95 protein-coding genes and 2 pseudogenes (1 of these 97 running past the window's edge) are annotated in these 115,343 nt (G+C 41.6%); 55 read left to right on the forward strand and 42 right to left on the reverse strand.

What is annotated here, in order from left to right; all coding sequences use genetic code 11:
- Positions 1-273: 273 nt before the first annotated feature.
- The 3 genes from HWQ40_RS34720 to ribBA all read right to left on the reverse strand — a co-directional run bounded on the left by HWQ40_RS34720 (position 274) and on the right by ribBA (position 2,509).
- Positions 274-513: a type II toxin-antitoxin system HicA family toxin gene (locus HWQ40_RS34720; RefSeq protein ID WP_094348486.1), complete on the reverse strand. Its 240-nt coding sequence runs from the start codon at positions 511-513 to the stop codon at positions 274-276.
- On the reverse strand, positions 513-743 hold the full coding sequence (locus tag HWQ40_RS34725) for a hypothetical protein (RefSeq protein WP_292787035.1): 231 nt from the start codon (positions 741-743) through the stop codon (positions 513-515). Before HWQ40_RS34725 ends, HWQ40_RS34720 begins: the two co-directional genes overlap by 1 nt.
- Positions 744-835: 92 nt before the next feature.
- A complete protein-coding gene (ribBA, locus tag HWQ40_RS34730) occupies positions 836-2,509 on the reverse strand; it encodes a bifunctional 3,4-dihydroxy-2-butanone-4-phosphate synthase/GTP cyclohydrolase II (RefSeq protein ID WP_292787037.1) in 1,674 nt (557 codons plus the stop codon).
- Between the two features lie 358 nt (positions 2,510-2,867).
- Between ribBA and argC the strand changes: the two genes are divergently transcribed.
- A complete protein-coding gene (gene argC / locus HWQ40_RS34735) occupies positions 2,868-3,926 on the forward strand; it encodes an N-acetyl-gamma-glutamyl-phosphate reductase (protein WP_292787040.1) in 1,059 nt (352 codons plus the stop codon).
- Positions 3,927-3,996: 70 nt separating this feature from the next.
- Here the strand turns inward: argC and eno are convergent, their stop codons facing one another.
- Complete coding sequence (gene eno, locus HWQ40_RS34740; protein WP_292787041.1) at positions 3,997-5,286, reverse strand: phosphopyruvate hydratase; 1,290 nt, start codon at positions 5,284-5,286, stop codon at positions 3,997-3,999.
- 269 nt (positions 5,287-5,555) lie between these two features.
- On the opposite strand from eno, the gene gloA reads away from it, so the two are divergent.
- Positions 5,556-5,990 (forward strand): lactoylglutathione lyase, encoded by a 435-nt coding sequence (gene gloA / locus HWQ40_RS34745; RefSeq protein ID WP_292787042.1) that lies wholly within the window; start codon positions 5,556-5,558, stop codon positions 5,988-5,990.
- A 247-nt stretch (positions 5,991-6,237) separates the two neighbouring features.
- Here gloA and HWQ40_RS34750 read toward each other — a convergent pair whose 3' ends face one another.
- Positions 6,238-6,387, reverse strand: a complete 150-nt coding sequence (locus tag HWQ40_RS34750; protein ID WP_292787045.1) for a hypothetical protein — start codon at positions 6,385-6,387, stop codon at positions 6,238-6,240.
- A 254-nt stretch (positions 6,388-6,641) separates the two neighbouring features.
- Here HWQ40_RS34750 and clpB point away from each other — a divergent pair, with 254 nt between their 5' ends.
- The 10 genes from clpB (at position 6,642) to HWQ40_RS34800 (ending at position 22,608) form a co-directional block, all read left to right on the forward strand.
- Positions 6,642-9,284 (forward strand): ATP-dependent chaperone ClpB, encoded by a 2,643-nt coding sequence (gene clpB / locus HWQ40_RS34755; RefSeq protein ID WP_292787047.1) that lies wholly within the window; start codon positions 6,642-6,644, stop codon positions 9,282-9,284.
- Between the two features lie 936 nt (positions 9,285-10,220).
- Positions 10,221-15,188: a hormogonium polysaccharide biosynthesis protein HpsA gene (gene hpsA / locus HWQ40_RS34760; protein ID WP_292787050.1), complete on the forward strand. Its 4,968-nt coding sequence runs from the start codon at positions 10,221-10,223 to the stop codon at positions 15,186-15,188.
- Positions 15,189-15,542: 354 nt separating this feature from the next.
- Complete coding sequence (gene hpsB / locus HWQ40_RS34765) at positions 15,543-16,265, forward strand: hormogonium polysaccharide secretion pseudopilin HpsB (protein ID WP_292787051.1); 723 nt, start codon at positions 15,543-15,545, stop codon at positions 16,263-16,265.
- A gap of 67 nt (positions 16,266-16,332) precedes the next feature.
- Positions 16,333-17,349 carry a hormogonium polysaccharide secretion pseudopilin HpsC gene (gene hpsC, locus HWQ40_RS34770; RefSeq protein WP_292787053.1) on the forward strand — a complete coding sequence of 339 codons (1,017 nt, stop codon included), beginning with the start codon at positions 16,333-16,335 and terminating at the stop codon, positions 17,347-17,349.
- Between the two features lie 38 nt (positions 17,350-17,387).
- Positions 17,388-18,089 (forward strand): prepilin-type N-terminal cleavage/methylation domain-containing protein, encoded by a 702-nt coding sequence (locus HWQ40_RS34775; protein WP_292787056.1) that lies wholly within the window; start codon positions 17,388-17,390, stop codon positions 18,087-18,089.
- Between the two features lie 188 nt (positions 18,090-18,277).
- Positions 18,278-19,237 carry a hormogonium polysaccharide biosynthesis glycosyltransferase HpsE gene (hpsE, locus tag HWQ40_RS34780; protein ID WP_292787057.1) on the forward strand — a complete coding sequence of 320 codons (960 nt, stop codon included), beginning with the start codon at positions 18,278-18,280 and terminating at the stop codon, positions 19,235-19,237.
- 21 nt (positions 19,238-19,258) lie between these two features.
- The gene (gene hpsE, locus HWQ40_RS34785; RefSeq protein WP_292787059.1) at positions 19,259-20,251 is read left to right on the forward strand and encodes a hormogonium polysaccharide biosynthesis glycosyltransferase HpsE; all 993 of its coding nucleotides are present in this window, start codon (positions 19,259-19,261) and stop codon (positions 20,249-20,251) included.
- Position 20,252: 1 nt separating this feature from the next.
- Complete coding sequence (locus tag HWQ40_RS34790; RefSeq protein WP_292787062.1) at positions 20,253-21,218, forward strand: glycosyltransferase; 966 nt, start codon at positions 20,253-20,255, stop codon at positions 21,216-21,218.
- 53 nt (positions 21,219-21,271) lie between these two features.
- Positions 21,272-21,922 (forward strand): type II secretion system protein, encoded by a 651-nt coding sequence (locus HWQ40_RS34795; protein WP_292787065.1) that lies wholly within the window; start codon positions 21,272-21,274, stop codon positions 21,920-21,922.
- 32 nt (positions 21,923-21,954) lie between these two features.
- Positions 21,955-22,608 carry a TIGR04282 family arsenosugar biosynthesis glycosyltransferase gene (locus tag HWQ40_RS34800; RefSeq protein ID WP_292787067.1) on the forward strand — a complete coding sequence of 218 codons (654 nt, stop codon included), beginning with the start codon at positions 21,955-21,957 and terminating at the stop codon, positions 22,606-22,608.
- Positions 22,609-22,750: 142 nt separating this feature from the next.
- Here the strand turns inward: HWQ40_RS34800 and HWQ40_RS34805 are convergent, their stop codons facing one another.
- On the reverse strand, positions 22,751-23,407 hold the full coding sequence (locus HWQ40_RS34805; protein WP_292787070.1) for an NAD(P)H-binding protein: 657 nt from the start codon (positions 23,405-23,407) through the stop codon (positions 22,751-22,753).
- A gap of 178 nt (positions 23,408-23,585) precedes the next feature.
- Between HWQ40_RS34805 and HWQ40_RS34810 the strand changes: the two genes are divergently transcribed.
- On the forward strand, positions 23,586-24,257 hold the full coding sequence (locus HWQ40_RS34810) for a DUF1997 domain-containing protein (RefSeq protein WP_292787072.1): 672 nt from the start codon (positions 23,586-23,588) through the stop codon (positions 24,255-24,257).
- Positions 24,258-24,321: 64 nt separating this feature from the next.
- Here HWQ40_RS34810 and HWQ40_RS34815 read toward each other — a convergent pair whose 3' ends face one another.
- On the reverse strand, positions 24,322-24,792 hold the full coding sequence (locus HWQ40_RS34815; RefSeq protein WP_292787075.1) for a DUF4079 domain-containing protein: 471 nt from the start codon (positions 24,790-24,792) through the stop codon (positions 24,322-24,324).
- A gap of 187 nt (positions 24,793-24,979) precedes the next feature.
- Here HWQ40_RS34815 and HWQ40_RS34820 point away from each other — a divergent pair, with 187 nt between their 5' ends.
- Positions 24,980-26,263: an ankyrin repeat domain-containing protein gene (locus HWQ40_RS34820; RefSeq protein WP_292787078.1), complete on the forward strand. Its 1,284-nt coding sequence runs from the start codon at positions 24,980-24,982 to the stop codon at positions 26,261-26,263.
- A gap of 564 nt (positions 26,264-26,827) precedes the next feature.
- Here HWQ40_RS34820 and HWQ40_RS34825 read toward each other — a convergent pair.
- The 6 genes from HWQ40_RS34825 to HWQ40_RS34850 all read right to left on the reverse strand — a co-directional run bounded on the left by HWQ40_RS34825 (position 26,828) and on the right by HWQ40_RS34850 (position 35,703).
- Entirely contained in the window at positions 26,828-28,219 is a 1,392-nt protein-coding gene (locus HWQ40_RS34825) for a PP2C family protein-serine/threonine phosphatase (protein WP_292787081.1), read from the reverse strand.
- A 1,363-nt stretch (positions 28,220-29,582) separates the two neighbouring features.
- Positions 29,583-31,256: a signal recognition particle-docking protein FtsY gene (ftsY, locus tag HWQ40_RS34830; RefSeq protein ID WP_292787084.1), complete on the reverse strand. Its 1,674-nt coding sequence runs from the start codon at positions 31,254-31,256 to the stop codon at positions 29,583-29,585.
- Positions 31,257-31,510: 254 nt separating this feature from the next.
- On the reverse strand, positions 31,511-32,152 hold the full coding sequence (gene nusB, locus HWQ40_RS34835; RefSeq protein WP_292787087.1) for a transcription antitermination factor NusB: 642 nt from the start codon (positions 32,150-32,152) through the stop codon (positions 31,511-31,513).
- A gap of 302 nt (positions 32,153-32,454) precedes the next feature.
- Entirely contained in the window at positions 32,455-33,219 is a 765-nt protein-coding gene (locus HWQ40_RS34840) for a DUF502 domain-containing protein (RefSeq protein WP_292787090.1), read from the reverse strand.
- A gap of 606 nt (positions 33,220-33,825) precedes the next feature.
- Positions 33,826-34,734 (reverse strand): glycosyltransferase family 2 protein, encoded by a 909-nt coding sequence (locus HWQ40_RS34845; RefSeq protein WP_292787093.1) that lies wholly within the window; start codon positions 34,732-34,734, stop codon positions 33,826-33,828.
- 126 nt (positions 34,735-34,860) lie between these two features.
- Positions 34,861-35,703, reverse strand: coding sequence for an HpsJ family protein (locus tag HWQ40_RS34850; protein ID WP_292787096.1), 843 nt, complete (start codon positions 35,701-35,703; stop codon positions 34,861-34,863).
- A gap of 791 nt (positions 35,704-36,494) precedes the next feature.
- Between HWQ40_RS34850 and HWQ40_RS34855 the strand changes: the two genes are divergently transcribed.
- Positions 36,495-37,151, forward strand: a complete 657-nt coding sequence (locus tag HWQ40_RS34855; RefSeq protein ID WP_292787098.1) for a glycoside hydrolase family protein — start codon at positions 36,495-36,497, stop codon at positions 37,149-37,151.
- Positions 37,152-37,161: 10 nt separating this feature from the next.
- On the opposite strand, the gene menH is transcribed toward HWQ40_RS34855, so the two are convergent.
- The 5 genes from menH to metG form a co-directional block, all read right to left on the reverse strand.
- Positions 37,162-37,974 carry a 2-succinyl-6-hydroxy-2,4-cyclohexadiene-1-carboxylate synthase gene (gene menH / locus HWQ40_RS34860; protein ID WP_292787099.1) on the reverse strand — a complete coding sequence of 271 codons (813 nt, stop codon included), beginning with the start codon at positions 37,972-37,974 and terminating at the stop codon, positions 37,162-37,164.
- Between the two features lie 241 nt (positions 37,975-38,215).
- Positions 38,216-38,617: a metal-sensitive transcriptional regulator gene (locus HWQ40_RS34865; RefSeq protein WP_292787101.1), complete on the reverse strand. Its 402-nt coding sequence runs from the start codon at positions 38,615-38,617 to the stop codon at positions 38,216-38,218.
- Positions 38,618-38,713: 96 nt separating this feature from the next.
- A complete protein-coding gene (lptC, locus tag HWQ40_RS34870) occupies positions 38,714-39,913 on the reverse strand; it encodes an LPS export ABC transporter periplasmic protein LptC (protein ID WP_292787103.1) in 1,200 nt (399 codons plus the stop codon).
- Positions 39,913-40,542 (reverse strand): NYN domain-containing protein, encoded by a 630-nt coding sequence (locus tag HWQ40_RS34875; protein ID WP_094348455.1) that lies wholly within the window; start codon positions 40,540-40,542, stop codon positions 39,913-39,915. Before HWQ40_RS34875 ends, lptC begins: the two co-directional genes overlap by 1 nt.
- Before the next feature lie 167 nt (positions 40,543-40,709).
- A complete protein-coding gene (metG, locus tag HWQ40_RS34880) occupies positions 40,710-42,314 on the reverse strand; it encodes a methionine--tRNA ligase (protein ID WP_292787105.1) in 1,605 nt (534 codons plus the stop codon).
- A gap of 488 nt (positions 42,315-42,802) precedes the next feature.
- Here metG and HWQ40_RS34885 point away from each other — a divergent pair, with 488 nt between their 5' ends.
- Complete coding sequence (locus HWQ40_RS34885) at positions 42,803-43,528, forward strand: 1-acyl-sn-glycerol-3-phosphate acyltransferase (protein ID WP_292787108.1); 726 nt, start codon at positions 42,803-42,805, stop codon at positions 43,526-43,528.
- A 65-nt stretch (positions 43,529-43,593) separates the two neighbouring features.
- A complete protein-coding gene (locus HWQ40_RS34890; protein WP_292787111.1) occupies positions 43,594-44,385 on the forward strand; it encodes an alpha/beta hydrolase in 792 nt (263 codons plus the stop codon).
- 166 nt (positions 44,386-44,551) lie between these two features.
- Here HWQ40_RS34890 and HWQ40_RS34895 read toward each other — a convergent pair whose 3' ends face one another.
- The gene (locus tag HWQ40_RS34895) at positions 44,552-44,848 is read right to left on the reverse strand and encodes a DUF3349 domain-containing protein (protein WP_292787114.1); all 297 of its coding nucleotides are present in this window, start codon (positions 44,846-44,848) and stop codon (positions 44,552-44,554) included.
- A 2-nt stretch (positions 44,849-44,850) separates the two neighbouring features.
- Entirely contained in the window at positions 44,851-45,255 is a 405-nt protein-coding gene (locus HWQ40_RS34900) for a DUF1308 domain-containing protein (protein ID WP_292787117.1), read from the reverse strand.
- A 164-nt stretch (positions 45,256-45,419) separates the two neighbouring features.
- On the opposite strand from HWQ40_RS34900, the gene HWQ40_RS34905 reads away from it, so the two are divergent.
- The 6 genes from HWQ40_RS34905 (at position 45,420) to fabD (ending at position 51,892) form a co-directional block, all read left to right on the forward strand.
- A complete protein-coding gene (locus HWQ40_RS34905; RefSeq protein WP_292787119.1) occupies positions 45,420-46,586 on the forward strand; it encodes an EcsC family protein in 1,167 nt (388 codons plus the stop codon).
- A gap of 408 nt (positions 46,587-46,994) precedes the next feature.
- The gene (locus HWQ40_RS34910; protein WP_292787121.1) at positions 46,995-48,476 is read left to right on the forward strand and encodes a leucyl aminopeptidase; all 1,482 of its coding nucleotides are present in this window, start codon (positions 46,995-46,997) and stop codon (positions 48,474-48,476) included.
- A gap of 13 nt (positions 48,477-48,489) precedes the next feature.
- Positions 48,490-48,663, forward strand: a complete 174-nt coding sequence (locus HWQ40_RS34915; RefSeq protein WP_292787124.1) for a hypothetical protein — start codon at positions 48,490-48,492, stop codon at positions 48,661-48,663.
- A 56-nt stretch (positions 48,664-48,719) separates the two neighbouring features.
- Positions 48,720-49,742, forward strand: a complete 1,023-nt coding sequence (gene plsX / locus HWQ40_RS34920) for a phosphate acyltransferase PlsX (RefSeq protein ID WP_292787126.1) — start codon at positions 48,720-48,722, stop codon at positions 49,740-49,742.
- A gap of 155 nt (positions 49,743-49,897) precedes the next feature.
- Complete coding sequence (locus tag HWQ40_RS34925; RefSeq protein ID WP_292787128.1) at positions 49,898-50,890, forward strand: beta-ketoacyl-ACP synthase III; 993 nt, start codon at positions 49,898-49,900, stop codon at positions 50,888-50,890.
- Between the two features lie 120 nt (positions 50,891-51,010).
- Positions 51,011-51,892 (forward strand): ACP S-malonyltransferase, encoded by an 882-nt coding sequence (gene fabD / locus HWQ40_RS34930; protein WP_292787130.1) that lies wholly within the window; start codon positions 51,011-51,013, stop codon positions 51,890-51,892.
- 80 nt (positions 51,893-51,972) lie between these two features.
- Here the strand turns inward: fabD and HWQ40_RS34935 are convergent, their stop codons facing one another.
- Positions 51,973-57,363, reverse strand: a complete 5,391-nt coding sequence (locus HWQ40_RS34935; protein WP_292787133.1) for an ATP-binding sensor histidine kinase — start codon at positions 57,361-57,363, stop codon at positions 51,973-51,975.
- Between the two features lie 134 nt (positions 57,364-57,497).
- On the opposite strand from HWQ40_RS34935, the gene HWQ40_RS34940 reads away from it, so the two are divergent.
- The 3 genes from HWQ40_RS34940 (at position 57,498) to HWQ40_RS34950 (ending at position 59,769) form a co-directional block, all read left to right on the forward strand.
- On the forward strand, positions 57,498-58,136 hold the full coding sequence (locus tag HWQ40_RS34940) for a 1-acyl-sn-glycerol-3-phosphate acyltransferase (protein ID WP_292787135.1): 639 nt from the start codon (positions 57,498-57,500) through the stop codon (positions 58,134-58,136).
- Between the two features lie 207 nt (positions 58,137-58,343).
- Positions 58,344-59,381, forward strand: coding sequence for an AI-2E family transporter (locus tag HWQ40_RS34945; protein WP_292787138.1), 1,038 nt, complete (start codon positions 58,344-58,346; stop codon positions 59,379-59,381).
- Between the two features lie 91 nt (positions 59,382-59,472).
- The gene (locus HWQ40_RS34950; RefSeq protein ID WP_292787140.1) at positions 59,473-59,769 is read left to right on the forward strand and encodes a DUF2288 domain-containing protein; all 297 of its coding nucleotides are present in this window, start codon (positions 59,473-59,475) and stop codon (positions 59,767-59,769) included.
- On the opposite strand, the gene HWQ40_RS34955 is transcribed toward HWQ40_RS34950, so the two are convergent.
- On the reverse strand, positions 59,770-60,297 hold the full coding sequence (locus tag HWQ40_RS34955) for a GNAT family N-acetyltransferase (protein ID WP_292787142.1): 528 nt from the start codon (positions 60,295-60,297) through the stop codon (positions 59,770-59,772).
- A gap of 245 nt (positions 60,298-60,542) precedes the next feature.
- Here HWQ40_RS34955 and HWQ40_RS34960 point away from each other — a divergent pair, with 245 nt between their 5' ends.
- On the forward strand, positions 60,543-62,966 hold the full coding sequence (locus HWQ40_RS34960) for an endonuclease MutS2 (protein ID WP_292787145.1): 2,424 nt from the start codon (positions 60,543-60,545) through the stop codon (positions 62,964-62,966).
- Between the two features lie 115 nt (positions 62,967-63,081).
- On the opposite strand, the gene HWQ40_RS34965 is transcribed toward HWQ40_RS34960, so the two are convergent.
- Positions 63,082-64,002 carry a molybdate ABC transporter substrate-binding protein gene (locus tag HWQ40_RS34965; protein WP_292787148.1) on the reverse strand — a complete coding sequence of 307 codons (921 nt, stop codon included), beginning with the start codon at positions 64,000-64,002 and terminating at the stop codon, positions 63,082-63,084.
- Positions 64,003-64,728: 726 nt separating this feature from the next.
- On the opposite strand from HWQ40_RS34965, the gene HWQ40_RS34970 reads away from it, so the two are divergent.
- From HWQ40_RS34970 to HWQ40_RS34980, 3 genes are all read left to right on the forward strand, one after another.
- Positions 64,729-65,334 (forward strand): DUF3038 domain-containing protein, encoded by a 606-nt coding sequence (locus tag HWQ40_RS34970; protein WP_069069205.1) that lies wholly within the window; start codon positions 64,729-64,731, stop codon positions 65,332-65,334.
- Between the two features lie 250 nt (positions 65,335-65,584).
- Positions 65,585-67,228, forward strand: a complete 1,644-nt coding sequence (locus tag HWQ40_RS34975; protein WP_292787150.1) for a DUF4335 domain-containing protein — start codon at positions 65,585-65,587, stop codon at positions 67,226-67,228.
- Positions 67,229-67,504: 276 nt separating this feature from the next.
- Positions 67,505-67,789: a YiaA/YiaB family inner membrane protein gene (locus HWQ40_RS34980; RefSeq protein ID WP_104905732.1), complete on the forward strand. Its 285-nt coding sequence runs from the start codon at positions 67,505-67,507 to the stop codon at positions 67,787-67,789.
- A gap of 119 nt (positions 67,790-67,908) precedes the next feature.
- Here the strand turns inward: HWQ40_RS34980 and HWQ40_RS34985 are convergent, their stop codons facing one another.
- The 3 genes from HWQ40_RS34985 to HWQ40_RS34995 are packed head-to-tail and all read right to left on the reverse strand — an operon-like array spanning position 67,909 to position 69,005.
- A complete protein-coding gene (locus HWQ40_RS34985; protein ID WP_292787154.1) occupies positions 67,909-68,370 on the reverse strand; it encodes a ferredoxin in 462 nt (153 codons plus the stop codon).
- Positions 68,370-68,756 carry a DUF1257 domain-containing protein gene (locus HWQ40_RS34990; protein WP_012406942.1) on the reverse strand — a complete coding sequence of 129 codons (387 nt, stop codon included), beginning with the start codon at positions 68,754-68,756 and terminating at the stop codon, positions 68,370-68,372. Before HWQ40_RS34990 ends, HWQ40_RS34985 begins: the two co-directional genes overlap by 1 nt.
- A gap of 39 nt (positions 68,757-68,795) precedes the next feature.
- A complete protein-coding gene (locus HWQ40_RS34995) occupies positions 68,796-69,005 on the reverse strand; it encodes a DUF2997 domain-containing protein (protein WP_012406943.1) in 210 nt (69 codons plus the stop codon).
- A gap of 688 nt (positions 69,006-69,693) precedes the next feature.
- Here HWQ40_RS34995 and HWQ40_RS35000 point away from each other — a divergent pair.
- A complete protein-coding gene (locus HWQ40_RS35000; protein WP_292787156.1) occupies positions 69,694-70,239 on the forward strand; it encodes a dual specificity protein phosphatase family protein in 546 nt (181 codons plus the stop codon).
- A gap of 45 nt (positions 70,240-70,284) precedes the next feature.
- Positions 70,285-70,974 (forward strand): SAM-dependent methyltransferase, encoded by a 690-nt coding sequence (locus tag HWQ40_RS35005; protein ID WP_292787159.1) that lies wholly within the window; start codon positions 70,285-70,287, stop codon positions 70,972-70,974.
- 148 nt (positions 70,975-71,122) lie between these two features.
- On the opposite strand, the gene HWQ40_RS35010 is transcribed toward HWQ40_RS35005, so the two are convergent.
- Positions 71,123-71,896 (reverse strand): hypothetical protein, encoded by a 774-nt coding sequence (locus tag HWQ40_RS35010; protein WP_292787161.1) that lies wholly within the window; start codon positions 71,894-71,896, stop codon positions 71,123-71,125.
- Positions 71,897-71,907: 11 nt separating this feature from the next.
- On the reverse strand, positions 71,908-72,951 hold the full coding sequence (locus HWQ40_RS35015) for a hypothetical protein (protein WP_292787164.1): 1,044 nt from the start codon (positions 72,949-72,951) through the stop codon (positions 71,908-71,910).
- A 700-nt stretch (positions 72,952-73,651) separates the two neighbouring features.
- Here HWQ40_RS35015 and HWQ40_RS35020 point away from each other — a divergent pair.
- From HWQ40_RS35020 to HWQ40_RS35035, 4 genes are read left to right on the forward strand one after another with little or no spacing between them, the layout of a single operon-like run.
- Entirely contained in the window at positions 73,652-74,503 is an 852-nt protein-coding gene (locus HWQ40_RS35020) for an ATP-binding cassette domain-containing protein (protein ID WP_292787167.1), read from the forward strand.
- Entirely contained in the window at positions 74,460-75,314 is an 855-nt protein-coding gene (locus HWQ40_RS35025) for an ABC transporter permease (RefSeq protein WP_292787170.1), read from the forward strand. Before HWQ40_RS35020 ends, HWQ40_RS35025 begins: the two co-directional genes overlap by 44 nt.
- 19 nt (positions 75,315-75,333) lie before the next feature.
- On the forward strand, positions 75,334-75,807 hold the full coding sequence (locus tag HWQ40_RS35030) for a MarR family transcriptional regulator (protein ID WP_292787173.1): 474 nt from the start codon (positions 75,334-75,336) through the stop codon (positions 75,805-75,807).
- Complete coding sequence (locus HWQ40_RS35035; protein ID WP_292787176.1) at positions 75,773-77,041, forward strand: MFS transporter; 1,269 nt, start codon at positions 75,773-75,775, stop codon at positions 77,039-77,041. The genes HWQ40_RS35030 and HWQ40_RS35035 overlap by 35 nt, the downstream gene beginning before the upstream one ends.
- Before the next feature lie 208 nt (positions 77,042-77,249).
- Here the strand turns inward: HWQ40_RS35035 and HWQ40_RS35040 are convergent, their stop codons facing one another.
- On the reverse strand, positions 77,250-77,447 hold the full coding sequence (locus HWQ40_RS35040) for a hypothetical protein (protein ID WP_292787179.1): 198 nt from the start codon (positions 77,445-77,447) through the stop codon (positions 77,250-77,252).
- A gap of 763 nt (positions 77,448-78,210) precedes the next feature.
- On the opposite strand from HWQ40_RS35040, the gene efeU reads away from it, so the two are divergent.
- The 4 genes from efeU (at position 78,211) to HWQ40_RS35060 (ending at position 82,480) form a co-directional block, all read left to right on the forward strand.
- On the forward strand, positions 78,211-79,044 hold the full coding sequence (efeU, locus tag HWQ40_RS35045; RefSeq protein WP_292787181.1) for an iron uptake transporter permease EfeU: 834 nt from the start codon (positions 78,211-78,213) through the stop codon (positions 79,042-79,044).
- A 30-nt stretch (positions 79,045-79,074) separates the two neighbouring features.
- The gene (gene efeO / locus HWQ40_RS35050) at positions 79,075-80,268 is read left to right on the forward strand and encodes an iron uptake system protein EfeO (RefSeq protein ID WP_292787184.1); all 1,194 of its coding nucleotides are present in this window, start codon (positions 79,075-79,077) and stop codon (positions 80,266-80,268) included.
- Positions 80,269-80,297: 29 nt separating this feature from the next.
- A complete protein-coding gene (efeB, locus tag HWQ40_RS35055; protein ID WP_292787187.1) occupies positions 80,298-81,566 on the forward strand; it encodes an iron uptake transporter deferrochelatase/peroxidase subunit in 1,269 nt (422 codons plus the stop codon).
- A 296-nt stretch (positions 81,567-81,862) separates the two neighbouring features.
- A complete protein-coding gene (locus HWQ40_RS35060) occupies positions 81,863-82,480 on the forward strand; it encodes a VOC family protein (protein WP_292787190.1) in 618 nt (205 codons plus the stop codon).
- Positions 82,481-82,524: 44 nt separating this feature from the next.
- Here HWQ40_RS35060 and recN read toward each other — a convergent pair whose 3' ends face one another.
- Positions 82,525-84,273, reverse strand: a complete 1,749-nt coding sequence (gene recN / locus HWQ40_RS35065; protein WP_292787193.1) for a DNA repair protein RecN — start codon at positions 84,271-84,273, stop codon at positions 82,525-82,527.
- Positions 84,274-84,515: 242 nt separating this feature from the next.
- Here recN and HWQ40_RS35070 point away from each other — a divergent pair, with 242 nt between their 5' ends.
- The gene (locus HWQ40_RS35070; RefSeq protein ID WP_292787195.1) at positions 84,516-86,507 is read left to right on the forward strand and encodes an AarF/ABC1/UbiB kinase family protein; all 1,992 of its coding nucleotides are present in this window, start codon (positions 84,516-84,518) and stop codon (positions 86,505-86,507) included.
- 31 nt (positions 86,508-86,538) lie between these two features.
- Here the strand turns inward: HWQ40_RS35070 and cysC are convergent, their stop codons facing one another.
- Positions 86,539-87,111 carry an adenylyl-sulfate kinase gene (gene cysC, locus HWQ40_RS35075; protein ID WP_292787197.1) on the reverse strand — a complete coding sequence of 191 codons (573 nt, stop codon included), beginning with the start codon at positions 87,109-87,111 and terminating at the stop codon, positions 86,539-86,541.
- Positions 87,112-88,046: 935 nt separating this feature from the next.
- On the opposite strand from cysC, the gene HWQ40_RS35080 reads away from it, so the two are divergent.
- Entirely contained in the window at positions 88,047-89,150 is a 1,104-nt protein-coding gene (locus HWQ40_RS35080; protein ID WP_292787200.1) for a TIGR03032 family protein, read from the forward strand.
- Between the two features lie 64 nt (positions 89,151-89,214).
- Entirely contained in the window at positions 89,215-93,636 is a 4,422-nt protein-coding gene (locus tag HWQ40_RS35085; RefSeq protein WP_292787202.1) for a cadherin-like domain-containing protein, read from the forward strand.
- Between the two features lie 110 nt (positions 93,637-93,746).
- Here the strand turns inward: HWQ40_RS35085 and HWQ40_RS35090 are convergent, their stop codons facing one another.
- Both HWQ40_RS35090 and HWQ40_RS35095 read right to left on the reverse strand, forming a co-directional pair.
- Complete coding sequence (locus tag HWQ40_RS35090) at positions 93,747-94,181, reverse strand: hypothetical protein (protein ID WP_094348415.1); 435 nt, start codon at positions 94,179-94,181, stop codon at positions 93,747-93,749.
- A gap of 171 nt (positions 94,182-94,352) precedes the next feature.
- The gene (locus HWQ40_RS35095; RefSeq protein WP_292787205.1) at positions 94,353-97,337 is read right to left on the reverse strand and encodes a valine--tRNA ligase; all 2,985 of its coding nucleotides are present in this window, start codon (positions 97,335-97,337) and stop codon (positions 94,353-94,355) included.
- A gap of 190 nt (positions 97,338-97,527) precedes the next feature.
- Between HWQ40_RS35095 and HWQ40_RS35100 the strand changes: the two genes are divergently transcribed.
- From HWQ40_RS35100 to HWQ40_RS35115, 4 genes are read left to right on the forward strand one after another with little or no spacing between them, the layout of a single operon-like run.
- The gene (locus tag HWQ40_RS35100; RefSeq protein ID WP_292787209.1) at positions 97,528-97,833 is read left to right on the forward strand and encodes a hypothetical protein; all 306 of its coding nucleotides are present in this window, start codon (positions 97,528-97,530) and stop codon (positions 97,831-97,833) included.
- Between the two features lie 7 nt (positions 97,834-97,840).
- A complete protein-coding gene (locus HWQ40_RS35105; protein WP_292787211.1) occupies positions 97,841-99,103 on the forward strand; it encodes a glutathionylspermidine synthase family protein in 1,263 nt (420 codons plus the stop codon).
- 30 nt (positions 99,104-99,133) lie between these two features.
- Positions 99,134-100,405, forward strand: a complete 1,272-nt coding sequence (locus HWQ40_RS35110; RefSeq protein ID WP_292787213.1) for an AmpG family muropeptide MFS transporter — start codon at positions 99,134-99,136, stop codon at positions 100,403-100,405.
- Positions 100,406-100,419: 14 nt separating this feature from the next.
- On the forward strand, positions 100,420-101,376 hold the full coding sequence (locus HWQ40_RS35115; RefSeq protein ID WP_292787215.1) for an N-acetylglucosamine kinase: 957 nt from the start codon (positions 100,420-100,422) through the stop codon (positions 101,374-101,376).
- 26 nt (positions 101,377-101,402) lie between these two features.
- Here the strand turns inward: HWQ40_RS35115 and HWQ40_RS35120 are convergent, their stop codons facing one another.
- Positions 101,403-102,143, reverse strand: coding sequence for a dienelactone hydrolase family protein (locus HWQ40_RS35120; protein WP_292787217.1), 741 nt, complete (start codon positions 102,141-102,143; stop codon positions 101,403-101,405).
- Between the two features lie 213 nt (positions 102,144-102,356).
- Between HWQ40_RS35120 and HWQ40_RS35125 the strand changes: the two genes are divergently transcribed.
- The 3 genes and pseudogenes from HWQ40_RS35125 to HWQ40_RS35135 all read left to right on the forward strand — a co-directional run bounded on the left by HWQ40_RS35125 (position 102,357) and on the right by HWQ40_RS35135 (position 105,174).
- Positions 102,357-103,118: a hypothetical protein gene (locus HWQ40_RS35125; RefSeq protein ID WP_292787219.1), complete on the forward strand. Its 762-nt coding sequence runs from the start codon at positions 102,357-102,359 to the stop codon at positions 103,116-103,118.
- A 35-nt stretch (positions 103,119-103,153) separates the two neighbouring features.
- Positions 103,154-103,945: pseudogene (locus HWQ40_RS35130) on the forward strand (AAA family ATPase).
- A complete protein-coding gene (locus HWQ40_RS35135; protein WP_292787221.1) occupies positions 103,936-105,174 on the forward strand; it encodes a restriction endonuclease in 1,239 nt (412 codons plus the stop codon). Before HWQ40_RS35130 ends, HWQ40_RS35135 begins: the two are co-directional and overlap by 10 nt.
- A 162-nt stretch (positions 105,175-105,336) precedes the next feature.
- Here HWQ40_RS35135 and HWQ40_RS35140 read toward each other — a convergent pair whose 3' ends face one another.
- Positions 105,337-106,599: an FGGY-family carbohydrate kinase gene (locus tag HWQ40_RS35140; RefSeq protein ID WP_292787223.1), complete on the reverse strand. Its 1,263-nt coding sequence runs from the start codon at positions 106,597-106,599 to the stop codon at positions 105,337-105,339.
- A 200-nt stretch (positions 106,600-106,799) separates the two neighbouring features.
- Between HWQ40_RS35140 and psaM the strand changes: the two genes are divergently transcribed.
- Complete coding sequence (gene psaM / locus HWQ40_RS35145) at positions 106,800-106,889, forward strand: photosystem I reaction center subunit XII (protein WP_040630342.1); 90 nt, start codon at positions 106,800-106,802, stop codon at positions 106,887-106,889.
- A 307-nt stretch (positions 106,890-107,196) separates the two neighbouring features.
- Complete coding sequence (locus HWQ40_RS35150) at positions 107,197-107,607, forward strand: hypothetical protein (RefSeq protein WP_292787226.1); 411 nt, start codon at positions 107,197-107,199, stop codon at positions 107,605-107,607.
- Positions 107,608-107,871: 264 nt separating this feature from the next.
- On the opposite strand, the gene HWQ40_RS35155 is transcribed toward HWQ40_RS35150, so the two are convergent.
- Entirely contained in the window at positions 107,872-108,591 is a 720-nt protein-coding gene (locus HWQ40_RS35155) for a tetratricopeptide repeat protein (protein ID WP_292787228.1), read from the reverse strand.
- Positions 108,592-108,992: 401 nt separating this feature from the next.
- Here HWQ40_RS35155 and HWQ40_RS35160 point away from each other — a divergent pair, with 401 nt between their 5' ends.
- Positions 108,993-109,457: a hypothetical protein gene (locus tag HWQ40_RS35160; RefSeq protein ID WP_292787230.1), complete on the forward strand. Its 465-nt coding sequence runs from the start codon at positions 108,993-108,995 to the stop codon at positions 109,455-109,457.
- Between the two features lie 6 nt (positions 109,458-109,463).
- The gene (locus HWQ40_RS35165) at positions 109,464-110,021 is read left to right on the forward strand and encodes a glutathione S-transferase family protein (protein WP_292787232.1); all 558 of its coding nucleotides are present in this window, start codon (positions 109,464-109,466) and stop codon (positions 110,019-110,021) included.
- Between the two features lie 56 nt (positions 110,022-110,077).
- Here the strand turns inward: HWQ40_RS35165 and HWQ40_RS35170 are convergent, their stop codons facing one another.
- The 4 genes and pseudogenes from HWQ40_RS35170 to HWQ40_RS35185 form a co-directional block, all read right to left on the reverse strand.
- Complete coding sequence (locus tag HWQ40_RS35170; protein ID WP_012411046.1) at positions 110,078-110,569, reverse strand: YajQ family cyclic di-GMP-binding protein; 492 nt, start codon at positions 110,567-110,569, stop codon at positions 110,078-110,080.
- Positions 110,570-110,668: 99 nt separating this feature from the next.
- Positions 110,669-111,091, reverse strand: a pseudogene (locus tag HWQ40_RS35175) (MAPEG family protein).
- A gap of 87 nt (positions 111,092-111,178) precedes the next feature.
- Complete coding sequence (locus HWQ40_RS35180) at positions 111,179-111,682, reverse strand: hypothetical protein (protein ID WP_041565591.1); 504 nt, start codon at positions 111,680-111,682, stop codon at positions 111,179-111,181.
- A gap of 84 nt (positions 111,683-111,766) precedes the next feature.
- Positions 111,767-112,312 (reverse strand): PadR family transcriptional regulator, encoded by a 546-nt coding sequence (locus HWQ40_RS35185; protein ID WP_292787233.1) that lies wholly within the window; start codon positions 112,310-112,312, stop codon positions 111,767-111,769.
- 94 nt (positions 112,313-112,406) lie between these two features.
- Here HWQ40_RS35185 and HWQ40_RS35190 point away from each other — a divergent pair, with 94 nt between their 5' ends.
- On the forward strand, positions 112,407-112,925 hold the full coding sequence (locus tag HWQ40_RS35190; protein WP_292787235.1) for a DUF4188 domain-containing protein: 519 nt from the start codon (positions 112,407-112,409) through the stop codon (positions 112,923-112,925).
- A 41-nt stretch (positions 112,926-112,966) separates the two neighbouring features.
- Here the strand turns inward: HWQ40_RS35190 and HWQ40_RS35195 are convergent, their stop codons facing one another.
- Together HWQ40_RS35195 and HWQ40_RS35200 are read right to left on the reverse strand one after the other, a co-directional pair.
- Positions 112,967-114,061, reverse strand: a complete 1,095-nt coding sequence (locus tag HWQ40_RS35195) for a phosphotransacetylase family protein (RefSeq protein ID WP_292787237.1) — start codon at positions 114,059-114,061, stop codon at positions 112,967-112,969.
- 215 nt (positions 114,062-114,276) lie between these two features.
- On the reverse strand, positions 114,277-115,343 hold the 3' portion of the coding sequence (locus tag HWQ40_RS35200) for a phosphotransferase (RefSeq protein ID WP_292787239.1). The gene runs 7 nt beyond the window's last position; the window shows 1,067 of its 1,074 coding nt (coding positions 8-1,074); the start codon falls outside the window, past its right edge — the gene reads right to left on this strand; its stop codon occupies positions 114,277-114,279.

Raw genomic sequence — 115,343 nt, forward strand, 5'->3', positions numbered from 1 at the left:
ATGGGATATCACGATTACTCCAGTTTGATTGGGATCTTATTTTCTTGCAAGTCCCTTACAAGACAACTTAACAACCTCGTTGCATCGAAGGGTCGCAAGCCGTCTTATCCTGATAACTCAACGTAGAAATCATTACAATGACGTTACGTGAACTTGAAGATCAAGCACTGAGATTATCTGCCGAGGATCGTTGGCAGTTAATCAATACACTGATGCGATCGCCTGATTCGCTACACATTTCTATTTTTTAGTCTTAACGGAGCAGTATTGCTTTCAGATTTGCTCATAAGCAGACAAAAAATCCTCTCTTGAAATACCCGCTTGAGTACAGATGGATCTCAACGTCGAACCTTTAATTTGAGAATGGTTAGGCATAGTCAGTGGAGTTTTTGTTCCATCTTCGTTTTCTCTCTCCATAACAATATGTTCCCGCTCCCTAATAACAGTGAATCCCAGAAATTCCAATGTCTTAATTACTTTAGCTTTAGGTACGTCTACTGGGAATTTAACCATTAAATAGGAACCTCAGCTTCCGCCACAAAAGCTTCTAGGACTGGTGATTCCTGTTCTAAAACCTCTTGACCAAATATATCTATATGGCAGTGGATAGCAGATTTAACATCAGCTAGTGCTTCTTCATAGCTGTCACCTTCGCCAACTACAACCCCCTTGATACCCAAGGGATATGCTACGTAACCGTCATTATGTTTTTCAACAATAATTTTGATTGCTCTCATTGTCATATAAAAGAACGGCTGAAAAGTTTGGGAGGAATGTAGGACTTACACACAATAAATCCTCTAACCCCTTAAAAAGTTGGCTTTTAGGGTTGTGGCTATTTGCTAAAGCTGTAAATTTGCTGCGTCTCCAAGCGATCGCTAATCGATGAAGGCAGTGTACTATCCGCGAATGTCTGCCGATCTAGCTGAACTTGTAAATTACTCAAAGGATCGCAACCAGAAGAAATCAGAAATTCTAGTTTCTGGATGTAAGGCACAGTTGCTAGGTTGTCCAGAATTTGGAAGATTGCCTGTATATAAGGATGACCACTTTGCTGATACCAATCACAGCTAGCAACTTTTGCCTGATCAAAACCCAAGTGTACTGTTAAAGATGGCTCGTCAAATAGAGCGATCGCCAAGGGACGCGCTTCTTCCTGTAACAATAGATCGTTACTTTTTGCTAAGTGTCGCAGTTTCTCTAAGCGTTCATAACGTTCCGTCACAGCTTCCGGGTCATCTTGCCAATGGATTGCTACTGTTACTAGATAAGTTTGTAACAGCATGTGACCCAGCTTTTTCGCCTTTGTCGCTAGATAATAGGAATTGTAGTCGTTTGCCTCAATCAACAATGGCACGCGATCTACTACTTCCAACCCATAACCCTTGACTCCAGCAATTTTGCGGGGATTATTGGTAATCAAGCGAATCTTTTTGATACCCAAGTCCATGAGCATTTGTGCCCCCATCCCGTAGTCTCGCAAGTCAGCGGGAAATCCTAAACGCTCATTTGCTTCTACTGTATCTAGTCCCATATCCTGCAACGAGTAGGCTTTCAGCTTGTTAATCAAGCCGATTCCCCGTCCTTCTTGGCGCAGGTATACAACTACACCTTGACCAGCAGCCTCAATCATTTTCAGTGCAGCTTGCAACTGCATCCGGCAGTCGCAACGCAAAGAACCCAAAGCGTCACCAGTTAAGCATTCTGAGTGCATCCGTACCATCACTGGCTCATCTTTGAAGTTAGCTGGATCGCCCTTGACAATTGCAACGTGTTCTGTATTATCCAGAGTATGGCGATAGGCGTAAATTTCAAACTGACCGAATTGACTAGGCAGCTTGGTAATCACCTCACGATACACTAGGCGATCGTGCTGTAGGCGATAGCTGATTAAATCCGCAATACTAATAATTTTTAAATTGTGACGTTTCGCGTATTCAACTAACTGCTGCAACCGTGCCATTGAACCATCGGAGTTTTGAATTTCACAAATTACCCCAGCTGGGTATAGCCCTGCTAATCGAGATAAGTCTACAGCCGCTTCCGTATGTCCTGCGCGTTTGAGTACGCCTCCTTCTTTAGCCCGAATGGGAAAAATATGTCCAGGACGACGTAAATCTGTAGGTTTTGTGGCTGGGTTGAGAGTAACCTGAATAGTGCGGGCGCGGTCTTCTGCTGAGATGCCTGTGGTGACACCTAATTCTGGCCCGGCATCAATACTGACAGTGAAGGCAGTTTGGTTAGTATCTGTAATGTTGCTTACCATCAAGGGTAAGTCTAGCTCGTCTAGGCGATCGCCTGTCATTGCCAAACAAATTAGTCCTCTTGCTTCCACCGCCATGAAATTAATAGTGTCGGGTGTGGCAAATTGGGCAGCACAAATTAAGTCGCCTTCATTTTCTCTATTTTCATCATCTACCACTACAATGACGCGACCAGCTTTTAGGTCTGCTAAAGCGGCATCAATCGAATCAAATTTAAAAGCTTGGGTAGGATTAGTCTGTGACACAGAAAGATTTCCAGCTATAAACGTAAATTTTTTTAACAATTTCTTCTTTTAGATTGTAGCTCCTTTATAAGGCAGAGAAGTAGACTAGCAATGATTTGATAACGGGGCAAAAATTTTTGCCATAAAAAGTGGCGATAAAGTGCAGCGACAGTAAAGGATGAAGAGGATGAGGAAGATGAGGGAGACAAGGAGGACAAGGAAGAATTTACTCCTATGTCTCCCCCTTCTCCCCCATCTCCCCCATCTTCTCAGAACAAAGTAGAGGGGTTTAAGACCTTTTGTGCGCTGTGCGTCTGGTCGCTGATATTGTTGATAGCTAAGAACGAATTAACCATTCATGGGATAAGGATTTCAGATCATGGGCAAATTAAGACGCGTACCCGTTGGGATTGTTGGCGCGTCGGGCTATGGTGGAGTACAGTTAGTACGACTACTGATGGATCACCCAGAAGTCGAAATGGTTTATTTAGGAGGTGAGAGTAGTATCGGGAAATCTTTTGGGGATCTCTACCCGCATCTGGCTCATGCAACTAACCTGCTAATAGAAGCGGTAGAACCAGAAATAATTGCTCACCGCTGTGAAGTAGTTTTCCTGTCTTTACCAAATGGTCTGGCTTGCCAAATCGCGCCCAAATTGTTGGAAAAAGGATGTAAAGTACTAGATTTGAGTGCAGACTATCGGTTTAGTGATTTGACAACTTATACAAATTGGTATGGTACAGAGAGAAGCGATCGCACAATTGCAGCTACAGCAGTTTATGGATTACCAGAACTTTATCGCGATCGCATTGCCGAAGCTCAACTTATTGGCTGTCCTGGTTCCTATCCTACTGCCAGTCTCCTTGCACTTTCGCCACTTTTAAAGCAAGGCTTAATCAGACCAGAAACAGCTATTATCGATGCCAAGTCTGGCACATCTAGCAGTGGACGGCAGGCTCAAACCAACTTATTACTAGCTGAAGCAGACAACTCCATAGCAGCTTTTAATGTTGGTCGTCACCGTCATACCCCAGAAATTGAGCAAATTTGCAGTGACTTAGCCGGTCACGAACTCATGATCCAATTTACACCGCACCTTATCCCAATGGTACGCGGTATTTTGGCAACAGTATATGCCACAATGAGCGACCCCGGTCTAGTGCGAGATGACTTAATCACAATTTTCTCAGCCTTCTACCGCAACTCTCCTTGGGTAAGAGTCTGCGGTAGCGGCGTTTACCCCCAAACCAAGTGGGCTAACGGCAGCAATCTTTGTTATATCGGTGTAGAAGTTGACCCACGCACAGGTCGCGTGATTGTCATGTCAGCAATTGACAATCTAATTAAAGGACAGGCGGGCCAAGCTATTCAGTGTCTAAACCTGATGATGGGCTGGGATGAAACCTTAGGGTTGCCCAAGTTGGGGTTTTATCCGTAAATCAGTTAGGAGTTAGGAATGATGAATTATGAATTATGAATTAAAAACTCCTAACTCCTAACTCCTAACTCTACTTCGGTCCTAACCCCACAACACCAGCATAAACGGCGCGATCGCCTAGTTGATCTTCAATTCGCAGCAAGCGATTATATTTTGCTACTCGTTCGCTACGACACAGAGAACCTGTTTTGATTTGACCGGCACGGGTTGCTACAGCTAAATCAGCGATCGTTGTATCTTCTGTTTCACCAGAACGATGGCTAATTACTGAACGGATACTATTGCGAGTTGCCAAATCAATCGTTTCCAAGGTTTCGGTAAGCGAACCAATTTGATTGAGTTTAATCAAAATGGCATTAGCAGCTTTTTCTTTAATGCCTCTTTGCAAGCGGGTAGCGTTAGTCACAAACAAGTCATCTCCTACCAGTTGCACCCGCGAACCTAACTTCTGGGTCAGCAATTGCCAACTTTGCCAATCTTCCTCGTGTAAGCCATCCTCAATTGACACAATTGGGTATTGGTTAACTAGTTGTCCTAAATAATCAATAAATTCAGCCGGGGCGTGAGGTTTACCATCGTAAACATACTGACCATTCTTGTAAAACTCACTAGCCGCTACATCTAACGCCAACGCTACTTCTTCCCCTGGCTTATAACCAGCTTTCTTAATGGCAGCAACTAGCAATTCCAAAGCCACCTGATTAGACTCTAGGTTAGGGGCAAAACCGCCTTCATCGCCGACACCAGTAAGCAAACCCTTTTCATCTAACACTTGACTGAGGGTAGCAAACACCTCTGCACCCCAGCGCAATGCTTCCCGGAAGGAAGTTGCGCCAATTGGGACAATCATAAACTCTTGAAAATCGACGTTATTTGAGGCGTGTGCGCCACCGTTAATCACGTTCATCAACGGCACTGGGAGCAAATTCGCTAAAGGACCACCCAAATAGCGATATAGAGGAATTTCTAGAGACTCAGCACCAGCTTTAGCAGCTGCTAAGGAAACCCCCAAAATTGCATTAGCCCCCAAATTGGATTTGTTAGCAGAACCATCTATCGCAATCATTGTGCGGTCTAGCAGTTCTTGATTAAGGACATCCAAGCCTAACAATTGTGGCGCAAGTGCTTCTTTGACGTTTTGTACTGCCTTGAGTACGCCTTTGCCCCCATAACGGCTTTTATCGCCATCACGCAATTCGTGGGCTTCAAAAGTGCCAGTAGAGGCACCACTGGGAACTTGCGCCAGTCCGACAACGCCGTTAGCTAAATGCACTTCGGCTTCAATTGTCGGTCTACCGCGAGAATCAAGAATTTCACGGGCTGCGATCGCCTCAATGGCAGTATCTAGAAATTTACTCATCTGTACTTTATCCTTTATTCGAGTGTGTTACGCATCCAGTCCAGTTGCCTAACCCAATCGCTAGCATAGGCGGTTAAGAGACTTTCTCGGCTGAGATTAAAGAAGTTTTCCATTATAGGGATCGGGAGCAATGCCAAGAATGGATAATTGTTTATCCTGTCCTTTCGGCTTTTAATTCTTTCTGTGACGGCATTTTTCCCTTAAGACTTTGAGCTAGGTAAAATGTTGACAGAGAATAACACTAAATCAATTACAGAGAAAAGGTCAATATGCGATTACTACACACAATGCTGCGGGTGGGCAACCTTGAAGAGTCCTTAAAGTTCTACTGTGAAGTTCTAGGAATGAAATTACTGCGCCGAAAAGATTATCCAGGGGGAGAATTTACCCTGGCTTTTGTTGGCTATGGCAACGAAAGCGATAACTCGGTGATCGAACTAACCTACAACTGGGGTGTGGAAAAGTACGAATTAGGTAATGCTTACGGTCACATTGCCCTTGGCGTTGATGATATTTGCGCTACGTGTGAAGAAATTCGCAATCAGGGCGGTAAAGTCGTGCGCGAACCAGGGGCGATGAAACATGGTTCGACGGTAATTGCTTTTGTGGAAGATCCAGATGGGTATAAAATTGAACTTATTCAACTGGGAACCCAAGGATCGGGAGTCAAACAGGAATCACAAGAGCAACTTGTGAGTCAATAATTTTTATCAGGGATTTCCAAAAAATTAATTATCCGGTAGGGTGGAATGTCATTTATTTAAGCTGGATTCAGAGCCTCAACTTTTTCAAGAAGCCGGGAATCTGGGCAGCAACTTGTGCTTAAGAGCCATAGGAAAATCCACACAGATGTCTTAAAAAGTTGAGCTAGAGAGAGATTGATTCTTCCTGCACACTGTCGTCTCGTGTCAGTAAACCCAGACGCGCGAGACTTTTCCCTTTTTAGGCGGGTTAGGATATCTCCTCTACGTAAATCCTATTAGTATTACCCCAATACTGTTCTTGATGAGCAACACTAATAGCGACGCCGATAGCGAACGCGAGTGCGTCTCGTAGAGAAGCGGTAGCGAGTCCGCCAGCGTCATAGCCCGTCGTAGACATCGCTCCAATAACACCATCAGGGAAAGTCTGCTCATAACAGTGTTTTCGTTTTAAATTAGGAAATAGGCAATGGATTAAACTATCATCAATTGCCAATCCCAAATTGCCACCGGAGATACACGCGGATATACGCTGAGAATGTTTGGATAATTATCTGGGTATTAAGGAGTAGGGTTACAACCACTCCCAACTCCCAACTCCCTTTAATAATCCCCAATCCTTAAACTAAAAATCCAAATTTCAAAATTCTAAAGATGCAACCTACAGATCCAAATAAATTTACTGATAAAGCCTGGGAAGCAATTGTTAAATCTCAGGATATAGTCCGTGCTTATCAACAACAGCAACTAGATGTTGAACATTTAATTATTGCCCTGTTAGAAGAACCCACTAGTCTAGCAATACGTATCCTGGCTCGATCTGAGGTCGATCCAATCCGCTTGCAGCAGCAGCTAGAAGCCTTTACCCAACGCCAGCCTAAAGTTGGTAAAAGCGATCAGCTTTACCTTAGTCGCAATTTAGATATTTTATTAGACCGAGCCGAAGAAGCTAGAGCCAGGATGAAAGACTCCTACATTTCCGTGGAACACATACTTTTGGCCTTTGCTGAAGACGATCGCATTGGACGAAAGATACTCAAAGGCTTTAGTGCGGATGCACCTAAACTCGAAGCTACTATCAAAACTATTCGTGGTAGCCAAAAGGTGACAGATCAAACCCCAGAATCCCGCTATGACGCCTTACAAAAATTTGGCATAGATTTGACAGAACAGGCAAAAGCGGGAAAACTCGACCCGGTAATTGGGCGGGATGACGAAATTCGGCGGGTAATTCAAGTATTGTCTCGTCGTAGCAAAAATAACCCCGTACTCATTGGTGAACCTGGGGTAGGTAAAACTGCGATCGCAGAAGCATTAGCACAACGGATGGTAAACGGTGATGTTCCTGAATCTCTGAAAAACCGCAAGTTGATCTCGTTAGATATCGGCAGTTTAATTGCTGGAGCAAAATTACGAGGTGAATTTGAAGAACGTCTAAAAGCGGTTCTCAAAGAAGTTACTGAATCTAACGGTGACATTGTTCTATTTATTGACGAACTACATACCGTAGTCGGTACAGGTTCCAGCCAACAAGGGGCAATGGATGCGGGAAATCTGCTCAAACCAATGCTGGCGCGAGGAGAACTACGTTGTATTGGCGCGACTACCCTCGACGAGTTCCGCAAACACATTGAGAAAGATGCCGCCCTAGAACGCCGCTTTCAGCAAGTATTTGTCGATCAGCCAACTGTGGAAAATACTATTTCGATTCTGCGGGGATTGAAAGAACGCTATGAAGTGCATCACAACGTCAAAATTTCTGATTCGGCTTTGGTAGCAGCAGCAACCCTGTCAGCACGTTATATTAGCGATCGCTTCTTACCAGATAAAGCTATTGACTTAGTAGATGAAGCAGCAGCACAGTTGAAAATGGAGATTACCTCCAAACCAGCTGAATTGGAAACCATTGATCGCCGCCTCATGCAGTTAGAAATGGAAAAGCTGTCATTAGCTGGCGAAGAAAAGGGTACTCTCCAAACGAAAGAGCGTTTGCAGCGCATTGAGCAAGAAATCGCCAATCTGACTGAAAAACAGCAAGTATTTAATGAGCAATGGCAAGGTGAAAAGCAGATATTGGAGGCAATAAGCGCCTTAAAGAAAGAAGAAGATGCGCTGCGAGTGCAAATTGAACAGGCGGAACGTGCTTATGACCTAAATAAAGCTGCCCAACTAAAGTATGGCAAATTGGAGGGAGTGCAGCACGAGCGCGAAGCCAAAGAAGCGAGCCTTTTAGAAATTCAAAACCAAGGTTCCACGTTGCTGCGAGAACAAGTCACCGAAGCCGACATTGCCGAAATCGTCGCAAAGTGGACAGGAATTCCCGTCAATCGCTTGTTGGAATCGGAACGACAAAAATTACTGCAATTAGAAAGTCATTTGCATCAACGAGTCATTGGGCAAGAAGAGGCTGTAGAAGCAGTAGCAGCCGCAATTCGCCGCGCCCGTGCAGGGATGAAAGATCCCTCTCGTCCTATTGGTTCATTTTTGTTCATGGGTCCTACAGGTGTGGGTAAAACTGAACTCGCCCGTGCTTTAGCTCAGTTTCTCTTTGATTCTGATGATGCATTGGTGCGCTTGGATATGTCTGAGTATATGGAAAAACACTCAGTTTCTCGCTTAGTGGGTGCGCCTCCAGGATACATAGGATATGAAGAAGGCGGTCAACTTTCCGAGGCGATTCGTCGCCGTCCTTACTCAGTGGTGCTGTTGGATGAAGTGGAAAAGGCGCACCCCGATGTGTTCAATATTTTATTGCAGGTGTTGGATGATGGGAGAGTTACTGACTCTCAAGGAAGGACGGTAGATTTTCGTAACACCGTCATTGTGATGACCAGTAACATTGGTAGTGAACATATCTTGGATGTATCTGGTGATGATTCCAAGTATGAGACGATGCGGGTTAGGGTAATGGAAGCGTTGCGATCGCATTTCCGCCCGGAATTTCTCAACCGCGTTGATGATATTATTCTTTTCCATACCCTCAGTCGCACAGAAATGCGGCATATCATCCGTATTCAACTCAAGCGCGTAGAAAATCTCCTCCGCGAGCAAAAAATCTTTTTTGAGATATCCCAATCAGCCTGCGATCACCTTGTCGAATCAGGCTATGACCCAGTTTACGGTGCCCGCCCACTCAAACGGGCAATTCAGCGAGAAGTAGAAAACCCCCTCGCCACCAAGTTATTGGAGAATACTTTTATCTCTGGAGACACGATTATCATCGACAAAAATGAAAACGGTCTGTCTTTTAGCAAAAAAGTGCTGGTAAAGGTGTCAGTACCACAAATTGCTACATAGCACTTGGCGTCTCCCCTTCACTCACCAAGAGCAACAAGAGAGGCTAGGGACTGTTTTCAAACTCGAAGATCCCCCCTATGCTTCTTAAGGGGGGAAAAGAAACTCTAAAAGCCCCCCTTTTTAAGGGGGGTTGGGGGGATCTCCAAAGACTCAGGTGCTTCAAGAAAGGTTTGAAAACATGCCCTAGCGCCTGCCGTATCCAAAGGGCTGTAGGGAGAAGACCAAACTGGCTTCGATACACAAACAAAGTCTAAGAATAATTGAGGGTTTGAAACCCACGGAGGTGGTTAAACCACGTATAGTTGCGGTTTCTAATCACCCTTTTTAACGTTAATGTAACTGCGTGTTGCATCTATGATGCCTAGTAGCTTCTGCCACAGGGTACGAATTTCTCGTACCTTAGGGCAGAAGCTTGCTTACCTTTAAAGGTGGTAGTGGGATTTACGCCAAGGTGTATTAGTAAGTAATTAGTAATTAATCAAAGCAATGTGAACAACAAGATTCCCGACTTTTTAATTAAAAAAGTCGGGAATCTAAGCCGCACATCTGATTATTTTGCACCTAACTGATATCTTTCCTTTAACAGATGGGTATTATAAGCCTACTCTGCTGACAACATCTTCATAAATTTGTCTTCAAATAAAATACATTTACGCAATTCTACTGTGAACTAATGCTCTTATTATTTATCAGACTTGAACTAAATAATTCTGAAAAAATCAGTGTTTACCGGATAAAATGAACAATTCATAAATGATATAACTTTAATAAATTATCTTTTTTTATAGCTACTTTAGTTTGGAAGTTAGTAAAGCAAAATGTAGCCGTTAGATAAATATCGTCTCATGTAATGCCTGTAAAAATACTTGATAGGCATGAGTAAAAACTTTGAAAAAATAGAAAATTCGCTATAATCCACTTGACCAGGAAGCAGATATGTCTAGAAAACGTCAGCTATTCAAGGTAATTCAAAAAACCTTCAGACAAATTAGCAAGCAGCTTTTATCTGCAATTAATAAGCAACTTATTTGGCTTTTGCGAACTATCTCTGGTACTCAAAGAAGACGCGGTTCGGTTAATTCTGGCTTTGTCTTGCCAACAGTAGCGATGGTAGTTTTGGTAGTCGTACTGTTAACAACTGCAATTTTATTTCGGTCTTTTGAGCGTTCTAAAAATGCTAGTAATGTCCGCGTAAATGAAGCGACAATGCAAGCCGCCACCCCTGCTTTAGACAGGGCTAAAGCCAAAATAAGTGCACTGTTTGCCGACCCGACTTTACCACGCTCTGTCCCATCAAATCTAACCCTATACAATACCTTAATTAATAAACTTTCTATCTATACATTTGGTGATGAAACTCCTATAACCCTGGCTTATAATCTTAATAAAAGTACTTCAACTCCGATGATTGAAGCAGGTAGTAGTATGGCTTTAGAAAATCAAGAAAACATACAAACAGCCTGGAAATTTCCTGCCGATACAGATAATAACGGTAAATTTGATAGCTTTATTCTCTATGGTATCTACTTCCGTACTCCCCCCCAAACTGGTACAACCCAAACCAGAAGTAGAAGCCCACTAGATGCTAGAACCCCTCCTATGCTACCAGCTAAAGCAGGTGGAGCTTGTGACATAGCTGGTGATACTAGTGCTAGCTTAGTAGGTAGTTCGGGTTGGTATAAGCTACCAACTGGCGAATTGAAAAAAAGCTTTTTCGTTTATGCAGTAACGGTTCCCATTAGTGATATTGCTCAAGCTACTTCTCTTGATACAACCAAATATGAGAAGTATCGAGGTAATAAGGGCTTCTCGGCATTAGAAATGCAACAAGATCGTAGTCAAGTTTCTATTACTAATAATGCCGTTGTTTATGAGGATGACTTAGATATTACACCAGGGCCGAGATTCCGTCTCAATGGACGCATCTTTACCAACAGTAACTTATTTACTGCTGTAACCAGTCAAAATATAACCCTATTTCAGGTCAGTAGTAGGTATTCATGTTACTACGAACGAGAAAATAGCAAGATAGTTGTTGGCGGTAATATTGCAACTGGTAGTCCAATCAGTACAAGTGATACAGGTGGAACATTCGTAGATTTATTTGTAGAAAATGGTGCACCTACTACAAATAAATCTTTAGCCGGTACTAATAAAACCACTTCAAATAACTCGAATGACATTGCCTATAACACTCAGGCTTATGCTCAACGTATAGACTTATTAGTGAAGGCACAACTTAACAATGCTGCTACTACTGATCCTCAAGAAATCCAAACTAATATAACCAACCGGATTCTAAACGATCCAAGCTTAGATGCGACTAAAGTACGTAAGGAAGAATTAGAAAATTGGTTCCGTAAACGTACTAGGCGTGTACCATTTAGAGAAGTTCCTTATGGTACTTCTGCTATTATAAAATCTGGCACTACTGAGTACGACTATATAACAGATGCAACAACCTTTATGAAAGGTTCTGTTAATACGCTACGTCCAATGGATGCCTGGATTTATCCAACAGATACTAATACAACACTAACACTAAATACAGCGCAACTACCTACTAGAGATCCAGACGTTGTAGATAATACTCCCGTAATAGAAACAGAGTTGGGCGATCGCATCGTAGTAGGCAACAACCTGCCTGAACTTATATGGGACAACACAAAAGGAGACTTTGTAGGAGACGATGAACCTCAAGCCATCACTCCTGCTGTGAGGTGGACAAGTAGCACTACCAAAGATCGAACTCGTACCACTCGCGTCAGACAGTTATCAGATTTAGGGGTAACAGGACGTGATGGTTTTTGGGAAATTTCAGCCGCTTCACCCCGATCTAATCCCCTTGATGTAGTCGGTGGACTGAGGGTGATTACAGGTGCTGGAGTATATACACCTACAGGTTCTGGATTAAGAACACTCGTTCAACCTACTCTTCCAACACGAGGAGGAAAGCCCGAACTGGTTGACGATCCAAGCACGTCGGGAATCAACGAAAGTTATGGCACTGTAGTCTGGCCTGATACTATGCCTATGGTTGTACCCGATCCGACCGATCCTCTGAATGCAAGTAAACAAAAACGTGGTGATTTGGTAATGCGTGCCACGGTAGTGTATCACTACAATTTTAATTCCTACAATCCTCAGGCGAGTACACCAGACGATTATCAAACACCGATGGCCTGTGTAAGTAGCTACTACAACCCTACTAATCAGACAACAGCAACTACAAACACCTATAATCCCCTTGCTTCGACAACAGTAGCAGCATCTAACAATGGGGTTGTTTATGCTGCTCCCGCTACTGCATCTGATGGTATAACTAGAGGACAAACAGTAGATGCCAATGGTTTTTTTACACCTGGGGCTAATGCTGATGATGTGACTAACACTGGTGTAACTTTGCTAAATCGCTTGAAATATCAAGCTAACTTGGTATTTCCCAATGGCCGCCTTGTGAATCCTCTACTACGGCAAGCACTGGCCAAAGCAACAACCAGCAAACTTACTCTCTCTGAACAATCAGCAATTGACTCTACTATCTGTGCAATACAGATTGCTGATGGCACTCTGACTCGGAGTACTACCTACATTCCTGATGGCGCAATCAAAGAAATTACATTTCTTGATGCCCGACAAATTAAGGCTATAGATAAAGGTGGTACATTAACTGGAAACTACAATTTAGAAGTTGAACAGCGTCAGCCTCTAGAAATTCGTGCCACTACTATAGATTTAGGTCAGCTTCGCACACAAGCAATCGGCGCTGCATCGGATAACGAATATCTATTGCCCAATAGCGGCATTATCTATGCCTCTCGTGATGATGCTCAAAAAGATCGCAGTAACCCAACTAGTGAAAATATCAGCGCTAGTGACTACAATCTCGATCCAGAACGGCGACCTAACGCCATTATGTTGATTAATGGCAGTAACTTGAGTCGCCAGACTAATTACAGAGCAGAAGAAAAAGGCTTAATTTTAGCAACTGAGCTACCAGTGTATGTTAAAGGCGATTTTAATCTACACACTAAACAAGAATTCAAAACCCCGGATCTTTTACCTGCTCCTAGCGCTTCTAACTACGATACTAAATTTTACACTCGTGCTGCGGCAAATCGCGATCCTGACTTTGCTTGTCGGCCTAGTGACCCTAGACTACCCAATTGCACAACAGGCGAAACTTGGCGACCAGCATCAGTAATTGCCGATGCTGTTACCTTACTCTCTGGTAACTTCCGTGAAGGTTTCCGCAATGAGGGTGATTACGACTTGCGAAATAACCAAGGGAGCGATCCTAACGTCGTACTCAGTCGGCTGAAGGTAGGTTTCTGGAATAACAACTTTCTCACTTCATCTAATTTCTTTAATTTAGTCACTACTCCACCTAATGATGATACCTACTATAGGGGTACTCCCACTGCTACTGACCCACTAATCTATAACAGTTCTTACGTGAACAACTTCGTCACGCCCATTCAGCGTCGAGGAAGTTTCCCAGAGTATGTAATGGAGATGTGCTTCAAGATACCAGTTTCAGAGTGTCAACCGGGTGACTGGTATGTGGGTTTAGATAGTGATAGTAATACAGGCAATGCTTTAGACCTAAACACAGAAATCCTAAAAAGGTCTAGTGATGTAGTAGGTGTAACTGATCTTACCAGACTCTTAGCTGGTACAACTGCGCGATCGCCAAGGGCTGGTTTTGAAGGATTTGCTCGTAGGGTTGCGTTCAAACGGAAATACACACCAACAAGTGATCCTGATTTTGGTAAGCTTGTTAATACTAGTAACAACGCCATAAATTATACTAGTGCTAATCCCATTCCACTAGGTATTAAATTAGGTGTAGTAAGAGAATTGCCGCTAAATTTCATAGGTGGTGTGTTAGACCCGCTTAGCATACCTGACATAGCAACTAATGCTCTATGGTTTGCAACTACAACAAATACTACTTCTCCTAATAGCCCACCACCATCGACAATGAGCGAGATCAAATACAACAACACCGATCGTGTATTCTACAGATACCCCAAACTACCGGCTTCTGGTTCGCTTAGGGATTTTCCTGGAGCTACAGACGCGTCACTATTTAACCCTGCTTCACCCGCCAGAGATGCGTCATACCAGCCTCTATTTGAACCTGTATTGCAATTACAAGTAACAACCGCAACACCACCTAGTACTCAAAATTACGCTGCTTTAGCAGCAGCATCTAGTGTCGTTAAAAACACTAGATGGTTGTCTCAGGCAAGTCAAACAAATTTTAATCTAGTAGTTGCTGCTGGTGATACTCCGGCTCGTGTGGGTACAAGTACCTACGAAATCAATGGGGGTTTGCATAACTTTGTGCGCTTCTTAGAAAACTGGGATGGGATTGATGCCAATATCAACGGTTCATTCATCCAATTTAAACGCAGTATCTATGCTACTGCACCATTCCAAGCTTTTGTCAGACCAGGGCCAACAACTCCTCCTGCAACCACTTCTGACCCAAATGATACTAGTGCTGCTAACCTTTTGAATAATAACAGTATCTTTTACAGACTTCTGAATTCTGCAAGACCTGGTTACACATCAGATAGTACTTACATTACTAATCCTAGTGGTGAAGCGCCTTATTATATGCCTCCTAACCGTAACTGGGGTTTTGATGTGGCGTTATTGGCGCAAAACCCCGACTTGTTTGCCCAGCGCTTTGTAACTCCAGCAGCAGATCCTCCGAATGAATACTTCAGAGAAGTAGGCCGCGATGACCTTTGGGTGAAAACTCTGTTGTGTGGTGTACAAACTCAAGCAGCAGATGGGTTTGATACTGCGGACACTAGTTACTTTGGTAGCGGTTTCAAATTTGCACTACCAGCAACTGAACGTCCTACTAGCTGCCAACTCCCACCATCCTAAAGTGTCTGAATGAGAGTTTTTACATCACTTTTCGGGTGAATAGACCACGTTAACAGACCTAGCCTAGCCCCCTCTTCCCTAATGGGGAAGGAAAATTCAAAGCCTCTCCCCCTCTAGGGGCTACGGTGTACACGACAAGTCAAATTACCCCGCACAATCCCCCGATGCATTGGGGGGAAGCCGGAAATCCAGTTCCCTCCCCTTTCCAAGGGGAGGGTTAGGGTGGGGTAAAAACCAGATTCGTAAACTACTTCAGACTTGTGTGTACACCGCAGCCTTGTAGGAGAGAGGTTAAGAGTGTATTACACCCGATCGCAAATTACTTTAAAACATAGCTTTATTAAGAAATTAAGTATGAACCCACGCCAACTACAAGAATTATCTGCCCAGTCTAACGAGTCAGGTTTTACGATCATTGAGTCGCTTGTGGCAATCCTCGTGGTTGCCATTTTGCTAGTAGCGATCGCACCTGTCTTAGTAATGTCAACAGCAACTCGTGTGCAAGCTAAACGGGTCGAATTGGCAACAGGAGCGGCTAAAGCCTTCATTGATGCTATTAAGTCTAAAACAATATCCGAAGATCAAGTATCAAATACTACCTCACTTTCTGCTGCAACTGCTGCTGCACCTAGAACTGTATCAAGCTCAACTACCAGTGGTGACTATTTAATCAGTAGTGCAGGTGTTCCCGCAGACGCAACTAGTTTGTATTGCTTTCACAATGATGGCAAAATCACCCTACCAAGCGCCTGTACAACCTACAAAACAACCAGTCCAGTTCAGTTTTACATTCAGGCTTTTGGCAATGCAATTGGAACTATCAGCACAAGTAGCGCTCAAATTGATAGCGGTCAAAGCTATCGTTTGGGAGTTCGGGTATATCGTTCAGATGCCTTCATCGGTACTGGTAGCTTGAAAAAAAGTAGTGATAGCAATGGAAAAACAGCAGCAACATTCACTGGGGGACTAGGCGATCGCAAAGCACCACTAGTAGAAATGACAACTGAAATTGTTAGGGGTCAAAGCTCCTATAACGCTTTGTGCGATCGACTTGGTGGCTGTCAACCTCCACCATAAAATTAACCCGGTAAACATAAATAATTTCATGACTCAGTATCGGTCACTAAGGAGAATCTGTAGCAAAATGAATATATTGAGGTGGCTGTTAAGTACTCAGCTAAAACCCTCTCACAAGCAAAACAAAAATAGTGGCTTCACCCTGATTGAATTGCTAGTGGCTATGATCATTGCATTTTTAGTAATTACGCCATTACTAGGTTTTATGATCAGCGTTTTAAACACTGATGGACAGGAACAAGCCAAAGCGAACTCTGAGCAAGAAATTAAAGCAGCGCTTGACTATATTAGTCGTGATGTCCAACAAGCGATATATATTTATGATGCTACTGGAATTGCTTGTCTAAGCGGTACTGTTGATGCTAGTACCGATAACACTTGCCCAAATGCAAGTACAACTGGGAATCAACTACCTAACGGAACAGATAAAGTTCCTGTGCTTGTTTTTTGGAAACGAGAATTAGTTAATCAAGCAATTACAATTACAGGCACTCAAAAAGATGATACTTTTGTTTACTCATTAGTTGCCTACTATTTAATTAAAGACACTAGTCCTACTTGGTCTAACGCTGCACGCATCGCCAGATGGGAAATTAAAGATGGCGTTCCAAATACTTCTGCTACACTAGGTGCTTGCGATGGATTTACCACCGAAAAATATCTCCCATGTCCAGATAAAGGTTTTAAACCATTTGACTTGTCACAAAAGGGCATAACATTACAAGCAAAAATGAATAGTTGGGCAAGAAGTGGGACTTACAATCAAGTTCCCGTGGTGTTGGTTGATTTTATAGATCAAACAACAACAGCACAGGAAACCCCAACAGCTACAGCAACTGTGACTTGTTCTACTGGCTTTAGTCAAGTTCCAGCAGTCGCAAACCTTGCTAGAAAAGGCTTTTATGCTTGTGTAGATTCAGTTAGCGCAGATAATAGGAGTGCTGCGGAAGTTTATTTAAGGGGTAATGCACAAGCTCGTTTAATACAAGATGAAACTAAAGTACGTTACGCGCAGAGTAAATCTAGTTATTTTCCGAGTGCAAACATTAAGGTTCAAGGAAGCAGCTTCATCTTTACCAAATAGCTTCTATCTTTGACAAATATTAATAAAAGCAGGATAGTATGCCGAATATTCCTAGTTTAAGACTATTGAATTATTTCCAGTCGCACAGCCGAGAAACAAAGCTAAAGCAGCAATATTTAGCAAATAGATTGTCTACTAATGGCTACAATCAACAAGATGCTGGATTTAGTCTTATAGAGTTAATAGTAGTACTGCTGTTAGTAGGAATTTTAGCTGCGATCGCAGCTCCTGGTTGGGCTGCCTTTGTAAATCGGCAACGGATAAATAAGTTTAACGACGCCGTTTTCGCAGCACTGCAAGAAGCACAGCGCGAAGCTAAAAACAAAAAACTTAGCTACAGTGTCAGTTTTCGGAAAAATAGCACAACCCAAGAGGTTGCTATTTATCGTACCGATACTGGAGTCAGCACATGGAAACCTTTAGGAACAGATGTAGGCGTTAGCTCTGATAAATTTTTGCTAGGTACAAATCTAAATAGCACTACTGAAAATACTGCCGATTCTACTGTATCCTATTCTTTAAATGCATCAGCAAAAATTACTTTTGACTATATGGGAACTTTACCAAATGCAAGCTTTGGAACACCTATAGCCCCTTCTACAGAGCCACCTGGGTTAAAAATAGTGGTAGCTGTACCAAGCTCTGCAAATCCTGCGTCAGCTAGTAGCGTAAAGCGATGTATCATTGTGAAAACTCTCTTAGGCTCAATGCTGACAGCAAAAGATGATAAATGCAGTTAAGTAATTTAAATACCACTATTTATTTAAAAATACGTAATATTGCTGAACAGAAAACTGCACGTTGATAGCAAAATTGAAACATCATGTGCAGTTTTAATATTTGATAGAGTTATTTAAGAGCCATTGATAAATTAGCCATTGCCTGAACATAATAAAAAGCGTCATCATCAAAATATACTTTTCGGAAAATGACTGAGAACCTTGACTTTACTGTAGCTATCCCAACTTATAACGGTGAAAGTCGTTTGCCTGAACTACTAGAACGACTACAAAACCAACTTCACACCGAAAATTTATCTTGGGAAATTATAGTTGTAGACAATAACAGCACTGATAATACAGCTAAAGTTGTTCAAACCTATCAAAAAGATTGGCGATGTCCTTACCCTTTAAAGTATTGCTTTGAAGCAAAACAAGGTGCAGCTTATGCTCGAAAAAAGGCAGTTTTAGAAGCTAAAGGTAGATTCATAGGTTTTCTAGATGATGACAATTACCCAGTATCAAATTGGGTAATTGCAGCTTATACTTTTGGTGAAAAATATCCCAAAGCTGGAGCTTATGGCAGCCAAATTCACCCAGACTGGGAAGTAGAACCACCGGAAAACTTTAAGCGAATTGCTCCATTCTTAGCAATTACAGAGCGGGGTAATCTACCGCTATTATATGAAACATCTAAAAAATTACTGCCTCCTTCTGCTGGACTTGTTGTTCGTAAGCAAGCATGGTTAGAAAGTGTACCAGATAAGTCTATTTTAACTGGTAGAGTTAAAGGCAATATGCTTACTAGTGAAGATTTAGAAATGTTGTCTTATATCCAAAAATCAGGATGGGAAATCTGGTATAACCCCGAAATGGAAATATCACACAAAATACCAAAATTACGTTTGCAAAAAGATTATTTGATTCCATTCTTCCGAGGGATTGGACTTAGCCGTTGTGTAACTAGAATGGTAAATACAAAACAAATATATAGACCATTTGCTCTTTTATCTTATATGATAAATGATTTGCGTAAAATCACGTTACACTTACTCAAATATCGAACTAATCTGAAAGATGATTTGGTAGCTACTTGCGAAATGGAACTTTTTTTAAGTAGTTTCATTAGTCCTTTTTATCTTTGGAAAAATGGATACTTTAAAAAATAAACTATTAAAATATTAGGTATTATGACTGAATTAGCAGATGACAATTTAGATATTAGCGTAGCCATTCCTGCATATAATGGAGCAAACCGTTTACCTAAAATTTTGGATAAGCTATTAACCCAGACAGGAGTAGAACAACTTAGCTGGGAAATTATTATTGTGGATAATAATAGTTCTGATAATACATTTGAAATAATCCAGAATTATCAAAAAATATATGATGGAAATTGTAATTTAAGATATTTTTTAGAACCCGAGCAGGGAGCAGCTTTTGCCAGATTGCGAGCAGTACGTGAAGCTAAAGGACAGCTAATCGCATTTTTAGATGATGATAACTTACCTGCTCCTGATTGGTTATCAGAAGCATATAGCTTTGGATTGGAGCATCCTCAAGCAGGTGCTTGGAGTGGACAGATTCATGGTGATTTTGAAGTAAACCCGCCAGAAAACTTTGAAAGAATTCAAGCTTTTTTAGCTATCAGAGAACATGGTTCAAATCCATATTTGTTTGACGCAGATAATTTAAGACTTCCTCCTGGTGCGGCGCTTGTTGTTCGGAAACAGGTATGGTGTGAAAATGTACCACAGCGGCCTAATTTAAGTGGGAAGCTGCCTGGTATTTTGGTACAGGGTGATGACTATGAACCATTGCTTTACATACATTATGCAGGCTGGCAGATTTGGTATAACCCTACCATGCACACTTATCATCAAATACCACGCTGGCGACTTGAGAGAGATTATCTCTTAACTCTGGCACGCGGTTGTGGCTTGTGTATTTTCCAGTTAAGCTTGATAAATACTAAAAATTGGCAAAAACCAATAGTGTTTATAAAAACTATTTTAGGGAATTTACGCCGAGTATTACATCATCGTATTCACTATAGAGGGGAATTGAAAAGTAATTTAATTGCACTTTTTGAAATGGAATTTTACTTTGCTAGTATGATGAGTCCTTTTTATTACTTAAAATCTAATTTGCGCAAAGGATTAAAAAACAAGTTAGCCCTATAAAATGATTAACTATAGTCAAAATTTGCCAAAAACTTCTGTAATTATACCCGCTTATAATAGTGAAAATACTATTCATCACACAATTCAATCTGTTCTAAATCAAACTTTGAGCGATCTAGAATTAATTGTAATTAATGATGGTTCAGAAGACTCAACTTTAGATGTTGTTACACAAATTAAAGATCCCCGAATAAAAATATTTTCCTATACCAATGCTGGCGGAAACATTAGTCGTAACCGAGGTCTACAGCTTGCAGTTGGAGAATTTGTTAGTTTCTTAGATGCGGATGATCTTTGGACACCTGATAAGCTTCAGTCTCAGTTAAAGGCTCTGCAAGAAAACGCTACTGCGACAGTTGCTTACAGTTGGACTGATTATATCGATGAAAATAGTGAAATAGTACTCTCTGGTACACACGTTACAGCCAATGGAGACGTTTATGAAAAGTTATTGTTGACAAACTTTTTAGAGAATGGCTCCAATCCTTTGATTCGTAGAGAAGCTTTAATCAAATTAGGTGGATTTGACGAATCTCTAAGTGCTGCTCAAGATTGGGATATGTGGTTGCGATTAGCTTGCCAGTTTGATTTTGTATGCGTACCATCTGTACAAATATTGTACAGAATAAGTGCTAATTCAGTTTCTTCTAATCTTGTAAGGCAAGAAAAAGCTTGCTTACAGGTGCTTGAGAGAGCATATAAGGAAAGACCTTTAGCGCTTAAGTATACTTGGAATCTAAGTCTGACAAATTTATATAAATACCTGACATGCAAAGCCTTACAAAAGCCGTTTAATCGAGAAAAAGCTTTAACTGCGGCTAAATTCTTATGGAATTATGTTCTGAATAATTCTTCAAGACTTCAACGTATAAATTTTACTTTGAAATTATTATTAAAAATTTTCATAATCATTTTAATGCCTACGTTGCTCGACAATATTACTAACCAGCGCGAAGTAAAAAGATAAAAAAATGAAAATTGTTTAACAGCTAGATAGCTGAAAAACTCTCAGAATAAAAAATGGATAGCCTGGTGCATCTACCGTCTTTAGTTTATGCAAAAAATCTCTTTAAGAATAATCATTCTAACAGTGGTTTTACCTTACCAGAGATGTTAGTAGTCATTGTATTAATTGGTATATTAGCTACGATCGGAATATCCAACTGGCTGGCTTTTGTGGAGACTCGCCGTCTCAACGCTACCCAAAATGAGGTTTATTATGCTATGCGCCAAGCGCAAAGCCAAGCCACTAAAGATAAATTGACCAGGCAAACCAGTTTTCGCATACAAAATGGTGTCGTGCAATGGGCAGTTCATCAAGCAGAAGCAGGACAATTCATTCCTGATACTGTTAAAAACAATGGGAACCTATGGCATAACCTCGAGCCAAACATTCGCATTGATGAAGAGGAAAACAATAAAGGAAAAAAAGAGACAACTTTACTAAAACACCCTTCACAGCAAATGTGGCGAGTTTTATTTAACTATCACGGTTGTCCTATCTCTGAAATTGGAAATCAGTGTACAGTAGGCGGATTAGGACAAATAACATTTTACAGCTTGAATGGTGGGAAAGCTAAACGTTGTGTCTATATTTCTACAATTTTGGGGGCTATGCGAACGGGAAAAGATCATCCTAGAGCCAACGAAAACGACAAGTATTGCTATTAAGATATTTTTAGTTGATTCAAACAAGGTATTTTGTGCTGAACTTACCAGCAAGCCTAAAACAGCACCTGATTATTTTCACCCGCTATCCAGAACCAGGTAAGACAAAAACTCGATTGATACCTGCTTTGGGAAATGTTGGTGCTGCCAATCTTCAACGGGAAATGACGGAGCATACAATATTTCAGGTTCAAGAATTGCAAAAAGCCATTGACATATCTGTGGAAGTGCGGTTTGCAGGTGGCGATTCGCAACTTATGCAAGACTGGTTGGGGTTGGATTTGGTTTACCAGTCTCAAGGTGAAGGGGATCTAGGTTTGCGGATGGCGCGATCGCTTTTTGATGCTTTTCAATCTAGTGCAGAAAAAGTAATTATCATTGGTACAGATTGTCCTGGAGTAAATGCCCAGATTTTAGCAACAGCCTTTGAGAAGTTACACGCCTTTGACCTCGTACTTGGGCCTGCGATCGATGGTGGATATTACTTAATTGGTTTGCGCCAACCCATCCCGGAGCTATTCGTTAACATCGAGTGGGGAACTGCTCAAGTATTCCAGAAAACCGTGGATATTGCCCAGAAACTTAATTTATCATACGCGGACTTGTTGCCCCTAGCTGATGTTGACCGACCGGAGGATCTGTCAATTTGGGAACAAGCCCTTGCAGGAAAGATGGAGCGATCGCTTTAGGGAGTGGAATCAAAGGGCGGTCTAATTTAGATAATGCAAGCTAATTGAAAAAGTGCGTAGGCATTACTTTTCCATAAAGATGTGAGCCGATGATCTTGGGGATGATAATTAAGAGACAGAAGCAATAAAATCCTGTGGAATATCAGCACTGCTGAAATAGCTCCTTAAAGCTTTTTGAGACTGCTTCAGGTTTGGCAACAATTTCGACAATTTTATTGCGTGCATCTGCTTCAAATAGCGCTTCAACCGCAACTTGGGCGACTTTCTGTCTGGGAATACTACCATCAAACAGTGTATCTGCACTCTGCATCACGATGCGATCGGAGTTGTCTTCATTCTTCAACCCCCCAGGCCGGACAATCGTATAAGTAAGACCACTTTTCTGAATATACTCTTCAGCTTGTTTTTTCCACAACAAAATTAGCCAAAACAAGTTCAGAGGATGGAAAAGCCGGGAAGTACACAAAGAAGAAACAAAGATAAGATGCTCAATTCCCTTTGCCTTAGCAGCATCTACTAAATTTTTAGTACCTTCAAAATCCACTTTATAGGGGCCAGTAGGGTCAAAGCTAGGTTTTGCCCCAGTCGCAACCAACACAACTGTGCTATCTCCCAACGCAGCAGTTAAACTTTCTGGTTGTAATACGTCGCCTACCACTAATTCGGCTTCAGGAGACAGAATACCCCTAGCTTTTTCTATATCCCGCACCAAGGCTCGGACGGGAATATTCCGCGCGATCAATTCTTGCACAATCCGGCGACCTGTTTCACCTGTTGCCCCTGCTACAAATGCTTTCATGATAAATGTTATCCTGGGAAACTATTGTGTGCTTGTTCAGTTCTCTATTTTAGTAATTCTATGGAGTTGCTCGCAGATTAATAAGGTTTCGGTCAAAATGGGATCTGAATGCGAAATGACCCAGGTGTGTGGGGAATCATTAATATAGACTAACGCCAAAATATACAGTAATGCATTTATGCTTTCAAGAAAAGGCGAATATAAATCCTGGGAAATAACAGAAGCAGTTTTACCTGTAGCGTCCAGCCAAGAAGCCGAGGACACATTAACAGAAGCAAATGTAGCGACGCTGACAAAATTTTACGGTCGTTATCAAGATTTTATGGAAATGGCTGCCCCAGTAGAGAAGGTTGCTGAGTATCTCAATGCTCACGCCTCATGGTTTTCGCGCTGTGCTGAACCCATGAAGGTACAATCACTTGGGGAAAATGGCTATGCTTTAACAATTGGTCGTTTTGGTTCTTTCGGTTATGAAGTAGAACCGAAAATAGGTTTGGAATTGTTGCCCCCAGAGGAGGGTATTTACCGCATCCGTACAATCCCCATTCCTGACTACCAACCGCCTGGTTATGACGTAGACTATCACGCATCTCTACAGTTAAAAGAAACTGATGTTTCCACTAGCATTGGTAAGGTTACAAGAGTTGAATGGGAATTGGATTTGATAGTTTATCTTCACTTTCCCAGGTTTATTCAGCGATTACCCCAGTCTATAATTCAAGCTACAGGCGATCGCTTACTTAATCAAATTGTCCGCCAAGTCTCCCGCCGCTTAACTCGCAAAGTTCAGGAAGATTTTCATAAATCTTTGGAAATCCCTTTTCCTGGGAATTCCAAACAAAAGCGCTGAGTCAACAATCCTTTGTCATTTGTCATTAGTAGATGAGAAATGACAAAGGAGAAATGACAAAGGACTATGCTTTAGTGAGAATTCTTTGGACAATTTGCACCCCAGTCACAGCCTGCCAAGCAAAAAGTCCCAAAAGCGTGAAATTTATTAAAATGTGAGTTGCACGCGCCCAATTTGCCCCTTTCTGCATATAAGGGGACAAAGCAGCAGAAAATGCTATTAGACTTGTCATGCCCAGTCCTGCCAGCAGGTGAGGCCCGACAAATAACTTTTGGTTATTAATGTAAGTGACAGCCATCCCACCGATCGCACCTGCTACCATCAAAGCTAGGAGTATAGAACCGATTTGGTAGTGTCTGACGTTATATCTACCTTTAATCAATTCTTTTTTTTCTTCCCCCTGAGCATTTCTGGTACGCTGCAATTTCAGTCCTAAATAGGCAGCATAAATTGAGAGTACTAATAGCGCCCACATGAGCACCGGATGGAAGAAGTTTAGCCAATATTTCACCGACGTAGAAAGTTCCAGACTCATCGTGTTCTCGCCTAATGATTAAATCTTCATAAAAATTAGCATAACTCTATTTTCTGTGTTTAAATTTGCACAAATTAAAAGAGACTCCCGCGACTATTTTTCTTTACCCTCTTGCCAAAGTGGATAAACAATCTCAGACTAAATTTTGAGGGTAGACGAACAAAACCCCCTGTGTGGGATCTCATTCATGACTGAAAACAACGATACTTTGCTGCTAAAAGCTGCTAAAAGTGGCGATATCAAGGGTCTGTGTGCGCTATTGGCTGCTGGTGCGAGGGTGGACGCGTGCGATCGCCAAGGCACTACGGCGTTAATGTTTGCTGCCAATTTAGGCTACACCGAAATTGTGCGATCGCTGCTGGATGCTGGGGCAAATATCAACTTGCCCAGAAAACTCTATGGTTTGACGGCTTTGATGTTGGCGGCTAGTGCCAAACAGCTTGATATTGTGCAAATTTTACTATCTAGAGGTGCAGATGTTAATGCCACTAATGAAGATGGCAGTACAGCTTTAATGGCAGCAGTACTCAAAGGTCATATTGATGTAGTGCGAGTTTTATTGGCTGCTGGTGCCCAAGTTAATATCGCTGATAAAGATGATGATACGGCGTTGAAACTCGCCGTTAAGCAGGGAAAAATAGAAATTATAGAAGCAATTCTCCAAACTGATGTCGATGTCAATATCCACGATGAGGAGGGTGAGACACTCTTAATGCTAGCGGCAGACTTGGGACATCTGGAGATTGTAGAAGCACTGCTAGCAGCAGGGGCTGATGTGAATGTGAAAAACGCTGATGGTGGAACTGCCCTATCGGCAGCAGCAGCGGCTGGACACAGTGCGATCGCAGCAGCTTTACTAGATCGATATGCCCAGATTAATCTCCAAGATAAAGATGGTGAAACTGCCTTACACCTTGCCGTTGTGGAAGGCTACATTGATGTCGTGCAAATATTACTTAACAGGGGTGCAGATGTCCAAATTAGCAACCACCTGGGCGATACACCACTGCTTGTAGCAGCATTGCAGGGACATAGCCACATTGTCGAGGCACTGCTACGTTCTGGCGGAGATATAAATGGGAAAAATCTTGGTGAAGTACCTTTAACGTTGGCTGCATCACAAGGACACACGCAAACGGTGCAAGTGTTGTTAGACTATGGTGCTGATGTCAACATTCCAGGGGATGATGGCAAAACTGCTTTGATCAAGGCAACCGAACGCAAACACAAAGAGATCGTACATTTGCTGCTGGCAAAGGGGGCAGATGTGAATTTTCAAGACTCAGCGAGGGCCACATCATTGATGTGGGCTGCTTCAGCAGGTTATGGCGAAATTGTGCAGTTATTACTCCAAGCTGGGGCAGATGTGAATTTGAAAAACCGGGGCGGTTATACTGCTTTGATGATTGCAGAATTTAATGGTTATAAGAATGTGGTGCGGAGTTTGCAAAAAGCTGGGGCGCAAGAATAGCAATCTAATTTCTTCATCTAAAATATTTTCAGAAATATCTTGACAAATTATTAAATGAAGGTTAGCAGCTTAAATACCAAGGAAGTTTAAAAAAACCAAATCTAGGCGAAGAAACAAAGAAAGCAAAACTCCGTCGTAGCTGTTGTGAACTTGCTACGGCGGAGAAAGAAAAAATTAAAACGCCAAAAGGGAGCAGACCAAATGCTTGCGTCACAAGGATAGAAAGAAAGCAAAAATGAAGAAGTAAATTTACCTTTTACTTTTTACCTTGTACATTTTACCTGCTCTCCCCCTTGGCGTTTCCTACTGTGCTAGATGTGCAAAATATATAGTTTTTAATTGAACAGAAAAGTATTCTAACGATCATTTTTTATATTTTTATCCTAAAGGCTAAATACAAACAGTCACCAAAAAAGGTTGATGTGCAAACGTTTGAGAGATCCTACGGAAACTCAAAGAAAAATAAATAAAAAATTAAATTTAGTGGAATCACTGTGGTGAATCCTCTGTCACCATGAACTCAAGCATTGACTCATGACTTGATCGAGTATAAATAGCCAATGATTATAAGATTTGCAGAACAACTAGTGTCATATCATCAGTGTTTTGTTTATCAGCACCGATGAATTGCTGAACTTGATCAAATAGGTAATCCACAATCTCCTCTGGCCCATTGCAGTATTTACAAGCAGTATTGAAGCCAGCAACAAAATTGTCTTCATCGAAGCGATCGCCACCAGCAGCAGCGGCATCAGTTAAGCCATCTGTATAGTAAATAATTGTATCTCCAGGCTCTAGCTGTGCCTGGGCATCTTCATATTGGCTGTTAGCATCCAAACCGATTAACATTCCCAAAGTATCTAAACGGGTGACAGTTTTTGTCGTTGCGTGCCACCACAAAGGAGGATTGTGTGCCGCATTGCTATAAGACAGAATTCGGCTGTGGGGATTATATTCTGAGTAAAATAGTGTTACAAAGCGATGGGAATTTTCCAAATCCGCATACATAACTCTATTTAAGTTTTGTAGAATTCTGGCGGGGGAATTACCATGTAGCACTTCTCCTCGTAGCATTCCCCGCATCATCGTCATAATCAGCCCAGCAGGGACACCTTTGCCCATGACATCTCCAATAACCAAACCCCAGCGACTAGTTTCGGTGCCACCTTTGATCTTGGGCTGAATCTTATTATGATTGGTAGCAATAAAGTCGTAGTAGTCTCCGCCGACGCGATTGGCAGGTTTACAGCGTGCCGCTAGGACTGCACCAGGAATTGTAGGGCATTGACGTGGTAGAAGTCGCCGTTGAATTTCTGCGCCAATTTCTAGTTCTTGGTCTAGGCGTTCTTTTTTTCTTAGTTCTACAGCTAGTTCATCGTTTTCGATCGCTACTGCTGTTTGGTCTGCCACTAACCTAACTAACTTTTGCCTGGTTTCTGTCCAACTATATTCTGGATCGCGGCTCAAGACGTAGAGCCATCCCCGTTCTGTATGCTTTACCAGAATCGCTGTACCAAAAATTTGCACATCTGGCCCCAAATAGCGATGCATCTGGTCATCCAAAATCCCCGTGGCTTTCGCTAGGGGAGCAGTATTGGGCAAAAGCGTGATTTGACTACTGGCTATTTCTAGCGCTTTGCGGATATTCTTGCGCTGGCCACTATCTTGCCAATGTAACTGTTCTAACCTGACTTGACCATTAGGTTTGTAGAGAAACAGGGCGCTACCGTCTGCATCTGTTACTCTTGTTGCCATCAGCGGAATCAGTTCCAAAAACTGATTCAAATTATTGAAACTTCTCAGGGCAAATCCTAAAGAACTTAGCAAATCTTGAATTTTGTTCTGTTCCCGGTGCAACCTTGCCACGAGTTCTTTAAGTGCCACGACTGGTGTGACATCCGTGGTGGCACTACTATTATTATCAGTGGGTTGAGAGGGCAGTTGAGACACAGGCACAGGTATTATTGCACTTTATATTGGCAGATTTTAGATTACTTATAAATCTTTTGGCTTTGCATTGCTAAACCATATTTAGACAAGACTTGCCATTTTAGCAAGAGTATAAAGACGTAACAGGCAAATTTTATAAGTATTTTATTTGCTTATTGTATTTCTGATGGAATATTAGTAATTTCAAATCATGTATTTTTAGTCCAAATTCTACCCGTAAAAATTACTAATTTTGCTGATCTATCAGAAAGCTTTTCATTTTTTCATAACTTAAGTACCAAAGCATATCTCTAAAGTTATAAAAATACTTTATTCAAAGAATAATTTATAACGCTTTCAGAGAGACTGTTTGGGCAGAAGCAACTAGGAGACTAGAAGTCTTTTGAGTGAAAACCTCTATAAGCACTCAAATCGAGCTTGATTTGCTAAAAAACAGACTTACACTCGTTCCCAAACCTGAGAATATGTAAATAAGTTTTCAAATACTTAATTTGTATACCATAATTGCTGGAATAATTGCCAAGATTGAGCTTTTCCATTTTTAATTTCTCGTTCTGTGAATTTTGAGTTGCTGAATACGCAAAATTTAAACCCATCAAAACGGGATAAAAGTGAAGCGACTCTATCTTCTTAGTCAGATGTAACAGAGTTAAACCATTAGCCTGTAATTTATTCTAGGGGTGAGTCATTTGGTAAGTGTAAGATATGAATAGAAGAGATGACACTAAAAATAGAAGAAATATCTTCCAGAAACTTTAAGTCAAAAGCCAGAAAGAGTATTTTCATTTAACCATCAGAATTCAAACCTATCGAGAGACGTTGCACGAACAAGTCGCCATAGGCAACACCAGGCACCTATGGAGGGGGAAAACCTCCCGCAGCCCTGAAATGAACCGCGCTGGTTCTCCAACGCACTGCTCACCACTGAGACTGCTGTCCATCCCACAATATAATAGTTGTATTTGTGGGGGTGAGGTCTCGATTCACTTTTTAATTGCTGCAAGATGAAAGTCTAGGGGATTTTGTATGTCGCAGTAAATACCGTACTACTACATTTAAAAAGCCCCTTTAAGACTTCAAAAAGGGCATTAGCTAGAAATTTTAGCAAAAGTCACCTATTTATTGTGACAAATTCATAATTTTAGGACTTGAGCTGTTTCTAGTTAGTTCAAGTGATAATAACAGATCAGTCATCCCTAAATTTATCAGTTTTAGGACTTACGAAAAAATAGCTAAAAAGCTTAATTTATCGAATCTCCTTCTCTGTCAGAGGCTGACGCCAACGCGCAGTGTCTCCCAGAGAAGAATCATACAGTATTGCGTAAGTCCTAAGTTTGTTAAGAAAAATTTTTAACTCGAAATTTTTCAACTAACCACTCAAGAGAGCTTCGACAAACTCATAGCTCGAAAAGGGGCGTAGGTCTTCAATTCCTTCGCCAGCACCAATAAAGCGAATGGGTAAACCTAGCTGCTGCACAACGGCAAGAGCAACGCCGCCTTTGGCAGTGCCATCTAGCTTGGTTAAGACAACACCACTGAGTTGGGCAGCTTGGGAAAAAACTTCGGCTTGCCGCAGTCCATTTTGGCCTAAAGTGGCATCTAGAACCAATAGTGATTCTACCTTGGCATTTGGGGCTTTTTTATCGATAATTCGCCGGATTTTACCGAGTTCGTCCATTAAATTTTTCTTGTTTTGCAGTCGCCCAGCTGTATCTACGAGAAGCAATTCGGTTTGACGCGCTTGGGCGGCTGCGATCGCATCAAATACAACTGCTGCCGGATCTGTATTCTTTCCCGGATTGGCAATTACATCCACGCCACTTCTACTACCCCAAACCTTCACCTGTTCCACGGCGGCGGCGCGAAATGTGTCTGCTGCCCCAATCAGGCATTTATAGCCAGATTTTTGTCCCAGATGGGCAATTTTACCAATAGTGGTGGTTTTACCGGCACCATTCACCCCAGTAATTAACCAAATATTCAAGGTTTCTTTTTCTGGGGTAAAGGTAGTTTTGTGGGAGTTTTTGCTCGGTGCATCCAGCATATCCCGAAGGATTTTTTTCAGGAAAGCGATCGCTTCTTCAGGTGCGGTAACTTCTTCTCGAAGTTTTGTCTGGAGAGCATTGATAATAAAGTCTGTCGCCTCTACACCCACATCTGCTTGCAAAAGCAATGCCTCAATTTCCGTGACAGCAGCTTGGTTTAGCGGCCCTTGACCAACAATCGCCTTCAGTTGATTGAGAATACTACGGCGAGTTTTGTCTAATCCTTGCCGGAGCTTTTTCAGCCAGGTAATTTCTTCAATAGAAACGTCTTCTGCACTTCTACCTTGAGCTGCTAGAACTTTCGCCGACCAGACAAACCCATCATCAAATAGCAGTCCGGGAATTTCCTCTCCTGTTTCTGAGGTTGTCGCTACTGGCTGTACTACCTCCGGTTCTGGAACTTCAATGGCGGTGGCTATTAGTTGTTCTAGCTTGGCTTGCCGTTCTGCCGCCGCCCGTTCTAAAAAGGATAAGTTAGCAGGTGCTGTTGGCTGTGTTGCCTCTGGCGTAGCTAGTGGTTCGGTGGGTGTTGCTTCAACCTCACTTGCCGTGAGTTCTGATCTGGAAACATCTGGCTGTTCAGCAATTGCTGCCACTGAGGAATCTTCTGTAACTTCTTCCTCACTAGCAGCTTGGACAACTTCTGGCTGTGTAGTTTCTACGGTTGTATTAGCAGGTTCCTCAGTTGCTTCTGCTTCGGTGATTTCTGCAATGACCGTTTTTGCGGTTTCAGGTTGTATTGATGGTGCTAAGGTATCTGCTGAATCAGGTGGGGTTTCTACTACCTCAACTTGCTGTTTTTGCTGAATATTTTTGTAGGCTGCTTTCGCAAATGCCAATAAGTCTGCCGTTGTGTCTGGTGCAGTTTCAGCAGTTGGTGTTGAGGTTTCGGCTGGCTCTGGTTGGGGTTCTTTTGCAGGAGGAGTTTCTTCCTGTTTCTTATCAGAGGGAGTGTTAGAGGAATCGTTATGTTGACGACGGAACCAATTAAAAACCATTGCAGCAGTATTAGTTATATGAGTTATAAGTTATAAGTTATGAGTTTAATTTAACTTTGTACTTTTTCTTGGGGTGAAAACTTCCGGGTTATCCTCACCTTTCAACGCCAGTTTAAAGAAAATCGATACAACAAAAGGTTTCCTCTGTTCGCGCAGCATCTCCCTTTGGAAGAGGTTCCGCTTGGAGGAAGCCGCAGAAGCGGCTACAGACTTTTTTCCACGGCAGTATAGAAATTATGAATTCCGCAGCAGTACTACGCAGTTTTTTTCTGCTCAGTGACTCGGCGCAAAACACCATTAATAAACCGATGACCATCGTCTCCACTGTAACGTTTGGCTAGCTCTACAGCTTCGTTGATGGCGATACTGTCTGGAACTCCTAAAAACTTCATTTCTGCCACGGCAATTTGCAAGATATCGCGGTCAATTTGGGCGAGGCGAGTTACTTGCCAATCTACTAAGGCAGCAGAAATGAGTTCATCTATAATGTGTCGATTTTCGTTGACGGTAATCACAAGCTCTTTCGCGTAATTCCGAACTCCCTTATCCTGATTAGCTAACTGAATCAATACTGGGAAATCAACTGCTGTACCCAACTGATTGATTGCTGTCTGGGTGCAGGCGATCGCTTCTTGAAGCATTGTTCTGGCAGTATTGAGGTCGGAGGCCCGAGTTTGGCTACTTAAGAGGCGATCGTTACTGCGTTGTAGTTCACCTGCGGCATTATCGAGGGTATCTTGTACTTCTGAGGTTAAAGTCCGTACTGCACCTAGTACCAACTTGGATACTAGTTGATCGTCTTCCAATTTATCTAATTTCTTTGGGTTGACTGGCAATTGGCTAAGGCTTAAAAGCGCTAATTCACGAGCAATTTGCTGGGGTTTACGAGGTTGCATAAAACTGAGGGGTGATTGTGCGAGAACTGAATTAACTAGGCAAGACAAACTTACAATTATATCAATTTTGGCACAGTTAAACAACAACATTACGCATTTGCTTGTGACTATGCCAGATTGATTCCAGAGAGGCAGAGGGCAGGAGGCAGGAGAAATACACTCCTATATCTCTTGCCGCAACCAGAGCTTTTCTTGGAGTTTAAGTCAAGCTCGACAAAATCTCCGAGTTGGGGCTTGGAATTAGATGGGGTGTGAGCCGCTATTCTTTATTCCAACCTCCTGCCTCATTCCTCTTTCCTTCTTCACGTTTCTTCAACGGGAATAACCTGCTGCTTGATCTCTTCGTGTTTCACTTCCAATGTGGACTCTTTAGAGAAAACCAAAGGCGTATTGGGGGCAACAATGCCACCTGATACAACTATTTTAAAGGCGTCTTCAATCGACATGGAGAGGTTCACCACCTCGTCTTCAGGAACGACTGCGTACCATCCGGTAGTCGGATTTGGGGTGGTGGGGATAAAGACACTTAGCACGGGGCGAGACATTTGGGCTTGGATATCACTGCTGATTGCACCCGTAACAAAAGCGATCGCCCAAATTCCTCGGCGAGGATACTCTACCAAAATTACCCGGCGAAACTTGCCATTAGAATCTTTCAGTATTGTTTCTAAAAGCTGTTTGAGAGTTTTGTATACCTGTCCTGCTAAAGGAATTGCCTGTAATAATCGCTCACCAAAATCTAACAACCACCGCCCAGCTATGTTCCGAGCCATCAATCCCATCAGTAATATACTTAGTAGGGGTACAGCCAATCCTACTAATAAATTAAGTATATTTACTAAGTCCGGGTTTAACCCATCAAAAGGATTCAATTGTTTGGGAATTTGGGTGAGGAAGTTGATTACCCAAGTCGCAATGGTAATTGTCAGCCAGATAGTGGTTGCTAGGGGAATTATTACCAACAAACCAGCAATCAGGTCGTTTTTTAAGTCCTGTTTTAGGCGATCGATTACCAAGCCCCGATTCTCCTGTTTTAAGCTAGAGGAACTTTTGTTATTCGTATCCATACCAGCAGATTCGTCAAATTCCGAAGCCTTTAACTTTGGCAGATTCTGCCGCAAGTAACTGTCTAAAATGCTAGCAAGTTGCCTGCTGCTGGAAATCAGCTATTTTCCTATAAGCATACACATAGACATTAACCAATCCGATGGCGACTGGTTATTCTTAGAGGATGTTACTTTTCTTTATAAAACTTGTAAATAATTGTTGCAAGTTCTTGGCTATTATTAATCTAGCGCGCTGAATCAAAAGCTGCTCATGATTGTGAAAGTACTACAGGGTAAACTAATAAATTATTTTATCTGGTCAATCACTCACTTTTGAGCAAGGGTGGCTTTTATGAAAATGTTCTGTTAAAAATATTAATTGTTAGGGATTTTCAAGAAAGAAATTATCCATCTTGTGGGGTGAGTATTCTGCCTGCCCTGAATATAGAAGAGATGGGGACACCCGTTCTGCTAGAAAATTTGGGATGTTTTTTATTAGTCTTGAATTATGAAAAACAAGATCCCTGACAACTTTTATGAAGTCAGGGATCTGTGTAGCACATCTGTGCGCCCTATGATTTTGCGATCGCTAATTTTATTGGGAATCCTTCTAATCTCCAGCCCTCTTCACGCTGCATCAACCTGTGTAGTTTCAGAATCCGCGCACTGCAACTGTTGCGTACTCTCTTGTACCAAAATTGCTGTTGCATCTAAATTAGGTTTTGGTAGATACTTCATTTCCCACACTTTGAGCAAAATCAGGTATTCGTAGAATGCCTGTAATGTACACCAAGCGACCCCGGCGCGTCCATCTAAACATCCGCCTAAGATAAAATACATATATACAAACCGTAGCAACGGTCTGGCGGGCAAACGTAAAGACAAATCTTTCAAGGCACGCCGTCTTTCGACTTCCGATTTACCAAAGAATAAATCTTGCCAGTTAACCTTCCCCTGTTCTAGCTGATACAATGTTTCTTGAGCTTCATCTGTAGAATAACGGTTGTGTTTGTCAATCCAGCGGCTCAAACCTTTGCTACAAGTGTAGTGTGGGTATGTTTCTTTTAAAAAGCTAGTTGCACCCTCACAAACTTCTCGCTCAGTATGACCGTAGTCTGTAAACCACACTTTCCCGTGGCGAAAGAGTCGCATTTGGTAACGGGGATACTGTGTGCTGTAGCGAATCCAGCGATTCATGAACATGACGCGTTCAGCCACGTAGTAACCGATGTAGTCTGGGTTCTGACTTGCCTTTTCGCATTCTGCAAACAGTTCTGGTGTCATGCGCTCGTCAGCTTCGAGAATGTAAACCCATTGATGCTTCGGGGGTATAGACTCTAACATCCAGGTGCGTTGGCGTCCGTGGCTTTCAAAAGCGTGCTGGACGATGCGGATGGGATAGCGACTGGCGATTTCCACAGTGCGATCACTACTGCATGAATCCACAACAATGATGTCATCCGATAGCATCGCCGATTCGATACAAGCAGCAATATCTAGTTCTTCGTTATATGTCAGTATGTAAATTGAGAACATTACCCAAGTTTTATAGCGATTTTACTGAGTGATAATTGCCTTTCTATTGTTATTAGCTATTAGGCGCATGGCAGTATCAGCCGTCAATAATTTTTGGATACATCCTACTGCCATGCCAATAGTGGATTAGCGTGCGGCAGTTCTAGGTTTACCACCTTGTACAGCACCCCTACCTCTTAAGCCTGTCCAGCCGATGATAATGTAACCAATGGACAATAGCAAACTGCTAATACCAATCCGCAGTCCAGACTTCCAAGCAGTATCTTTAGCTTGTTGCAGTGCGTCGTCTCGGCGCTGGCGAAGTTGGCTCACTTGTTGAGTTTGCAGCGTTTTAATATCTGTTTGTTGTTCGATAGCTTTGTCAAGTACTTGGGGATTTGTTTTAGCCTTCTTGAGTAACTCTTTTATATTTGCGGGAATTTGAGGGCTTTCAATTGCTTGTTTATATTTTTGGTCATCTTTGAGGATTTCACTAAACTGAGCTTTGGTTTGGTTTCGCAGCTGGTCTAGTTGCGCTTTTCCTTGATCAGTATTCAGTTGTGCTTGCAATTGCGATAACCGAGTGTTCAGTTGATTTTCTGCTTGGTCTGCTTCTTGGGTGATTCGGTTGAGTGTTTGAGTCTTCGCTTGATTGACGTTATTTAGGTGCAGGGGAAAAATCAGCAAGAACATCAACCCTAAAATACTGGAGATAATCGCGGCAGGAAATCTTAAATCAATACCTTGGGGGCGATCGCTTGCTGGATCGGCATTCTCAATCCAATAAGCAGCAAATAGAAGCCCCAAACCAACCAGAGGAACAATTCCTCGATCGACGAGCGCTGTTCCCAAATTGATTTGCCATACCCGATCGGTGGGTTGAAAGGGTAATAACAGAATCAAAAAGTCAACGAAAAAGGACAAAATGCAGATTATTCCAACTACCTTAAGTGTGAGAGCAGTACTCACGGAAGTAAAACGGTTAACCATAGTTTTTCAAACTGGTGGTGAATACGAGTGATTTTCATATTTCAAGCTACTTGAATATTGTGCCCATGACTATGACTATTGTGTAAAAACACAAAGCAGATTCAATATTGGTAAAGGCTATCTGCCTCTTGGTTTTCAACTAGGCCACAGTAACATTTGTTATCTCCAGTGTCTTCAGGAAATTCCTGGTATTTTAAGATACGAAGTTGATGGGAGGCTAGAGGAAGAGACTCATTAATTACCCAATCTCCCTGATTGCAGTTTTCAATCGGTCGTAATATAGACCTTTTATAGGGGATTACAGATGTGCATCGGTGTCAACTTGAATCGAAACCTTTGCAAAGAGGCTGTATCGACTTATCGTCCGATTTGAGTAAGGAAGCAATTATTACTGAGAGCAGATGCTACTAGAAGTAATTGAATTTATACTTGTTCAAGATTTTTGCGAATATCTCGCTTGCTATACTTACAGTAGTTTTCTTTTGCATAAAGTACAAAGCTACGGGTTTTGAGGCAGGAGGTAGAAACTCTTTATATCTGATGCGTGAGTCCTGCATTTTGTACCTCAGTTACTTGCAAACTCCTGTATTTATACTCTTTTTTGCTAATTCTTAAAAAAATGAGCAAATCGGAAATAATAACTAACAATCAGGTGTGAACTTTACTGGAATCAGTTCGTCGGTGATTTTTGTTAGCAAAAAGAGTGAATTTAAAGGAGTCAGACTCTGAAAGGCTTTGAATTCAAAGGTGTTGAAAAACTGATTGGCCCAATAGCGGCGCTTCTCGGCTTTGTGTATTTGTTGCAATGGTATATTGGAGACTTGCGATCGCCTTCCGATCCCATCTTTGAAAATAAACAGCCGCCTTTGGTGATGAAAGAGGGCGACCCTTATATCCGCGCTTTAATGCGAACCATCTCGGCAAGTGAAGCTAGTGGAAACCGTCCCTATTCCCTGTTATACGGTGGACAGCAAGTCAACGATCTCAGCCGACATCCTGAGATATGCGTCACAATTGTCACAGGTCCCAACACAGGTAATTGTTCTACCGCTGCTGGCAGATATCAAATTATCAACATTACTTGGTATCGTTTAGCCCCTCGTTATCACCCAAAGCCGACGCAGATGATGTTTTGGACTGCTTATAGTTTTGAAGCAGAATATCAAGATGTAGTAGTTTACCGTTGGTTAAATGATTCTAAAGCTTGGGGAACTGATATTTCTCAACAGTTGCGTCAGGGAAAGTTAAATGATGTTTTGCGGCGACTCTCTCCCACTTGGACAAGTTTGGGATATGGCATAGAGACTAATTCTGTTAGTAACTCTTTACCTAAGGTTTACCAGAAAATGTTGCAAGAGGAATTAACCACAGTGAAGCAACCAACAACAGTAAACTTAACCCCAACTCCCCAGATTAAGCCATCAGATAAGCAGCTAAAGAAGCAGTAAACTTATTTTACTAATTATTAAAAAACTCTCTAATATTTTGTACAAATTCTACAGTGTTTTCAAAGTGAATATTATGTGCAGTATTATTAATTACTTTTAGTTGTGCAATTTTACATATATTAGCTATTTCTGTATTTATATCTTTAAACTTTTCATCCTTTTCACCAGCTAGTAAAAGTAAAGGCGTTGTATTCTCTTTGAGTTTTTCCCATAAAGATGGTTGATTACCAGTACCCATAAATTTGAGTGATTTTGTTAATTCAATTAGATGATTCTGCAAACGATTTTCTAGCAACCTTTCAAATTCTGGATGCTTTTTGATAGAACCAAAAATGGGCTGACTATACCAATTTGACAGAAAAGCAATAAAATCAGTTTGAATAATAGTTCTGCTTAATTTTTTAGCTATCTGAGCATCACGTCTAAGTCGTTCTAATCGCTCTGCTTCTGTTGCTAAACCTGGGGAAGCTGATTCTAATACAACTTTAATAAAACGTTCTGGGAAATGTAGAGTTAGGTATAAAGCCAATCTTCCACCCATTGAATAACCAATTAAGTAACATTTATCTATTTTTAATTCATCTAATAAATTAATTATTGCTTGAGCAGTGGGTTCTATTTTATAGTATTCATCGCTTCCTAAAACTTGGGTTTTACCATGTCCTGGTAAATCAAGGGTGAGATAAGAAAAATCTTCACTTAGTAATTTTATGGCTTCATCAAATTCATTAATATTTCCCATGAACCCGTGTAAGAAAAGAATTATATATTTGTTTATATTGATATTTAAATAATAGTTAAAATTATATTCTTTTAAAGTCATTTTTAGAGGAGATAGATAAAATTTGATTGAGCGCTTTTTCTTTCTTCGTATTGATAATTACGCGTAGCTTGCCGCCGTAGGCATTGCCTTTTTGCTCCTTGGTAAGATAGGTAATGCCAAAACTCTCCTTCCTAATACACGTGTTGTGTTAATTTTGGCATAAATAACCCTCTGCTTGAGTCAATACACTAAATGTCGCATCTCTACAAAATGTCTTGTCGTGCGAGTTAATTTTTTATTTTTAAGGTAAAAATCGATCTAAAGCAGCTTTTAACTGTTTAATTTCAACGTCAATATTACCTTCTTGTGCGGCTCTACCAATACACTCAGTTAAATGTTCATCCAAAACAATTCGCGCGACTCGATCCAATGCGCCCCGCACTGCGGCAATTTGCAGTAGAACATCAGGACAAGGGGTGCTTTGCTGCACCATTGCCTTGATACCACGAACATGTCCTTCTATACGCGATAATCGATTGACAATTCGCCGTAAAGACTCTTCGCTATGGATATGAGGATGAGCCGGCTCTCTAGTCCCATGAGGATGATCTTTATGCTCGTGGTCTGTATCGTGATAGTGGGAATGTTCTACTTGCTGGGATGTTGGCAAGTATTCCTTACCTAATCGGTTTGATCCATTCATGGGCTATCAAAAGGTTTGTATTACTAAGATCCTAGTCTAGTACTCGACCAACCCAAAATTTCTGGGTGAAGGTGGGCCCCATTCACCCTAAGTTTACTACTGACGCTTGGCTCTTTCTTGGGGAATAATCTCCGTTACTACCCTACCGCTAGAACTGCCACCTTTGACAAGAATATTTTCTGTTTGCAGATTACCAACTGCTGTTTCACCCACAAAATTTAATGGTGGGTCAATTTGTCGATAAACAACATTTCCCTGAGCTTCAACTAACTTATTGTCTAAATACCAAGTTAGTGTATTGGATCTCAGAGACTGGCGACGCTGACCAACGGCGTTGACATTACCTTTTAAATAAACCGTTTTTTGTGGTATTTTCATTTCACCTTGATTGGCTGTCACTGTGACATTTTCAGCACGCTGGAACATTCGTGTGGGCGAGTTTGTGGTGACAGTTTCTGCGTTCATGTTCCAGGTCATAGAGTTACTAGCTATTTGCAGTGGCGGGTCTAGTAATTCTAGTTGAGCATTCTTTTGGACAGTGGCAATTTTTGTTTTTAAGTTGACTTCGGCATAATTTCCCTTACCGCGATCGCTAATTTTATTATCTTTGTAGCGGTCAATTTCTAGGGGGCGATCGCCAATCAGTTTTTCTTCTTTAATATTCCAGATTAAATGTTCAGTTCTCACTTGCATCTGGGGATCAATAGAATTTGCTACTACTCCTCCAGAAAATTCCATCCGCTGTTCGCGGGTTTTAACTCGCACTTCCTGCGCTACTGCTTGTAGTTTTTTATGGGTGCCGTTAATCTTGTTACGAACAATCAACAAATCTTCTTTGGGACGCCATTCTAATTCATTACCTTCCAACACAATCCCATTATTAGGATCTGTGGCAAATATTTTACCTTTAAGAAACAACTGCTTTCCATCTTGTTCAATGTCTGCTACATCTGCCTTAATTTGGTAAACAATTTTGCCATCTTGATATAGTTCACCATAAGGACTTTCAGCCTGACCAATTTGTTTTTCTTTGGTGTATTTTGCGGTTTTAGCCCTGACTTTCCAAATTGGTCTTCCCACTTCATCTGCTTGTTCTAGGGTGACATCAAAGAAAGTCAAATTGCTATCTGGATTAGATGAAGCCGCAGTATTTTGTTGGGAAGCTGGCGGGGATTTGCCCCCACAGGCGACTAAACCAAATATTAATAAAAGTAAAACAAGAAAGGAGGGAGTGGAGGAGAAATTTTGAATTTTTCTCTTTCCCCATCTCCCTCTTTTATGAAATTGATGCGTCATTATTCTTGAATTTCTAGGTGTCCATCACTAGTTCTGGGGTCTTCCAAAAAACCGATCCCAGATAACGGCCGGTATGGATAGCTTTGGCGAGGGGTTTTTTGAATATCTTCTTTGATGGCTTCTAAATCAATGTAGCGATCGCTTACATTAATTAAGCTGTCGCTGGTCATCGAACGCAAGCTCACAACTTCTACCCGCACGCCACGATAGCTGACTGAATTTACTGCATAAGCTAAATCCCCATCACCGCTGACTAAAACTGCGGTATCATAAGAATCTACTAGTGCCATCATGTCTACTGCTATTTCTACATCCAGATTAGCTTTTTTAGAGCCATCTGGTAGCTGGACTAAATCCTTAGCAATGACTCGATAGCCATTGCGACGCATCCACAGCAGAAACCCTTGTTGCTTCTCGTTTGTCCGGTCTACACCAGTGTAGAAAAAAGAGCGCAGTAATCTAGAACCACCTGTTAATCGACATAATAGCTTCGTGTAATCTATTTCAATACCTAGTTGCAGTGCAGCGTAAAATAAATTTGAGCCATCAATAAATATGGCAACTCTACCCCGATTCTCCAAAACCTGTTCTGGCGTAAAGATTGAATCATTTTCCAAATTATTCAACATCGTTGTGATACCTCAGTTTTTATCCCTGTTATTTTTGATACAAATTACCAACTTTTAGATGCTAGTCACAGCGGCTTATGATAATGTTCCGCGGCTAATTTAAATTGAGCCACGATAAATTTTGTGAGAAAATAAAAAAATTGAACAAAATCAGAGTTTGATAAGGACTAATCGTTTTTCGGGGGTTCTATTCGCTTAAAAATCGGTTGGGGTGTACCCAACTCTTGTTTGCTCGATAGTAGCCCCCATTTAGCATGGATGGCAAAAGGAGCGGTAACTGAACTTTGTTTTTGATCGTTAAAATTTATTCTGAAGCCTAGCTGCTGATAAATATCGCTACTAATGTTCGGAATAATTGGGGATAGCAGATAAGCTGCTAGTCTAACTGATTCTAAAACTGCGTAGAGAACCTTTTCCACCGACTCCTGCTGTCCCTGTTTATATAATGACCAAGGAGCTTGTTCATCAATAAATTTATTACTGGCTTGCGCCAGTGAAAGGATAGCCTCACAAGCTTGACTGAAAGCTAGCTCCTGGTATGCTTGTTTCACCTGTTCCCCTAGACGTAAACCAATGGCTTTCAAAGGATTTTCGTCAGGAATCGCTTCATTGCCGATTGATGGTACTTTATTCTCAGCACAGTATTTTTTCACCATGCTCAAAGTGCGATTGAGCAAATTACCTAAATCATTTGCCAAATCTGCATTCAGAACATTAATGAACCTAACTTCATTAAAATCTCCATCCTTGCCAAATTCGATTTCCTTAAGGAAGTAATAACGAACGGCATCACTACCATAGCTCTTAACTAATGCCACAGGATCAAGGGTGTTACCCAGACTTTTGCCCATCTTTAGACCATCTTTGGTCAAAAAGCCATGCCCAAAGACTCTCTCTGGTAAGGGTAAGCCAGCCGATAACAGCATTGCTGGCCAGTAAACTGCATGGAAGCGCAGAATATCTTTACCAATTAGGTGCAAGTCGATCGGCCACCATGTTTCTAAAGCATTTGCTAAAGTCGGTTCTGCATCTGTTTCTAGTAATGCTGTGACATACCCTAGCAGCGCATCAAACCAGACATAAAGGGTGTGCTTAGGATCAACTGGTACAGGAAAACCCCAATCTAAATTTACTCGTGAAATGGAAAAGTCTTGCAGTCCTTGATTGACAAAGCTGAGGACTTCATTACGCCGACTTTCTGGTTGAATAAAATCCGGTTTAGATTGATAAAATTCTGTCAGCTTAGTTTGATATTTGGATAAGCGGAAAAAATAGTTTTGTTCGTCTCGCCACTCCACTTCTTTGTTAGTATGAATTGGGCAACGGTGTCCTTCTAGCAGATCCCGTTCTTCTTTGAATTCTTCGCAGGATACGCAGTACCAGCCTTGTTGTTGTCCCTGGTAAATATCACCAGATTCCCAGACTCGCTCAAAGAATTCTTTAACGATCGCTTCATGACGAGGTGCAGTAGTCCGACTAAAGCGATCGTATTGAATGTCTAATAATTGCCATAAACTCACGAAACTAGGGACAATTTCATCACAAAATTCTTGTGGCGCTTTCCCTAAACTTTCTGCCGATCGCTGAATTTTTTGCCCATGTTCATCTGTACCTGTAATTAGTAATACTTGATGTCCCAGTAGCCTCTGGAATCGCGCCACTACATCGGCTGCGATCGTCGTGTAAGCACTGCCTATATGAGGGACATCGTTTACATAATATAGGGGTGTGGTCAGCGCAAATGTCAATTCTTTTTTATTCACTAGATTCATACAAAATAAAAATTAACTTATTAAAACGTTTTATATCTTACCTCTTATCGGCAAAACCAGGTAATTATACAATATTTTTACCATTTTTTCCAATAACATCTTCATACTAGCAAATTTATCAAGTCCAAAATTGTTTTGTAATATGTATCAATTAAACTCATTTTTACCTAAAAATGGAAATTAACTAATCATAATTTTTTTGAATAGTTTCTATTAGATATTCTTGTGATCAAGAATACATAATCAAGAATACAGAAAATCTAGTACAGCATGGCGTAAATAAACATACCATTTCAAATGGCGCAAGAAGCTCGGAATATAATTATGCGTGACTTTTGAATGCGTGACTTTTGACTTCCGCCTTGCGGTACTAGTTGCTTTTGTAGATTAGATATTTCTATCTTAAGACGGTCATGGCAATAGTAAAGAAATGTAAAAATGAAATTAAGACAAATTGCCATATTTACCGGAAAATATATTGATTAGGTATGAGTGGAAATAGCCCCCTAGAGATTTCTCGCGCTTTGGTGGCGGCATTCTCAACGCAAATGTTCCGCTATTACGAAGACCGCATTCCCCAGGATGCGAGCGTCTTGGTAGTCAGCAATCATCGCAGCTTTATGGATGCACTGATTTTAATGGCGGCGTTATCGAGTCCGATTCGCTTTGCTTGCCATCACTACATGGGACAAGTTCCAGTCATGCGAGAGATTGTCACCGGTCAATTGGGGTGTTTTCCCTTGGAAGAAACTCAAAACCGCCTGCAAAGCTTTTTTTCGCAGTCACAGGTGCTATTGCAGTCTAAGCAGATGGTGGGAGTATTTCCAGAAGGGACTGCACCAATGGTGAAATTTACTCAGCCAAACCAGGTGGGTGAGTTTCAGCGGGGATTTGCCCATTTGGCATTACGAGCGAATGTGCAAGATTTAGCTATTTTGCCGATTGCGATCGCATCCTTAGAAGAAGTAAACACTAATGGCTTCCCATTAAGACTTTTGAGTGTATTCGACCCTTCAGAACCTTTATTTAATCAAAATGGTTGGCATCCCTTGGTAATTTATCGTCGAGTTGCGGTATTAATCGGTCGTCCTTATTGGATTACGCCCCAACATCATAAAAAATATCATGGCAAACAAGCCAGAACTGTTGTGGCTGAACTGACAGAACACTGTCACGGCGAAATTAGCAGTTTACTGCGTCAAGGTTGCTATTAGAATCAAAAGCACCGAAGCTTTTATAAGCAACAATCAGCAGTTCAAAAGTTTTATATCAATGACCAATGACTATTACAGAAGTTGAGCTAAACCCTTGTTTTCTGACTCCTAAACGAGTACAGCCAGAGTATCCGTTGCTGGTATATTTGCCAGGAATGGATGGAACTGGTCAACTATTGCGATCGCAAACCGCTGGGCTAGAAACTGGCTTTGATGTCCGTTGTTTGGCGCTCCCCCGGAAAGACCTAAACACTTGGGATGTCCTAACTAAGAGTGTATTGGACTTGATCGACGCTGAATTAGAAAAAAGCTCTCAGAGGCCAGTTTACTTGTGTGGTGAGTCCTTTGGTGGTTGCTTGGCAATGAAAGTGGCAATCCAAGCACCCGATTTATTTAGGCGAATTATCCTAATTAACCCAGCTTCAGCCTTTCAGCTTCGCCCTTGGTTAAGTTGGGCATCCCAGCTAACTTACTTAGTACCATCAGGATTGTATGATATTGGCGCACTGGGGTTGTTACCATTTTTAGCATCTTTGTCACGCATTTCTCCAAGCGATCGCCACGATCTGCTAAAAACTATGCGTTCTGTCCCGGAAGAAACCGTTCTTTGGCGGTTGTCTTTACTGCGAGAGTTTCATGTTGATGAGGAACAGTTAAGGCGTTTAACTCAACCAGTTTTGTTGATTGCTGGTGCTAGCGATCGCCTTTTGCCTTCTGTAACTGAAGTGAACCGGATAGGGAACATCTTACCAAATAAAAAGATTGTAGTGTTGCCCAATTGTGGACACGCTTGCTTGCTAGAGCAAGATATTAATCTCTATGAAATTCTTAAGGATAACGACTTTTTAGAAAGTTAAGCTGATATGGGTACGGGGCTAGAGGCGAGAGGATAGGGTAATTAACTTACTATATATCCACCATCTAACTCAGACTATAAGTCACTGGCACTATAAACTTACAGGATAGTTTGAAGTAAGCAATGGCAGACAAACTCCAACCAGAAATAGAGGTGAGAGATGAGTGCTATTCAGCTTCTTTGAGCCACTCTTCATAACCACAAACAAGCAAACGCTGTTTCACCTTGTCAATAGTTTCAGCCTTTGGCACATCAGTTGTTACTACACGATACACATCATTGAGAACAACCGCATAATGTCTTCCTGTATAGTGAACTACAATTTCTGCTAAGTTTCGATCTGACATTTCATCATAAAGCAATGCCAACAGTGGTAAATAGTCTTGTGTTTCTATTCCATTGGGAAAAGCACACTGAATCAGCTTATAGGTACTTAAAAGATAAGGTGCAATAGTAATTTGCATAATTAGTTTCCTCTTAAAGGGCGAGGCAGATGGATACACACATTAAACTTTACACCCTGAGAAAGTGCTGCTCTGACCGCTTTAACATCTGCTGTCATTGTCACAATTCCTAACTGATCCCCTGTTCCTAGAATAATGATATCATTTGTCCCCAAACTCCTAGTTGGCTGTAAGTTTAGGGCTACAGTTGAGGGATTGTCAGGTATGATGTTTAATCTTTGCAGTAATCTACTTAATCTCGCCTGTTCTGATACTCCGCCTGACCATTGAATAATATCAGTAACTTCTTTCAACGCTGTTTGAGTAATTACCATTTGTTGCCCTTGTATATACTGTCGTAATTCATAACGCACAGGTGAGCCTTCAGAAATAAACGCAAACACAGTGCCTGTATCTAGATTGACCATTTCAACGCCATACTCAACGCGATTATTTTATGGGAGTTAGGTCACTTTCGGTAAAAGCGTCACAGGAATTGTTGATCTATAACTTGTACTTATTGAGAGATGTCAAAGCCCCTCAAACTTCGCTACAACCAAAAAAGAGAGGCTTTACAAGATGGTGTCAAGCAATGGCAGACAAACCCAAAGAAATAGAAGTGAATAAATTAGTTAATTTACCCAGAGAAACTTCAGAAGTAAAAATCCAGACTCAATCATCAGTAGAAAATGAACCGTCTATAGTAGAGTCTTTGATTAAAACTGTTGCTGAGACTGGCCAAGCAGTTTTAGACACAGCAATAGGGGTGGGAGAAGCAACAGCGAAAGAAACACACAAGTTCATTGAGCAAACAACTCAAACCAGCGGTCAGGTTGTAAATCGCCTCAGCGAAAATTGGCTAATTAGAAAACTGTCTGGAGTATTAAATCTCAATTGGCTGATTAGCGATACTAACCTTGTTGATTTGGAACGAGCAGAAGCGGCAGTAAACAAACTCAAGAAACAGTATCCAAATGAATCACCCAGCCAGATTGCTCACCGAATCATGGTGGAAAAAGCCACTCAAGCAGCCACAGTTGGACTAGCCACTAGTTTTTTGCCAGGAATAGCAGTGGCATTGTTGGCAATTGATTTAACAGCCACAACAAAATTGCAATCAGAAATGCTTTATCAAATTGCATCTGTCTACGGGCTAGATTTAAAAGATCCAGCCCGTAAAGGTGAAATTTTAGCAATTTTTGGGTTGGCTTTGGGTGGAGGTCGTTTGTTGAAAGCTGCGGGGTTAGGCTTGTTGCGAAATGTGCCCTTAGCGGGTGCAGTGATTGGAGCTAGTTCAAATGCAACGATGATCTATTCATTGGGGTATGCTGCTTGTCGATTTTACGAAACCAAGCTGGATGAATCAACTTCCTTGGCATCGCCACAGACATTGGCAACATTAAAAGCCGAAAGTGAAAAGTATCTAGAAAGTGCGATCGCTCAACAAGCTCTCATGGATCAAATCTTAGTTCACATGATCCTAGCTAGTCATCCAGAAAAGACTTGGCAAGAAATTTTACCAGAATTAAAAGCTTTAAACCTCAGTCCTACTTCGTTGGATGCCATTGCCCAAAATATCAAATCGCCCAAGCCTTTAGATGTATTGCTCAATCAACTGAATCGTGATTTTGCCATACCCTTGTTGGCTCAATGTTACAAAATTGCCCAGCTTGATAATCAGATTACAGCAGTTGAGCAAAAAATAATAAAAGCGATCGCCAGCAAATTTGACATTGACACAAATAAAATTGGAGGATAGGGCATAGGGCTTTGGGCATAGGACAGGAAGTAAAAGAGTAGAGTTCATAGCTTCATTAACGAATATCAAAGACTCATTAACGGAGTTCTGAGGTGGATTGACGAGGATCAAAGACTCGTTAACGGAGTTCATAGCTTCATTAACGAATATCAAAGACTCGTTAACGGAGTTCTGAGGTGGATTAATGAGGATCAAAGACTCATTAACGGAGTTCTGAGGTGGATTGACGAGGATCAAAGACTCGTTAACGAGTGCTATTTATACTAATTCGTTAAGTTATACTTACTGATCCCTGCTCCCTCATGCCCAATGCCCAATTCCCCATGCCCAATCCCCACTCCCCTCACCATGAAACCAGAATTTTGAGCAATACTGGTACAAGAAGGAATATTTACACAAAATCCCAAAATGACAATTCAACCTAGTGATAAGCCTTTGCTAGAGTGGGCAGGCGATAGTTTGGCAATTGGATTATTTGAAGATGCAGTAGAGTTAACCGGAGAACTAGCTACTTTAGATCAAAAGTTTTCTGGGGTCTTAAAAGAACTGATTACTGAAGAAGAATTTAAAGGTAAAGCCAATAGCACTATTTTCACCCGTGTAAATGCTGGTAGCCCAGTGCGGAAATTGATTTTAGTAGGTTTAGGCAAACCAGAAGCGTTAAAACTAGATACTCTGCGCCGTGCTGCTGCGGCTGTAGCCAGGGTAGGAAAAAAGCAAAAAAGCAAAATTCTTGGATTTAGTTTTCCATTGTGGAACAACGATCCAGCCGCGAGTGCTCAAGCGATCGCAGAAGGAGTGGAATTAGCACTTTATCAAGATATTCGTTTTAAATCCGAACCAGAAGATAAAGGTTCACAAATAGAAACCGTAGATTTACTAGGTTTCGGTGGCCAAGAAGCTGCCATTACTCGCGCCAATCAAATCGTTTCCGGGGTAAATTTAGCACGGCAATTGGTAGCAGCACCAGCTAACGCAGTAACACCAATTACTTTAGCGGAAACTGCTCAAGCGATCGCTAAAGATTATGGTTTACAACTGGAAATTCTGGAACGAGAAGACTGTGAAAAGTTGGGCATGGGTGCATTTTTAGGAGTAGCCCAAGCTTCCGATTTGCCACCGAAATTTATTCACCTAACTTATAAGCCAGAAGGTACACCCAAAAAGAAATTAGCAATTATTGGCAAAGGTGTAACCTTCGACTCCGGCGGACTCAACATTAAAGGTGCTGGTAGCGGCATCGAAACCATGAAGATGGATATGGGGGGTGCAGCTGCTACCTTGGGGGCAGCAAAAGCAATTGCTCAAATTAAGCCAGATGTTGAAGTTCACTTTATTTCGGCGGCGGCTGAAAACATGATTAGCGGTCACGCCATGCACCCTGGAGACATTCTCACAGCATCAAATGGTAAAACAATCGAAGTGAACAACACCGACGCAGAAGGACGTTTGACCCTCGCAGATGCCTTAGTGTATGCCGACAAATTGGGCTTAGATGCGATCGTTGATTTAGCCACACTGACTGGTGCCAACGTCATTGCGTTGGGTGACGATATTGCTGGTTTGTACACTCCTGATGATGCTGTAGCCTCCCAGATTGAAAAAGCTGCCCAAACTTCAGGGGAAAAGATTTGGCGGATGCCAATGGAAGAAAAATATTTTGAAGGGTTAAAGTCTGGTATTGCGGACATGAAAAATACAGGGCCGCGTCCAGGTGGTGCAATCACCGCTGCCCTTTTCCTGAAGCAATTCGTCAAACAAACCCCTTGGGCGCACATAGATATTGCTGGTCCAGTGTGGACAGATAAAGAAAATGGCTACAACGGCGCAGGGGCAACTGGTTACGGCGTTCGGACGCTAGTTGATTGGGTTCTGGAGAGTGGGGAGTAGGGAGCAGGGGGAGATGGGGGAGCAAACAAATGATTATTATTCTTCCTCATCCCCCTCATCCTCCTCATCTTCCTCATCCCAATGCCCCATGCCCCATGCCCAATACTTAACAATTCGTGCTATCTTGAGCTTGCCAGCAAAAATTGTTGCAATAGTAACAGAATTAATTTGGCGGTCAGAAAATTAAGCTTTTTCGGCAAAGCCATCTGGTAAAATTTGTAAGGTTTCTAGAAGCTGTGAGCAATGGGATCGACTCGTGTACGGATCGCAATTGACGCAATGGGAGGGGATCATGCACCCGGTGAAATCGTTGCTGGCGCATTGCGAGCAAGAGAAGAATTGGGTGTAGATATATTTTTGGTTGGCGATCCCCAACAAATAGAAGCTGCCTTGCCATCAAAAACAAGTTTAGGGCAGGTAGAGATCGTGAATGCTGAAGAAGCGATCGCTATGGATGAGGAGCCTTTAAATGCAGTTAGACGCAAACGCAGGGCTTCTATCAATGTGGCGATGGATTTAGTCAAGCAACAAAAGGCAGATGCCGTATTTTCTGCGGGTCACTCTGGAGCCGCTATGGCATCAGCTTTGCTCCGTTTAGGAAGATTGCCAGGAATCGATCGCCCAGCGATCGGGACAGTTTTTCCCACAATTATTGCTGGTAAGCCAGTGCTGGTACTTGATGTTGGCGCAAATGTAGATTGTCGCCCCAAGTTTTTAGAGCAGTTTGGCGTTATGGGATCGGCTTACAGTAAGTATGTCTTGGGTACAACTGAACCGAAGGTGGGTTTGCTGAATATCGGTGAAGAAGACTCTAAAGGCAATGATGCAGCCGTCCGCGCCCACCAGCTGCTACGCGAAAATCCCCAAATTAATTTTATTGGCAATGCTGAAGGGCGTGATGTGCTTTCCGGTCGCTTTGATGTGATTGTCTGCGATGGCTTTGTAGGTAATGTATTGTTAAAATTTGCCGAAGCCGTTGGAGAAGTGATTCTGCAAATTCTGCGAGAAGAATTACCCCAAGGATTGCACGGTCAAATCGGTTCAGCACTCTTAAAACCCAACTTGAAGCGGATTAAGCAGCGAATGGATCACGCAGAACATGGTGGTGCTTTACTGCTAGGCGTGGCAGGAGTCTGTTTTATCGGTCACGGTAGCTCGCAAGCACCTTCAATTTTTAATGCAATTCGCATGGCAAAAGAAGCTGTTGACAACCAGGTGATACAACGAATTCAGTCCCAATATATCCTAGAGCGCGAGAGCGGTTAGTCATTGGTCATTGGTCATTAATCATTGGTCATTGGTCATTGGTCATTTGTAAAGGACAACTGACAACTGACAAAGGACAACTGACAAAGGACAACTGACAAAGGACAACTGACAAAGGACAAAGGACAAAAAGCTGATAGCTTGGGAGATTAGGAGTGCAAAACTTAGGCATAGCAATTACTGGAAGCGGCTCGGCAGTACCAGCAACTTCCCTACACAACCAGACATTGAGTGAACTAGTTGAAACATCAGATGAGTGGATCACCACAAGAACGGGAATTCGTCAACGTCGGTTAGCTCTGCCATCTGAGTCCTTGAGTGTACTCGCTACTGCCGCCAGCAGTCAGGCGATCGCAGCTTCAGGAATTAAACCAGAAGATTTAGACCTGATTGTGCTGGCGACTTCCACCCCTGATGATTTGTTTGGTAGTGCTTGTCAAGTACAGGCTAAATTGGGAGCTACCAACGCAGTAGCTTTTGACTTGACCGCTGCTTGCTCCGGCTTTGTGTTTGGTTTGGTTACAGCAGCCCAATACATTAGAACTGGTGTCTATAGAAATGTACTGTTGATCGGGGCAGATATCCTCTCTCGCTGGGTAGATTGGGAAGATCGGCGGACTTGTGTATTGTTTGGTGATGGTGCCGGGGCAGTGGTGTTACAAGCTGCCAAAAGCGATCGCTTATTAGGATTTGCACTTAAAAGTGATGGTACTCAAAACCATTACCTCAACCTTGCTTATGCAGGTAATTCCCAAGAACTACTGACTGATATAAATATCACCAAAGGCACTTACCAACCGATTACGATGAACGGCAAAGAAGTCTACCGCTTTGCTGTCCAAAAAGTGCCAGAAATAATTGATAAAGCCTTGTTTCAAGCTAACATCAGCGTTGACCAGATAGATTGGCTGATATTGCATCAAGCCAATCAGCGGATTATCGATGCCGTTGCCCAACGCCTGAATATCCCAGAACATAAAGTTATCAGTAATCTCGCCCACTATGGCAATACCTCAGCTGCTTCCATCCCCTTAGCTTTAGATGAAGCAGTACGACAAGGTAAAATTAAACCCAATGACATCGTTGCTACATCTGGCTTTGGTGCCGGTCTTACCTGGGGCGCGGCAATTTTTCAATGGGGAAGGTGAAGAATTAGGAGTTAAGAGTTAAGAGTTATGAGTTATGAGTTTTAACTCCTCACTGCTAACTCCTAACTCCTCACTTCTAACTCCTCACTTCTAACTTTTCACTTTTCTGACTATTGACAAATGACAAAAACTGCATGGGTGTTTCCCGGACAAGGTTCCCAAACGCTGGGAATGGGAATGGACTTATTAGATATACCGTCTGCTAAAGACAAGCTTGCCAAAGCTGAGGATATTTTGGGCTGGTCTGTAACTGAAATTTGTCAAACTCAAGAAGAGAAGTTATCACAGACGCTGTATACTCAGCCAAGTCTTTATGTGGTCGAAAGCATTCTTGCTGACCTGCTTCGAGAGCGAGGACACCAGCCAGATTTAGTTGCTGGTCATAGTTTGGGAGAATATACTGCTCTTTATATAGCAGGTGTCTTTGAGTGGTCGGCTGGTTTATATCTGGTGAAGCGTCGTGCAGAACTTATGGATAGTTCCGTCGATGGGATGATGGCAGCTTTGATGAACTTTGACCGCGAACAGTTAGAAAAAGTCATTTCCCAAACGCCTGATGTGGTAATAGCAAATGATAATAGTTCGGCTCAGGTGGTAATTTCAGGCACGACTGAGGCTGTACAAGCGGTGATGACTCAAGTTAAAGCAAAGCGTGCGGTTCCCATAAAAGTTTCTGGAGCATTTCATTCACATTTAATAGCACCAGCAGCTGCGGAATTTCAAGACATTTTAGAATCTGTGGAATTTCAGTCGGCGATTGTGCCAGTGCTGTCTAATGTAGAACCAATTCCGTCTATTGATGCTGAGATTTTAAAGCAACGCCTGAACAAACAAATGACTAGTTCTGTAAGATGGCGAGAAATTTGTCTGCAATTAGCAGCTAACGGTATCGAGCGAGCAATGGAAATTGGCCCTGGTAAAGTGTTAACTGGCTTGATTAAACGTAATAGCCCTGATTTAATTTTGCAAAATATCCAGAGGGCTAGTGATTTACCTGTTTAATTTTTTTAGCTTCTATTGGGTAGGGTTGAGACACGAGAATCATTACTTGCAGTGCTATCTAGACCAGACAGATGTATATGCTACAGCGGTAGCTGAATCACAAATTCAGTACCCTCATTTGGTCTAGAGTCTACCTCGATCGCTCCTCCATGTTTTTCTGCAACAATCTGACGAGCGATCGCTAATCCTAATCCCGTGCCTTTACCTACACATTTCGTCGTAAATAAATGATCAAAAATTTTATGTTTGACTTCAGAAGTCATCCCATTTGCATTATCAGCAATGGTAATTTTCACGCCTTCATTTTCTACTGAGGTTTTAATTATAATTCGGTTCGGATTGATCTTTATTTCTTCCAAGCTTCGCCCCATATTCGATTCTTCTAACGCCTCAATAGCATTTGCCAAAATATTCATAAAGACCTGATTCAATTGTCCGGGAAAACAATTAATTTTAGGTAAATTACCATACTCAGTTATCACTTCAATTGTTGGACGTTGTTCATTAGCTTTCAGGCGATGTTTAAGAATTAAAATTGTACTATCGATACCTTCATGGATATTAAACGGTACTTTGTAATCCTTATCAGCACGGGAGAAAGTGCGGAGACTGGTGCTGATATTTTTCAGGCGATCGCACGCCATTACCATTGAATCTATAATCTTGGGTAAGTCTTCTAAGCTATAATCTAAGTCGATTTCTTGGGCATGGTCAGTAATTTCATCACCTGGATTGGGGAGACTTTCTTGATAGAGTTTCAAGTGTTCAACAATATCTGCAAGGCTAGGTTTTGCTTGTTGAAGACTGGCATAAATAAACCCCAAAGGATTATTCATTTCATGGGCTACCCCGGCAACTAAGTTACCCAATGCAGACATTTTCTCACTTTGGACAACTTGTAATTGGGCTTGTTGTAAGTCTTCTAATGCTTGCCCGGCTTGTTGATAAAGTTGAGCATTTTCTAGAGATATTGCTGCTTGGGAAGAAAGCAGATTAATAACCCTGAGGCGAGCGCTGGTAAACACTCCTGGAGTCAGTTTATTTTCTAAGTAAATAATCCCTACTAAATGCCCTTGATTAATAATCGGTGTACATAATACACTCTGGGGTTTTATTCGGTACATATATTCCCCAATTACACCAGGAATATCTGTTTGCAAGTTATCGATCGCAACTGTTTGTTGGGTATTTTTGACGTAATTGATAATTGTTGTGGGAATATCTTGACAAGTATCGAGTGCTTGTGAATTTAGAATGGTTTGTATGTCAATATGAGAATTTAATCCATGATTAATAAAGGTAATTGCCCTAACTTGCCAAGTATCTCCTTGAGGAAGAATTAGTACAGATTTTTTCGCGCCAGAGTTTTCTAGGATAATCCGAGTGAGACTGGTAATGAGTTGATCTATTTCCAGAGAACTGGAGATAGCTTGAGAGGCTTTGAGGATAGAGGTAAAATCTAGAACATCGGAAATATTGGTGCTACTAGTGTGAGTAGATGAAAAAGTCCCGCAAAAGCCAATAGTTTCTAGGGGGTTGAGGTTAATTCTTTGCTGTTGCAGGATGGGTTGCAACAGTTTGGGATAGTGTTTTGCTAAGTCATCAGTTTTGGCTTTCGCACCCCAGCGAGCATAGCAGTAATATGCTTCTTGCATATATGCTTGGGCGACTTTTTCTTTACCCCAGTCAAGATAAAATTTTGCTGCGAGTTCGTTGCTCAGTCCTTCTTCTTGGATGTAGCCGTTTTGTTTAGCAAGAGAAATTGCCAGGTCATAATTTTTCATTGCTTCTAAATATTCACCAAGAACTCGATATCGTTCTGCTTCTATTAGATAAAATTTGTGTAGATGATTCATCGGATTATGACTTGTCCATGCCTGCATATTTTTTTGATTGGCTGCCACTTGTTGCAGGATATTTTCTTGCTCAGATTTAAGATGGTTAGGCAAAACAGTTAACCAAGTTAGAGAAGCATAAAAAGAGAACACAGGAATATTAAACATTCCTTTTCCCCCAGATGCATAATGCTTTGCACGTTCAATATACTCAAGCGCTGCCTCAAATTCTTGAAACAAATAACACAGAATTAACTTGTTCAAAAAGAAATGCCATAATCCTGTTTTGTCATCTGTCTGCTGATATCGTGCTAAAAGTTCCTGTTCTTTGTCTGCTTTACCAAATAACAGAGATGGACTTGCCGTTTGACCTAGCAAGTTCAAAATTGACTGTCGATAAAGTTCATTGTAGTTGAGCTGCGTTTGCTGATTAATTTGTGACAATGCCTTGCTATAGGCTGTCATTTCTTCTTCTAGCTCAGATAACTCATAACCCATGAAATAGGCATGGAACCCGTAAGCATAAGCTGCGTAGCCCAAAACCATGAAATTTCCACTTTCCCAACCACTGGAGTAAGCATTTTGCAGCAGCTTTAAGGTTTGTCTGACATGAATTTTCCAATGAACTATAAAAGTAGAAGTTACAAATAACACTCTGGCTTCAATCTTTTTTTCTTTGAATTTAGATAATAAATTCAATGCCAATTGACCAAATTCATAACCCTGCTCAATATCACCAGCAACAGCACAAAGAAATAATCCGTAGCTAGAGTAGCCTAATGCAGAAATAGGTGCATTTCCATAAATCATTGATAGATTCATCTGCGTCATGATTATCAATGAATTGAGATTTGGTTTTGTCAAATAAGCAGGGACTAATATTTCATTGAGAATTTGCATCACTGCTAAAATTTGAGGGTTCGTCATCTCTGGCAGATTTAGCAGATCCGTAGGTTTCTGACTACCTAAAAGAGCTTGTGTTTGTTGACTTACGCGTGCAACATCTTCTAAATCTGGTGATTCAGGGAGATCGATCTCAAATTGCTTTAATATTATCAATCCAGTGTTGATGGCTTCGAGTAGCCGACCCTGTGATGTGTACGCATTAATTCTCACTCCATACAGTTTGACTGTATCCAATGCTGTTTTTGCCTGTTGCAGCAACACTTCTGCAAGCTGTTCCATCTCATCTATATCGGTATTGAGATAGGCTGCCTCTGTTGCTTCTACATACAATGCCAGTGTCAGGTTATACTGATTTTTCCAGCGATCGCCTGCTAAGAGATTGCGCCCGACACCAAAATATTTAACCGCAGCACTATAAGCAGTAGAATTTTTAGCTTTGCACCCAGCGATTAAATTCAACTTTGCTAATTCCTCTCGTGCTGTCGGCTGCACAATTAATTCAACAGCAACATTGATTTGATTAACAATCTCAAAAATTCGCTCTTCTTGTTCACTATCAGATGTATTCTTCAATAACTGTTGACCAATTCGATGATGAGTTGTTTTCTTTTGCTCATCTGGAATCAGAGAATAAGCAGCTTGTTGGACACGATCGTGCAAAAACTTGTATTTGACAGTTTGAGAAATTTCTTGAGTAACGGCTTGACTTTCTTGCCCGACATAAAATTTATAAATATTACCAGTAGGCAAAATCAACCCTTCTTGTAAGGCTTTCCACAAACAAGCTGCTGTTTCTATCTCTGATTTTTCCGAAACAATAGCCAAAGTTCCTAAATCAAACTGATTCCCAATACAAGCAGCTAATTGCAATGTATCTTGAGTTGATAGCGGCAGTCTTCGCAATTGAAATGCCATAAAAGCAACAACATCATCTGTTAATGCTTGCTGAGTTACTCGTGTAATATCACATTCCCAACAGCCTGACTCAAAGCTGAACTCAATCAGTTCATCTTGATGCAATGCTTTGAGAAATTGTGTAGCGAAAAACGGATTACCTTGAGTTTTCTGAGATACTAGTAAAGAAAGAGGCAAAGCTACATTTTCTGAACACTTAAGTGTGTCAGCAACTAAGTAGTTCACTTGCATTTGACTCAGTGGTGCTAAAGTAATCGTATTAATCGTGAAGAGTGCTTTTTTGATTTCACTCAAGGTTAACATTAACGGATGTGCTGGATTGACTTCGTTATCACGATATGCACCAATGATGAAAAGATACCCTCTATTAGTCATTAATAGCTGCATTAACTTCAACGATGCTGAATCTGCCCATTGCAAATCATCTAAAAATATTACTAATGGGTGTTCGGCAATAGTAAAGACTTGGGTGAATTTTTGGAACAATAAATTAAAGCGATTTTGGGCAGCAGTTCCTGATAACTCGGGGGCTGGTGGTTGGATACCAATAATTCTTTTTAATTCCGGAATTACTTCAATAATTACCTGTCCATTTTCACCGACAGCTTCTAAAAGCTTACTTTTCCATTCCTGAATTTGAGCATCGCTTTCTGTGAGCAATTGCCCCATTAAATCTCGGAATGCTTGCACAAATGCTGAGAAGGGAGCATTTTGCTGAAATTGGTCATATTTACCTTTGATAAAATAACCACGTTGACGAACAATGGGTTTATGAACTTCGTTAACAACCGCAGTTTTACCAATACCCGAAAAACCAGCTACCAGCATTATTTCAGTTGTACCCAAGCTAACTCGCTCAAATGCTTGGAGTAGGGTTTTTACTTCTGTTTCTCGTCCATAGAGTTTATCGGGGATAATAAAGCGCTCGCACACATCTGTTTGTGCAATTGGAAAACTTTCAATTTTACCAGTTGATTGAAGTTGAGTTAAACAAGTTTCTAAATCATATTTCAGTCCTAATGTACTCTGATAGCGTTCTTCAGCATTCTTTGCCATCAATTTCATCACGATATCTGAAATCGATTTAGGAATATTGAATGGCTCCAAAGGAGCAGGAAGTTTTGCAATATGACAATGCACTAACTCCATCATATCCTTGGATTGAAAGGGTAACTCTCCTGTGAGTAATTCATAGAAAGTGATACCCAGTGAATAAAAATCAGTCCGATAATCAATTCCCCGATTCATTCTTCCTGTTTGTTCTGGAGAAATATAGGCGAGTGTCCCTTCTAACACATTGGGACTGATGAGCGTTTGAGTTTCCCGTGGTAGCAAGGATGCAATACTAAAGTCAATTAATTTAATTTGTTTTGTTTGTGGATTAATTAAAATATTCGCGGGTTTGATATCTTTATGAATAATGCGCGAACGGTACAGTATATCTAAGGTATTGCATAGGACGATCGCAATTTCTAAAAACTCTTGTAGAGAGGTGATATATTCCCTCTCTACAGAGGTGAAATAATCTTTAAGAGAAATCCCCCCAAAGTCTTCCATCACCAACACATAGCTATTTTGATACGGTTCCAGGCTGTAGGTTTGAATTATCAGAGGTGAGTTGAGATTTTTAGCTATGGTGTATTGATTACGAAACGACAAGAGTTCACTGAAACTCGGATAAGGATTTTTCAGTAATTTAATCACTATAGGTCTTTGATCGGTTTCTCGATAACCCCGATAAACCATCGTTCGAGAACCGTTATAGAGTTGTTCGCTAACCTTGTATCCAGTAATACTGACTGTAGTGAGAGACATACCGCTAAATCCTAAAGATTTCCAGATTTAGTGTTCCCAGATAGGTGAAGCAATTCATCTCTATAGCTTTTTTGCGTTTGATCTGGGTGTTGCGATCGCTTATGCTAAGTTCAGTTTGATTTGCATTATCTTCTGTGGACAAAAACCGCGAACCGTTGATCAGTCTGGCACTTTACCACGCCTTTAAATGGTCAGTCGTCAGCCCCATGCTTCACGCTTATTTTCGGGGCCATATTTATGGTGCGGAAAATGTCCCCCAATCAGGGCCTCTATTAGTAGTAAGTAATCACGCTAGTTACTTTGATCCGCCGATTGTCTCTAATTGTGTACGTCGTCCAGTGGCGTATATGGCTAAAGAAGAGTTATTTAATATTCCTATTTTGGCGCAAGCGATTAAATTGTATGGTGCTTACCCAGTGAGTCGGGGAAATGCTGATCGCAATGCCATCCGTTCCGCCCTAGAATATCTCGATAAAGGTTGGGCTGTCGGTGTTTTCTTGCAAGGTACTCGCACCCCAGATGGTCGAATTACAGACCCCAAAAGAGGTGCATTGCTGCTGGCGGCGAAAGCAAAAGCCCCAATATTGCCGGTGAGTGTCTGGGGTACTGAAGGAATTTTACAAAAAGGAGCGTCCCGACCTCGCGCAGTTCCCATAACTGTCAGAATTGGTAACTTGATTGATGCTCCTAGTTCCAGTAATAAAAAGGAATTGGAGAATTTAACACAAAAGTGTACCACGGTAATTAACGAGATGCATGATTTAGGACGATGAGTTAGACAAGCTCAGATGTATGCTTTAGGGAGGTAGCGATCGCTATTAGGTTACTCTAATCTTAAACTCAATTCACTCTAGCAATTAACTAAGGGATTTCCAACAAATAAATTATCGATCTTGTTGAGTGGGCAACTTTATCGCACTACACAACTAGCTTTTGTAAAGTCTTAATTACGAACTATAAATTATGAATTATGAATTATTATGAGCGGCTTTGAAGCCAAGAATTTTTGGGAGCGGTTAAATAATCTGGCATTAGTTAGATTTTTGCTTTTAGTTGCTTCTGGCTGGGCAATTGTACAACTTTTAGCTTACTTTGAATCGGTCATTGTTATTTTTACATTTGCGGCAATTTTAGCTTTTTTGCTCAGTTATCCTGTGCAAGGGCTGCGGCGTTTTTTGCCCCACGGTATAGCTGTTGGTGTCGTTTTCTTGCTCAGTATTGTAATTATAGGTGGTCTGATAATTACTGTGAGCTTAACGGTTTTATCTCAAGGACAACAATTAATTAATAGTATCACTGCATTCTTAAATTCTTTAGTACCTTTATTAGAGGGATTAGAAGGATTTTTGCGTAACCGTAATCTTCAGATAGATTTAAGTTTTATTGAAGAACAATTGCGGAATCAAGCTGTATCAACTCTTGTTACTAGTTTAGCCATTTTACAAGGGTTTATGACGAATTTTGTAACTTTTATATTGATTGCAGTTGTAGCTTTTTTCATGCTATTAGATGGAGATAAACTATGGAATTTTATTTTAAAAATAGTACCAAAACAGCGGCGTAATAGATTTACAAATATAATCAGGAAGTCTTTTTTAGGATTTTTTAGAGGTCAGTTGTTATTAAGCGCATTTTTAACAATTTCAACATTCTTAGTGTTTTTAGTATTAAAGGTACCTTTTGCTTTGATATTGTCAATAATAATCGGAATTGTTGATATAATTCCTGGCATAGGGGCGACATTAGGAGTAAGCACAGTTACTCTATTTGTTTTGTCTCAAGGTGTTTGGTTAGCAGTGAAAGTATTAATAGCTTGTATCGTCCTCCAGCAGATACAAGATAACTTGATTGCACCCAGAATTATGCAAGGTGCGCTAAATCTTAATCCTGTAGTGGTGTTTTTTGCTTTACTAGTAGGGGCTAGAGTAGCAGGATTATTAGGTGTTTTTATATCTATTCCTATTGCTGGAGTAATTGTGTCTTTATTTGAAATTGATGAAATGAAATCTGAAGTTTAGTCATTTGTCATTTGTCATTGGTCATTTGTCAGGAACTCAGAACTAGTGAATAATGTAAAAATAGCCATTTACAAATAAACATTAGGAAGTAATGTCGGATTTAAGAGCGGAATTAACAGAAATTTTGGATGAGGCAGAGTGGGAATGGCTAATTCCTCATGTACAACGAGATGCAGTAATTTTGGTGGCGCTTGAGCTAGACTTGGTGGATGTTGGAGTAGCGATCGCCAGTGATAACATTCCATCAGTGGAACAGTGGATTGATAAACAATTGGTTACCAAACCCACAACAGTACAGGTGGGAGAATGGAATCGCGACCGCAGTAAGCGATTTAATACTCTCATCGTTCAACCTTACGTTTTGGCACAAGAAATAGCCGCCACTTAATTAGTTTATGTGTTGTTTTCGATACTGTACTTCGTGGTTAAATTCATTTTGGTTAGACTCAACATTTTGAAAAAAAGTCGAGCTTACAAATCCCAAGTTATGCAATAAAGCAATAGAACGATGATTTTGGACATCAACGTAAGCATAAAAATCCAGGATTTGGTATGTCTCAACTAAATAATTAATCATACACGTCACAGCTTCGCGTGCATAACCTTTTCCCCATGAATTAGGGAAAAACACATAGGCAACGATTGCGCTTTTATTTCCAGTAATTGTTGCTTGAACGTATCCAACGTAGTATTTCTCTACAAGTGACCAGACAGCCCAATTCAACCAAATTTCTGTTCCATCTGGTGATTGACGACGCGTCAATACCATGTAGCGTTCGCGGAGCAATTCAACACTTTGTGGCGGCACATCTTCGATAAAGTCGTATATACTGGCACTCTGTAATCCATCAAAAAGCAGTTCGGCATGATACGTTTCTAGTGGTTCTAAACAGAGTCGTTGAGAGTACATTTTCATTTTGTGATCTAGCCCTACACTAAACAAGTCTCACCGAACACTTTCGACTAACTCATCTTCAACATAAATTTTTATATCTGAAAGTCTGTTCCAAGATCCGGTGCGTCGGCTTAAGGTGTCGGCGCAGGTATCAGACTAAAATCCAAAATGGATTGACTATTGACTAAAGCAAAATTTTCTCCTTTAATGTTTACCCATCTAGGAGCTAGAATTGTTACCATAATTTCAGATTAGATGTTGAAACCTTGATCCAATCTGAAACCTTAGAATTATTAGAATGGCATCGCCTGTGCCAGCACCTTGCTACCTTTGCGGCAACTAAGCTGGGGGCGACAGCTGCGCGTCATCTGAAAATACCTGATTCTCAGAGCCAAAGCGAACAGTTGTTAGAGCAAACCAAAGAAATCTACCAACTGGAAAGTCGCCTGACCACGGGACTGTCATTTGAAGGAATTCAAGATATTGGCGATTCCCTAGAACGGGCAGAACGCAGTGGAGTTTTGGCAGGGGACGAACTGTTAGCGATCGCCACCACCCTCTCTGGTGCCAGAAATTTGCGCCGTGTCATCGACAATCAAGAAGATTTGCCGATATTGACTGATTTGGTTGCCGATTTGCGGACTTATCCCGAACTAGAACAGGAAATTCACCGCTGTATTGATGAACGGGCCCAGGTAACTGACCGCGCGAGTCAAAAACTGGGAGAAATTCGTACAGATTTGCGGCGATTACGCAGCCAAATTACTCAAAAGCTGCAAAATATCTTACAGGCAAAATCCGGCGCAGTTCAAGAACAGCTGATTACACAACGGAGCGATCGCTTTGTTATCCCCGTAAAAGCACCCCAAAAAGATGCCATACCCGGTATAGTCCACGATACCTCTACCAGCGGTGCCACTCTATATGTGGAACCGAATTCAGTAGTACCTCTAGGCAACCAACTGCGGCAGATCATCAGAAGAGAGCAAGCCGAAGAAGAAACGATTCGCCGCATTTTGACAGAACTTGTAGCCGCAGTCAAACCAGATTTAGAGAGGTTATTAGCGATCGCTACCACTTTGGATCTGGCAACCGCTAGATCGCGATATAGTTTCTGGCTAGGAGCGAATCCGCCGCGATTTATCCAGCGTGAAGACAGAGAAATCATTACCTTGCGGAACTTAAGACATCCTCTGTTAGTGTGGCAACAACAGCACGAACAAGGGCAACCAGTAGTTCCTGTAGATTTGCTGATTAGTCCGCAAATTCGGGTAGTGACGATTACCGGGCCTAATACTGGCGGTAAAACTGTAACCTTAAAAACTTTGGGGTTAGCAGCATTAATGGCCAAAGTGGGTTTATTTGTCCCTGCCCGCGAACCAGTAGAAATACCTTGGTTTGATAAAGTGCTGGCAGATATTGGCGATGAACAATCCTTACAGCAAAGTTTATCCACATTCTCTGGACACATCCGCCGAATTAGTCGGATTTTAGAAGCATTGGGGGATGAGGGGGATAAGGGAGATGGGGGACAATCCAATGCCCTATGCCCCATGCCCAATTCCCTAGTTTTACTTGATGAAGTTGGCGCTGGCACCGATCCAGTAGAAGGTAGTGCTTTAGCGATCGCCTTGTTGCAATATCTCGCCAACCATGCCCAGCTAACTATTGCCACCACTCACTTCGGCGAACTAAAAGCCCTGAAATACGAAGACGATCGGTTTGAAAATGCCTCTGTAGAATTTGACGAAAGTACTTTGTCGCCTACTTACCGTCTGCTGTGGGGGATCCCCGGACGTTCTAACGCCCTGACAATTGCCCTGCGCTTGGGATTAAAACCAGAAGTTGTACAACAGGCAAAAACCCAAGTTGGAGAAGCCACAGATGAAGTTAACCAGGTGATTGCTGGCTTAGAAGCCCAACGCCGCCGCCAGGAAACCAAAGCTGCGGAAGCCCAAGTTTTGTTGCAGCAAGCGGAACGTTTATATAAAGAAGTATCTGCAAAAGCCGCAAGTTTGGAGGAAAGGGAAAGCAGTTTGCGGGCTTCACAGGAAGTAGCAGTGCAACAAGCGATCGCTCAGGCAAAAGGTGAAATTGCCCAAGTAATCCGCCGCTTGCAGAAAGGTACGCCCACAGCCCAAGAAGCCCAGCAAGCAACTAATGCTTTGAATCAAATTGGCCAACAATATCAGCCAGCAACGCCAGCAAAACCAAAAGTTGGGTTTATGCCCAAAATAGGCGATCGCATCCGCGTTCCCAAATTGGGACAGATAGCAGAAGTGATCGCTGCCCCCGATCAAGATGGCGAGTTAAGCGTTCGCTTTGGGCTAATGAAGATGACTGTGAAGTTGGAAGACGTAGAATCTTTAGATGGTCAAAAAGCAGAACCAGTTGTCAAACCCAAACCAGCCCCAGCAGTAGTAACCCCGCCACCGCAAAATGTCCCAGAAATTCGGACTTCCCAAAACACCATTGATTTGCGTGGTAAACGGGTGGCTGATGCCGAATACATTTTAGATAAAGCCATCTCAGAAGCTACAGGCCCAGTCTGGATTATTCACGGCTATGGCACTGGTAAGCTACGACAAGGAGTTCACGCCTTTTTGCAACAGCATTCCAGAGTGAACAACTACGAACCAGCAGAACAAGCAGATGGCGGCAGTGGTGTTACCGTTGTTCATATAAAATAAAGTTCACTTGCAAATGGTAATCCTGAGAATCTAGAGAGAAAATACCAACCAAGATTTACTATTTGCAAGTCTCTTTATTAAAGTATTTACTTATTCCCTATCACCTGTTATCTATTTATTTTTTGACCAATACTTGTTTTTTATTCAGGATAAAAGCTACACCTACCGCCAGCAAAATTCCACCCGCACCTTGGTGTTCAGGAACAGAAGTAGAAGGTTCGCTAAATCCATACTTAGCCAAAATTTCTTGCCCTTTTGGTGACAGGATATATTCGGCCAACTTTTCACCATCAGGATCGGCATTTTTCAGTGTAGTCAGTCCATAATTAGCTTTCGTTGCTAAATAGTCGGGTAACTCTACTATTTGCAGATTTTCACCACCTTCTGTTGCTTGGGCAGTCTTGCCACTGGTGTAATAAGCTAAAAATATATCTGCCTGTTTTGTTTCTTCTAAAAAGTAGACTAAATTATTTTTGCCATTAGGAACTATAGGAGCATTAGGATTACCACCTACTAACTGTAATGCTTTATCCTTCAGAATTTGAGAATTACTAGATTTAATCTGATTGGCTTTATCAAATATTTCCCATGCATAGTCACCAGATGGATCTGCTATAGGCGTTGAAGTTCCCAACTTGATGTCGGGTTTTAGCAAAAAGTCCAACAAATTATCTGATGTGATACCAAGTCCTGATCTGACAACAGCAGTCATGCGGTTGCTAGTGAAGTTCACTACAGGTTCACTCAAATCTTCTTCAAACAATGTCTGAGGGTTATCAATATCTGCACTGGCAAAAACATCTGCGGATTTTCCAGTTTTGGAGAATTCTTGTTCTATAAATTCTCGTGTTAAACCTGACGGGCCAAATCGCGTTTCTACTGGAATTCCATATTTTTCGTTAAAAGATTCAGCTACTTCTGTGAGACTATCGCGCAAACTTCCAGCACCGTATAGCTTAACTGCAAATGCCTGAGTTGGCAAAGTCACACCGACAGCACAAGCTATCAGTGAAAAGGCAAAAAAATACTTTTTCATAGTTGTTATATTATTGCGTTGCTATTCCTACTGAGTGAATTATCTGTAACCCCTAGTGAAGTATGGGTTTTGGTAAATATCTAAAGTATTACCTCTGCCCATTAACTTTATAAATGAGTTCTGATATGTGCGTGGTTTGCGGTTAGAGTTATAGTACCAACTAAGTTGGAATAAATCAATCGCCCAACATCTTCAAACGCTGACTTTATCAAATTTTTAAGTTTGTCATCAGTTTTATTCATGGAGGCGTCAATCGTCCTGATGTTGCCCAGCCTATACTGAAATAACAGGCTGCACACAGATAATGTCCAGCAGCAAAAAGTGCCTTGAGCAAACAGGTAAAATATTTGTAGAGTAATTATGTATACATTAAGACCAAGTAATAAATATCAAGAAATTTCAAAATTTAAAACCGCAAACAAATTAGGAGGTATTCTACATAATTACTTAGTGATCGCTAGCGGTTAGCATTCAAAACAATAGTTTATTTATACTCTGATACGGAGCTAGCAGCGAAAGTCGGCTAAACCTTAATTAGAATTGATAATTTTTTACTTTGTTGAAAATAAATTTTCATCTAGAGTAGGACAAAGATACCTACTGTTTACCACATACAAAAAAGCTAGCTGAAGCCTCTGGCTCATAGCTATGGGAAACCAAGCTTGATTCTTAAGAGTCTGGTTTCAAAATGGGTAACAGCAACATCCCCTATCAGCTCGATCACCTATGCTAAAAGTTATGCACTCGGCCGCGAACTCAGCCACTCCTAATTCCCAGTGGGAGGACTTAATCAAGCTTCCAGCCCCAAACACAGTTCAATGGGACAATATCAAAACCCAATTAGACTTGGTGCTGTTGGCGCTAGAAACCTTAACTGGGATTGGTTCAGAGGCTATGCTTTCGGCGGCAACCGATCTGAATTTAGAGTCAAGAGTGCCAGACCGCGTAGCTTTATGGCGATTGCGCCAATCAAATCCTCTACGCAAAGGTCAAGGAGGGCGAAAAAAGCTAGATGTCGAAGAAGCGCGATCGCTTGTTTTGATCATCTGCTATCTAGCCAAACAGCACCAGGAATTGATTCGCCGCGCTGTCGGTCTGTTAGAACAAATGGCAGAAAATAACCGGGAACCTCACCAGGCTGCTTTACTTGGAGACTATATTGATGCTTTTTGCAACACCTACCAAGAGCGGATGGAAGAGGACGAGCAAATCTCAACGGATTTACTAACCAACCTGGCCCTAAAACTGCTTGTAGATTTACTTTTTTACAGCGCTCCTGGTGGGCATCGCCGTCTCTGGCTAGCACTTATAGACCGTTCAACAAAATTTTAAATTTTAGATTTGAAATTCTTCAACCAAAATTTGCTCATGAAAGTTTGCTAGGTCAGGAAACCTTTTTGATGGTCATGAGCTTCTTGGGCGATGCACTATCAGCAATGCTTCCTACTTGCACACCAGTTTGCACAACGAAAGGAACCTGACAAATTTCTGAGTCGAGGAATCCACCGTTCCAACTTTTCTTTGGAAGCAACTGGCTCGATTTTTTACAAAATCCCAAATAGTCTTCTTCGCAGTTCCTGTCATGCCTCTATCAAATTCAGTTATTCGTTGCTACACACCACCGACTTGCACGCTAGAAGTATTCGCACAAAGCTCACCTCTGTCTCGTTGGATGGGGAAAACTGTCCTCAAACATCTGAGTTTTGAGCTACGTTTTGACGATCCCCGACTACCAGAAGAACAAAGAGTTCCAATTCGGGGCGATCGCGAGCAACTCGAAGCTTTATGTGATGCTGTCACCAACTATGTACAGCAATTCCTCCAACAGTCTCCAGAAAGCTTTTGGGTCAGTTTCTCCAGTACCCAAGAGTCAAGCACAGCACTGGGTGAGCCGGAATTAAAGTCTTCAACAAAAACATTAAATGCTTTTAGTACCCAGATTCCAGGGGCAAATATCCACTTAGAACCAAGCAGCTATTTAACTCACAACTTATTTCTTGGTTCTCTTGCCAACTATTCATCTGGCCCCGTAATTCAACTCAGTTTGCTGCAACTATTCGATTTGGCAAGTGCTTTAGATGAATACTCAACTGATGTCATGGCACTTCCAACTCTCAACAGCACAGGTTCGACTCTGAGGTTTCCTGCTTGGGCGCCTATTGCCGCAGTATTAGTATTAGGTGTAGGTTTTTTACCAGTTACTTGGCAATATGCTAACAACATTAGAGAAAAGCAACAGCAGACAGCTAAAACATCAGATTCAGCAGCAGTAAAGACTGCTCTAGAACCTTCATCCTCACTAAACTTTCCCACGCCTGAACCTGGACTAACCCCTCCATCAAATAATTTGCTAGGTTCTACCCCTCCACTTTCCACATCCACTTTACCCCAAGCACCTCTAACAGCCCCTAGTTCTAGTAGTTTCTCTCCACCGCCACCAAATGCATTGACAATACCTCAAGGGACGACTGCAACCCTTCCTAGTAATCGAGCGATGCCTCCGGCGAGCTTCTCTACGAGACGCTCCGCGAACGCTAACCCACCATCCAGCAAAATCCCAGGCCAGGAAATTGCCATATTACCAAATCTGGGACAGAATCCAACCGGGTCAAGTCCCCAAGCCGGCGCTATCCCTCAACTGCGGAATTTGCCACCCAGACTATCTTCTAACGCCAGTAGCTTACCACCTAATATTTCACCAGTCCTGCCTCCATCTCTTGACACCATACCTAATAATAATCGTGTCAATACCCCAACCCAACCCTCCCCACTAACCTCACAACAGTTAGACGAAAGAATCAGTTCCTTACAGCAATCTTCTGCTGGAGAGAAACCTACTTCACAATTTCCCTCCTCTAGAACTGCTGCTAATAATCCATTTATCGATCAATTAGGGGACGCAGGTAAAAACCCCACATCCAGAGAAGTAGCTACTGGCACATTATTTGACACACCTCAAGTAGCAGAAGCTAGAGAATACCTAACAAAGCGTTGGCAACCACCTACTGGACTGGGACAAACATTAGAGTACAGTTTGATAGTTGGTGTTGACGGCACAATTGAACGAATTTTTCCCCTTAATAAGGCAGCAAGAGAATTCGTTGATAATGCCGGGATGCCTGAAGTTGGCAAACCTTTTGTTTCCGCCAATAAAAATGGACAAAATGTCAGAATTCGAGTTGTTCTCAGTCCTGATGGCAAGGTACAGACTTTTCCAGATGAATAACTAAACTCATCCTTTTAATGCCACTTATCAAACTGGTACAAATCTTGTGCCAGTTTCTACTTACTACAATTGCTCTTGAGCTTAACTATTGAAGTCCAGTTATGAAACTGGTCAGACTATTGATACCAGTAAACCTACCAATAAATATAATTACTGTTAACACCAATTCTCTAAAACTAAACTATAGATACAAGTCTGAAAACCCAGATTAAATCTTACGCTTCTTAATTACGAATTAAGAATTGGTATTAATAACTCATATCAAAAGTAGGAAATATGCAAACAATTGGTACCCAAAAAGATAGTGCAGCTTGGGTTATTCAAACTTGGGCAGCTTTTGTGATTTCTATTTCTATGACCACCTTCGGTATTGTAAACTTACCTGTAAATGGCTGGGTGAAAGGCTTTATGGGTATGGGTATGGCTTTCTCTGTTGGCTCAACTTTTACTTTGGCAAAAACTACTAGAGACTTGCATGAAACTAGAAGATTAACTGCTAGGTTAGACGAGGCAAAAGTAGAAAAATTGCTTTCACAACACGATCCTCTAAATTTAAAATGAAGGGAGTTAGCCCTTACAGTGAATTCAAAATTATCCTTGCATCAGAAATTAACTACATAACGAAAAACAAAAGGACTGGATATACCAGTCCTTTATTATATTGATTTAACGTTTTTATCTTAATAACGAGATTTTTTGGTTTTTAACTTTTGCTTTTTACGCCGACGTTCGCTAGCAGCAACTGCATGTTCCACCGGATAACCCACTATAGGAATTACCTGATATTTGCGGTCGTCTTCTAACTTTCTCAGTTCAGTGTAATCAACCCAATGAATGCAATCAACCGGACAAGTGTCAATTGCTTCTTGGATAATTTCTTCAGCGTCCCCATCTTGCCGAACCACGCGCGATCGCCCGTAATCTGGTTCAATATAAAAGGTATTACGGGCAACATGAGCGCAATGCTTGCAACCAATACAGGTGATTTCGTCAACATAAACACCATTTTGGCGTAGCACACCACCCAATTCCGGTTCTAAACCAGAACGTTCTGGGGCATCCCGTAAAAAACCCCCTAATTCTGGTTCCAAACCGGAACGGTTATCTTCTTGTTCTTCCGGCGACGGCAGAAAATCAGCCATTACGCACTCCAGCGCTGTACTACTAGGCGAATTGAACCATCTTCATTTTTTTGTTGTTCAGAGACTTGAAAACCAACACGAGCGGTTTCTTTGACAACTGTTTGATAAGCATAGCGCTGTGTTACTTGGCGCAAAAATCCGTCTACAGACAGGTCTTGCTGCCAATATTGCAAGTCAGCCACCAGTTCATATTCTTTCCCATTCCATCTAAAACCGATGTCATAGCCATTTTCCTGCTCAATACTAACTTCCGCAGGATGGGTTTGACCGCGATAGCCACGGACTTCGCGTGGGCCGGGTTTCCAGTCTACGCCCAATTCAGTCAAAGCATCTTTCAAAGAATCAAGGTTACGGATTTGAGTCTTAATTTGGCTAAAGTGTGACATGGTGGTTGTGAATTAATAACACTAAACTACTGTGAAAACTTACCAATCGCTGTAAGTGGTGTGTGTATTCGCCACATTAGATTGCTGCACCTTCGCGGCGAAATATTCTGAGGTTGGCTCATGATTAAGTACTTGCCCCAACTGTGCCTCTATTGCTGCTGTAACTTCAGCGCAAGAAGCACCCACAATACCAGTGACTTTCTCTTGTACCCGACCGTCTGGATAGATTATGAACTCTAATGTCTCCATTCTTTTGGCCAACCAGGATAAGTACGCTTGAATTGTACTGCCTTAGCAGAAGGCTATAAGTATAGCCGTAGGAACATTTTTACTTAGATATTAGATACAAACTTGCCATTTGTTAACTAATGTTCCATCTTTAAACATATATATCTCAGAATCTTTACAAAACTTATTAATATTATAAGCACACACATCAGTATTTAGTTAGTTTCTCTTAACCTCATTGATTAGTCAAGATAACAACTGGAGCTAGCGAAGTAAGCTGCAAAAGTCCTAAAAATAAGCATTAGAGGTAGTATAGCCAGCAAGATAATTCACAAAAATATAAAATTTATTGAAAAACTTTATTCTTACCATTCGAGCTAACTTATTCTTTTCCAAGTAGGTTGGATGCATTGCAGTATAAGCCTAAAGCAAGATAATGGGGTATACGTAGGTATTGTATTAGGTCATTTGATATAGTTACTTTAGCTGGCATCTGGTGTAGAAGGATTTTTAGAGTGCGCTCGCTGAAAGCGTTGGCGCAGCCATCGCTATTTTCTGCCTCTGCCATTGGTGAGATTTATCAACCTCAACTCTAGATATAGAAGTCCTAATTGAATCTTCCTCAGTATACAGAGAAGTAAAGCTTTGTATGTCAAGCTTCTAGGCAGCTTAGTTGTTCAAAAATCAAATAGTAGTCCTATAGTTAAATATGTACAAATTTGCCCCAGCTTGGGAGAAGGAGCAAATAGTCTTTGGTGCTGCGCGACCTGGATACACTGACAATAATGTTCAGGATTGGATAGAATTCATGAAGCGCCAAAATATCAAGCGTGTTTGCTGTCTTCTTGCTGAACAACAGCTAGCTTCTTACTCTGATCTTCTAAACATATACAAAGAGGAATTTGGGAATCAGCTAGTTTGTTGGGCACCAATTGCAGATTTCCATCTATCTGATTTAGAAAACCTTACACAGAAAATACTTCCTTTCTTAATAGAAGCCGATAAACAAAATGAGAAAGTTGTTGTACACTGCTCTGGTGGGATTGGACGTACTGGACATGTGTTAGCGGCATGGCTAGTTAGTGTCCGAGGATTATCAAATCAAGCTGCAATAAACGCTGTCAAAAGAACAGGTAGAAATCCTTATGAAGCTGCGAGCGCTGCTGTGTTTAGAGGTAGAAATCCTTTGACAGTTATAAAAGAACTTAACGTGCTTCTCAATGATTGCCGTCTAGCAGTGCATAAAACATTTTAAGTTTACTATTATCCTGCTTAATCAGTCCTTTACGAGGGAAATTTTATGGCAATGATTCTAGATAAAGTAGTTCCTTTTGGGAGGTCAATGGATGAATATATAAAAATATTCAATTTAACAAATGCAGATTTAAATAAAAGCATCATTGGGATTGGGGATGGGCCGGCAAGCTTTAATGCAGAAATGACACGTCAGGGTAAAAGTGTAGTTTCTGTTGATCCACTCTACCAATTTTCCGGTGATGAAATATTGCAAAGATTTAATGAAGTGGTAGATAACATCATTAACCAAATCAAGGCGACATCGAATGATTGGGTATGGAGCTATCATAAATCCCCTGATGATTTGCGACACAATCGAGTGAAAGTTATTCAAGAATTTTTGTCTGATTATGAAACTGGCAAAAAGATCAACAGATACAGAGTTGGTGAATTGCCAAAATTGGCATTTAATAATCAAGAATTTGACATAGCGCTTTGTTCACATTTACTGTTTTTATATTCAGACCATCTCGATTACGATTTTCACCTATATTCTGTAGATGAGATGTTGCGTATTGCTAAAGAAGTCCGAATCTTTCCTCTGATAACTTTAATGTGGAAAGATTCACAACATTTAGATAAAATCGTCAAATATTACACTTCAAAGGGTTACAAAATAGATATTGAAAAGGTTGAATATGAACTACAGCCTGGTGGAAATAAAATGTTGAAGATAACCAGATATTTTATATAATTCGTATTCATCGCGCTCAGTTTTTCAATAATTTTTAATGCGATCATGCTTTCAGCTATATGTGTAATATGCTTAGGCGTAACCTAAACTAGACATGGCTGTTTACATTACAGCAGGCGATCTCTAACCTGCTTTAACACCACAATAATTACACGATTAGTTCTAGATTGATATTTTTTTCAATCCAGGCGATACCTTTGGGGAGAATTACACAGAAACGATTCTCATAATGGATAAGTGCTTCATCATCTAATGCTTTCAAAATTTGCGTTCTATATCTACTTATATTTGTATATCTAATCCATTTCGTCAAGTCGGAATCACTAATTTTCTCTGGCTGTTTGTAGTACAGAATAATTAAAGTTTTGTTTTCAGAATTTAGTTTTGTATTTTGAATTCGTATAAAACCATCAACTTCTGTTATTAAAGGTATTTTTGTTTCGTTAATGCTTGCAACAATTTTTCTTGCTTCATCAATACTATTAGTATGATAATTACGTATAAGTTCAATTAAAATCCAGTCTGCTGAATGTGCTACAAGTAGAGAATCAGAGTAGTTTGGATCTACTTCCCCGCCCACATGAGCAACATTCCTTTTATTTCTAATATCAAGAAGAACTCTTGTTAATTGAGGAATAAAAAACCGGATACCCTCTGGTAAATTCGTGTTGGAAGTAACACGATTGATTATTTTCTGAGTATCTAATTGTTTTCCAAATGGTGTAAAACTACCCGTATCTATAAATTCAATTAAACGTAGAATACATTCACTGAAACGAGCAGCATTTAATTCAGTTGGACGAAACTTTTTTAGAAAAAAGTTTTGTTTAATATTTTGATACTCATTAAGCAATACAATCAGAATATCTTTTGGCAGCTTAGAAGATAAAGCTGTTTCAATATTGGATCTTTGAATACTCACAATTTCTATAGTTACTGAACAGTATCTTCGTTAAGCCATTCTTCGACAAGACTTTCAGCTTCAGATGTAAGATAATATAAATTTTCATGAGTGCGACCAAAGTATTTGCTGTAGTCTTTGGTGTTAGTCAAGGCTTTTGTAAAATTATCTTTTTTCACTGAAACAGTTTGATATCTTTTGGTAAGGTACTCATATGCTAATCCTGGTTTCACAGCGTCTTGAGTTTTCAATTCTTTGATAATGTCGTATAAGGCAAGAAGGGCATACTTAACGCCAGTATCTAATTTTCTTACATCGAAGCTGTCAAACCAGGATGGTAATTGAAGCCACTCTTCGATTTTTTGAGTTTCTTCTTTTGTTATCCGAGAACTTCGACTAGAATTCTTCCTAGTTGACTTTGAATACTTAAAACCAATAACATCTTGGTTTTGCATTTCTACAAGAATTTTATTGACTTCTGCACGTCCACTAGGATTAACTTTAAAAGTTCCATCAGATTTAATAAAGAAACGGCTTGCAATATCATTAAGATGTGTTGAATAATTTTGATCATATACTCCATTTGTTTTAGCAGCTTGATTCAAATGTTCCTTATTAGGAACTGGTTCTTCGTGAAGGATGTTATAAGCCCAAACATAAAGTAAACTAAATCTTTGTTGTTGAGCCTTTTTGTTCTTGCCCTTGTAATCAGGGTTAATTGAAATAAGAATACCCTGTCCATCTTTTTCAAAGTAATTTGAAGGGACATTAGTTTCAATATTACTTTGAACCGTAGTATTAATAATTCCTTCCTGCAAAGGCTTATCATAGCTGGACTGTGCTTCTTCTAGTGGTTTCTGAAAAGGAGGTAAGACATGCTGTTGTTCGCGAGTTACAACACGCTGAGAATTTGTCACTTGAGTTAAAGGTACGTAACCCCCCATAACAGATGCAACTTTATCAATTGAAGTATCAGTAAAAGATAAACTGACCTTCCTTGAATAATGGCTATCCGATTGTTCTTCTTCCAGAGAAAAATTATTCATAGAAGCAGAACTAGGTTGAGGTATATTCATGAGAGTTCCACAACTGAGGCACTTACTTTTACCCTTAAGTAGATAAGCACCACATTCTAGATTTAGGCATTTTACTTGCTGCTCACAACTAACACAGAAGTTATACACCTCATTAATTGGAACATTACAATATGAGCAGTTCTGCACGACTTTCTCTTCTTAATTTTTCTTTATGTATTTAATAGTGAACACGTAGCTTCTATGTAATTAGTCATGGTTGAGCGTAATTATTACACTGACAATCCCAATTAACACGAATATCCCAAGATAACCTTAAAAGTACTACTAGAACAAGTGCGTAACCACTTTTTGATAAAAAAGGCATCTATCAGCCTCATAAACCAGAAAAATAAGGTGTAATTAACCTTTATAGCTATCAAGAAAGACACTAAACACTAAAATTTGTCAACTCAACTCCACAAATTGGCTATGAATTCAGAACAAGCGAACAAAACAATCCGCATTGGAGTATGGTTTCGACGGATTAGCACAAGCTGCTGCCAAGGTACTTACTGGCAAACGGAAAATGATTTTAGCCGTAGCAGTAGATTAAAAAGGCTACGCTTACCCTGCTGATGGTTTAAATACTGAGTTTCCTTTTACTCTGATTCAAATTTATGCCAGAAGTCTATTGACTTCTAGTAAATCTCTTGAGAAGCTAATAGTTAGATTTACTAATTAATAGAAGTGCATCAAACTTGTGACAACACTGACGGGAAAAATAAATCGATCGCAACCTCCTAGCGAACCAAAACCGTTGATTTTGGAAACTCAGGGACTCACACGCCGTTTTGGGAAGTTAACCGCAGTTAATAACCTGAGCATATCTGTGGAACAAGGCGAAGTATTTGGACTGCTTGGCCCCAATGGTGCAGGGAAAAGTACAGTTATTAAAATGTTGACAACCTTACTGCCTATCAGTGCAGGCAAAGCAACCTTAGCTGGCTATGACGTGACTAGTCAATCTAATCCTGTAAGACGGGCTATTGGCTATGTACCCCAGGCGCTCTCTGCTGATGGTAGTCTCACGGGTTACGAAAATCTTTTAATCTTTGCCAAGCTGTATGGCATACCTGCCAAAGGACGCGATCGCCGCATCTATGAAATTCTAGAATACATGGGTTTACAAGATGCGGCGAAACGTTTGGTACGAAACTACTCTGGGGGGATGATCCGCAAGCTGGAAATTGGCATATCAGTTCTACATCAACCCCAAATTCTGTTTCTTGATGAGCCGACTGTCGGACTAGATCCCATCGCTCGAACTCAAGTATGGCAGCTTGTATTACAACTCTGTGCTGATTACGGTACAACTATATTTTTAACAACCCACTTTTTAGAAGAAGCGGACAGCTTATGTAACCGAGTGGCGATTATGCAGCAAGGTGAAGTCGTTACTACAGGTACACCAAGCAACTTAAAAGCTTCTTTAGATAATCCAAATGCAACTTTGGATGATGTCTTTATTCACTATACAGGCGACCAGTTAACATCAGGAGTGAACTACCGTGACACAGCAAGAACAAGACGTACTGCTCAACGGTTGGGTTAAAGCACCGCCTACTGTCCGAGGAAATTCGCTCTCTGCAATTAAAGAGCTAGTCACAAAAACCCTGGCGATCGCAGAATTGGAAATACGTAAACTCCGCCACGATCCCACTGATTTAGTAGTTCGAGCTGTGCAACCAACCTTATGGCTGCTGATCTTTGGGCAAGTTTTTGCCCGCACTCGCGTGATTCCTACAGGAAACTTACACTATTTGGACTTCATTTCTGCTGGTATCTTGGCTCAGAGTATTTTGTTTGTGGCAATTTTTAGTGGTGGAATGACGCTAATCTGGGAGCGAGATTTAGGGATTGTACATAAATTTTTAGCTAGTCCCACACCCCGGATGGCAATGGTGTTGGGCAAAGCCCTGGCATGTGGGGTGCGATGCTTATCTCAGGTAGTATTCATTTACGGATTGACATTTCTATTGGGTGTCAAACTAAATCTTCATCCCTTAGCTATCCTCCAAGTACTAGTGGTAGTCATGCTGGGGGCGGGAACATTTTGCATTTTTTCATTAATCATTGGCTGTTTGGTAAAAAGCCGAGAAAGGATGACGGGTATTGGACAATTGTTAACCATGCCGTTATTTTTTGCGAGCAATGCCATCTATCCGATTTCGTTGATGCCCAGTTGGTTAAAGTTCATTTCCCATTTAAATCCCTTGACTTATGAGGTTGATGCCTTACGGGGCACCATGCTGTTAAACGGCACTAGCATCTATGGCTTTGGTCTGGATTGTACAATTCTCTTATTAACATTAATAATCTTAGCCATCATTGGTGGAAAACTTTATCCACGGGTGGCGATGTAATCAGGAGAACAACAAGCCCATGACCTTGGATAAACCTAATCAAGGTGCAACTTCCGAAGAATGTGCCGCTAGAGTAATGGAAACAGTTCCATTAGTGATGCGGTTTATCCGAGCGGATATGCGTGCCCATAGTGCCGCTTTTTTATCTATACCTCAATTGCGATCGCTAGCATTTATCAACCGTAATCCTGGTGCTTCATTATCTGACTTAGCAGAGCATTTAGGTGTCACCTCTGCCACGGCATCAGCAACCATAGAACGCTTGGTACAACGCGACTTCGTGAAACGGATTGCTCATCCTCAAGAGCGGCGGCGGGTGCTGCTCAATTTAACTGAAGATGGAAAACATCATCTCAAGCAATCCCAAGATCAAACTCGCACTCATATTACCGATCTGCTGAAAGGTCTTACAGAAGACCAAATTTCCAACATTGAAGAAGGCTTAACTCTACTAAAAAATGTCTTCGAGAAAACAGAACTCAAAGCCCCATAACTTTGAGGTTGCACAACACGATCCCTTTGCAGCCTTGAAGTTTCGAGACTATCGGCTATTTACCATTGGACGGCTAGTGCTGTCTGTGGGGTCGCAAATGCAAACTGTAGCTATCGGCTGGGAACTCTATGAGCGGACTAACTCAGCGATAGTTCTTGGTGGTGTGGGACTGGCGCAAGTCTTGCCGATGATTGCTCTCACCTTCATTACCGGACATGTGGCAGATCGCCGCGATCGCAAACTCATCATGTTACTGTCAGTGATGCTGCTAGCTCTCTGTTCGCTAGCTTTGGCAGTGCTTTCTTATACTCATGGTGCAGTTTTTCTAATTTACGCCTGCTTGGTATTAACAGGTATCGCTAGGGCATTCCTCAGACCAGCCAGTGATGCTCTGATGTGGCAGTTGATACCTGTGAATGCGTTTACCAATGCAGCAACTTGGAATAGTAGTAGCTTTCAGTTGGCTGCTGTTATTGGCCCAGCCTTGGGGGGATTCGGCATCGCTTTGCTAGGAAGTGCTACAGGCGTATATGTACTAGCAGCGATCGCCGCATTGCTGTGTTTTATTTTGACGCTGGCGATTAAAGAGCAAAAAGGTATTCGCTCAACTGAGCCAATCTCATTCAAAGCACTTGCAGCTGGTGCTAAGTTTGTTTGGCAGAATCACTTGATTTTAGCAGCGATTACATTGGATATGTTTGCTGTATTGTTGGGTGGTGCGATCGCGTTGCTACCCATCTTTGCCAAAGATATATTACATGTAGGGCCAGTGGAATTGGGATACTTACAGGCAGCCAACTCCATCGGTGCTTTGACTATGGCGATTACCCTAGCGTATTTACCACCGTTACGCAAAGCAGGCCCGGCCTTATTGTGGTCAGTGGTTGGCTTTGGCGTTGTCACAATTATCTTTGGACTTTCTCGTTCATTTTGGCTATCTATGTTAATGCTGACTCTTGGTGGCGCACTAGATAGTATTAGCGTTGTGATTCGCCATACATTAGTTCAAATCAGAACACCGGATCATTTACGTGGTCGGGTTGCTGCTATTAATAGCGTGTTTATCAGTGCCTCGAATGAATTAGGGGGCTTTGAATCAGGCTTGACTGCTGCTTTATTTGGCCCGGTAATTTCTGTTGTGGGTGGTGGAATTGGCACAATTGTGGTAGTGATTGCTACGGCTATGATTTGGCCAGGAATTCGGAAGTTAGGGGCTTTGCAAGAGTATAAATAACAGTACTTATCTATTAGACATCTAAGTCTTCGATAGATAATAAAAATCCCACCCTATGTAAAAGCTACAACATTGTAATTATTATCTCTTACTGGGGTGGGATTTTTGTTTAGCGAAAGTTGTACATCGCGTAATTAGAAGGTAGACAAGCCCAGAATTTTGGGATAATTTCTAACTTAAATTCACCCTTAAAGTTATGTAATTGGCACTAAGCAATTGGGAAACCACCGCTACTAGTACCAAAATTTGGTATATTGGCATCAGTTGGTATTCCATACTTAGCAAAGTCGAATGTGTCAGCTGTTGGTATACCAAAAGCGCCTCCAGGTGCGAACGGATCGCTGAGGTTGCCAGGATGAAGGCTATCAGAGGCGTTACCAAAAAAAGAACTTGCATCAAATGCCATTACAGTTAATCCTGCTATTAGGACATAAATTTTGCTTAATCAAGAAATGTCAAGAAGGCACAATGAAGCTTCCTTCGTAACTTTTTTATTGTTTTTTAAAATGGCTAATCTTGACTCTTTCGGACTAAATTACAGAGTGTTTTCATAAAATTTACTGGACGAAACAAACCTGTAATTAACGGTATCTATGCAAATAAATATAATATAAAAGCTAACTTATTTTTATAATAAAAAATCTTTAGATGCTTGTGTCTAATCTTTAGATAATTTCCCTATTATAATTTACAAGGTAAGATCATTAAAATTGGTATAAATCGGACTTGATAAATGGTCATCATGAGTAAAAAGACAACAATGCTGCTTTAAAAATTTCAATAAACAGAGTGCTCGTATATGTCAAAAATGTCAGTAGATCGAAAAGTTTTCCAAAAGTCTTACCAACCATTTATTCCATTCATTTTAGTTAGAGAACATCATTTACTGAAATCCTTATGGCTACTATTGTTACTCAAACTCAACTTCAAGAGTTGCATCTAGGCGATCGCACATATATTATGCTGCTGATTGGGATATAGAAGATTCTGACTAGCGACAAAATAGGCTGGAAAGAACTCCTAGCAATGCGTTGTAGGAGTTCTTTCATCCGAAAATTTATTCCTCCAGGATTTTAGAGATTTTTTACTTGCAGTTATATACAAATGTTCTCAAGTAAGTTATTATTCTCATGATGATTTGATAGTAATTATAGTTAATAAGTTTATTCATGCTTTTTCCCTTTTTGATCATGTTCCGAGAGGGCGTTGAAGCTGCGCTTGTCGTGGGTATCATTGCCAGTTATCTCAAGCAAACTGGTCGTACCCATTTGATGAAGTCAGTCTGGATCGGAATTGTACTAGCGACTTTTGTATGTCTAGCAGCTGCGATCTTCTTGCAAATATCTAGTCAAGATTTTCCCCAACAAGAACAGGAATTATTTGCAGCTGTAATTTCCATCGTGGCGGTTGGGGTTCTCACCTGGATGGTTTTCTGGATGCGCCGTGCTGCTCGTTCGATTAAAGGTGAGTTACAGTCCCAAGTTGAAGCTGCCATTCAATCGGGTGATAAGGGGGGCATAGCACTAGTGGGGATGGCATTCTTTGCAGTACTGCGGGAAGGTCTGGAAACAGTAGTGTTTCTGCTGGCCACGTTTCAGCAAAATTTGGGAATTCAAGCTCCTGTGGGGGCATTGTTTGGATATGCAGCCGCAGTAGCCGTCGGTGTAGGCATCTATCAGGGTGGTATCCGTATCAACTTGAGGCGATTTTTTAAATGGACGGGAGCCTTCATTATATTAGTTGCCGCTGGACTCTTAGCCAGTGGGGTGAGAGCCTTTCATGAAGCGGGAGTGTGGAATTCATTGCAAACAGTGGTATTTGATGCTAGTGGGATACTTCCCAATAACGGGTTTGTTGGTTCACTTTTGGCAGGATTTTTTGGCTATAACGATGCTCCTACTGTAAGTGAGGTGATCGTTTATTTTGGCTACCTAATTCCTACCATGCTGCTGTTCTTGTTAGGCGGTAACGCTGGACAGAAGACTACCGCAAGTCATTCCTAGCAACTTCAATAATTTTTAGGAAAATATACAATGAAAAATTTTTTAAAGCACTCAACAATTATCTGTCTGATTGCCTTGACAGTAGCTGCCTGTGAATCCAATAAATCAAGTGATACTTCCGGGAGTAGTTCGCCTGAAGCTAAAACTGTAGCTAGCGATACCTCTGCTAACAATTCTGCAGAAACTGCTTTGACTGTGACAGATAAAGGTTGCGAACCCAATCAGCTGACAGTAGCATCTGGGCAAAACAGTTTTGTAATTACCAATAAAAGCAGCCAACCTCTAGAGTGGGAAATTTTGTCTGGGGTGAAAGTCGTAGAGGAACGAGAAAATATTGCTCCTGGCTTCGTTCAGAAAGTCAAAATCAATCTAGAACCAGGTGAGTATGATATGGGTTGCGGTTTACGCAGCAATCCCAAAGGGAAACTCAGTGTAAAACCTGGACAAGGAGATTCTCAAGCCAAAGGGACTGTAGATCAAGGTCAATTAGTAGGTGCGATCGCGGAATACAAAGTCTACGTCACCAAAGAAACTGACCAACTGGTGGCAGACAACAAGAACTTCACGGATGCTGTGATTGCTGGAGACCTTCCTAAAGCTCAGAAACTCTATGCCTCTACCCATGTCCACTGGGAACGCGCAGAACCGATAGCTGAACTTTTCTCCGACCTCGATAAAACGATGGATTCCCGTGCTGATGACTTTGCTAAAAAAGAGGCCGATCCACAATTCACTGGATACCATCGCATAGAGAAAGCTTTATTTCAGGACAAAACGACAAAAGGCATGAAACCCTTTGCCGAAAAGCTACAGAAAGATGGACTAGAGCTACAAAAGCGCATTGCCACCTTGACCATTGAACCGAAAAATATGGTTGGCGGTGCTGCTGGCTTGATTGAAGAAGTGGCTGCTACCAAAATTTCTGGAGAAGAAGACCGTTACAGCCATACTGACCTCTGGGACTTCAGCGCTAATGTAGAGGGTTCTCAAAAGATTGTGGAGTTATTGCGCCCCGTTATCCAAAAAGCTAACCCAGATTTGCTAACACGTGTAGATAGCAATTTCAGCAAAGTTAACCAAAAACTTGCTAAATACAAAACCCCTGATGGTGGTTTTGCTACCTACGACAAGGTGAGTGAAACAGACAAGAAAGACATGAAAACAGCAATAGCCGCCCTTTCTGAAGATTTGTCTCAGTTACGCGGCACTCTGGGCGTTAACTAATTGATGCAGAATTCCTAGAGGAGTAAATTATGTCTATCACAAAGCAACCAAGTTTACGCATTACTCCCAAGCTCGGCCGTCGTGATTTGTTAATCGGCATGGCAGCAGCAGGTGGAATAGCAGCTTTGACGACTTTGGGTTATCGTACTCTTCTGGGATCGCCTCTTGACCCATCTGAAGAGGTCGTGCCGTTCTTTGGGCTTCACCAAGCAGGTATTCTTACCCCTACTCCGGCTGCTGGTTTGATGGTCGCATTTGATACAACTGCTACAAATAAAGTAGATTTAGTGCGGTTGTTCAAAACTTTAACTGAGCGCATCCAGTTTCTCATGGCAGGGGGAACACCCAAGCCGCGCGACCCTAAATTTCCCCCCAGTGATTCGGGGATTATGGGCCCGAACATTGCTCCCAATAATCTGACAATTACCCTAGCTGTGGGTAACTCACTGTTCGATAACCGCTTTGGACTCGGCAACTTGAAACCCAAGCGGTTAGATACGATGCCCAATTTTCCCAATGACCAGCTTGACCCAGATTTATGTCATGGCGATATACTGTTGCAATTCTGTGCCAATACTGAGGAATCGAATCTCCACGCTTTACGCGACATCATTAAGAATTTGCCTGACTTGATAACTTTGCGTTGGCAAATAGCGGGATTTCTGCCGCCAAATACCCACAAAAAACAAGGCAAATCTACGGTACGTAACCTGCTTGGTTTTAAAGATGGGACGGCAAATCTAAATGCTAGTGACGACAAATTGATGAACCGGATTGTCTGGGTACAGCCAAATAATGGTGAACCCGCTTGGACAGTAGGAGGAAGCTATCAAGTGGTGCGAGTAATCCGCAACTTAGTCGAACGCTGGGATCGTACACCACTACAGGAGCAAGAAACAATTATTGGGCGCAATAAGGACTCTGGCGCACCTTTGGGGATGAAGCACGAGAAAGATATTCCCAATTACGATCAAGATCCTAAAGGTAAACAAATTCCTCTAGATGCTCATATCCGCCTTGCTAATCCACGTAAATCAGAGTCGAGTTTGATTCTGCGGCGTGGTTTCAATTATTCACGCGGGTTTGACAAATCTGGACAGTTAGATATGGGTTTGTTGTTTGTTTGTTTTCAAGCTGATTTAGAGAAAGGGTTTGTGACAGTGCAAAATCGTTTGAAAGGAGAACCTTTGGAGGAGTACATTCGCCCCATTGGTGGTGGATATTTCTTCGCTTTACCTGGTGTCAAAGCTGAAGGAGGTTATCTCGGTCAGTCATTACTAGAAGCATCAACAGTGTAGATTTATCTTTAATTTTTAATTTTTTGAGGGTGGTTAGCAGGTTGTAATCACAAAGATTCTGCAAAAGTGATCGTGTCACTTGCAGATTTCCCATCTGCTAACTGCACTCTTTTCGCCTAATAGTTACTGCGATCGCAGGTATTTAAAATTGGCTCAAAACAATCTTAGTTATGATGGTAGATATCAGCCTTGTTTCTGAGCCACAATATTGAATCCTAGATCGTTTTGATAGGTGAGCATGATAAGCAATAACCTTGCGGTAGAAGCTGCAAAAGGTTTTAACTTAGGAGACTTCGATGAATAAGGAGTCGCCTTTTGTAGAAATTGACGGATTGCTCTTGTATAAACAAGAGTGCAAGACTCCAGAATTTTTAAACTCATCTTTTTGTATACATCTATTTGGTGAACGAGTTATCGTAGATCACTATGTACTGTTGTTTCCTGATTCAGAAACTCTCACAGACTACGCTAACACTCTGGTCAACTATGATGCCAAAATCACCGAAGGGCCAGGAAAATGGCCCGATGATTTTTGTCCAGAGCAAAACCTATTACCTGAAGATGCAAGCATGTACTTTCTTTCAGCCTTAATGCCGTCAGGCATGATTTTGGTACTGCTTGCGCCTAACGCACCAGATGAACAGATTGCTAGCTTATTCCAGGAGCAAGGTTTTAATACTGTCCATCACGTTGCCATTATTGTTGATGATATCTATGCAGCAGCAGAAGTATGGCAGAACAAAGGCTTTATTCCTCTCTCTATGACTCCTCAAGAAGATGGCTCCTTATGCCAATGGTTTTTCCGTAACTGGGCAGGACAAATTATAGAGCTAATCTGCCGCCGATGGATGGGTAAAGAGACTTTTTCCTGTGAGAATATCGCTGGTTTACGCCTTTCAGAATTGGCAGCCTAAATTTATAATTCGTAATTCGTAATTCGTAATTCGTAATTATTTGGTCAAGTATGCTCCCTGCGACGGTGGTTAGCAGCTTGTAATAATAGAGATTCTGCAAAAGCGATCGCATCAGTTGCAGATTTACCACCAGCTAACTGCGCTAGTTCTTCCCGGCGCGTGTTTAAATTATCCAAAGTAGTAACTCTGACAACGGTACGCTGTTCGGCGTTGTCATTGTTGGCTTTTTTACCTTTGCTTTGATTAATAGTTTGCTTGTCTACGCGAAAATGCCGATCGGCCATTGCCGCAACTAAAGGTTGATGGGTAACACATAATACTTGGTTGCGTTGACTTAGCTGGTATAACTTTTCCGCGATCGCTTGGGCTACCCTTCCCGAAACCCCGACATCAATTTCATCAAATACCATCGTCCCGGCCACATCAACCTGAGAAAAACAAGCTTTCAGCGCCAGTAAAAAGCGGCTCATTTCGCCACCAGAGGCAACTTCTGTTAAAGGTTGCAGTGGTTCTCCGGGGTTGGAACTAAATGTAAAGGTAATTTTATCTGCTCCCATCGCAGTTGGAAAAGCTGGTAATATCTCAACCAGAAACTTCACCTTTTCCATCGCTAGGGGCTTGAGTTCAGCTATCAAACGCGATTCTAAATTAGCAGCCGCCTTACTCCGCAATTGAGTTAACTGATTACTTGCTTGGGTGAGTTTTTCAAAACACGCCTTCTCTTGCTGTTCCAGACTTTCGATAGATTGTTCGCTGTCGTTAAGTTGGGCTAATTCTGCTTGGATACGTTGGTAGTAAGCGATCGCTTCTTTTAGTGTCGGCCCGTACTTGCGGCAAATTTGCTTTAATTCTTGAATCCGTTCTTCCACCTCTTCCAACCGATGCGGATCGGCTTCCAAACCGTCCCCATAAGCATTAATTTGCCTTCCCACTTCCATTACCGCAGCTTGCGCGTCTCGCACCAATTCCAACAGATATTGTAGTTGAGTATCATATTCCACCATGTGATTTAATGTCGCCTCACTGTCTCCCAATAAATCTGCTGCGGCGGGAGTTTCATGATCATTTTGATACAAAGCCTGATAAACTTTGTAACTCATCTGTTGCAAATCAACGACATGATTCAGGCGTTCCCGTTCTTGTCCCAACTGTTCCAATTCATTAGGCTCACTAAGATTGGCTGCTCCCAGTTCTTGCACTTGATAAGTGAGCAAGTCGAGTTGTTGTAACCGTTCCCGTTCTGATGTCCGGCGTTTTTCTAGTGCTAAATGCGCCTGTTGGTAACTACTAAAGCTCGTGGCGACTTTATGGCGCTGCTGCATCAAGGAGTCGCCGCCATACAAATCTAACCAGTCCCTGACTTGGGCTGATTGTCCCACTTGTACAGTTTGACCTTGGGCTGTGATTTCCACCAAGCGATCGCGCATTCCTACCATGATCTGCCGATTTACCAACACACCATTCACCCGCGATCGACTACGGACATTACTCGCAGTGGCTGTGATTTCTCGGCTAATGACTACAGAATTTTCATCAAGCAAATCTATTTCTTGTTCAGTCAACCAAGCGGCTAGAGGGGCATTTGAGGTGAAAGTAGCTTCAACCATCGCCCGACTTGTCCCCGTGCGAATGACTCTACTAGAGACTTTACCGCCCAAAGCGGCATCAATGGCATCCAAGATAATCGATTTTCCAGCGCCGGTTTCACCTGTTAACACATTTAGTCCCGCGCCAAACTCCAATTCCAGTTGGTCAATGAGGGCAAAGTTTTCAATTCGCAGGCAAAGCAACATCAAGCCAAATTCTCCATGAGGGCAGATGCCAGATACTTCTAACTTACAAGACAATAAGTATGATCTTTCAGCAACTAGCAATACCTACTACTATTGAACTAGTATGCCCGTTTAAGTGTAGCAGACCTATTAGTACTAGGGAGCAGGGGGAGATGAGGAAGAAATAACCAATTCCCAATCCCCAATTTCTAAACATATTGTTACAATACTTAATGTGATCGTTCTGACTGGTGGCCTTCTTCATGATTGTTAAGACACTTCCCCCTAGTTCCCGACCGATTCAGGAGGACAGTCGCAACGGCACAAATCGCCGAGGCGACGAACTGGATATTATTGATGTAGTGCCGGAAGATGCTACATCAAGCTTAGTTGTAACCTCACCAAGACTCTTAGCAGCCCAAAAGGTGAGGACAACAGCCCAACCTGAGACGCTTTACGATCCCGTGGGCATAGCGGCGCATTACCAAAATAAAAAAGTGCAAGTTTTACGGCGGATTTTTGCCGTGTTGGGGCCGACTCTATCCTTTGCTTTTGGATTGTGGTCGGATAGTAAACGGGGAATTGTTGTCAAAAATGACCGCCGCCGAGCCACTCAGCTACGAGTATTGCTGACCCAATTAGGGCCTGCTTACATCAAAATTGGACAAGCTTTATCCACCAGACCGGATCTAGTTCCTCCCGTATACCTAGAAGAATTAACTAAACTACAAGACCAATTACCGCCTTTCCCCAACGAAATTGCTTACCAGTTTATCAAAGAAGAATTAGGCGCACCTCCAGAAGAGGTTTACGCCGAACTCTCGGCCCAGCCAATTGCTGCGGCTTCATTGGGGCAAGTATATAAAGGTAAGCTAAAAACTGGCGAAGAAGTCGCTGTTAAAGTTCAACGTCCCGACTTAAGAGAGGGGATCACCATTGACTTGTATATCTTGCGTAACCTCGCCGCTTGGGTGCAGAAAAAGGTTAAACGGGTAAGAAGTGACTTAGTTGGGATTCTTGATGAATTAGGCGATCGCATCTTTGAAGAGATGGACTACATCCATGAAGGTGAAAATGCCGAACGCTTTTTTGAGTTATATGGTCATATAAAAGACATATACGTACCGAAAATTTACTGGGAATACACCAATCGTCGCGTCTTGACAATGGAGTGGATTAACGGCACGAAATTAACCCAGACAGAAGAAATTAGCGCCCAAGGGATAGATGCTCGTTATCTAATTGAAGTGGGTGTGCAGTGTTCCCTGCGCCAGCTGCTAGAACATGGATTTTTCCATGCCGATCCCCACCCTGGTAATTTGTTAGCGACAACCGATGGCAAGTTAGCTTATCTCGACTTTGGGATGATGAGCGAGATTAAGCCACCACAGCGTTATGGTTTGATTGAAGCGATCGTCCACGTTGTCAACCGCGACTTTGAAGGATTAGCAAAAGACTACGTGAAATTAGATTTCTTATCACCAGAAACCGATTTAACACCAATTATCCCAGCTTTTGCGAGAGTTTTTGCTGATGCCCAAGGAGCCAGCGTTGCCGAACTCAACATTAAAAGCATCACCGATGAACTATCAGCTTTGATGTATGAGTATCCTTTCCGCGTACCGCCCTACTACGCCTTAATTATTCGCTCCCTTGTGACGCTTGAAGGTATTGCAATATATATAGACCCAAATTTTAAAGTTCTCAGCGAAGCTTATCCCTACGTTTCTAAACGCCTGTTAACAGATCCAGCACCGCAATTAAGAGCATCATTGCAAGATTTGTTATTTAAAGATAACAGATTTCGCTGGAATCGCTTAGAAAACTTGTTAAAAAATGCGCGTAATAGTCAAGACTACGACTTGAATTTAGTGCTAAATCAGGGGATAGAATTTCTGTCATCTGAACGCGGTGCTTTTATTCGTGACAAACTAGTAGATGAATCTGTTAACGGACTCGATGCTTTAGGTAAAAATGTTTTGCATAACTTTACCTCCTTGTTGCGAGAACGGGTAGGATTGACAGCAGTCAATAAAACTCCAGCGGCTACAGTTGAGCAACAACAAACCTTGGAGCATATCAAACATATATTAGGTATTCTCCGAGAAACAAGAGGCTTTGACCCAGTGCAACTTGCATCCCAAATTGCCCAGTTATTGGTAAATTCAGATGTACAACGTTTAGGTCAACAAATTGCCAACCGCTTCACGCAGAAAGCTGTAGCCAGGTTAATTCGGCAATTATTGGCATCCTAGTAAAAGTTATGAGTTAAAAACTTTATTTAACTCATAAACCATTCATTCTAGCAACTATATAACCCAACTCTTCTAGCTTTTCTAAGACCTTAGTTGCACTTTCAGCAACGCTTTCCTGGTTAGTTTTGCATTCGACTTCAGGACAGAGTGGTATTTCATAAGGATCATCAATACCAGTAAAGTGCTTAATTTCTCCTGCTCTTGCTTTTTTATATAACCCTTTTACGTCTCGTTGTTCACAAACTTCTAATGATGCGTTGACGTAAACTTCAATGAAAAATTGAATACTTTGGCGCACTTCTTCCCGAATTTCACGGTACGGTGAAATTGCCGAAACCAATACAATTACATTATTTCTGGCAAGAAGGTGAGCTACAAAGCCAATGCGCCGAATATTCTCCTCTCGATCCTCTTTACTGAAACCCAATCCTTTGCATAGGTTTTGACGTACTGCATCACCATCCAGAACTTCAACTCTGTATCCCTGTATCCGCAGTTCCTTCTCCACGAATTGACAGATAGTAGTTTTACCTGCACCACTCAGACCAGTGAACCATACTGTCACACCACACTCTTGTTGTCTCATCCTACTTTCGTCGTACATTTTAAATGGCACACCAAAAAAGCTTTTTTAGGTAATTGTGGGTCAAATAGTAATTTTATTTTTATAATCTTTTTTTAGCAGGAATTTCAGCCATTGCAAGGTAGCCCGTGTCAGCCTTGCTACTTTTACCTCTACTGATTTCGAGTGAAGGAATCGCATAATTATACGTATTTAGGCTAAATATTTAATACAAAAGATGTCCATGTATACGACGGGGTACACTTATGCATTTTCTGAACCCTAACAACGCAATTCGCCGCTAGAGTAACAAAACTTGCTGATCAAGTTTTCAAATTATTGAAGTTTTAACTAATTTTTACATTCAGTATATATACAGTTTATTTTTAAACAAAATAGTCTTTATTATAACAGTAGATTACAAAATAAGATTTACCACTAGGACATTATAAAAAAACTAAGTTCAAAATATCTGCAAAGTTATATCCAGTGCAGCTTTATGGCGGCACAACCCATTATCTGGGGGCGATTCCTTTAGGTGCTGTTTCTGGTACAGGCTTGTTTATTGACAATGATGGCACGCCTAGTGGTCTGTCCCATTAATTCTGATGGGTTAATAAAACGAACCGCAAAGGACGCATTCGCGCAGCGTCTCGTCAGAGAAGAGTGCGAAGTTAAGAGGTAAAGAAGAGAAATTTAAAACTAATTCACCTCTCAAAACTTTTGCGATAGACCACTAGTACACTTTGGCATAAATTTGTTCACCTTTAACCAGTTGCTCTGAGCAACTTGTCTGCTTAATTGAGGTAATAGCTGGATTTACGCCGTGCTGTACTAGTAGTTTGTGCCAGTAATTTTCGAGGTTCGTAGTTGGTGATTTACCGCTCAATTTTAAGACCTAGAGCGACTGAGTATATTTTGTATTTAACTAAGTCTAAAGTTCCTCAACAAAATTTGAAATTTAATTGAACTGATTTATGTTGTCCACTTTTCCCACTACTGCCCCAGAAGAGAATAACTTAATTCAATGTGATGCCGATCAGGGATTTATCTCCTGGCTGAGTCAAGCCAGAGGCTCAGTTGCCATCACTACCTACCAAGCCGGAAAACTAGCACTAGTAGGCTGGAATGGGGAACAGATAACCATGCTGTTACGCCAATTTTCCAAACCAATGGGATTGGCAGTGAATGGTTCACGACTGGCACTGGCTAGCCATCATGAAGTCTGTTTATTAGCCAATGCCCCCGCCTTAGCTTATGAGTTTTTAGAAGACCAACCCGGACGCTACGATGCCCTTTACCTACCACGGATGGCATACTTTACAGGCGACCTGAATATTCACGACCTGGAATTTGGCAGAGAAGGGCTGTGGATTGTCAACACCCGTTTTTCCTGTCTTTCTGCCTTAAGTCCAGACTTTAGCTTTGTACCGCGCTGGCATCCCAAATTTATTTCTGAAGTTGTTCCAGAAGACCGCTGCCACCTGAATGGGTTAGCGATGGTGGATGGCAAACCCAAATATGTGACTGCCCTCGGTGCGACAGATACCGTCGGGGGATGGCGACCAGGTAAAGCCAACGGTGGGGTCGTAGTGGAAGTAGAGAGCAATGAAATTGTTTTAGATGGATTATCAATGCCCCATTCCCCAATTTGGCATGACGGGTTTTTGTGGTTACTCAACTCTGGTGCAGGGGAAATATGGCGCATTCATCCAGAATCAGGAGACAAACAAGTAGTCTGTGTACTCCCTGGATTTCTGCGAGGGTTGTGCTGCGTCGGGTATTACGCCCTAGTCGGACTATGCCAGATTCGGGAACGGCATATTTTCGGAGGGTTGCCCATAACCCAACGGTTTGAGAAGTTGCTCTGTGGTGTGGCAGTTGTGGATTTGCGAAATGGGCAACAGGTAGGGATGCTGAAGTTCACCACAGGCTGTCAAGAACTTTATGATGTACAGTTTCTTGCTGGTGTGCAGCGTCCGATGGTTTTGAATCAAGAACGAAAAGAAATCCGCCAAGCATTTACTGCACCAGAGTTGAATTATTGGCTGCGACCGAGTGCAGTGATTCCTAATGACTAAGGAATCTGTTTAATCAGACCGTAATTGTTGAAATCATAATTTTAGTTTTTTCAGAGGTTTTTTCATGAATGAATTCAAAGTCAATACTTACACCAACAATAATCAAATTAACCCCGCAGTAGCAATGGATGCTGATGGGGACTTCATCATTTCCTGGACTGGTAATGCTCAGGATGGATCTGGCTATGGGGTGTATGCTCAACGCTACAACAGTGCTGGAGTGGCTGTTGGGGGCGAATTCAAAGTCAATACCAACACCAACGGCAATCAACTTAACTCTACAGTAGCGATCGATGCCGATGGTGACTTTGTTATTTCCTGGCAAAGCCAAGATGGGTCTGGCTCTGGGATATATGCCCAACGCTACAACACTTCTGGAGTGGCTGTTGGGGGCGAATTTCAGGTTAATACCTTCACTAACAACGAGCAAGTTAACCCCACAGTAGCGATGGATGACAATGGTAACTTTGTCATTTCCTGGCAAAGCAGTGGTCAGGACGGAGCTACTGGCTCTACTGGCTATGGGGTATATGCTCAACGCTACAACAGTTCTGGGGCAGCTGTTGGGGGCGAATTCAAAGTCAATACCCACACCGAAAGCTCTCAATATAACCCCACAGTAGCGATAGATGCCACAGGGGACTTTGTTATTTCCTGGCAAAGCTATTATCAGGACGGGTCTTACTTGGGCATATATGCCCAACGCTACAACAGTGCTGGGATGGCTGTTGGGGTCGAATTCCAAGTCAATACCCACACCGACAGCTTTCAAAAGAACCCCACAGTAGCGATGGATGCCACTGGGGACTTTATCATTTCCTGGCAAAGCCTTGGTCAGGACGGATCTAACTATGGCATATATGCCCAACGCTACACCAGTGCTGGGATGGCTGTTGGGGTCGAATTCCAAGTCAATACTCACGCTGACGGCAATCAATATAACCCCACAGTAGCGATGGATGCAGATGGGGACTTTATCATTTCCTGGACTAGCGATAGTCAGGATGGATCTATCGATGGCATATATGCCCAACGCTACAACAGTTCTGGGGTAGCTATTGGGGGCGAATTTCAGGTCAATAACTACACCAACAACTCTCAAAATAACCCTACAGTGGCGATGGATGCCACTGGGGACTTTGTTATTTCCTGGCAAAGTAATGTTCAGGACGGGTCTGGCTTTGGGATATATGCACAACTAAACAATAACAGTGGGGTTCCTCCGACAATTACCTCTGGTTCTGCCTCTGCCCTGACATACACTGAGAACGCCACTACAGCTATCGACTCAGGCATCACCGTCAGCGACACAGACTCCCCCAACCTGGCTAGTGCCACTGTCAAGATTACTAATGGTTTTGTCTCTGGTGAAGACATCCTCGCCTTCACCAACCAAAATGGGATTACCGGCAGCTACAACAGCAGTACAGGAGTCTTAACCTTAATCGGCAGTGCCACCGTTGCTAACTATCAAACTGCACTGCGTTCCATTACTTATAACAACAGCAGCGACAACCCCAGTACTACACCTCGTACCGTTAGCTTTCTAGTTAATGATGGGACTGCTAATAGTATTGCCGTTACCCGCAATATTAATATTACGTCGGTAAATGATGTAGCCATCGCTACTGCCACGAGTTCTGCCTTATCATATACCGAGAACGCAACTACAGTACTTGACTCAGGCATCACCGTCAGCGACGTAGATTCCCCCAACCTGGTTAGTGCTACCATCAGCATTACCAATGGTTTCACCTCTGCTCAAGACACTCTCGCCTTCACCAACCAAAATGGGATTACCGGCAGCTACAACAGCAGTACAGGAGTCTTAACCTTAATCGGCAGTGCCACCGTTGCTAACTATCAAACTGCACTGCGTTCCATTACTTATACCAACAGCAGTGATAACCCCAGTACTATACCTCGTACCGTCAGCTTTCTAGTTAATGATGGGACTGCTAATAGTACTGCCGTTACCCGGAATATTAATATTACGGTAGTTAATGATGCACCCGTTGCTACTGCCACCAATTCTGCCCTAGTATACACTGAAAATGCTATTACACTCATTGACTCAGGTATCACCGTTAGTGACGTAGACTCCGCCAACCTGGCTAGTGCCACCGTCAGCATTACCAATGGTTTTGTCTCTGCTCAAGATACTCTCGCCTTCACCAACCAAAATGGGATTATCGGCAGCTACAACAGTAGCACAGGTGTCTTAACTTTAACTGGCAGTGCCACTGTTGCTAATTATCAAACTGCACTGCGTTCCATTACTTATACCAACAGTAGTGATAACCCCAGTACGATACCTCGTACCGTCAGCTTTCTAGTTAATGATGGTACGGCTAATAGTGCCGTCGTTACCCGCAATATTAATATTACGGCAGTGAATGATGCTCCCGTTGCTGTTAACGACAGCATTACCACAAATAAAAACACACCTATTATCATTAATGCTACTAATCTGTTGAGCAATGATACAGATGTCGATGTTAGTGACGTATTGAGTATTACTGGCTTGACTCAACCTAGCCAAGGAAGCTTACTTAACAACAACAACGGTACTTACACTTACACGCCTGTCCAAAACTATTATGGTTCTGACGGCTTTACTTACACCATAAGTGATGGGCATGGAGGCAGTAGTACTGCAACTGTCAACTTGACTATTAATCAAATCACTCCTCCGATTAATGGCACTTCAGGTGCAGACACCCTGACTGGTACGGTGAATATGGATATCATCTCAGGATTGCAGGGCAATGACACGCTCCAAGGACTAGGTGATAACGACACTCTCGATGGCAGTGATGGAAATGATTCCTTAGATGGTGGTGCAGGAGCTGATAGTCTCATCGGTGGTAAAGGCAATGATACTTACATCGTAGACAATCTGAGCGATTCGATTACTGAAGGCTTAAATGCAGGCACAGATTTAGTCAAGTCTTCGGTGAGTTGGGTGTTGGGAAATAACGTAGAGAACTTGACCCTAACTGGAACCGAGGCAATCAATGGTACTGGTAACAGTCTTAATAATATCTTGATTGGAAATACTGCCGCTAATATCTTGAGTGGAGAAGGTGGTAACGATAACCTCTTTGGTGATTCAGGTAATGACACCTTGTTGGGCGGTGCAGGCAATGACACCTTAGATGGAGGGTTGGGAGCTGATAGTCTTGATGGTGGAATCGGTAATGACACTTACATCGTAGATAACGTCAACGATATTATTATCGAAGGCTTAAATGCAGGCACAGATTTAGTTAAGTCTTCGGTGAATTGGGTGTTGACAAATAATCTGGAGAACTTGACCCTGGCTGGAAGTGGGGCAATCAATGGTACTGGTAACAGCCTTAAGAACATTCTGATAGGAAATACTGGCGCTAACATCTTGAACGGAGAAGATGGCAACGATAGCCTAATTGGTGGTTCCGGCAATGACACCTTGTTAGGTGGTGCAGACAATGACACCTTGGATGGAGGTTTAGGGGCTGATAGTTTTAATGGTGGAGCTGGCAATGATACTTACATCGTAGACAACCTGAACGACTCGATTACTGAAAGCTCAGATATAGGCATAGATTTAGTTAAGTCTTCGGTGAATTGGGTGTTGGCAAATAACCTGGAGAACTTGACCCTGACTGGAAGCGGGGCAATCAATGGTACTGGTAATAGCCTTAATAACATCCTGACGGGAAATACTGGTGCTAACACATTAACAGGAGGAGATGGCAATGATAGCCTCTTTGGTAGCTCAGGTAATGACACCTTGTTAGGCGGTGCAGGCGATGACACCTTGAATGGAGGTGTAGGGACTGACAGTCTTGATGGTGGAGTCGGCAATGACATTTACACTGTAGACAACCTGAACGATAGTATTATTGAAGACTTAAATGCAGGCACAGATTTAGTCAATTCTTCGGTGAATTGGGTGTTGGGAAATAACCTGGAGAATTTGACTCTGAGTGGAAGTGGGGCAATCAATGGTACTGGTAACAGCCTTAATAACATCCTGACGGGAAATACTGGTGCTAACACCTTAACAGGAGGAGATGGCAATGATAGCCTCTTTGGTAACTCAGGCAATGACACCTTGTTCGGTGGTGCAGGTGACGATCTAATCGCTGGTGGAGTTGGTCGAGATGTATTAACTGGTGGAACTGGGCAAGATAACTTCAACCTAACTGGTAGCCGTACTGGAGGGTATGATACGATCGCTGATTTTACTCTTGGAGAGGATACTATCTTGATTTCCAAGGCTGAATTCGGACTGGTTCAATCTCAAAATACGACGCTCGATTCGGGCTTGTTTCGACTTGGTACCAGTGCGATCGCAGGAAGCGATCGCTTTATCTACGATCAAACTACGGGTAATCTTTTCTTTGACGCAGATGGGATTGGTAAGACTGCACAAGTTCAAATTGCCCAGTTCTCCAATCAGGCAGTGCTTAGTAGTGCAAATATTACTGTCATTGCCTAACGAAAGCTAACTATAGCAAGCATCTAGAGATTACCCAGTAAGAGACAGATCAACTCTTGCTGGGTAATCTGTCATAAATACACATTTGAGTGCAACACAACTACAAACTTTTAACTTTCCTCTTGGGAATAACCGTTTTTCTCGCGTTTGAGGCTTTCTTCTAAGGCTTGAATTTGCTCGCGTCTGGCTTCCAACTCTAAAGAACGCCTTGCTAAGTCTTGGTTTTGCAACGTCAGGGATTGTCGCCAATGTTCTGCTCGCTCGGCCTCATGCTGCAAAAATTCTGGGGTAATGCCGATGGTGAGGTAGTTTTGTACCAGATGCAGTACCCAGTTAGTCGCGTCTTCTAGTCTTTCAATATCGCCTGTAGGAGAAAGTTCTACTAGAACAAGTAAGTTCTCACTCATGATCTTTCCCTTTCCAAGCAGAATGAAAGCTTCTTCGGGAATTATCGCCCACAAGTTATCAGCTTCTTGACGCGCCAATAAGCGTAACTGGTGCTGGTCTAAAAAATCGTTTTTACGCACCTGGGCTAGATATAGCATGAGGGTCGCTTCGCTCCAATTCAAAATTCAAAATTCAAAATTCAAAAAAAATTTAATAAAAAATTAAGTGCCAGAATGGATATTTGGATCTTGTTAATTGGTAATGGGTAATTGGGAATTATTAACACTCCCATTACCCATTACAGTTATCCTAAGCCACGCAGGCGATGCCTACATTAACCCCTTAAGGCGATCGCGCAAAATTTCAGCTTGCTTCTGTGCTTCTGCTAAGGCATCCCGCGCTCCCTGTACCACGTCGGCTCTAGCTCTATCTACGAAACTAGGATTGTTTAATCTGGTACTCAGGGATTGAACTTCGGCTTCAGCTTTGCTCAAGCTTTTTTCTAGCTTGGCACGTACAACTTCAATATCTACCACACCGCTCAGAGGAATTAGCACTTGTATTGTACCAATTACACCTGCGATCGCATTTTCTGATTCTTGTGATTGTTCTAATTCTTTCTGCGGGAAAATGCGGCTCCATAACCTAAGTCTCGCTTGAGCAGTTAGTAAATTTTGGCTAATAAACCAAGCTGTGTAACCAAAACCAACTAGTTCAAAGAAAGTTCCGACCAGCAAAGTGTCATCAATGGCATAACCCACAGCTAAACCCAATCTACCAAATACAATCGCTACAATAATTAAGCCAATTGTCTTCAAACCCCTTTGAGGTTTTTTAACTGCAACAGTTTGCTTTTCTTGCTTGTCAGTAATGGTTAAAGTCTCAACCTTCGCCAAATCTTTTATATAAGACTGTCCACCAGTGAGAATTTCCCGCTCCTTCTCGCTTTCAGTTTGCAAATTCGCTATCACTTTTACCCCTGGTTTAATATCCGCCTCAGCTCGCAAATTCCGAATTGTGCGGATAGTACCAATTAGTAATTCAAATTGTTCTTCTAAAGCTTGATCAATTAGATTTGCATCTACCTGGGGATAGATTTGTAACGGTAAAGTTTGCAGGGAATCTGCTGATTGTTGGGTAAGAGTTTGCCAAATTTCTTCGGTAATATGAGGCATGAAGGGATGAAGCAGTTTCATAATCCCTTCCAGTATGTAGCCGAGGGTTTGCTGCGCTACCCGCCGCGATGCTGGATCGGCATCTGCTTGCAATCTGGATTTCACCAGTTCAATATACTGGTCGCAGAAATCACCCCAGATGAATTCGTAGAGTCCTTTTGCTGCTTCCCCTAAACCGTAATTATCGATGTAATCGGTGGTTTGTTTGACAACTTGATGATACCGCGAGATAATCCAGCGATCGCTCAATTCGATAGCTACTGGGTTCCCCAATTGTTGCGGTGTTTGTCCATCCAAATTCATCATCACAAACCGGGCAGCATTCCACAACTTGTTTGCAAAGTTGCGAGATGCCTCTACTGATGCTGATTCATCCTTTTTGCGATCGTACTCCAACCGGATATTTTGTCCAGCCCCTGCAACTTCCCTAATTAGGGTATAGCGCAGGGCATCAGTACCATATTTGTCAATTAATAACAACGGGTCAATGCCATTACCTTTGCTCTTTCCCATCTTTTGACCTTTTTCATCCAGCACCAAGCCGTGGATGTAAACTGTTTGGAAAGGCATTTGTCCGGTAAAATGTCCAGCCATCATGGTCATTCTGGCAACCCAGAAAAAGATGATGTCAAAGCCTGTCACCAAAGTAGTAGTCGGGTAGTAAGTTGCTAAATCTTGAGTTTGTTCCGGCCAGCCCAAAGTCGAAAATGGCCAGAGTCCAGAAGAAAACCAAGTATCTAGTACATCTGGGTCTTGTTCTAACTTGACATTTTCGCCAAATTCTGATTTAGCCTTCTCCCAAGCTTCAGTTTCCGATTTCGCCACCACAAAGGGCGTATTATCGGTTATTTGCCCATCCGTTTCACTAACAGCGTACCAAGCAGGAATTCGGTGTCCCCACCATAATTGGCGAGAGATGCACCAATCATTGAGTTTTACTAGCCAATCACGATAGACCTTTGTCCAGCTTTGGGGGACAAACCTTGGAGAAGTTTGCTGGTCGAGGAATTCGAGAGTGTTGTCAGCGAGGGGGCGAATTTTGACGAACCACTGAGTCGAGAGGAGAGGTTCAATAGGTACTTTACCGCGATCGCTGTATGGAACGGTATGTTTATAATTTTCTATCTTCACCAGAAAGCCATCTGCCTCTAAGCGAGAAACCACATTCTTTCTAGCAACAAAGCGGTCTTGTCCTTGAAACTCCCCGGCATTGGCGTTGAGAGTGCCGTCTTTATTCATGATGTTGATTAACGGCAGATTGTGACGCTTACCCATGTCAAAATCGTTCGGGTCATGGGCGGGAGTTATTTTCACGCAACCCGTGCCAAAGGTGGGATCAACAAATTCATCGCCAATGATCGGAATTTCTCGGTGTAAAATTGGCAGAGTTACAGTTTTGCCGATGAGATGTTTGTAGCGATCGTCATTGGGATTAACTGCTACAGCCGTATCACCCAGCATCGTTTCTGGTCTAGTTGTCGCCACCTCTACAAAACCAGAACCATCAGTGAGAGGATAGCGGAAGTGCCAGAGATTTCCATTCACTTCTTGATTTTCTACTTCCACGTCAGACACAGCCGACTGAGAAGCAGGACACCAGTTAACTAAATATTCACCACGATAAATTAAGCCTTCCTCGTAAAGGCGAGTAAATGCCTCGACAACAGCTTTAGATAAACCCTCATCCAGGGTAAACCTTTCCCGCGACCAGTCCACCGAGACACCCAAACGTCGTAGCTGATTAAGAATTGTTCCCTCAGACTCCGCCTTCCATTGCCAAGCGCGTTCTAGGAACTTTTCGCGCCCCAACTCGTAGCGAGTTTTCCCCTCTGTCTTGAGTTGCTTTTCCAGCATACTATGCACAGCAATGCTGGCGTGGTCAGTTCCCGGTAGCCATAGGGTATTGCGCCCCTGCATCCGGTGGTAGCGCACAAGGGTATCAATCAACGCACTTTCAAAAGCGTGACCCATGTGTAAGCTACCGGTGACATTCGGCGGGGGAATGACGATGCAGTAGGGTTCGCCGCCTTTATTGGGGTCAGCTTTGTAAACTTGGTTGTCTTCCCAGAATTTTTGCCACTTGGCTTCAGTGGAAAAAGGGTCGTAGAGACTGGGGAGATTGGGAATGGTTGCGGTCATGCGGGGCAAACTAACTATGGAAGGACTCTAATAAATTTTGCCACAGGGTTGGAGAGGGTTTGTTTAGCAATTCTCGAAATCGTGGATATATCCCTTAAAAAATCTGAAAATACGAAATCTATTTTTGACCCTTGTAGTTATCTTGAATAAACTCCGTAGCTGACATCTGTATATTCGCTCAGAAAGACTCATGAAATTGAAACCAGGTTTATTTCAACTCATCGTGTTAGTTATGACTGTATCGCTACTTGCTTCTTGTGCGACAACCCCAGAAGCAAGACAGTCAGATTGCAGCTCCACAACGTCGCCAAACCAACAAGCCAATAACTGTTCTCCCTCATCGAATAGTAGCGGCAGATCGAGTGGTTACTCTGGTGGTAGTAGCATTAGAAGATCCGGTTATGGTAATTCATCGGAGGTCGGGACTTCCAGCGGTTCTTCCAACGGTCGTAGTGGTTTTGGTAGTTTCGGTCGCGGTGGTCATGCGGGTGGATAAGAGAGTTATGAATATTTTCAACAGTCCTCAACGAAAGCGTCTATTTCAGTCGATGAAAATGGGTTGGTACAACTTTGCTCCGATTGAAGAAGGAACAGGTATACCTCTAACTGACCAAGAAACACCTTACGCTCTTTATTATTGCCATCAAGTTTTACCGCAGACCATACAAGAAATCCAGCAAGCATCGGAATTAGTCGGTAGTATTTTAACCCAAACGTGGAAAATTATTCGTACTCTTGATGAAGATACACTACTTTATTATGGATTTCCTGAAGCTACAATTAAGTTAGTTAAATATGACTTTCTCGCACCATTTTGTATGCGTCTTGATTGGTGCTGGAATCAAGACGCAGGGATAAAAAAAGTAGTAGAAACTAATCCCCAAACTCCTAGCTTTTGGTTTGAGTGTACAGATGGCAATAAAAAAGTCGCCAGACATTTTGGATTGCAAGAACCAGATTTAGATGCTCAAAAAATTTTAAAAATAACACTCAATCAACATGTCAATAGAGCCGCATTAATTTTGGGTAAACCAGTTACAGATTGTCGCGTAGCATTTACAGCTTTGAACAATGCCGAAGATTTAGGTACTATGCGATGGTTAAGCAATTACTTGGAGTCTAAAAGTGCCATCTTACCTTTAGAATATCTTGGCATCAAAGATGGTGAATATCTATTTGATCGAAGAACACAAAAACCAATAGATATACTCTTTATGTGGTATCCAGTGGAATGGCTAATCTATGATACTGATGAAAAAGGTGAAAGATTATGGCCGGCTCTAGAGCAACTAATTTTTGAGAAGAAAATTGTGATTGTAAACTTTGGTTCTGCCTTTGCACTGCAACCAAAGAGTGTATTTGCCCTAATTACAGATTTGGGATATGACTTTTTTCCTGACAAAGATGCTGGGACAGTCTGGGAATATTTCCCTAAAACATCATTGAGTGCAACAGCAATAGGTAATTCATACTTTGCCAAACCTATTTTAGGAAGAGAAGGTGAAGGAGGATTTGCAGTTAATTCAGGAAATATCTCTGTGCGTAGTAGTAATAATGACCCTTGGTATACACAACAGAATTATGTGTATCAAGAGTTATTAGAGTTTCCTAAATTAGAAATTGATGGCAAGTCGATGACTCAGGTTTGGGGAGCATGGCTATATAACGATGGTAGTGATAAGTTTATACCTGGAGGTGTAGGAATCCGCCTTTCTGAAGGAGAAATTACAGATAACTTATCCTATTGGTGTCCTATTGGATGCTAATTTTAACAGCATCGAGAATTAGAGGCAAATATGAAACCTCAAACCACCAGCCCTTCGCCCTGGACATACATACCCACATTGTATTTTGCCTCCGGCATACCTTACGTCATCATCAACACAGTTTCCGTAATCTTTTACAAAAAACTGGGAATAGATAATACTCAAATCGCCTTATGGACAAGTTTTCTCTATCTACCTTGGGTCATCAAAATGTTTTGGGGCCCAATCGTTGATATTTACTCTACCAAACGCAAATGGATACTTTATACCCAATTTGCCATGTTCGCTTGTTTAGGTTTGATAGCCTTATCCTTACAACTGCCAAATTTCTTTTTCATCTCCTTTGCAACATTAACAATTGGAGCATTTATTTCTGCAACTTATGACATTGCCACAGATGGCTTCTATCTACTGGCTTTATCTCCAGAACAACAAGCCTTCTTTGTTGGCATTCGCTCACTGTTTTATAGAATGGCTGTCATTTTTGGCTCTGGAGTATTAGTAGTCTTAGCAGGTCAGCTTGAAGTATCTCTCAATAATATTCCTTTAAGCTGGACTATAGCTATTGGCTTCTCAGCTTTAATTTTAGCAATTTTGTTTATTTACCATCGCCTAATTTTACCCTTACCCGAATCAGATAATCAACGACAAATACAAGCTAGGGAAAATATACCCTTTTGGTCAATCATTCGCTCATATTTTGCTCAGAATAAAATTATAAATATTTTAGCATTTATCTTGCTTTACAGACTTGGCGAAGCAATGCTTGTCAAGATAGCCTCTTTATTTTTATTAGACAAACCAGAAGTAGGCGGTTTAGGGCTATCAACATCAGATGTCGGATTAGTCTACGGTACCTTTGGGGTAATATCCCTAATCTGTGGAGGAATTTTAGGAGGCTTACTAATTTCTAGATATGGATTAAAAAAGTGTCTATTTCCTATGGCTTTAGCATTGAATTTACCTGATGTATTTTATGTGTATATGGCTTATACGAAGCCTTCACTAACATTAGTGTATCCCTTGGTTTCCTTGGAGCAATTTGGTTATGGTTTTGGATTTACAGCTTTTAGTGTTTATTTAATGTATATTTGCCAAGGCGAATATAAAACTTCTCATTTTGCTATCTCCACTGGCATTATGGCTTTAGGAATGATGTTACCAGGCTTAGTTAGTGGTTATTTACAAAAAGAACTTGGATATCCATTATTTTTTGTCTTGATCTGTTTGCTCACAATTCCTGGGATGATTGCTCTATTTTTTATTCCTTTAAAAGAAGAACCGAAGCGTCAAAATAATTAACATTATTGCAATCCATGAGTTATGTTTTAGGAATAGATGGGGGCGGTAGCAAGACTGTTTGTGTCTTAATGGATGATTCGCGTCAAGTGCTAGGTCGCGGTGAAGCAGGCCCATCTAATTATCAGAGTATAGGTATTGAAGCCACTCTACAATCTATTCAATCAGCAATTTACAAAGCGGTTGAGGCAGCAACAATTACAAATACTGTGAATATTGAGGCGATATGTCTGGGTTTAGCAGGTGTAGGTCGTGCAACAGATATTGAAGTAGTAAAAGGTTTAGTTAAAGAGTTACAAAATAACAAATTGCCTATTAATTGGGCATTACAGCCAGCAAATATTATAATTTGTAACGATGCTTTAATTGCTTTAGTTGGTGGAATTGGTCAGTCTGTAGGAATTGTGGTTGCAGCAGGTACTGGTTCGATAGTTTTTGGGCAAAACCATCAGGGAGATACCAAGCGAGTCGGTGGCTGGGGGTATATTTTAGGAGATGAAGGTAGCGCCTATAAAATTGCGATCGCAGGCATGAAAGCAGCATTAAAATCTTATGATGGGCGGGAAATGTCAACGAGTTTGCTAGAGGATTTCAAACAGCATCTTGATTTGGAAAGTATAGAATATTTAATAGAAGTAGTATATCGGCGAGAATGGGGAGTTAAACAGATAGCAGCTTTAGCACCAATTGTAGATTTTGCAGCCGCGTCAGATGATGTAGTAGCCAGTAGCATAATTGACGATGCTGTAAAAGATTTAGTAAAAGCTACATCTACAGTAATTGATGCTATTTTTAGTGCTGACTCAGTTTTGGAAGTAGTTACAACAGGAAGCGTGTGGCGCGGTAGATGCAAGATCCATGAAAGATTTGCAACGTCTCTTGTTAAGAAGTTTCCTGAAGTAAAGGTGATTTTTCCGAGGTATGAGCCTGCTTATGGTGCTGGTTTGTTAGCGTTGCAGACAACTCAAAATTGATGTAAAGAAAGCAATAATAGGAGTTTTCAGTCTGCAAATATGCGCTCCAAAAAAGTTACTATTTCAGACCAAGCAGAGGTGGTAGCACTAGAATCATAACGATAACCGTCGTCGCGCATAAATGTATGTTCTGCTTCATACAAAAAAACTTGGTGAGGTATGTTAGCATTATCAATTGCTTTTATTATGGTTTGGCGATCGCTCTCTGGTATATGAGGGTCAAGAGTACCGAATACCATTAGCATCTCGCCTTTGATTTCACTTACTCTCTGGATTGTATCGGCTACCTCCTTACCCAGTTTACCACTGGGAATACCAGTAGGGTAACAGCAAACACAAGCCCGAATTTCGCTTTGAAATGCTGCACGGAAAGCTAAATGTCCACCAATACAAAAGCCGAGAGTGCCTATTTGATTTGGAGAAACCGCACTCTCTGTTTTCAGAAATTCAATCACAGCAAGGCAATCGGCATCATAATCAGCTACGGAGGTTCGACGCGCATCGTCATTACCCCGCATTCGTCCAAGATCGTCTGGCTCAATTACTAAACCAACTGGCTCAATTCGGTGAAAAATTTCTGGCGCTGCTACTACATAGCCGTATCCTGCTAAGTAGTTAGCTAGACGAATCATTGGATCACCTAACTGATAAATATCACTGTAGAAGACAATACCAGGGTATTTTCCTGCTGCTTTGGGAGCTGCAACATAAACACGCATTAAGCTGCCATCTACTCTTAACTCAAGATTGCGCTTAGTGATTTGCACTTTTTTACCTCCGTGTTACGCTTGCTGTCATTAGCTTTTACACTGTAGCGCCGCAGTATCCGGTTGCTTTCAACCCACAATTTGGCGTTCTTTTATCATCACTGCGATCACTTAATATCCTCAATGAAAGTTTGTTGCGATCGCCTTAATAGTTAATAAATAAGTATTAAATGTTATAAAGTAATGAATTTGGCTATTTAGATCATCTGTGATATGAATCAAAAAAATATTCTTACTTGGGGTGATGTAGCTTACGCTTCACGAATTGCGACTGGAGGATCAAAGCAGGAATGGGAAGCTTTAGAACTGATTTGGCAAGCATGGGAAATAATAATCCACGCTGGACTTGCGACTTATTCTAACAAACGTGAGCTTTTGCAAGTAGTTATAAGGTTTTTTGCTATTATAAGTTTTTATCTAGAATTATTTAATGATTATTGTTGGAAATATTATGTTTATAATTACAGCGTAGAGTGGCTTAAAGCTATTAAAATAACTAATGAGTATAATGAATACATAATCGATTGTGTAGATGCTTTAGACTGCCCTCTAGTACTGAAATCTGAACCAGATAATCTACTTGTGTACTTTGTCGATAATGCTTTAAAACAAGTAATGCAAGTGCTGATGGATAGGCTAGACAGTGACTCAATGCTATTTAAATCTGTATGGGAAATTAACCACCAGCAGTTTAAAGTAGATGGAGATATATATGAGTTGCAGAGAATAGAAGCTGAACTAATTAGTGAGAATATATTTTTGGATAAGATCGTCAACTTAGCCGAAATATATGAAAGTTATAATCAAAATAATGGATTTCTTAGAGATGAAACTGCAATTATAGAAATATTTTTTTACGAAGATAATGCAGACGCAGAATGGATGAAATGCACAAATAATAAATATTTTCAGCAATCTCAAGAAGTTATAGATGCTACTAATAAATTTGTGGCTTTTTTTCCTGTTATCAAATAAACCCTAACTTTTCTCTCAAGCAATGTTCTGAAATAATTGGGTTTGATGAAACAGATTTAAAACGGTGGATACGTACAATTAATCGCAAAAAACAAGTAATTTTAAGCGGTTCGCCTGGAACAGGAAAAACTTATCTTGCTGAAAAACTTGCTCAACACTTAATCGGTGGTGGTGATGGTTTCTCAGAACTTCTGCAATTTCACCCCACATACTCTTATGAAGACTTTATTCAAGGTATACGTCCTCAAAGCCAAGATGGAAAATTAACATACCCATTGCTTCCAGGCAGTTTTCTAAAATTCTGCAAAGAAGCAGAGTATCATCAAGGAACTTGAATTTTAATTATTGATGAAATAAACCGCGCTAATCTCGCACAAGTTTTTGGCGAACTAATGTACTTACTTGAGTACCGAGATAGAGAAATTCTATTAGCTGGCGGTAACAGGTTTCGCATCCCGAAAAATGTCCGCATTATTGGGACAATGAATACAGCAGATAGGTCTATTGCAAATATAGACCATGCACTCCGTCGTCGCTTTGCATTTATCGAACTTCGCCCAAATTATGATGTCCTGCGACGTTATCACCTAAAAACAGGTTTTGCAGTAGAGGGATTAATTAACATTTTACAGCAATTAAATCAGGCGATCGCAGACAAAAACTACGAAATTGGTATTTCATTCTTTTTAACAGACAACCTACGTGAAGATATAGAAGATATATGGCGCATAGAAATTGAGCCATATTTAGAAGAGTACTTTTTTAACCAGCTAAAAAAAGTAGATGAGTTTCGCTGGGATGAAATCAAGAATAAACTATGGATATAAACCCAGCACAACCAATAATTATTGAACTTACAGAATACGAAAATAAATTATTTCCGCTTGATAAAATACCCTATTCAGCCGTAGTCGAGTTATATGAGAAATACAAAACACAACTAGATATAGAATTTCCTACCTATACAACGAGACAACATTGGAAACTCAAAGCTAAAGGATGGGTAGGTTACATTCCTGTCACTCCTGAATTGCATCTAAAAATAAATCCGAAAGTGCCGATCCAAAACCTCTGCGGAATGCTGGAATATGCCTACAATTTTAAAGGTTTTCGCTTTCTCGAAGGGCTAATGGATTGTGAATCTCTAGAGGACTTTTATAATAATCTGGCTCAGATATTATCCCATAAAGTTTTAGAGCGATGCCGCAAAGGATTATATCGTACTTACTTGCCTAAAACACAGCAGCTTTCTTATGTGCGGGGAAAGCTAGATGTGCAACAGGTAATCCAAAAGCCGTGGAATGTTAAACTTAAATGCGATTACGAAGAACATACGGCTGATATTAAAGAAAATCAAATCCTGGCATGGACACTTTATATCATTGGTCGTAGCAGTTTATGTTCAGAAAGAGTATCACCAACAGTACGAAAAGCTTATCACGCTCTACAAGGATTAGTAACGTTGCAACCTTGTAGTGCAAAAGATTGTATCGCCAGACAGTATAATCGCCTCAATCCCGACTATCAACTATTACATAATTTATGTAGATTATTTTTAGAAAATAGTAGTCCCAGTCATGAAAGGGGAAATTACAAAACCCTACCTTTTCTCGTTGATATGGCACATCTATATGAGCTTTTTTTTGCAGAATGGCTTAAGAAAAACACGCCACAAGGCTATTTTTTCAAACAGCAACATCCAATAGAAATTAGTCAGAATCGGCATTTCAATATAGATATATTACTGTGTGATGCTGCTACTGGCAAAACAATAGCAGTTTTGGATACAAAATATAAAGCCCCTGAACAGGCAGGATATACAGATATTCATCAAATGATCAGCTACGCCAATACAACAAAATGCGAGCAAGCCTTTTTGATATACCCCAAAGACTTGACACAGCCACTAGATATTAAAAGCGATCAAATCCGAGTCCGCAGCCTCACCTTTTCCCTAGATGATCATCTTGATTGCGCGGGTCAAACCTTCTTAAAAAACCTTTTTCTCCTAATCCCTTCAGAACTCACACCAATAATTAGTAAAGGGGATAGATGACATTCGCTTGCTGCGAAACACCCATCCCCGAATAGCTGCCCAGATGATGAACCTGGAATCTATAGTCCGGTATCTAATCATCCAAGTATCGTCTGAGATATATGGATTGTCACTGGGATAGATACTGATTTAGAAGATATCTACCAAAAGATGCACTGTTGATTAACCCCTTTTTCTCTCTCCCATCGCCAACAGCGCTGTCCCGTAAGCTGCTTCTGTGTAAACTGACGCTACTACAGGAATCTGCAAATTACGCGCTCTAATCGCAGTCCAAGTATGATTCGCTGCACCACCGCCAGCAGTATAAACACGGCTCAATTTGTCTGCTCCCATTTGTTGTAATAATTCATACCCTCGCGCTTCTATGCGGGCAATGCTTTCTAACAACCCATGCAGAAATTCCACTGGATTTTCTGGGCGTGGTTCCAAGCGTGGGTGTAAATTGGGATCATTAATCGGAAAGCGATCGCCTACCTTCAACAACGGATAATAATCTAACTCGCTGGCTTTTGATGCATCAATCTCCCGGCTAAGGCTTTCTAACTGAGCGTTTGTGAAAAATTGCTTTAGTACTGCACCTCCAGTATTAGAAGCACCACCAGTCAGCCACAAATCACCTAACCGATGGCTGTAAATCCCATATCTGGCATCTTCTACACGGGTACGACTTAACAACTTTAGTACCAACGTTGAACCAAGGGAAGTCACGGCTTCACCAGGTAATTTTGCCCCACTGGCGAGAAAAGCAGCAATACTATCAGTTGTACCTGCACACACCAGACAATCGCGGCAAAAACCGAACTTATCGGCAATTTCAGGACGCAATTCGGCAATCGGAGTCCCAGGAGTTAAAACTTTGGGTAGCTGAATTGGTATTTGCAACAATTCTTGCCATTCTGGGTATTTCAACTCTTCTACGTCATAACCCAGCTTTAAAGCATTATGGTAATCGCTAATACCCAACTGTCCATGCAGAAGAAACGCCAGCCAATCTGCTTGATGCAGGAAATATTTAGCTTCACTAAAAGAAGGTAATTGCCTCATCCACAAAAGTTTGGCTAGGCTGGAGGTGGCACTCAACACGGTATGATTGGGGGGTGCTATACTCCTCAAATGCTCTAGCACCAATGATCCCCGCGCATCGTTGTACAGCAATGGTGCATCTGTTGGATTGCCAGCAGCATCAACCAGCAAAACGGTGGAAGAAGTCCCGTTGATTGCGATCGCTCTAATTTCTCGCCGTAATTGCTCAGGTATTTGTTCCACCAACGCAAACAAAGCCTCCTGCCAAATTTTTGGCGTAACGGCATTTGGTGAGTCATGGAAGGGATATCGCACCTCTGCCTGAATACAAGAGGCTTCCTCGTCAATCACTACACCGCGTGCGCCAGATGTGCCGAAGTCGATACCCAGATATAAATTCATAATTTTTATAAATTTTTTTAATGGAGAATAAATAAGAACTACTGACTAATAACTGCTTTTGTTGCATCTTGTAACAAGATATTCCACAATCTTGGCAAAACAAGGAAAAGTAGTAAACGAACTGTTCAAAATCTATTCAGGTTAGGAGGTTTTCAGCCATGCCTATCTTAGATACTCTGTACATTGCTCAGATATCTTCCATCTCAGATACTCAAGTCTACATCGCTCTAGTTGTAGCCTTGATCCCAGGAGTTCTAGCTTGGCGATTAGCCACAGAACTTTACAAATAACGCTCCGATGTGACACAGTTAAAAAGCTAATAATCCTGGCAGTACGGGGTGCAATTTCCAGACTTTATGGCTTTATGTCATAAGTACCTAGAAACCTTGCACTTACGTAAGCCAGGTTATTTTTTAACTAGTGCGACACTTGTAGCTATTTCAAAAAAATGAAGTAATATGACAGCTAAATCAAGCATTCAGGAGTGCTGAGTGCTAATTCAGTTCCGAGTATCGAGTGCTGAGTGAGATTTCCAACTCATAACTCAGCACTCTTGATAGTGCTTCCCTTCACTAAGCGAGGTTATCTTTTAGCATCATGAACGCGATTCAACCCTCCAGACCACCGTTACAACCTATACAAAAACGTCGGGTCATTTCTCGGCCAAAACGGCATCTTCGTCAACGTTCTTACCAAATGATGGCACTGGAAAGCACAGCCAAAATAGCGGTCAATCTTGTGATTACAGCCGTTGCAGCATCTGCTTTAACACAACTCTTGCCTTATCATTGGTTACAGCAAGAAAAATTGCGAGAAATGAGTACTGAAGTCAAGCTGATGGAAGGACATGTCAATGGTTTACAGGTAGAATTTAGCCGTAACTTTGATCCGCAAGAAGCTAAAATTATTAGACAACGACAAGGATACAGATTCGATCCCAGCCAGCGTCAGATCGTGTTGATGAATCAAGATCGCCGAGAAGATGAGCAAACAGACTCATCACCCTAAGAAAAATGGCGAATTTGGGATTATTGAGGTTTATTGTGATTCAGATTACGTATAAACGGGGTGTTAATTTATATTATTGTTAATAAGTAATGGTTAATAGCTAATTTTTGAATAGCTATGTAGTTATCATCTATTAGTCATTAGCGATACAGCGTCGCTTCGCTACAAGACGCCAAGGGCGAACGCTCCAATTAAAAATTCAAAATTCAAAATGAAGAATTTACTTTTTGAATCTTGAATTTGCAAAAAGGACTAATCTACCAATTAAGACGCTGATTGAGATAGTAGCTCGTCTAGCCAATTTTCAAGTTGTAAACGCAAGCGACAACCAGTAATATCCTTATTGTTGTCAAGAGACGGTAGTGTAGTAAGGGCGCGACGATAATCAGCGATCGCACAATTCCAGTCGCCCCAAAGATAGTAAGTCCTGCCGCGTTCAGCCCAGATATGACCTTCTAGTTGACCGAAAAGCAGTGCTAGCTCAAAATTCTCAATTGCCACCTCGTATTGCCCCAAATCACGCCAGGTAATGCCTCGGTTAATCCACGCCCGAATATGGCGAGGATTGAAATCAATCGCTTGATCGTAATCAGCAAGTGCTGTTGTTAATTCTCCAGAAGCAGCGTAGTAATTTGCTCGGTTATTATAAGCACTAGCTAAATAGGGATTAAGCTTGAGGGCGGTGTTATAGTCGTAAAGCGCTTTTTGCCTTTCACCACTTTGGAAATAAATTAACCCTCGGTTGTTGTAATCAACGGCATTATGGGGGTGGCGAAAAATTAGTTGGCTTAAAAGTGCGATCGCTTCAGTATAATCTCCTTGTTGAGCTAACTTTAAAGCAAAAGAGCGTAAGTAGCTATCCTCGAAAGTAGATTCGCTGTGATCGTTTTTCCTCCGCTCTTGAAGTTTGTTTGTAGTATTTAGAACATACTTATATTGGTTACTTTGCTGGTCATCGTCAGCTAAAAATGAGTGACTATTCATCTTTTCCTGCTTGAAATCCCTGCTTTTTTAAATAAAAGTCTAGTTTTTTAACGCTGGTGGTTTTACCACTGTCTCTATTCTCAAGGTACTTATGGTTACTTTAAAGCCATCTTAAGACTGAGATTTAAACTACTCACACTAGTAGAAATCTACCCCTTAAAAAACAATTGCTCCTCAAACCTAATCATAGATACTTGATCCCGAAGATGAATTCCAGAAATAGCAGACGTTAATCTCAAAGACTAGTCAAGTAGTGAGAGCAGCAAATTGGTAGAATGCCAACAAGCCGTTCGTTTAAAGAGGGGATGAGCAAGCAGGGGAAGCAAGGGAAGAGTAATTAATACCCAATGCCCCATGCCCCATTCCCTAAATTCAATTTTTAAGTTTTGAGAAATTTTCTGATGACAACTGCAATTTCCTATCCCAATGCCCCTGATTTAGCAACCGATGATTACATTGTGATCGGCTTGGCAACCTGCTTCGTCAAAGAAGATGGAGAAGTTTATCAAATCGAAGTTATAGAACCGATTCCCTCTGCGGCTTTGGAAGCGCTTTTAAAGGGTATTCCTACCTCCTATAAGCTGGCTCATGCCACAACTTTGGGATCTGTGCTGGATGGCGATTCACAACTGCTGCCAGATGGCTTTCCAGAGTCGGCTCAGTTTGGAGAGGAATTTGTGCCACGGGTATTTGCAGCAGCTCGTACCTACAAGCGTCGTGAATCTGCAAAATCCCTGATTCCATTAGGTACAAACTACACTGAATTTAAATATTCCATTGAGCGGAAACGGGTGTTAAACGCCGCCAGAGTTGTCACCAAAGAAGACAATATTAAACAGCATTCTCACACTCACAAAGTGCTTTAAGTAATTATGCTAAAACTTTACGGTGGCACTCGTAGTCGAGCGTCAATTGTTCACTGGTATTTAGAGGAATTAGGAATTCCCTACGAATTCGTCAAGCTTGATATGCAGGCGGGTGAACATCTCCAGCCTGCATATTTGGCAATTAACCCATTTGGTAAAGTCCCAGCAATTGTTGATGGGGATTTTCAGCTTTGGGAATCTGGGGCAATTTTGCTGTATCTTACCGATAAGTACAGTAAAACTCCACTTTCACCAGAGGAACGTGCTGTATTTTCCCAATGGGTGTTGTTTGCTAATGCTACCCTTGGCCCAGGGATTTTTGGAGAGGAGAATCGAGAACGGGAAATGCCCCGCTTGTTGACTCCCTTAAATGAAATTTTCAGTAAGCAACCTTTTTTACTTGGCAATGAGTTCACTGTTGCTGATGTAGCAGTAGGGTCTATTTTGAATTACATTCCCATGATACTGAAGCTAGACCTCAGCCCCTATCCAGCGGTGTTGAATTATATGAAGCAGTTATCTGAGCGTCCGGCATTTCAAAGAAGTATTGGCGGACGGACTTAAAATAATTCGTAATTCGTAATTCGTAATTGAATTTTTAACTACGAATTACGAATCTTTTAACGATAATTTGTAAATTGCAAAGCAACTGGGTAGTCTTCTTGTTTTAGCCGCTGCATGACAACTTGCAAGTCATCTTTAGATTTGGCAGAAACCCGCACAGCATCCCCTTGAATTGAAGCTTGTACCTTTTTAAATTCGTCCCGAATCAATTTGGAAATTTGTTTGGCGATTTCCTGACTGATGCCTTTTTTGAGTTTGATTTCTTGACGCACGCGATTACCACTTGCTGATTCAACCTTGCCAAAATCAAAGATTTTTTGCGAGAGGTTACGCTTGGCGGCTTTTTCTCGCAGAATGGTGTGTACAGAATCTAAGGTAAACTCGCTGTCAGTACTAACGTTAATGCTTTCTTCAACTAACTCGACAGTAGTTTCAGTGTCTTTGAGGTCGTAACGACCTTTGATGTCTCGTATAACTTGATCGACAGCGTTAACCAACTCTTGTCGGTCAAAGTCGCTCACAATGTCAAAGGAAAAAGTAGAAGCCATAAAACATTTTGGATTTTAGATTTTGGACTTCGACTTCGCTCAGTCGAACGATTTTGGATTGGGAAAACTCTTCCCCAGTCCCCAGTCTCCATGCCCCAATTAACTAGTAGCTTGGATGATGCTCAAGAAAAAGAGAGTGGCACAGCCAAGGATGCCAATGGCAAACATAAGCGAGCCTCTTTCAGAGGAGCTACGCTAACGCAAAAGGGGTATATTCAAAATATAAAAAATCGAGTATAGGAAACGGGCGACCACAAATGCGATCGCAGCTACTTGGGCTGTAAAAGAATTTATACCAGTTACATAAGCCATCAATGCGGCTGCGGCAAATATCATAAAGGCTTCAAAGGTGTTCTGATGTGCCCAAGTAGCCCGTTGGGCATAAGGTGGCAATTTATCAAACATGTCGCGAGGAGTAGAAAACATTTCATACCCAATACGCGCACGGGCATAAGCTACTAGCAAAAATGGCACGTAAATTAGAACGGCAGCAGCAGCGATCGAGTACAAAAAAATTATCATTACTTATTAGTCGTTGGTTATTAGCCATCAGTCATCAGTCATCAGTCATTAGTCAAATACAAATGACAAAAGACAAATGACAAATGACTAATCAAAGTAGAAAAGCGTCACCACTTTTCTTTGTTCTTCTGCATCCTGACAAGTTTGTAACAGGGTGCGACTGTCGTGAAAGGCAAAGCAGATTAGTTGCTGGCAACGAGAGACAATCTCCTTGTTGCACAAGTAACTAGCTTCCGCCAGAGACAGATTATCATTACTGGGATTTTCGACTAGATGCATTACCTGTTCTAGTTGCTGGCGCGATTCTAAAGGCTGGCGTTCCAGGCTTTGGGGTAGAATCACTGTCAACAAATTTGCATCAGCCCGCGTTGCTCCCTTGATGGCCGCTGAATTCGTACCTGTAGCACCAGAAGTAATGATTCGATTACCCGATAAAACTAGGGCATAAGTCATCATTTCAATAAGATTCTGATGCGTAATCGGTACATGACGAGAACCCAGCAAGGCAATTCTTTTAGAACCCGTTTGCTGGATTGTAGCCAGTTCTTGCGCTAATGTATCGAGGTTAATAAGGTCTGTTGATTGGCTCAAAGATGGAGATAATCAGACTAAACGACCCAGATATTTTACCAAACAGCGTGTAGATGCGAGGAAAACTTAAGTTAGACATTGCGACTAATTTTCGATTCTTTGGTTCAGTAAGTCCATTACTTGGGAACACCAAGCTAGCCAATGTGTTTCATAACTAATGCCATTTAGGAGAGTTAAATACTGAAATTTGCCTGTTTCTGGCAGTTCTTGCGGATTTTGAAAGTAATGCTGTTCTAACTCCTTATACGTAGACAATTTTTTTTGATGGGCTTTTTGGTGATGTTCTAGCTCTGCCAAGATAATTTGCTTAGGAACAATATGACCAGCAAAAATTTTAACTAGTAAATCATCTTTAATCGGTGTGGGTTCACAGGGTTGAGCAATCCACTCTTTGAGATGCTGTTCTCCCAAATCTGTAACGCTGTAGAGCCTTTTATCTGGCCGTCCGGCTTGAAAAATCGACTCAGAGCTGATCCATCCTCGATCTTCTAGCTTCGACAACTCCCGATAAATCTGCTGGTGACTTGCTGACCAGAAAAAGCCTACAGAGCCATCGAATCTTTTTGCTAAATCATACCCACTACAGGATGCCTCAACCAGAGCCGCTAATATTGCGTGCGCTAATGCCATAATTTTTAATTCACTACTTGACTTATGCAACTAATTGCATAAAATGTTAATATGCAATTAGTTGCATATTAACTTAACCAACAAGGAGTGAGAGATGCCTCAAGTAATACCGGGACGATTTACAGCCGAGATTAATGAACCTTTTGTTGTGTTTCTGATTGGGATGCGAATTAATAAATTATTCGCTTTTTCCAAATGGATTCCCACAGCTATGGCAATGTCACCCATGCTACAAAGCCTGAATCAGAATCCCGAAAAAGGGTTTTTAGGAGGAGAAAGGTTTATCTATCCGCGAGGGGTAGGACTGATTCAATACTGGCGATCGTTCGACGATTTAGAGCGTTTTGCTAGAAATCCAGCCGATGCACATTTAAAAGCTTGGCAAAGGTTTAATCAAGCCATTGGTGCTGATGGCAGTGTCGGCATTTGGCACGAAACCTATTTAATTGAACCGGGAAGATATGAGGCGGTTTACGGAAATATGCCTGTCTTTGGATTAGCTGCTGCAACTAAGCATGTCCCAGCTATGGGGCGGAAGGAAACAGCACGCCGTCGCCTGGGAGGTGACGGCGAACCAGCTGTACCATCACCAGCAATACAGCCTCCTAACTGATAACTGAGCATAGATGCTCTTAATTGTCGAGGTTGATGAATCTAAGACAATGCCGCTGCGGGAGTTAAACCTAGTTTAGATAACAGGCGGTCAATGTCAAAATGCTCAGACATCAGCTGGCGAATGAACTGAACCTTAATCGGCTCATGGAGGCGGACTTGCCCGAAAGTGCGGTCAACAATTTCTACAGTGGTGAGGGTGTCTAAGTCAACAGATAAAATGGGGATTTCTAGTTCTTCAGCGCGACTGAGAATGAACGGTGGGGGCGGTAGTTGTCCTGTGAGAATTAAACATTGGGTAGAAGTTTCTAAAGCCGCTTGCTGAATTTCCACCCGATCGCCTCCTGTCACCACTGCCATATTCCGGCGTTTGCGGAAATATTTTACAGCTGAATTGACATTCATTGCTCCAATTGCCAGACTTTCTACTAACAAATCCATGCGATCGTTGCGGCAGAGAACATCAGCCTTTAACTGCTTGACTAGTTCGCCAACACTGACGCTGCGAAGCAAATCGCTATTCGGCAGCATTGCTAACACTGGAATCCCCTGCTGTTCCAAAAATGGGCGCAAAAGAGTATCAACAGCTTCTAGTTGAGTGACAGGAATATCATTGATTACAACTCCAATCAAGCGATCGCCCACACGCTGTTTTGCAGCCAATAGCGCCTCAACCGAAAGCAACGATTTATAGCGGGCTACTAACAGCACACCAGCATCCAATACTTCAGCCATTTGCAGTAAAGACAAGTCAAACAAATTGCCTTCGGACAAATCACCAGGCCCCTCCAATAACACCAAATCTCCTTGAGACTTATGTAAATATTGCTGTATTAGGGACTGCTGATAATCGGTTTTGTCTTCCCCCTGCAAGCGCTTTTGCACATTTGGTTCATCCAAAGCCAGCATTGTAGGTGCAACGCGGTTTTCCGGCAAATTGAGGCTAAGAGCGATGAACTGGACATCTTCCTCAATTACGGTTCCACTAGACGAATTGAAAGACGTACCGAGTGGTTTACCGTAGGTAATATCCAGACCTTTTTGCTGTAGCTGATGAGACAAACCCAGAACAGTTGCAGATTTACCGCTGTAATTCTCGGTCGATCCAATCAGCAAATATTTAGGGGATTTTGGCACACATGCACTCCTAATTTCAAAAGTCAGAAGAACCCAGCTAGGTGTTTCCTAATTCTAGTTCCTTCTGGCAAAAGCCTCTCGCTCTCACAAATTAAGGTTTCCCAGAATTACCTTCTGATTGAACAAGCAAGGGTAAGGATGAAAGCTTCTCTTCGGCAAGATCGAGTTTTGAAAAACTGTATAAAGACTTGGGGTTGGGAAAGCGAAAATGCTAACTAGTCCACTTTCCCTGTCCATAATTCAGAGCATTCCAAGTCCAAGAAAGCTGTTATGGATTTTTGCAATTGCCAAAACCATAGCCATTTCATCCGTTGGCGGTCTTCTGCTAAAACGCACCACTCTGTAGCAACGTAAAGACTTTGAACTGCGGTAAGTTTATAATCGTTGACCAATTGCTCCCAATCATAGCCAAAAACACCATTGCTGATGAGATTTGCATGATATTCACGCAAAATTGGAATTTCCCATTGCCTACGTAAATCAGTCTCCCACCAATGCACCATCATATACGCAAGATCGCTTACTCCTAGCCAGGTAGTTAAAGACCAATCAAACGGTTGGCGATCGATGAGATAGGTTTTGCCGTTTCCATTTAGGGGAGACAGGACATTACCAGGGTTAAGATCACCATGAATTAGCGTAAAGCCAGATGGGTTTTTTGTACGCTCAATCATCTTGTGAGGATGATTTTCAAATACATCCATTAACAATGACTTCCATGAATCATCAATTTCGGTCTTAATCTCCTCTAACATTGGTAATAATCCAGGTTGAACGTGAGCTACATATCGCTCAATTTCTGTCTGGCTAGTAATATTACTGTCAATAACTCGTAATTTTTCAACACCCCACCAATGAGCGTGTAATGTGGCTAATGCTTTAGCAACTGCACAACCATAGGCAAGTGTCGGCTGAATTCGTCGGTTGTCACAATGGCTTATAGATAAGTCTTCTAAAAGAAGGTGATAACGACGAGGATTTTCTGCATATCTTGCATGGTAGCAAGTAGGTATAGGTCGATTTGCTAGCTCAATGTAATCCCGTATATAGTAATTGACTTCAGATTCACCGAAAATGTCATTGTTATCTGCGCAAATTTTCAGCAGCAGGGATGCTGGTAATGTACCTGTTGTTTCTGATTGATACTGAAGCTGAATTTTAGTAATCTGAGAATTACTACTATTTAAGGCTTCAATAGCAAAATTTTGGATAGAGTCAGTGGCGAGTGCTGAATTGAGCCAGTCAAGGTTAATTTGATTAATATTAGTAATGACTTTATCTG

The sequence above is a fragment of the Nostoc sp. NMS9 genome, from assembly GCF_017114995.1.
In the GTDB taxonomy this organism is placed as follows: domain Bacteria; phylum Cyanobacteriota; class Cyanobacteriia; order Cyanobacteriales; family Nostocaceae; genus Nostoc.

What these genes read in the sequence shown, in the direction of transcription:
- HWQ40_RS34720 (WP_094348486.1), bottom strand. Translation starts at nt 513, where the DNA reads ATGGTTAAATTCCCAGTAGACGTACCTAAAGCTAAAGTAATTAAGACA.
- HWQ40_RS34725 (WP_292787035.1), bottom strand. Translation starts at nt 743, where the DNA reads ATGACAATGAGAGCAATCAAAATTATTGTTGAAAAACATAATGACGGT.
- argC (WP_292787040.1), top strand. Translation starts at nt 2,868, where the DNA reads ATGGGCAAATTAAGACGCGTACCCGTTGGGATTGTTGGCGCGTCGGGC.
- eno (WP_292787041.1), bottom strand. Translation starts at nt 5,286, where the DNA reads ATGAGTAAATTTCTAGATACTGCCATTGAGGCGATCGCAGCCCGTGAA.
- gloA (WP_292787042.1), top strand. Translation starts at nt 5,556, where the DNA reads ATGCGATTACTACACACAATGCTGCGGGTGGGCAACCTTGAAGAGTCC.
- HWQ40_RS34750 (WP_292787045.1), bottom strand. Translation starts at nt 6,387, where the DNA reads ATGTCTACGACGGGCTATGACGCTGGCGGACTCGCTACCGCTTCTCTA.
- clpB (WP_292787047.1), top strand. Translation starts at nt 6,642, where the DNA reads ATGCAACCTACAGATCCAAATAAATTTACTGATAAAGCCTGGGAAGCA.
- hpsA (WP_292787050.1), top strand. Translation starts at nt 10,221, where the DNA reads ATGTCTAGAAAACGTCAGCTATTCAAGGTAATTCAAAAAACCTTCAGA.
- hpsB (WP_292787051.1), top strand. Translation starts at nt 15,543, where the DNA reads ATGAACCCACGCCAACTACAAGAATTATCTGCCCAGTCTAACGAGTCA.
- hpsC (WP_292787053.1), top strand. Translation starts at nt 16,333, where the DNA reads ATGAATATATTGAGGTGGCTGTTAAGTACTCAGCTAAAACCCTCTCAC.
- HWQ40_RS34775 (WP_292787056.1), top strand. Translation starts at nt 17,388, where the DNA reads ATGCCGAATATTCCTAGTTTAAGACTATTGAATTATTTCCAGTCGCAC.
- hpsE (WP_292787057.1), top strand. Translation starts at nt 18,278, where the DNA reads ATGACTGAGAACCTTGACTTTACTGTAGCTATCCCAACTTATAACGGT.
- hpsE (WP_292787059.1), top strand. Translation starts at nt 19,259, where the DNA reads ATGACTGAATTAGCAGATGACAATTTAGATATTAGCGTAGCCATTCCT.
- HWQ40_RS34790 (WP_292787062.1), top strand. Translation starts at nt 20,253, where the DNA reads ATGATTAACTATAGTCAAAATTTGCCAAAAACTTCTGTAATTATACCC.
- HWQ40_RS34795 (WP_292787065.1), top strand. Translation starts at nt 21,272, where the DNA reads ATGGATAGCCTGGTGCATCTACCGTCTTTAGTTTATGCAAAAAATCTC.
- HWQ40_RS34805 (WP_292787070.1), bottom strand. Translation starts at nt 23,407, where the DNA reads ATGAAAGCATTTGTAGCAGGGGCAACAGGTGAAACAGGTCGCCGGATT.
- HWQ40_RS34810 (WP_292787072.1), top strand. Translation starts at nt 23,586, where the DNA reads ATGCTTTCAAGAAAAGGCGAATATAAATCCTGGGAAATAACAGAAGCA.
- HWQ40_RS34815 (WP_292787075.1), bottom strand. Translation starts at nt 24,792, where the DNA reads ATGAGTCTGGAACTTTCTACGTCGGTGAAATATTGGCTAAACTTCTTC.
- HWQ40_RS34820 (WP_292787078.1), top strand. Translation starts at nt 24,980, where the DNA reads ATGACTGAAAACAACGATACTTTGCTGCTAAAAGCTGCTAAAAGTGGC.
- ftsY (WP_292787084.1), bottom strand. Translation starts at nt 31,256, where the DNA reads ATGGTTTTTAATTGGTTCCGTCGTCAACATAACGATTCCTCTAACACT.
- nusB (WP_292787087.1), bottom strand. Translation starts at nt 32,152, where the DNA reads ATGCAACCTCGTAAACCCCAGCAAATTGCTCGTGAATTAGCGCTTTTA.
- HWQ40_RS34840 (WP_292787090.1), bottom strand. Translation starts at nt 33,219, where the DNA reads ATGGATACGAATAACAAAAGTTCCTCTAGCTTAAAACAGGAGAATCGG.
- HWQ40_RS34845 (WP_292787093.1), bottom strand. Translation starts at nt 34,734, where the DNA reads ATGTTCTCAATTTACATACTGACATATAACGAAGAACTAGATATTGCT.
- HWQ40_RS34850 (WP_292787096.1), bottom strand. Translation starts at nt 35,703, where the DNA reads ATGGTTAACCGTTTTACTTCCGTGAGTACTGCTCTCACACTTAAGGTA.
- menH (WP_292787099.1), bottom strand. Translation starts at nt 37,974, where the DNA reads ATGACTTTAAAAGAATATAATTTTAACTATTATTTAAATATCAATATA.
- HWQ40_RS34865 (WP_292787101.1), bottom strand. Translation starts at nt 38,617, where the DNA reads ATGAATGGATCAAACCGATTAGGTAAGGAATACTTGCCAACATCCCAG.
- lptC (WP_292787103.1), bottom strand. Translation starts at nt 39,913, where the DNA reads ATGACGCATCAATTTCATAAAAGAGGGAGATGGGGAAAGAGAAAAATT.
- HWQ40_RS34875 (WP_094348455.1), bottom strand. Translation starts at nt 40,542, where the DNA reads ATGTTGAATAATTTGGAAAATGATTCAATCTTTACGCCAGAACAGGTT.
- metG (WP_292787105.1), bottom strand. Translation starts at nt 42,314, where the DNA reads ATGAATCTAGTGAATAAAAAAGAATTGACATTTGCGCTGACCACACCC.
- HWQ40_RS34885 (WP_292787108.1), top strand. Translation starts at nt 42,803, where the DNA reads ATGAGTGGAAATAGCCCCCTAGAGATTTCTCGCGCTTTGGTGGCGGCA.
- HWQ40_RS34890 (WP_292787111.1), top strand. Translation starts at nt 43,594, where the DNA reads ATGACTATTACAGAAGTTGAGCTAAACCCTTGTTTTCTGACTCCTAAA.
- HWQ40_RS34895 (WP_292787114.1), bottom strand. Translation starts at nt 44,848, where the DNA reads ATGCAAATTACTATTGCACCTTATCTTTTAAGTACCTATAAGCTGATT.
- HWQ40_RS34900 (WP_292787117.1), bottom strand. Translation starts at nt 45,255, where the DNA reads ATGGTCAATCTAGATACAGGCACTGTGTTTGCGTTTATTTCTGAAGGC.
- HWQ40_RS34905 (WP_292787119.1), top strand. Translation starts at nt 45,420, where the DNA reads ATGGCAGACAAACCCAAAGAAATAGAAGTGAATAAATTAGTTAATTTA.
- HWQ40_RS34910 (WP_292787121.1), top strand. Translation starts at nt 46,995, where the DNA reads ATGACAATTCAACCTAGTGATAAGCCTTTGCTAGAGTGGGCAGGCGAT.
- HWQ40_RS34915 (WP_292787124.1), top strand. Translation starts at nt 48,490, where the DNA reads ATGGGGGAGCAAACAAATGATTATTATTCTTCCTCATCCCCCTCATCC.
- plsX (WP_292787126.1), top strand. Translation starts at nt 48,720, where the DNA reads ATGGGATCGACTCGTGTACGGATCGCAATTGACGCAATGGGAGGGGAT.
- fabD (WP_292787130.1), top strand. Translation starts at nt 51,011, where the DNA reads ATGACAAAAACTGCATGGGTGTTTCCCGGACAAGGTTCCCAAACGCTG.
- HWQ40_RS34935 (WP_292787133.1), bottom strand. Translation starts at nt 57,363, where the DNA reads ATGTCTCTCACTACAGTCAGTATTACTGGATACAAGGTTAGCGAACAA.
- HWQ40_RS34945 (WP_292787138.1), top strand. Translation starts at nt 58,344, where the DNA reads ATGAGCGGCTTTGAAGCCAAGAATTTTTGGGAGCGGTTAAATAATCTG.
- HWQ40_RS34950 (WP_292787140.1), top strand. Translation starts at nt 59,473, where the DNA reads ATGTCGGATTTAAGAGCGGAATTAACAGAAATTTTGGATGAGGCAGAG.
- HWQ40_RS34955 (WP_292787142.1), bottom strand. Translation starts at nt 60,297, where the DNA reads ATGAAAATGTACTCTCAACGACTCTGTTTAGAACCACTAGAAACGTAT.
- HWQ40_RS34965 (WP_292787148.1), bottom strand. Translation starts at nt 64,002, where the DNA reads ATGAAAAAGTATTTTTTTGCCTTTTCACTGATAGCTTGTGCTGTCGGT.
- HWQ40_RS34970 (WP_069069205.1), top strand. Translation starts at nt 64,729, where the DNA reads ATGCTAAAAGTTATGCACTCGGCCGCGAACTCAGCCACTCCTAATTCC.
- HWQ40_RS34975 (WP_292787150.1), top strand. Translation starts at nt 65,585, where the DNA reads ATGCCTCTATCAAATTCAGTTATTCGTTGCTACACACCACCGACTTGC.
- HWQ40_RS34980 (WP_104905732.1), top strand. Translation starts at nt 67,505, where the DNA reads ATGCAAACAATTGGTACCCAAAAAGATAGTGCAGCTTGGGTTATTCAA.
- HWQ40_RS34985 (WP_292787154.1), bottom strand. Translation starts at nt 68,370, where the DNA reads ATGGCTGATTTTCTGCCGTCGCCGGAAGAACAAGAAGATAACCGTTCC.
- HWQ40_RS34990 (WP_012406942.1), bottom strand. Translation starts at nt 68,756, where the DNA reads ATGTCACACTTTAGCCAAATTAAGACTCAAATCCGTAACCTTGATTCT.
- HWQ40_RS34995 (WP_012406943.1), bottom strand. Translation starts at nt 69,005, where the DNA reads ATGGAGACATTAGAGTTCATAATCTATCCAGACGGTCGGGTACAAGAG.
- HWQ40_RS35000 (WP_292787156.1), top strand. Translation starts at nt 69,694, where the DNA reads ATGTACAAATTTGCCCCAGCTTGGGAGAAGGAGCAAATAGTCTTTGGT.
- HWQ40_RS35005 (WP_292787159.1), top strand. Translation starts at nt 70,285, where the DNA reads ATGGCAATGATTCTAGATAAAGTAGTTCCTTTTGGGAGGTCAATGGAT.
- HWQ40_RS35015 (WP_292787164.1), bottom strand. Translation starts at nt 72,951, where the DNA reads ATGAATATACCTCAACCTAGTTCTGCTTCTATGAATAATTTTTCTCTG.
- HWQ40_RS35030 (WP_292787173.1), top strand. Translation starts at nt 75,334, where the DNA reads ATGACCTTGGATAAACCTAATCAAGGTGCAACTTCCGAAGAATGTGCC.
- HWQ40_RS35035 (WP_292787176.1), top strand. Translation starts at nt 75,773, where the DNA reads ATGTCTTCGAGAAAACAGAACTCAAAGCCCCATAACTTTGAGGTTGCA.
- HWQ40_RS35040 (WP_292787179.1), bottom strand. Translation starts at nt 77,447, where the DNA reads ATGGCATTTGATGCAAGTTCTTTTTTTGGTAACGCCTCTGATAGCCTT.
- efeU (WP_292787181.1), top strand. Translation starts at nt 78,211, where the DNA reads ATGCTTTTTCCCTTTTTGATCATGTTCCGAGAGGGCGTTGAAGCTGCG.
- efeO (WP_292787184.1), top strand. Translation starts at nt 79,075, where the DNA reads ATGAAAAATTTTTTAAAGCACTCAACAATTATCTGTCTGATTGCCTTG.
- efeB (WP_292787187.1), top strand. Translation starts at nt 80,298, where the DNA reads ATGTCTATCACAAAGCAACCAAGTTTACGCATTACTCCCAAGCTCGGC.
- HWQ40_RS35060 (WP_292787190.1), top strand. Translation starts at nt 81,863, where the DNA reads ATGAATAAGGAGTCGCCTTTTGTAGAAATTGACGGATTGCTCTTGTAT.
- recN (WP_292787193.1), bottom strand. Translation starts at nt 84,273, where the DNA reads ATGTTGCTTTGCCTGCGAATTGAAAACTTTGCCCTCATTGACCAACTG.
- HWQ40_RS35070 (WP_292787195.1), top strand. Translation starts at nt 84,516, where the DNA reads ATGATTGTTAAGACACTTCCCCCTAGTTCCCGACCGATTCAGGAGGAC.
- cysC (WP_292787197.1), bottom strand. Translation starts at nt 87,111, where the DNA reads ATGTACGACGAAAGTAGGATGAGACAACAAGAGTGTGGTGTGACAGTA.
- HWQ40_RS35080 (WP_292787200.1), top strand. Translation starts at nt 88,047, where the DNA reads ATGTTGTCCACTTTTCCCACTACTGCCCCAGAAGAGAATAACTTAATT.
- HWQ40_RS35085 (WP_292787202.1), top strand. Translation starts at nt 89,215, where the DNA reads ATGAATGAATTCAAAGTCAATACTTACACCAACAATAATCAAATTAAC.
- HWQ40_RS35090 (WP_094348415.1), bottom strand. Translation starts at nt 94,181, where the DNA reads ATGCTATATCTAGCCCAGGTGCGTAAAAACGATTTTTTAGACCAGCAC.
- HWQ40_RS35095 (WP_292787205.1), bottom strand. Translation starts at nt 97,337, where the DNA reads ATGACCGCAACCATTCCCAATCTCCCCAGTCTCTACGACCCTTTTTCC.
- HWQ40_RS35100 (WP_292787209.1), top strand. Translation starts at nt 97,528, where the DNA reads ATGAAATTGAAACCAGGTTTATTTCAACTCATCGTGTTAGTTATGACT.
- HWQ40_RS35105 (WP_292787211.1), top strand. Translation starts at nt 97,841, where the DNA reads ATGAATATTTTCAACAGTCCTCAACGAAAGCGTCTATTTCAGTCGATG.
- HWQ40_RS35110 (WP_292787213.1), top strand. Translation starts at nt 99,134, where the DNA reads ATGAAACCTCAAACCACCAGCCCTTCGCCCTGGACATACATACCCACA.
- HWQ40_RS35115 (WP_292787215.1), top strand. Translation starts at nt 100,420, where the DNA reads ATGAGTTATGTTTTAGGAATAGATGGGGGCGGTAGCAAGACTGTTTGT.
- HWQ40_RS35125 (WP_292787219.1), top strand. Translation starts at nt 102,357, where the DNA reads ATGAATCAAAAAAATATTCTTACTTGGGGTGATGTAGCTTACGCTTCA.
- HWQ40_RS35135 (WP_292787221.1), top strand. Translation starts at nt 103,936, where the DNA reads ATGGATATAAACCCAGCACAACCAATAATTATTGAACTTACAGAATAC.
- HWQ40_RS35140 (WP_292787223.1), bottom strand. Translation starts at nt 106,599, where the DNA reads ATGAATTTATATCTGGGTATCGACTTCGGCACATCTGGCGCACGCGGT.
- HWQ40_RS35150 (WP_292787226.1), top strand. Translation starts at nt 107,197, where the DNA reads ATGAACGCGATTCAACCCTCCAGACCACCGTTACAACCTATACAAAAA.
- HWQ40_RS35155 (WP_292787228.1), bottom strand. Translation starts at nt 108,591, where the DNA reads ATGAATAGTCACTCATTTTTAGCTGACGATGACCAGCAAAGTAACCAA.
- HWQ40_RS35160 (WP_292787230.1), top strand. Translation starts at nt 108,993, where the DNA reads ATGACAACTGCAATTTCCTATCCCAATGCCCCTGATTTAGCAACCGAT.
- HWQ40_RS35165 (WP_292787232.1), top strand. Translation starts at nt 109,464, where the DNA reads ATGCTAAAACTTTACGGTGGCACTCGTAGTCGAGCGTCAATTGTTCAC.
- HWQ40_RS35170 (WP_012411046.1), bottom strand. Translation starts at nt 110,569, where the DNA reads ATGGCTTCTACTTTTTCCTTTGACATTGTGAGCGACTTTGACCGACAA.
- HWQ40_RS35185 (WP_292787233.1), bottom strand. Translation starts at nt 112,312, where the DNA reads ATGGCATTAGCGCACGCAATATTAGCGGCTCTGGTTGAGGCATCCTGT.
- HWQ40_RS35190 (WP_292787235.1), top strand. Translation starts at nt 112,407, where the DNA reads ATGCCTCAAGTAATACCGGGACGATTTACAGCCGAGATTAATGAACCT.